The 112,119-nt window shown below is 65.2% G+C and carries 110 protein-coding genes (2 of these 110 cut by a window edge); 68 read left to right on the forward strand and 42 right to left on the reverse strand.

What is annotated here, in order from left to right; translation table 11 throughout:
• The 3 genes from ACEN98_RS08740 to ACEN98_RS08750 all read right to left on the reverse strand — a co-directional run.
• Positions 1-58: the 5' portion of a putative Na+/H+ antiporter gene (locus ACEN98_RS08740; RefSeq protein WP_413383512.1), read on the reverse strand. The gene continues 1,196 nt to the left of window position 1, outside the view; only the first 58 of its 1,254 coding nucleotides appear in the window; it begins with the start codon at positions 56-58; its stop codon lies beyond the left edge, outside the window.
• Between the two features lie 112 nt (positions 59-170).
• Positions 171-1,811: a DUF5597 domain-containing protein gene (locus ACEN98_RS08745; RefSeq protein ID WP_413383514.1), complete on the reverse strand. Its 1,641-nt coding sequence runs from the start codon at positions 1,809-1,811 to the stop codon at positions 171-173.
• Between the two features lie 51 nt (positions 1,812-1,862).
• Positions 1,863-2,630, reverse strand: coding sequence for an NAD(P)H-dependent oxidoreductase (locus tag ACEN98_RS08750; protein ID WP_413383516.1), 768 nt, complete (start codon positions 2,628-2,630; stop codon positions 1,863-1,865).
• A 90-nt stretch (positions 2,631-2,720) separates the two neighbouring features.
• On the opposite strand from ACEN98_RS08750, the gene ACEN98_RS08755 reads away from it, so the two are divergent.
• Positions 2,721-3,644 (forward strand): LysR family transcriptional regulator, encoded by a 924-nt coding sequence (locus ACEN98_RS08755; RefSeq protein WP_413383518.1) that lies wholly within the window; start codon positions 2,721-2,723, stop codon positions 3,642-3,644.
• A gap of 96 nt (positions 3,645-3,740) precedes the next feature.
• On the opposite strand, the gene ACEN98_RS08760 is transcribed toward ACEN98_RS08755, so the two are convergent.
• Positions 3,741-3,950, reverse strand: coding sequence for a cold-shock protein (locus ACEN98_RS08760; protein WP_056136492.1), 210 nt, complete (start codon positions 3,948-3,950; stop codon positions 3,741-3,743).
• A 347-nt stretch (positions 3,951-4,297) separates the two neighbouring features.
• On the opposite strand from ACEN98_RS08760, the gene ACEN98_RS08765 reads away from it, so the two are divergent.
• Positions 4,298-5,434: a sensor histidine kinase gene (locus ACEN98_RS08765; RefSeq protein WP_413383520.1), complete on the forward strand. Its 1,137-nt coding sequence runs from the start codon at positions 4,298-4,300 to the stop codon at positions 5,432-5,434.
• A gap of 197 nt (positions 5,435-5,631) precedes the next feature.
• Positions 5,632-5,943 carry a hypothetical protein gene (locus ACEN98_RS08770; protein WP_413383522.1) on the forward strand — a complete coding sequence of 104 codons (312 nt, stop codon included), beginning with the start codon at positions 5,632-5,634 and terminating at the stop codon, positions 5,941-5,943.
• Positions 5,944-6,143: 200 nt separating this feature from the next.
• Here ACEN98_RS08770 and ACEN98_RS08775 read toward each other — a convergent pair whose 3' ends face one another.
• The gene (locus ACEN98_RS08775; protein WP_413383524.1) at positions 6,144-7,079 is read right to left on the reverse strand and encodes a LysR family transcriptional regulator; all 936 of its coding nucleotides are present in this window, start codon (positions 7,077-7,079) and stop codon (positions 6,144-6,146) included.
• 144 nt (positions 7,080-7,223) lie between these two features.
• On the opposite strand from ACEN98_RS08775, the gene ACEN98_RS08780 reads away from it, so the two are divergent.
• The 12 genes from ACEN98_RS08780 to ACEN98_RS08835 all read left to right on the forward strand — a co-directional run bounded on the left by ACEN98_RS08780 (position 7,224) and on the right by ACEN98_RS08835 (position 21,112).
• Positions 7,224-7,997, forward strand: a complete 774-nt coding sequence (locus tag ACEN98_RS08780; RefSeq protein WP_413383526.1) for a putative hydro-lyase — start codon at positions 7,224-7,226, stop codon at positions 7,995-7,997.
• Positions 7,998-8,023: 26 nt separating this feature from the next.
• Entirely contained in the window at positions 8,024-9,301 is a 1,278-nt protein-coding gene (locus ACEN98_RS08785) for an MFS transporter (RefSeq protein WP_413383528.1), read from the forward strand.
• Positions 9,302-9,394: 93 nt separating this feature from the next.
• Positions 9,395-13,039, forward strand: a complete 3,645-nt coding sequence (locus tag ACEN98_RS08790) for a hydantoinase B/oxoprolinase family protein (protein ID WP_413383530.1) — start codon at positions 9,395-9,397, stop codon at positions 13,037-13,039.
• Positions 13,040-13,061: 22 nt separating this feature from the next.
• Positions 13,062-14,135 (forward strand): porin, encoded by a 1,074-nt coding sequence (locus ACEN98_RS08795; RefSeq protein WP_413340493.1) that lies wholly within the window; start codon positions 13,062-13,064, stop codon positions 14,133-14,135.
• A 97-nt stretch (positions 14,136-14,232) separates the two neighbouring features.
• Complete coding sequence (locus ACEN98_RS08800) at positions 14,233-14,793, forward strand: hypothetical protein (protein WP_413383532.1); 561 nt, start codon at positions 14,233-14,235, stop codon at positions 14,791-14,793.
• 54 nt (positions 14,794-14,847) lie between these two features.
• Positions 14,848-15,654 carry a hypothetical protein gene (locus tag ACEN98_RS08805; protein WP_413383533.1) on the forward strand — a complete coding sequence of 269 codons (807 nt, stop codon included), beginning with the start codon at positions 14,848-14,850 and terminating at the stop codon, positions 15,652-15,654.
• 261 nt (positions 15,655-15,915) lie between these two features.
• A complete protein-coding gene (gene imuA / locus ACEN98_RS08810; RefSeq protein WP_413385966.1) occupies positions 15,916-16,626 on the forward strand; it encodes a translesion DNA synthesis-associated protein ImuA in 711 nt (236 codons plus the stop codon).
• The gene (locus ACEN98_RS08815; protein ID WP_413383535.1) at positions 16,556-18,031 is read left to right on the forward strand and encodes a Y-family DNA polymerase; all 1,476 of its coding nucleotides are present in this window, start codon (positions 16,556-16,558) and stop codon (positions 18,029-18,031) included. The genes imuA and ACEN98_RS08815 overlap by 71 nt, the downstream gene beginning before the upstream one ends.
• A gap of 100 nt (positions 18,032-18,131) precedes the next feature.
• Positions 18,132-18,686, forward strand: coding sequence for a peroxiredoxin (locus ACEN98_RS08820; protein ID WP_056136532.1), 555 nt, complete (start codon positions 18,132-18,134; stop codon positions 18,684-18,686).
• Positions 18,683-19,927 (forward strand): protein-disulfide reductase DsbD family protein, encoded by a 1,245-nt coding sequence (locus tag ACEN98_RS08825; RefSeq protein WP_413383537.1) that lies wholly within the window; start codon positions 18,683-18,685, stop codon positions 19,925-19,927. Before ACEN98_RS08820 ends, ACEN98_RS08825 begins: the two co-directional genes overlap by 4 nt.
• Positions 19,924-20,490, forward strand: a complete 567-nt coding sequence (locus ACEN98_RS08830; RefSeq protein ID WP_413341818.1) for a sigma-70 family RNA polymerase sigma factor — start codon at positions 19,924-19,926, stop codon at positions 20,488-20,490. Before ACEN98_RS08825 ends, ACEN98_RS08830 begins: the two co-directional genes overlap by 4 nt.
• Entirely contained in the window at positions 20,483-21,112 is a 630-nt protein-coding gene (locus tag ACEN98_RS08835; protein WP_413341820.1) for an NrsF family protein, read from the forward strand. Before ACEN98_RS08830 ends, ACEN98_RS08835 begins: the two co-directional genes overlap by 8 nt.
• 2 nt (positions 21,113-21,114) lie before the next feature.
• Here ACEN98_RS08835 and ACEN98_RS08840 read toward each other — a convergent pair whose 3' ends face one another.
• Entirely contained in the window at positions 21,115-22,101 is a 987-nt protein-coding gene (locus ACEN98_RS08840; RefSeq protein WP_413383539.1) for a hypothetical protein, read from the reverse strand.
• Positions 22,102-22,278: 177 nt separating this feature from the next.
• Between ACEN98_RS08840 and ACEN98_RS08845 the strand changes: the two genes are divergently transcribed.
• A complete protein-coding gene (locus ACEN98_RS08845) occupies positions 22,279-22,722 on the forward strand; it encodes a hypothetical protein (protein WP_413383541.1) in 444 nt (147 codons plus the stop codon).
• A gap of 143 nt (positions 22,723-22,865) precedes the next feature.
• Positions 22,866-23,498: a phasin family protein gene (locus ACEN98_RS08850; protein WP_413383543.1), complete on the forward strand. Its 633-nt coding sequence runs from the start codon at positions 22,866-22,868 to the stop codon at positions 23,496-23,498.
• A gap of 108 nt (positions 23,499-23,606) precedes the next feature.
• Here the strand turns inward: ACEN98_RS08850 and ACEN98_RS08855 are convergent, their stop codons facing one another.
• Both ACEN98_RS08855 and ACEN98_RS08860 read right to left on the reverse strand, forming a co-directional pair.
• Complete coding sequence (locus tag ACEN98_RS08855) at positions 23,607-24,296, reverse strand: YceI family protein (protein ID WP_413383545.1); 690 nt, start codon at positions 24,294-24,296, stop codon at positions 23,607-23,609.
• Complete coding sequence (locus ACEN98_RS08860; protein WP_056136544.1) at positions 24,293-24,487, reverse strand: YqaE/Pmp3 family membrane protein; 195 nt, start codon at positions 24,485-24,487, stop codon at positions 24,293-24,295. Before ACEN98_RS08860 ends, ACEN98_RS08855 begins: the two co-directional genes overlap by 4 nt.
• Positions 24,488-24,627: 140 nt before the next feature.
• On the opposite strand from ACEN98_RS08860, the gene ACEN98_RS08865 reads away from it, so the two are divergent.
• Together ACEN98_RS08865 and ACEN98_RS08870 are read left to right on the forward strand one after the other, a co-directional pair.
• Positions 24,628-25,398 carry an alpha/beta hydrolase family protein gene (locus tag ACEN98_RS08865; protein WP_413383547.1) on the forward strand — a complete coding sequence of 257 codons (771 nt, stop codon included), beginning with the start codon at positions 24,628-24,630 and terminating at the stop codon, positions 25,396-25,398.
• Entirely contained in the window at positions 25,395-26,030 is a 636-nt protein-coding gene (locus tag ACEN98_RS08870) for a CatA-like O-acetyltransferase (protein ID WP_413383549.1), read from the forward strand. Before ACEN98_RS08865 ends, ACEN98_RS08870 begins: the two co-directional genes overlap by 4 nt.
• 115 nt (positions 26,031-26,145) lie before the next feature.
• Here ACEN98_RS08870 and ACEN98_RS08875 read toward each other — a convergent pair whose 3' ends face one another.
• Together ACEN98_RS08875 and ACEN98_RS08880 are read right to left on the reverse strand one after the other, a co-directional pair.
• Positions 26,146-26,928, reverse strand: coding sequence for a hypothetical protein (locus ACEN98_RS08875; RefSeq protein ID WP_413383551.1), 783 nt, complete (start codon positions 26,926-26,928; stop codon positions 26,146-26,148).
• 65 nt (positions 26,929-26,993) lie between these two features.
• Positions 26,994-28,892 carry a M61 family metallopeptidase gene (locus ACEN98_RS08880; RefSeq protein WP_413383553.1) on the reverse strand — a complete coding sequence of 633 codons (1,899 nt, stop codon included), beginning with the start codon at positions 28,890-28,892 and terminating at the stop codon, positions 26,994-26,996.
• Positions 28,893-29,115: 223 nt separating this feature from the next.
• Between ACEN98_RS08880 and ACEN98_RS08885 the strand changes: the two genes are divergently transcribed.
• The 8 genes from ACEN98_RS08885 to ACEN98_RS08920 all read left to right on the forward strand — a co-directional run bounded on the left by ACEN98_RS08885 (position 29,116) and on the right by ACEN98_RS08920 (position 38,593).
• Positions 29,116-29,592, forward strand: coding sequence for an Hsp20 family protein (locus ACEN98_RS08885; RefSeq protein ID WP_105378364.1), 477 nt, complete (start codon positions 29,116-29,118; stop codon positions 29,590-29,592).
• 121 nt (positions 29,593-29,713) lie between these two features.
• Positions 29,714-31,324, forward strand: a complete 1,611-nt coding sequence (locus ACEN98_RS08890) for an inorganic phosphate transporter (RefSeq protein ID WP_413383555.1) — start codon at positions 29,714-29,716, stop codon at positions 31,322-31,324.
• 10 nt (positions 31,325-31,334) lie between these two features.
• Entirely contained in the window at positions 31,335-32,255 is a 921-nt protein-coding gene (gene ppk2 / locus ACEN98_RS08895; protein ID WP_413341513.1) for a polyphosphate kinase 2, read from the forward strand.
• 57 nt (positions 32,256-32,312) lie between these two features.
• Positions 32,313-33,716 (forward strand): glycoside hydrolase family 30 protein, encoded by a 1,404-nt coding sequence (locus ACEN98_RS08900; protein WP_413383557.1) that lies wholly within the window; start codon positions 32,313-32,315, stop codon positions 33,714-33,716.
• Positions 33,717-33,896: 180 nt separating this feature from the next.
• The gene (locus ACEN98_RS08905; protein ID WP_413383559.1) at positions 33,897-34,925 is read left to right on the forward strand and encodes a LacI family DNA-binding transcriptional regulator; all 1,029 of its coding nucleotides are present in this window, start codon (positions 33,897-33,899) and stop codon (positions 34,923-34,925) included.
• Positions 34,926-35,010: 85 nt separating this feature from the next.
• Positions 35,011-36,540 (forward strand): Do family serine endopeptidase, encoded by a 1,530-nt coding sequence (locus ACEN98_RS08910; RefSeq protein ID WP_413383561.1) that lies wholly within the window; start codon positions 35,011-35,013, stop codon positions 36,538-36,540.
• 51 nt (positions 36,541-36,591) lie between these two features.
• Positions 36,592-37,254 (forward strand): response regulator, encoded by a 663-nt coding sequence (locus ACEN98_RS08915; RefSeq protein WP_056136559.1) that lies wholly within the window; start codon positions 36,592-36,594, stop codon positions 37,252-37,254.
• Between the two features lie 10 nt (positions 37,255-37,264).
• Positions 37,265-38,593, forward strand: coding sequence for an ATP-binding protein (locus ACEN98_RS08920; RefSeq protein ID WP_413383562.1), 1,329 nt, complete (start codon positions 37,265-37,267; stop codon positions 38,591-38,593).
• 185 nt (positions 38,594-38,778) lie between these two features.
• Here ACEN98_RS08920 and ACEN98_RS08925 read toward each other — a convergent pair whose 3' ends face one another.
• The 5 genes from ACEN98_RS08925 to ACEN98_RS08945 form a co-directional block, all read right to left on the reverse strand.
• On the reverse strand, positions 38,779-40,326 hold the full coding sequence (locus ACEN98_RS08925; RefSeq protein WP_413383564.1) for a hypothetical protein: 1,548 nt from the start codon (positions 40,324-40,326) through the stop codon (positions 38,779-38,781).
• Positions 40,296-40,703, reverse strand: coding sequence for a GtrA family protein (locus ACEN98_RS08930; protein WP_413383566.1), 408 nt, complete (start codon positions 40,701-40,703; stop codon positions 40,296-40,298). The genes ACEN98_RS08925 and ACEN98_RS08930 overlap by 31 nt, the downstream gene beginning before the upstream one ends.
• Positions 40,696-41,697 carry a glycosyltransferase family 2 protein gene (locus ACEN98_RS08935; RefSeq protein WP_413339554.1) on the reverse strand — a complete coding sequence of 334 codons (1,002 nt, stop codon included), beginning with the start codon at positions 41,695-41,697 and terminating at the stop codon, positions 40,696-40,698. The genes ACEN98_RS08930 and ACEN98_RS08935 overlap by 8 nt, the downstream gene beginning before the upstream one ends.
• A gap of 245 nt (positions 41,698-41,942) precedes the next feature.
• Positions 41,943-44,333: a TonB-dependent receptor plug domain-containing protein gene (locus ACEN98_RS08940; protein ID WP_413383568.1), complete on the reverse strand. Its 2,391-nt coding sequence runs from the start codon at positions 44,331-44,333 to the stop codon at positions 41,943-41,945.
• 264 nt (positions 44,334-44,597) lie between these two features.
• A complete protein-coding gene (locus tag ACEN98_RS08945; protein WP_413383570.1) occupies positions 44,598-46,997 on the reverse strand; it encodes a VPS10 domain-containing protein in 2,400 nt (799 codons plus the stop codon).
• Between the two features lie 457 nt (positions 46,998-47,454).
• On the opposite strand from ACEN98_RS08945, the gene ACEN98_RS08950 reads away from it, so the two are divergent.
• The 3 genes from ACEN98_RS08950 to ACEN98_RS08960 all read left to right on the forward strand — a co-directional run bounded on the left by ACEN98_RS08950 (position 47,455) and on the right by ACEN98_RS08960 (position 49,128).
• Complete coding sequence (locus ACEN98_RS08950) at positions 47,455-47,580, forward strand: hypothetical protein (RefSeq protein ID WP_413383572.1); 126 nt, start codon at positions 47,455-47,457, stop codon at positions 47,578-47,580.
• A gap of 40 nt (positions 47,581-47,620) precedes the next feature.
• Positions 47,621-48,589: a threo-3-hydroxy-L-aspartate ammonia-lyase gene (locus tag ACEN98_RS08955; RefSeq protein WP_413383574.1), complete on the forward strand. Its 969-nt coding sequence runs from the start codon at positions 47,621-47,623 to the stop codon at positions 48,587-48,589.
• Between the two features lie 140 nt (positions 48,590-48,729).
• Positions 48,730-49,128, forward strand: coding sequence for a VOC family protein (locus ACEN98_RS08960; protein ID WP_176936259.1), 399 nt, complete (start codon positions 48,730-48,732; stop codon positions 49,126-49,128).
• A gap of 15 nt (positions 49,129-49,143) precedes the next feature.
• On the opposite strand, the gene ACEN98_RS08965 is transcribed toward ACEN98_RS08960, so the two are convergent.
• On the reverse strand, positions 49,144-49,533 hold the full coding sequence (locus ACEN98_RS08965; protein ID WP_413383577.1) for a VOC family protein: 390 nt from the start codon (positions 49,531-49,533) through the stop codon (positions 49,144-49,146).
• 45 nt (positions 49,534-49,578) lie between these two features.
• Positions 49,579-50,361, reverse strand: a complete 783-nt coding sequence (locus ACEN98_RS08970; RefSeq protein WP_413339545.1) for a PhzF family phenazine biosynthesis protein — start codon at positions 50,359-50,361, stop codon at positions 49,579-49,581.
• A 78-nt stretch (positions 50,362-50,439) separates the two neighbouring features.
• Here ACEN98_RS08970 and ACEN98_RS08975 point away from each other — a divergent pair, with 78 nt between their 5' ends.
• The 4 genes from ACEN98_RS08975 (at position 50,440) to ACEN98_RS08990 (ending at position 59,161) form a co-directional block, all read left to right on the forward strand.
• The gene (locus ACEN98_RS08975; protein WP_413383580.1) at positions 50,440-53,670 is read left to right on the forward strand and encodes an error-prone DNA polymerase; all 3,231 of its coding nucleotides are present in this window, start codon (positions 50,440-50,442) and stop codon (positions 53,668-53,670) included.
• 370 nt (positions 53,671-54,040) lie between these two features.
• Entirely contained in the window at positions 54,041-55,705 is a 1,665-nt protein-coding gene (gene leuA / locus ACEN98_RS08980; RefSeq protein WP_413383582.1) for a 2-isopropylmalate synthase, read from the forward strand.
• 79 nt (positions 55,706-55,784) lie between these two features.
• Positions 55,785-56,513 (forward strand): 4Fe-4S dicluster domain-containing protein, encoded by a 729-nt coding sequence (locus ACEN98_RS08985; protein WP_413383584.1) that lies wholly within the window; start codon positions 55,785-55,787, stop codon positions 56,511-56,513.
• A complete protein-coding gene (locus ACEN98_RS08990) occupies positions 56,513-59,161 on the forward strand; it encodes a molybdopterin-dependent oxidoreductase (RefSeq protein WP_413383586.1) in 2,649 nt (882 codons plus the stop codon). Before ACEN98_RS08985 ends, ACEN98_RS08990 begins: the two co-directional genes overlap by 1 nt.
• Before the next feature lie 4 nt (positions 59,162-59,165).
• On the opposite strand, the gene ACEN98_RS08995 is transcribed toward ACEN98_RS08990, so the two are convergent.
• Positions 59,166-60,785, reverse strand: a complete 1,620-nt coding sequence (locus ACEN98_RS08995) for a methyl-accepting chemotaxis protein (protein WP_413383588.1) — start codon at positions 60,783-60,785, stop codon at positions 59,166-59,168.
• A 220-nt stretch (positions 60,786-61,005) separates the two neighbouring features.
• Here ACEN98_RS08995 and ACEN98_RS09000 point away from each other — a divergent pair, with 220 nt between their 5' ends.
• From ACEN98_RS09000 to ACEN98_RS09020, 5 genes are all read left to right on the forward strand, one after another.
• Entirely contained in the window at positions 61,006-62,334 is a 1,329-nt protein-coding gene (locus tag ACEN98_RS09000; protein ID WP_413383590.1) for an amidohydrolase, read from the forward strand.
• Positions 62,335-62,568: 234 nt separating this feature from the next.
• Positions 62,569-63,261: a contractile injection system protein, VgrG/Pvc8 family gene (locus ACEN98_RS09005; protein WP_413383592.1), complete on the forward strand. Its 693-nt coding sequence runs from the start codon at positions 62,569-62,571 to the stop codon at positions 63,259-63,261.
• Positions 63,258-63,608, forward strand: coding sequence for a DUF3274 domain-containing protein (locus tag ACEN98_RS09010; RefSeq protein WP_413383594.1), 351 nt, complete (start codon positions 63,258-63,260; stop codon positions 63,606-63,608). Before ACEN98_RS09005 ends, ACEN98_RS09010 begins: the two co-directional genes overlap by 4 nt.
• Positions 63,605-65,437: a DUF2875 family protein gene (locus tag ACEN98_RS09015; RefSeq protein ID WP_413383597.1), complete on the forward strand. Its 1,833-nt coding sequence runs from the start codon at positions 63,605-63,607 to the stop codon at positions 65,435-65,437. Before ACEN98_RS09010 ends, ACEN98_RS09015 begins: the two co-directional genes overlap by 4 nt.
• Positions 65,438-65,448: 11 nt before the next feature.
• Positions 65,449-65,715, forward strand: coding sequence for a PAAR domain-containing protein (locus ACEN98_RS09020; RefSeq protein ID WP_413383599.1), 267 nt, complete (start codon positions 65,449-65,451; stop codon positions 65,713-65,715).
• Positions 65,716-65,733: 18 nt separating this feature from the next.
• Here the strand turns inward: ACEN98_RS09020 and ACEN98_RS09025 are convergent, their stop codons facing one another.
• From ACEN98_RS09025 to ACEN98_RS09040, 4 genes are all read right to left on the reverse strand, one after another.
• Positions 65,734-66,141, reverse strand: coding sequence for a PRC-barrel domain-containing protein (locus ACEN98_RS09025; protein WP_413383601.1), 408 nt, complete (start codon positions 66,139-66,141; stop codon positions 65,734-65,736).
• A gap of 88 nt (positions 66,142-66,229) precedes the next feature.
• The gene (locus tag ACEN98_RS09030; protein WP_413383603.1) at positions 66,230-67,903 is read right to left on the reverse strand and encodes a methyl-accepting chemotaxis protein; all 1,674 of its coding nucleotides are present in this window, start codon (positions 67,901-67,903) and stop codon (positions 66,230-66,232) included.
• Between the two features lie 206 nt (positions 67,904-68,109).
• The gene (locus tag ACEN98_RS09035) at positions 68,110-69,156 is read right to left on the reverse strand and encodes a M48 family metallopeptidase (RefSeq protein WP_413383605.1); all 1,047 of its coding nucleotides are present in this window, start codon (positions 69,154-69,156) and stop codon (positions 68,110-68,112) included.
• Positions 69,157-69,163: 7 nt separating this feature from the next.
• The gene (locus ACEN98_RS09040; protein ID WP_413383607.1) at positions 69,164-70,282 is read right to left on the reverse strand and encodes a YjgN family protein; all 1,119 of its coding nucleotides are present in this window, start codon (positions 70,280-70,282) and stop codon (positions 69,164-69,166) included.
• A gap of 156 nt (positions 70,283-70,438) precedes the next feature.
• Between ACEN98_RS09040 and ACEN98_RS09045 the strand changes: the two genes are divergently transcribed.
• The 5 genes from ACEN98_RS09045 to ACEN98_RS09065 all read left to right on the forward strand — a co-directional run bounded on the left by ACEN98_RS09045 (position 70,439) and on the right by ACEN98_RS09065 (position 75,061).
• The gene (locus tag ACEN98_RS09045) at positions 70,439-72,118 is read left to right on the forward strand and encodes a CTP synthase (RefSeq protein WP_413383609.1); all 1,680 of its coding nucleotides are present in this window, start codon (positions 70,439-70,441) and stop codon (positions 72,116-72,118) included.
• Positions 72,115-72,969, forward strand: coding sequence for a 3-deoxy-8-phosphooctulonate synthase (kdsA, locus tag ACEN98_RS09050; protein WP_413383611.1), 855 nt, complete (start codon positions 72,115-72,117; stop codon positions 72,967-72,969). Before ACEN98_RS09045 ends, kdsA begins: the two co-directional genes overlap by 4 nt.
• A gap of 116 nt (positions 72,970-73,085) precedes the next feature.
• A complete protein-coding gene (gene eno / locus ACEN98_RS09055) occupies positions 73,086-74,372 on the forward strand; it encodes a phosphopyruvate hydratase (RefSeq protein WP_413338017.1) in 1,287 nt (428 codons plus the stop codon).
• A gap of 66 nt (positions 74,373-74,438) precedes the next feature.
• Positions 74,439-74,786, forward strand: a complete 348-nt coding sequence (gene ftsB, locus ACEN98_RS09060) for a cell division protein FtsB (RefSeq protein ID WP_413385967.1) — start codon at positions 74,439-74,441, stop codon at positions 74,784-74,786.
• Complete coding sequence (locus ACEN98_RS09065) at positions 74,783-75,061, forward strand: DNA-binding protein (RefSeq protein WP_413383613.1); 279 nt, start codon at positions 74,783-74,785, stop codon at positions 75,059-75,061. The genes ftsB and ACEN98_RS09065 overlap by 4 nt, the downstream gene beginning before the upstream one ends.
• A gap of 72 nt (positions 75,062-75,133) precedes the next feature.
• Here ACEN98_RS09065 and ACEN98_RS09070 read toward each other — a convergent pair whose 3' ends face one another.
• The 4 genes from ACEN98_RS09070 to ACEN98_RS09085 form a co-directional block, all read right to left on the reverse strand.
• Positions 75,134-75,553, reverse strand: coding sequence for a PAAR domain-containing protein (locus tag ACEN98_RS09070; protein ID WP_413383615.1), 420 nt, complete (start codon positions 75,551-75,553; stop codon positions 75,134-75,136).
• 253 nt (positions 75,554-75,806) lie between these two features.
• On the reverse strand, positions 75,807-76,292 hold the full coding sequence (locus ACEN98_RS09075; protein WP_413383617.1) for a Dps family protein: 486 nt from the start codon (positions 76,290-76,292) through the stop codon (positions 75,807-75,809).
• A 111-nt stretch (positions 76,293-76,403) separates the two neighbouring features.
• Positions 76,404-77,360, reverse strand: a complete 957-nt coding sequence (gene hslO, locus ACEN98_RS09080) for an Hsp33 family molecular chaperone HslO (protein ID WP_413338009.1) — start codon at positions 77,358-77,360, stop codon at positions 76,404-76,406.
• Between the two features lie 3 nt (positions 77,361-77,363).
• Positions 77,364-77,888: a gamma carbonic anhydrase family protein gene (locus ACEN98_RS09085; protein WP_413383619.1), complete on the reverse strand. Its 525-nt coding sequence runs from the start codon at positions 77,886-77,888 to the stop codon at positions 77,364-77,366.
• 144 nt (positions 77,889-78,032) lie between these two features.
• Between ACEN98_RS09085 and ACEN98_RS09090 the strand changes: the two genes are divergently transcribed.
• The 9 genes from ACEN98_RS09090 (at position 78,033) to bamC (ending at position 86,240) form a co-directional block, all read left to right on the forward strand.
• Positions 78,033-78,920: an alpha/beta fold hydrolase gene (locus ACEN98_RS09090; protein ID WP_413383622.1), complete on the forward strand. Its 888-nt coding sequence runs from the start codon at positions 78,033-78,035 to the stop codon at positions 78,918-78,920.
• A 129-nt stretch (positions 78,921-79,049) separates the two neighbouring features.
• On the forward strand, positions 79,050-79,889 hold the full coding sequence (locus tag ACEN98_RS09095) for a 3',5'-nucleoside bisphosphate phosphatase (RefSeq protein WP_413383624.1): 840 nt from the start codon (positions 79,050-79,052) through the stop codon (positions 79,887-79,889).
• A gap of 222 nt (positions 79,890-80,111) precedes the next feature.
• A complete protein-coding gene (gene htpX / locus ACEN98_RS09100; protein ID WP_413383626.1) occupies positions 80,112-81,011 on the forward strand; it encodes a protease HtpX in 900 nt (299 codons plus the stop codon).
• The gene (locus ACEN98_RS09105; protein WP_371761128.1) at positions 81,008-81,631 is read left to right on the forward strand and encodes an L-threonylcarbamoyladenylate synthase; all 624 of its coding nucleotides are present in this window, start codon (positions 81,008-81,010) and stop codon (positions 81,629-81,631) included. The genes htpX and ACEN98_RS09105 overlap by 4 nt, the downstream gene beginning before the upstream one ends.
• 70 nt (positions 81,632-81,701) lie before the next feature.
• Positions 81,702-82,328, forward strand: a complete 627-nt coding sequence (locus ACEN98_RS09110) for a site-2 protease family protein (protein WP_413383629.1) — start codon at positions 81,702-81,704, stop codon at positions 82,326-82,328.
• Positions 82,329-82,335: 7 nt separating this feature from the next.
• Positions 82,336-83,538 carry a tryptophan--tRNA ligase gene (locus tag ACEN98_RS09115; RefSeq protein WP_413383632.1) on the forward strand — a complete coding sequence of 401 codons (1,203 nt, stop codon included), beginning with the start codon at positions 82,336-82,338 and terminating at the stop codon, positions 83,536-83,538.
• Between the two features lie 10 nt (positions 83,539-83,548).
• The gene (locus ACEN98_RS09120) at positions 83,549-84,094 is read left to right on the forward strand and encodes a class I SAM-dependent methyltransferase (RefSeq protein WP_413383634.1); all 546 of its coding nucleotides are present in this window, start codon (positions 83,549-83,551) and stop codon (positions 84,092-84,094) included.
• 101 nt (positions 84,095-84,195) lie between these two features.
• A complete protein-coding gene (gene dapA / locus ACEN98_RS09125) occupies positions 84,196-85,092 on the forward strand; it encodes a 4-hydroxy-tetrahydrodipicolinate synthase (RefSeq protein WP_413383636.1) in 897 nt (298 codons plus the stop codon).
• 32 nt (positions 85,093-85,124) lie between these two features.
• Complete coding sequence (bamC, locus tag ACEN98_RS09130) at positions 85,125-86,240, forward strand: outer membrane protein assembly factor BamC (protein ID WP_413383638.1); 1,116 nt, start codon at positions 85,125-85,127, stop codon at positions 86,238-86,240.
• A 161-nt stretch (positions 86,241-86,401) separates the two neighbouring features.
• Here bamC and ACEN98_RS09135 read toward each other — a convergent pair whose 3' ends face one another.
• The 3 genes from ACEN98_RS09135 to ACEN98_RS09145 all read right to left on the reverse strand — a co-directional run bounded on the left by ACEN98_RS09135 (position 86,402) and on the right by ACEN98_RS09145 (position 88,538).
• Complete coding sequence (locus ACEN98_RS09135) at positions 86,402-86,671, reverse strand: hypothetical protein (protein ID WP_413383640.1); 270 nt, start codon at positions 86,669-86,671, stop codon at positions 86,402-86,404.
• A gap of 276 nt (positions 86,672-86,947) precedes the next feature.
• Positions 86,948-87,415, reverse strand: coding sequence for a hypothetical protein (locus tag ACEN98_RS09140; RefSeq protein WP_413383642.1), 468 nt, complete (start codon positions 87,413-87,415; stop codon positions 86,948-86,950).
• Position 87,416: 1 nt separating this feature from the next.
• On the reverse strand, positions 87,417-88,538 hold the full coding sequence (locus tag ACEN98_RS09145; RefSeq protein ID WP_413383644.1) for a JmjC domain-containing protein: 1,122 nt from the start codon (positions 88,536-88,538) through the stop codon (positions 87,417-87,419).
• Positions 88,539-88,617: 79 nt separating this feature from the next.
• Here ACEN98_RS09145 and ACEN98_RS09150 point away from each other — a divergent pair, with 79 nt between their 5' ends.
• Positions 88,618-89,160, forward strand: a complete 543-nt coding sequence (locus tag ACEN98_RS09150) for an FKBP-type peptidyl-prolyl cis-trans isomerase (RefSeq protein ID WP_413337984.1) — start codon at positions 88,618-88,620, stop codon at positions 89,158-89,160.
• A gap of 123 nt (positions 89,161-89,283) precedes the next feature.
• Here the strand turns inward: ACEN98_RS09150 and ACEN98_RS09155 are convergent, their stop codons facing one another.
• Both ACEN98_RS09155 and mutS read right to left on the reverse strand, forming a co-directional pair.
• Positions 89,284-90,228, reverse strand: a complete 945-nt coding sequence (locus tag ACEN98_RS09155; RefSeq protein WP_413383646.1) for a hypothetical protein — start codon at positions 90,226-90,228, stop codon at positions 89,284-89,286.
• A 2-nt stretch (positions 90,229-90,230) separates the two neighbouring features.
• Positions 90,231-92,840, reverse strand: a complete 2,610-nt coding sequence (mutS, locus tag ACEN98_RS09160) for a DNA mismatch repair protein MutS (protein WP_413383648.1) — start codon at positions 92,838-92,840, stop codon at positions 90,231-90,233.
• Positions 92,841-93,065: 225 nt separating this feature from the next.
• Here mutS and ACEN98_RS09165 point away from each other — a divergent pair, with 225 nt between their 5' ends.
• A complete protein-coding gene (locus ACEN98_RS09165; protein ID WP_413383650.1) occupies positions 93,066-94,346 on the forward strand; it encodes a tyrosine-type recombinase/integrase in 1,281 nt (426 codons plus the stop codon).
• Here ACEN98_RS09165 and ACEN98_RS09170 read toward each other — a convergent pair.
• Positions 94,309-94,635, reverse strand: coding sequence for a helix-turn-helix transcriptional regulator (locus ACEN98_RS09170; RefSeq protein ID WP_413383652.1), 327 nt, complete (start codon positions 94,633-94,635; stop codon positions 94,309-94,311). The two genes, ACEN98_RS09165 and ACEN98_RS09170, sit on opposite strands and share 38 nt — an antisense overlap.
• Between ACEN98_RS09170 and ACEN98_RS09175 the strand changes: the two genes are divergently transcribed.
• Both ACEN98_RS09175 and ACEN98_RS09180 read left to right on the forward strand, forming a co-directional pair.
• A complete protein-coding gene (locus tag ACEN98_RS09175) occupies positions 94,634-95,038 on the forward strand; it encodes a hypothetical protein (protein WP_413383654.1) in 405 nt (134 codons plus the stop codon). The genes ACEN98_RS09170 and ACEN98_RS09175 overlap by 2 nt on opposite strands.
• 9 nt (positions 95,039-95,047) lie before the next feature.
• The gene (locus ACEN98_RS09180; protein ID WP_413383656.1) at positions 95,048-95,683 is read left to right on the forward strand and encodes a hypothetical protein; all 636 of its coding nucleotides are present in this window, start codon (positions 95,048-95,050) and stop codon (positions 95,681-95,683) included.
• An 8-nt stretch (positions 95,684-95,691) separates the two neighbouring features.
• Here ACEN98_RS09180 and ACEN98_RS09185 read toward each other — a convergent pair whose 3' ends face one another.
• The 9 genes from ACEN98_RS09185 to ACEN98_RS09225 all read right to left on the reverse strand — a co-directional run bounded on the left by ACEN98_RS09185 (position 95,692) and on the right by ACEN98_RS09225 (position 101,223).
• Positions 95,692-96,048 (reverse strand): hypothetical protein, encoded by a 357-nt coding sequence (locus ACEN98_RS09185; protein ID WP_413383658.1) that lies wholly within the window; start codon positions 96,046-96,048, stop codon positions 95,692-95,694.
• Positions 96,045-96,791 (reverse strand): VapE domain-containing protein, encoded by a 747-nt coding sequence (locus ACEN98_RS09190; protein WP_413383660.1) that lies wholly within the window; start codon positions 96,789-96,791, stop codon positions 96,045-96,047. Before ACEN98_RS09190 ends, ACEN98_RS09185 begins: the two co-directional genes overlap by 4 nt.
• Positions 96,792-96,906: 115 nt before the next feature.
• Positions 96,907-97,041, reverse strand: coding sequence for a hypothetical protein (locus tag ACEN98_RS09195; RefSeq protein ID WP_413383662.1), 135 nt, complete (start codon positions 97,039-97,041; stop codon positions 96,907-96,909).
• Positions 97,038-99,350 carry a ParB/RepB/Spo0J family partition protein gene (locus tag ACEN98_RS09200; RefSeq protein ID WP_413383664.1) on the reverse strand — a complete coding sequence of 771 codons (2,313 nt, stop codon included), beginning with the start codon at positions 99,348-99,350 and terminating at the stop codon, positions 97,038-97,040. Before ACEN98_RS09200 ends, ACEN98_RS09195 begins: the two co-directional genes overlap by 4 nt.
• Positions 99,351-99,413: 63 nt before the next feature.
• Positions 99,414-99,653, reverse strand: a complete 240-nt coding sequence (locus ACEN98_RS09205) for a hypothetical protein (RefSeq protein WP_413383666.1) — start codon at positions 99,651-99,653, stop codon at positions 99,414-99,416.
• A 19-nt stretch (positions 99,654-99,672) separates the two neighbouring features.
• A complete protein-coding gene (locus ACEN98_RS09210; protein WP_413383668.1) occupies positions 99,673-100,008 on the reverse strand; it encodes a hypothetical protein in 336 nt (111 codons plus the stop codon).
• On the reverse strand, positions 100,005-100,151 hold the full coding sequence (locus ACEN98_RS09215) for a hypothetical protein (protein ID WP_413383670.1): 147 nt from the start codon (positions 100,149-100,151) through the stop codon (positions 100,005-100,007). Before ACEN98_RS09215 ends, ACEN98_RS09210 begins: the two co-directional genes overlap by 4 nt.
• A 163-nt stretch (positions 100,152-100,314) precedes the next feature.
• Positions 100,315-100,560 (reverse strand): Arc family DNA-binding protein, encoded by a 246-nt coding sequence (locus ACEN98_RS09220; protein ID WP_413383672.1) that lies wholly within the window; start codon positions 100,558-100,560, stop codon positions 100,315-100,317.
• 249 nt (positions 100,561-100,809) lie between these two features.
• On the reverse strand, positions 100,810-101,223 hold the full coding sequence (locus tag ACEN98_RS09225; protein ID WP_413383674.1) for a helix-turn-helix domain-containing protein: 414 nt from the start codon (positions 101,221-101,223) through the stop codon (positions 100,810-100,812).
• An 82-nt stretch (positions 101,224-101,305) separates the two neighbouring features.
• Here ACEN98_RS09225 and ACEN98_RS09230 point away from each other — a divergent pair, with 82 nt between their 5' ends.
• Positions 101,306-101,566, forward strand: coding sequence for a YdaS family helix-turn-helix protein (locus ACEN98_RS09230; RefSeq protein WP_413383676.1), 261 nt, complete (start codon positions 101,306-101,308; stop codon positions 101,564-101,566).
• Here the strand turns inward: ACEN98_RS09230 and ACEN98_RS09235 are convergent.
• Positions 101,515-101,835 carry a hypothetical protein gene (locus tag ACEN98_RS09235; protein ID WP_413383678.1) on the reverse strand — a complete coding sequence of 107 codons (321 nt, stop codon included), beginning with the start codon at positions 101,833-101,835 and terminating at the stop codon, positions 101,515-101,517. The genes ACEN98_RS09230 and ACEN98_RS09235 overlap by 52 nt on opposite strands.
• An 86-nt stretch (positions 101,836-101,921) precedes the next feature.
• On the opposite strand from ACEN98_RS09235, the gene ACEN98_RS09240 reads away from it, so the two are divergent.
• The 10 genes from ACEN98_RS09240 to ACEN98_RS09285 all read left to right on the forward strand — a co-directional run.
• Positions 101,922-102,383: a YmfL family putative regulatory protein gene (locus tag ACEN98_RS09240; protein WP_413383680.1), complete on the forward strand. Its 462-nt coding sequence runs from the start codon at positions 101,922-101,924 to the stop codon at positions 102,381-102,383.
• Positions 102,380-102,793 (forward strand): hypothetical protein, encoded by a 414-nt coding sequence (locus tag ACEN98_RS09245; protein WP_413383682.1) that lies wholly within the window; start codon positions 102,380-102,382, stop codon positions 102,791-102,793. The genes ACEN98_RS09240 and ACEN98_RS09245 overlap by 4 nt, the downstream gene beginning before the upstream one ends.
• 437 nt (positions 102,794-103,230) lie before the next feature.
• Positions 103,231-105,330, forward strand: coding sequence for a VapE domain-containing protein (locus ACEN98_RS09250; RefSeq protein WP_413383683.1), 2,100 nt, complete (start codon positions 103,231-103,233; stop codon positions 105,328-105,330).
• Between the two features lie 396 nt (positions 105,331-105,726).
• Positions 105,727-105,966: a hypothetical protein gene (locus tag ACEN98_RS09255; protein WP_413383685.1), complete on the forward strand. Its 240-nt coding sequence runs from the start codon at positions 105,727-105,729 to the stop codon at positions 105,964-105,966.
• Between the two features lie 50 nt (positions 105,967-106,016).
• Complete coding sequence (locus ACEN98_RS09260) at positions 106,017-106,988, forward strand: hypothetical protein (RefSeq protein ID WP_413383687.1); 972 nt, start codon at positions 106,017-106,019, stop codon at positions 106,986-106,988.
• 301 nt (positions 106,989-107,289) lie between these two features.
• Complete coding sequence (locus tag ACEN98_RS09265) at positions 107,290-107,949, forward strand: hypothetical protein (RefSeq protein ID WP_413383689.1); 660 nt, start codon at positions 107,290-107,292, stop codon at positions 107,947-107,949.
• Positions 107,950-108,168: 219 nt separating this feature from the next.
• Positions 108,169-108,741, forward strand: coding sequence for a hypothetical protein (locus ACEN98_RS09270; RefSeq protein ID WP_413383691.1), 573 nt, complete (start codon positions 108,169-108,171; stop codon positions 108,739-108,741).
• Positions 108,742-110,727 carry a phage terminase large subunit family protein gene (locus tag ACEN98_RS09275; protein WP_413383693.1) on the forward strand — a complete coding sequence of 662 codons (1,986 nt, stop codon included), beginning with the start codon at positions 108,742-108,744 and terminating at the stop codon, positions 110,725-110,727. It begins immediately after the preceding gene.
• A gap of 2 nt (positions 110,728-110,729) precedes the next feature.
• Positions 110,730-110,951 carry a phage head-tail joining protein gene (locus ACEN98_RS09280; RefSeq protein ID WP_413383695.1) on the forward strand — a complete coding sequence of 74 codons (222 nt, stop codon included), beginning with the start codon at positions 110,730-110,732 and terminating at the stop codon, positions 110,949-110,951.
• A gap of 40 nt (positions 110,952-110,991) precedes the next feature.
• A protein-coding gene (locus ACEN98_RS09285) for a phage portal protein (RefSeq protein WP_413383697.1) crosses the window boundary here: on the forward strand, positions 110,992-112,119 show its 5' portion. The gene runs 285 nt beyond the window's last position; only the first 1,128 of its 1,413 coding nucleotides appear in the window; the start codon lies at positions 110,992-110,994; the stop codon falls past the right edge of the window.

Genomic DNA, 112,119 nt, shown 5'->3' on the forward strand with positions numbered 1-112,119 from the left:
TGTGCAGCAGGGCGAGCACGAACAGGATCAGGGCGATCTTGTGCATGGTCGTGGTCATTGATGAGATCCTTATAAATAACTACGTCGTCCCCGCGAAGGCGGGGACCCAAGTTCTGCATGCATCGCGTCGGCGCGTGCGAATTGGGCCCCTGCCTTCGCAAGGGCGACGGTTAATGCTGGCGACTCGGGTAACTTCCCAATTTCACCCGCAGTACGCGCGGCACCGTGGTGAAATTTAACCCGTAATCGGTCTGGTCGCCGTTCCATACGTGATGCAGCACCCAGTTGCCCGCGTCGTCGTAGCGGCCTTCCTCCACGCGCGCGAGCATGGCGCGCTTGCCGCTGCCCTCCGGCGCCGTGAAATCGATGCGCGCCATGCGGCCCGTGACGAGGTATTCGTCCGGGCCCAGCGCCGCGACCAGCACGCCGCCTTCGGGCCCCAGCGGATTCGCGGGACGCGGCTTCATCCACGTCCAGTCCGACGCGCCGAACGTGCCCTTGTCGTAGTGGACGCGCGCCTTCCAGTTGCCGAGGTCCAGGTCGACGGGCTTGCGGTCGTCCGGTTCGCCCGCGCCCCAGACCTGGCCTTCGAACGCCAGCCGCGCCCAGATGCGCAGGATGGGCGCGACGAGGCGGTAGTTGCTGGCGAACGGCTCCAGCATGTCCCACGCGCTTTTTGGAATCGCGGCCGGGTCGTTGGCCTCCTTCGTGAAATCGACGCCGAACGGCGAGAAGCCGATGCCGCGCCGGCCCATCACGTCGAACAGGTAGCGCGCGTAGGCGAAGGTGTGGCCCGTCTCGGGGACGAACAGCGGATTGTCCGGGCGGTCGTACAGTTCCAGCACGGCGTGATATTTCGGGGTTTCCGGAAAATAGATGTCCGGGCCGATCACGTCGATGTGCGGCGCGCCGGCCTTCCACACGTCGATCACGTTGTCGGTGGGGCCGCCGGCCGAGTACGACGTCGGCTCCTGCTGCTTGAACGGATCGCGCAGCGCCACGTTGACGTACATCGGCAGGTCCAGTTCCGCCTTGCCGGCGGCGGCCACGGCGTCGGCGAAGCGCGCGATGTACCAGGCGTGGAACGCTTCGTCGGCTTCCTTGCCGAAGACCTCCGTCCACGTGCCGCCCGTGCGGCCGCGCGCCGTCAGGAGCGGCGCGGGCACCGGGCCCGCGAACAGCTTGTTCGCTTCCGGCGAGTGGTCGCGCGCGCTGCCGTAGGTGCCCGTCTCGTTCTCGATCTGGACCATGATCACTGTGCGCTGTGGATCCTTCGCGCGGATATGGCGCATCAGCGCGACGAAGGCGTTGCGGTCGGCGTCCAGCGTGGCCGGGAAGATCGGCGACAGCGAATCGCGCAGCTCTCCTTTCGCATCGACGACGCGCGGATAGCGGGCGTTGTCCAGCTTGATCCACGCCGGCGTATAGCTCGGCCCATTGTTCTTCCACGCGCCGAACCACAGCAGCACGAGGCGCACGTCGTGGGTGCGCGCCTGCGCGAGCAGCAGGTCGAGGTAGCCGAAGTCGAAGGTGCCCGGTGCGGTCTCGATCTGTTCCCACGCGATGGGCACTTCCAGCGTATTGGCGCCCAGCTTGTCGATGGCCGGCCAGACGAGCGGCATCTGCGCGGGCCAGGCACTGGAATTGTTCACCTGCGCGCCCAGCATGAAGAACGGCTTGCCGTCCACCAGCAGCGCATGGCGCCCGTCCTTGTGCACGATCCGCGGCAACGGCGCGTCGAGGACGATGTCGCGGCCCTGGGCCGACCAGGCCAGGGCGGACAGCAGCAAGCCGGCCAGCGTCTTTTTCATTCGGTCTCCTGTCGTGGTGATTTTGAACATTGTCCCACGACAGGGGCCGTCTCAGCGCAGATGCGCGCGCAATCCGGTGACGCCGGGCGCGACGTCGTCCGCCAGCACGTGCCGGTCCGGGTAGTCGCCGCCGTTCTGCGGCCGGTAGGGAATCGGCGCATCCGTGAACAGGGTGCGCATGCGCGCCGCCAGGCCGGCCTGCGCGCGTTCGACACCCTCGGCATCGATGCGGCCGGTGCCGTACACGGCATACGTGGGCAGCACGTCCATGCCGGGGAAGAACAGCGTGCCGTGCGTGATCGGGAACAGCAATTCGTCGAGCTGGCCGTTGATGCCGCGCGGGCCGTAGTCCTCGGCCGGTCCGCCCATCGTCACGGACAGCAGCGCGCGTTTGCCCGCGAGGCCGCCTTCGCCGTAGCGGTAGCGGTTGCCGGCACCCTGGTAGCCGTAGGCGAGGCCGTATGCCCACACGCGCTCGATCCAGCCCTTCATGATGGCCGGCATGCCGAACCACCACAGCGGGAACTGGAAGACGACGGCATCCGCCGCCATCAGCTTGGCCTGCTCGGCGCGCACGTCGTCCGGCTGCGTGCCGGTGCTGAACGCGTGGCCGGATTCGTCCACGAACGACAGGCGCTCGCGATCCTGCCGGTCGGGGAAATCGTGTTCGTCGTAGACGGCTTTCCAGCCCATGGCGTACAGGTCGGACTGGATCACTTCATGGCCCTGGGCGCGCAGTCCGGCGCGCGCGGCCTGGACCATCTGCGCCGTGAGGGAATGCGGGTCGGGGTGGGCGTGTACCAGTAAAACAGTCTTCATCGTCGTGCTCCGTGAATGTGATGAAGGCCATTCTGGCGCCGATCGTCACGGCCGGGAATGCCAGCCGGCTTTTGGGGTAGTATCCAAAAAATGGATATCAAGCGCATCGATTTCAACCTGCTCGTGACCCTGGACGCGCTGCTGGCCGAGCGCAGCGTGAGCCGCGCCGCGCAGCGCCTGAACCTGAGCCAGCCCGCGCTGAGCGCCCAGCTGGCGCGCCTGCGCGAGATGCTGGGCGACCCGTTGTTCGTGCCGAGCCACCGCGGCATGACGCCCACGCCGCTGGCCCTGGGCCTGCAGGCGCCGCTGGCGGCGGCCCTCGCGCAGCTGCGCGACGTGGTGACGTCGGCCCGCGCCTTCGACCCCGCGCGCGACGAGTTCACGCTCCACGTGGCGTGTTCGGACTACGTGCAAGCGGCGCTGCTGCTCGACTTCACGCTCGCGCTGCGCCGCGCGGCGCCGGGCCTGCGCATCGCCCTGCGTCCGGCCGATTCCGCGCGCCTGGAAGCGCAGATGGAAAAGGGCGACGTCGACCTCGCGGTGCTGACGCCGGAAGGCATCGCGGAGTCTCTCCGTTCGCGTCCGCTGTTCGAGGAGCGCTACGTCTTCATCGCGCGGCGCGGCCACCCGGCGCTGCGCCGGCCGCTGGATACGGCGCGGTTCTGCGAACTGGAACACGTGATGGTCTCGCCGCGCGGCGGCAGCTTTACCACGCCGGTCGACGAGGTGCTCGATGCGCAGGGCCTGCGGCGCCGCGTCGTCGTGTCGGCGTCGACGTTCCACTCGGTGCCGGACCTGGTCGAACGTTCCGACCTCGTCGCCCTCGTGCCGGCCCGCATGGTGGAAGGGCGTCCCAATCGCCTGCGCGTGCGGGAACCGCCGCTGCCGGTTCCCGGCTTCGCCATCCGCATGGCCTGGCATAACCGCAACCACGGCGACGCAGCGCAGCGCTGGGTGCGGGAGCAGCTGGTGGCGTTTGCGCGCGAGGCGCCGCGTTTCGGACATCCAAAATAAAAAAACGGATTCACATTACATGAATCCGTTTTCTTTTATTGCGGTTGAAACGCCCACGCTATCTGCGTGGTGCATTTCGGCAATTAATCAGACCGATTAAATAGCGCGGATATTTCCGGCTTTTTCGCCCTTGGGGCCGGTCGAGCGCACGAACGAGACGCGCTGGTTTTCGGCAAGGCTCTTGAAACCTTCCGATTGAATGTCCTGGAAATGGGCGAACAGGTCGCCGCCGCCTGCGTCAGGCGTAATGAAGCCGAAGCCTTTGGAATCGTTGAACCATTTCACGGTGCCGGTTTGAGTCGTCATTTTGTTTCAATCCTTAAAGATGCTATGGGCAAGACGCCCGGAATGCAGTACGACCAAGAGAGTAAGGAGGAAATCAAACAGGACCGCCGGGAGGCGAACGGGAGAGAAAGACCAACAATAACAACGACTTGATGTAGTGCCAGAAGAAAGATACAGGACTTTCCCGAATTCACCTAATTATTTCGGATTTATTTTCGATAGGCAGGTTTTGTCGAATTATCCATTGGGTGGGGAATAACGCTGTTATTATCATTTACCCCTTCGATGCGAATGTCGCGGAATCGGGTAATACAAGGTTATTTATGACAACGAGGCAATATAGGCTTGCCGATTTCATACGCGACAATATGGAAGCGATCCTGCAGGAATGGGAGAATTTTGCGCGCACGATCGAACCGCCGGCCTTGACGATGGATGACGAAGAGCTACGCGATCACGCGCGCCTGATGCTGCTCACCTTCGCGGACGATCTCGGCTGCTACCAGTCCGACCAGGAGCGTATCGCCAAATCCAGGGGGCAGGGCAAGCACGACGGCCAGGAAACGGCCGCCGAAGCGCATGCCCAGGCCCGCCTGTTGTCCGGCTATACCGTCGTGCAACTGGTGTCCGAGTACCGCGCCCTGCGCTCGAGCGTGCTGGCGTTGTGGCGGGACGCGGCGCCCGGGAGTCGCGCCACCGACATGGATGACATGGTGCGCTTCAACGAGGCGGTCGACCAGGCCCTGGCCGAGTCGGTGGCGCGGTATGAGCAACTGGTCAAGCAATCGCAGAACATGTTCCTCGCGATCCTTGGCCACGATCTGCGCAATCCGCTGGGCACGCTGGTCAGCGGGGCGAGTTTCGTCATGCAGGCAACCGATATCCCGCCGAAGTACATCCTCGTGGCGACACGGATGTTCAGCAGCGCCAAACGCATGAGCAAGCTGGTCAACGACCTGATCGACTTCACCCGCACCCATCTGGGGCCGGGCATGCCGATCCGCGTCCGGCAGGGCAGCATGGTGTCGGTGTGCCGGCAGGTGGTCGATGAATTGCGCACCTTCCATCCGGAGCGGTGGATCGAACTGGACGTGCCGCCGCTGCTGGATGCCGTGTTCGACGACGGCCGCATCGCACAGATGCTGTCCAACCTCATCGGCAATGCCATCCAGTACGGCGACAAGAATGCCCCGATCCGGGTCGGCCTGACCGCCACCGACGACGATATCATCCTTGCCATCAATAACCTGGGCCCGCCGATCCCGCCCGACAAGGTGTCGACCGTGTTCGAGCCCCTCGTCCGCGTCGCCGCCCGCATCGGCAGCGACCAGGCCGAGCACACCAGCCTCGGTATCGGCCTGTTCATCGCGCGCGAAATCGTGCACGCCCATGGCGGGCAGATCCATGTTGCGTCGAATGCGGAGGATGGCACGACCTTCACGGTGACGCTGCCGCGGCGCGCGCAGGATCGGCGCTTGGCCGACGGCCCGTCCAGCAACGCCTGAGCGGCATTTGCATAATTGCTGTATCGTGTGTCCACGCGTCCCGGATTGTTGTCCTCCTTGCCATGCCCTTCGGGGCGGTCCTGTCTAGCTCTCTTCCGTCATCAAGCTTTGCTGCCGTTGCACGACCCGCGATGGGACGGGCGACTTCTCCGTGCCGCGTATCACCAAGACAACCATAAGGCTGAAATAGAACTGCGATGAATGAAGAATCCTACGATATGGATGATGCAGTGGCGGCCATCGAAGCACTCCATGACGCGCTGGCGTCCGATCTGGAAGAGCTGGAAACCCGTATCCGTGCACTGGGGCATTCCGTTCTCCTCGTGCCGGAACCCGGCAACCCGGAAGTGTCCGAATTTTTCGAAGCGCGCGCATCCCTGCACAGCGGCCTGGCCAGTATTGCCGAGGTATTGGCATGGATCCAGTTGAAAACCGAAGAAGATCCCGAAGGTGAAGTCGCCACCGCGCTCCAGCCTCTGCCGAAGCTGCGCGGATGCGTGATCCATTAATTTGACTGGAGAAAACAATGAGTAAAAGCCAGGACGCGAAAAAGTCCACGAAGAAGGAACCGGCCAAGACCGCAAAGGAAAAGAAGGCGGACAAGAAAGTCAAGAAGGAAGAGAAAAAGCGCCAGCAATGACGCTGTCGCCGCGCCGTCCGGCCTGACGGACGCGCTCAGCCCAGGCTCTCGCTCAGCCCAGGCTCTCGCTCAGCCCAGGCTCTCGATATACCGCCCGTCCACCTGCGCGCAATACTCCGCGCAGGCCGCGCGCACGGCGGACGCCGCCGCATGCACCGCCACCGGCGCGTTCGTGCGCCGGCTCATCGACACGATGATCGGCGGCGGCACGGGCTGCAGCGGCACCTCCACGAATTCGCCGTTCTCGAGATGGCTACTGACGAACAGCCAGGGAATCGCGGCCACGCCGAAGCCGTTGCGGATCAGCTGGATGATGGCGGCCACGGACGGCGAACAGGTGATGCGCGTCTGTTCCAGCGGCACCGCGCTCAGATTGGCGAGCCGGGTGACGATGTCTTCCAGCATCCGGTGCGGCTGCGTGCCGCGCCCGAACGTCAGGATCGGGAATTGCAGCAGGCGTTGCGCCAGGCCTTCGCGCTGCGGCGCCAGCAGGCCCGCGCGCGCGATCCAGCGCACGGGATAGACGGCCAGCGGCTCGGACGTGATCTCGCTGCTGTTCACGCCTTCGATGCCGACCACCAGGTCGAGCTCTCCCGCCAGTAAACGTTTTTCCAGCGTCGTGCTCATGTCCACGACGAGATCGATTTCCAGCTCCGGGAAACTGGCGTTCAGCTGGCGTACGGAATGCGCGAGCCAGCTGTGCACCACCGTCTCGATCACCCCCAGCCGCAGCCGGCCCCGCACCGCGCTTTCCGTGCGCGCCGCTTCGCGCAGGCGCCGCGTCGCGTCCACGACGGCCTTCGCGTGGTTCAGCAGGTAGTCCGCGTTCGGCGTCAGCCGGAATTCGCGCGTGCTGCGGTCGATGAGTTCCGTCTGCAGTTCTTCTTCCAGTGCTTTGATCCGCAGCGAGATCGCCGCCGGCGTCGCATGCATGGCGCGGGCCGTCGCGCGGACGCTGCGCAGCTGGGCAAGGGTGATCAGGGTTTCGAGGAAACGTGTATTCATAGCGTCAAGAATACTTTATGCATGAGGGGAACGGATCAAAAGCGCGTTTAGGAAAACTTAACACATGCGGTAAAAATAAGTGGTTTGGCGGAAACGGACGATGCATCTATGCTTGTTTCCATGTCATTACCACGCGAGAAATCCATGAAACCGATCCAGTTCCGTCGCCTGGTCCGCGCGGGCGAATTCCGCAAGCCGACCGCCGGCGTCTGCGGCGGCTATGCCCAGGCCAATCTCGTCATCCTGCCGGACGCGCATGCCCATGATTTCCTGCGCTTCGCCCAGCGCAATCCGAAAGCCTGTCCGCTGCTCGCGGTCGGCGAGCCGGGCGCGTGGAACGTGCCGGCGCTCGGCGCGGATCTCGACCTGCGCACCGATGTCCCGGGCTATTACGTGTACCGCGACGGCGAGCTGGCGGAAGCGCCGGTGTCGCTGGAAGGCCTGTGGCGCGACGACCTGGTCGCGTTCGCGATCGGCTGTTCGTTCTCGTTCGAGGAAATGCTGCTGGCCGCCGGCATCCCGCTGCGCCACATCGAACAGGACCGGAACATCGCCATGTACCGCACGAACATCCCGAACGCGGCGGCGGGGCCGTTCGGCGGGAACATGGTCGTGTCCATGCGCCCGTTGAAGGCGCAGGACGCGATCCGCGCAATCCAGATCACGAGCCGCTATCCCGCGATCCACGGCGCGCCCGTGCACCTGGGCGACCCGCGCCTGATCGGCATCGCCGACCTGGCGCGGCCCGACTACGGCGACGCGGTCGAGGTCATGGCGGACGAGATTCCCGTGTTCTGGGCCTGCGGCGTCACGCCGCAGGAGGCGATCCGGGCGGCGCGCCTGCCGTTCGTGATCACCCATCGCCCGGGCTACATGCTGGTGACCGACATACCCAACGCTTCGCTGGCGACGCTGTAAAAAACAAACCCACAAACGGAGACGACATGAACACACAAGAACTCGCGCAGGAGCGCGCGGAGGATACGAGCCATTTCGGCTGGCTGCGCCAGCTCACGAAAACGGAGCGCCGCACCTTCATCGGCTGCAAGGTCGGCTACGCGCTGGACGCGATGGACACGCAATTCCTCAGCTTCGTCATTCCCACCCTGATCGCGACGTGGGGCCTGTCGAAAGGCGACGCCGGCCTGATCGGCACCGTCACGCTGCTCACGTCGTCGCTCGGCGGCTGGCTGGCCGGCATCCTGTCGGACCGCATCGGCCGCGTGAAGACGCTGCAGCTGACGATCCTGTGGTTCGCGCTGTTCACGGTGCTGAGCGGCTTTGCCCAGACCTTCGACCAGCTGCTCGTGACGCGCGGCCTGATGGGCTTCGGCATGGGCGGCGAATGGACGGCCGGCGCGATCCTGATGGGTGAGGTCATCCGTGCGAAGGACCGCGGCAAGGCGGTCGGCATGGTGCAGGCCGGATGGGCCCTCGGCTGGGGCGTCTCGGCGCTGCTGTACGCGCTGATGTTCTCGCTGCTGCCCCCCGAACTGGCGTGGCGCTCGCTGTTCCTGCTGGGGATCCTTCCTGCCATCTTCGTCATCTACATCCGCCGCTTCGTGGAAGAGCCGGACGTGTTCCTGGCCGAGCAGCGCCGCAGCGAGCACGCGGAGCAGGCGAAGTTCACCGAGATCTTCTCGCCGCAGATGCTGTCGACGACCGTGCGCGCCGTGCTGCTGACGACGGGCGCGCAGGGCGGCTACTACGCGATCACGACCTGGCTGCCCACGTTCCTGAAGACGGAACGCCACCTGACGGTGCTGGGCACCGGCGGCTACCTGGCGATGGTCATCGCCGGCTCGTACGTCGGCTACATCGTCAGCGCCTACCTGACGGACCGCCTGGGCCGCAAGCGCAACTTCATCCTGTTCGCGATCGGCTCGCTGGCGATCGCGCTGGCCTACACCCGGCTCCCGGTCACCGATAACGTGATGCTGGTGCTCGGCTTCCCGCTCGGCTTCCTCGTCTCCGGCGTCTTCAGCGGCATGGGCGCGTTCCTGACCGAGCTGTTCCCGACCCGCATGCGCGGTTCGGGCCAGGGTTTCTGCTACAGCATGGGGCGCGCGATCGGTTCGCTGTTCCCGTTCGCGATCGGCGCGGTCGGCCAGACGGTCCCGCTGGGCCACGCCATCGGCCTGTTCGCGGCCAGCGCCTACGGCATCATGGTCCTGGCCGCGCTGACCCTGCCCGAGACTCGCGGCAAGCGCCTCGAATCCTGATCCTTCCTGAATCCACGTACGACGATATCGCGCCCCGCGCGCCGGGGCGGCGCTTTGCCTGCGCACGCCCCGATATTTTGAAGAGGTAAGACCATGCATCATCAAGAGACGCATCAAGACAACACGCCGCGTTCGCGCTGGCAGTTCTGGATCGACCGCGGAGGCACGTTCACCGACATCGTCGCCCGCAAGCCGGACGGCGCGCTGGTGACGGCCAAGCTGCTGTCCGAAAATCCCGAGCAGTACCGCGACGCCGCCGTCGCCGGCATCCGCCGCCTGCTCGGCATCGCGCCCGACGCGCCGATCACGCCCGACCTCGTGGAAGCCGTCAAGATGGGCACGACGGTGGCGACGAACGCCCTGCTGGAGCGCAAGGGCGAGCGCACCGCGCTGCTGATCACCAAAGGGTTCAGGGACGCGCTGCGTATCGCCTACCAGAACCGTCCGCGCCTGTTCGACCGCCATCCCGTGCTGCCGCAGCTGCTGTACGAACGCGTCGTCGAAGTCGACGAGCGCGTGGGCGCGCACGGCGACGTGATCGTGCCGCTCGATACGGCTGCCGTCCGTATGCAACTGGCCGCTTTGCATGCCGCCGGCTTCCGCTCCGTCGCGATCGTGCTGATGCACGGCTACCGCTATCCCGATCACGAGCGCACGATTGCCGCCATCGCGGCGGAAACCGGCTTCACGCAGGTGTCCGTCTCGCACCAGGTCAGTCCGATGATGAAGCTCGTCTCGCGCGGCGACACGACGGTCGTCGATGCGTACCTGTCGCCGATCCTGCGCCGCTACGTGGACCAGGTCGCGGCCGAGATGGAAGGCGTGCGCCTGCTCTTCATGCAGAGCAATGGCGGCCTGACGGGCGCGCACCGCTTCCAGGGCAAGGACTCGATCCTGTCCGGCCCCGCCGGCGGCATCGTCGGCATGGTCGGCACGGCGCGCAAGGCCGGCTTCGGCAAGCTGATCGGCTTCGACATGGGCGGCACGTCCACCGACGTGTCGCACTACGCGGGCGAACTGGAGCGCGAATTCGAGACGCAGGTGGCCGGCGTGCGGATGCGCGCGCCGATGATGAGCATCCACACGGTGGCGGCGGGCGGCGGCTCGGTGCTGCACTTCGACGGCAGCCGCCTGCGCGTCGGCCCGGACAGCGCGGGTGCGAATCCCGGCCCGGCCAGCTACCGCCGCGGCGGTCCGCTCACGGTCACCGACTGCAACGTCATGCTCGGCAAGATCCAGCCCGCGCACTTCCCGGCGGTGTTCGGCCCGCACGCGGACGAGCCGCTGGACGCGGCCATCGTGCGCGAAAAATTCTCGGAGATCGCCGCGCGCATCGAACGCGAGACGGGCCAGCGCCGCACGCCGGAAGAGGTGGCCGAAGGCTTCCTGGAGATTGCGGTCGGCAGCATGGCCAACGCCATCAAGTTCATCTCGGTGCAGCGCGGCCACGACGTGACGGAATACACGCTGGCCACGTTCGGCGGCGCCGGCGGCCAGCACGCGTGCCTGGTGGCCGACGCCCTCGGCATGACCCGCATCTTCGCCCACCCGTTCGCCGGCGTGCTGTCCGCGTACGGCATGGGCCTCGCGAGCCAGACGGCGATGCGCGAGCGGACGATGGAAACGGCGCTGTCCGACGACACGACCGGCGCGGTGCGCGCCGCGCTCGATGCGCTGGCGCGGGAAGCGACCGATGAACTGCTGGCGCAGGGCATCGCGCTTGATGCCGTGCGCGTCGTCAAACGGGCGCACCTGCGCTACGAAGGCACGGATTCCGTCATCATCGTGCAGCACGACAGCGTGGCCTCGATGCAGGTGCAGTTCGAGGAAGCGTACGGCAAGCGTTATTCGTTCCTCATGCCTGACAAGGCGATCGTCATCGAGGCGATCTCGGTGGAAGCGATCGGCGCCACGGACGCCGGCAGCGCGCACGCCGCCGATCCCGCGCCGCGCACCGCGCCGCTGGCACCGCACGAGACGGTGGCCGTGTATTCGGGTGGCGAGTGGCACGACAGCGCGCTGTACCTGCGCGCGCAGACGCGGCCTGGCGATCGCATCGCGGGCCCCGCGATCATCGTCGAGGCGAACGGCACCAACGTGGTCGAACCGGGCTGGATCGCGGAAGTCACGGCGGACGACAACCTCGTGCTTCAGCGCGTGGCGCCGCGCGCGCGCCGCAAGGCCATCGGGACCGAGGCCGATCCGGTCATGCTCGAAGTCTTCAACAACCTGTTCATGAGCATCGCCGAGCAGATGGGCCTGCGCCTGCAGAACACGGCGGTGTCGGTGAACATCAAGGAGCGCCTGGACTTCTCGTGCGCGCTGTTCGACGCCGAGGGCAACCTGATCGCCAACGCGCCGCACATTCCCGTCCACCTGGGCTCCATGGGCGCGAGCATCCGCACCGTGATCGAAGCGAACCGCGGCCGCATGCGCGCGGGCGACGTCTACATGCTCAACGACCCGTACCACGGCGGCACGCACCTGCCGGACATCACCGTGATCACGCCCGTGTTCGACCGGGCAGGGAAGGACATCCTGTTCTACGTGGCGTCGCGCGGCCACCATGCGGACGTGGGCGGCATCGCGCCCGGGTCGATGCCGGCGAACAGCCGCAGGGTCGAGGAAGAGGGCGTCCTGATCGACAACTTCCAGCTGGTGCGCGAAGGCCGCTTCCTGGAACGCGAGACGATGGCGCTGCTGCGGTCGGGCGACTACCCGTGCCGTAACGTGGCGCAGAACATCGCCGACCTGCAGGCGCAGGTGGCCGCGAACCAGAAGGGCGTCGAGGAACTGCTGAAGATGGTCGACCAGTTCGGGCTCGACGTCGTGCAGGCCTACATGCGGCACGTGCAGGACAATGCCGAGGAAGCCGTGCGCCGCGTCGTCGGCGCGCTCACGGACGGCAGCTACACGTACCGCCTGGACAACGGCGCCGAGATCAAGGTGGCGATCCGCGTGGACCACGCCGCGCGCACGGCCGACATCGACTTCACCGGCACGTCGCCCCAGCTCGACAACAATTTCAACGCCCCGAGCTCGATCTGCATGGCGGCCGTGCTGTACGTGTTCCGCACGCTCGTCGACAACGACATCCCGCTCAACGCGGGCTGCCTGAAGCCGCTGAACGTGATCATCCCGGCAGGGTCGATGCTCAATCCGCGCTATCCGGCGGCCGTCGTCTCGGGTAACGTGGAGACGTCGAGCTGCATCACGAACGCCCTGTACGGCGCGCTCGGCGTGCAGGCGTCGTCACCCGGCACGATGAACAATTTCACGTTCGGGAATGCGGACTACCAGTACTATGAAACCATCGCGGGCGGCTCGGGCGCGGGCGAGGGTTTCAATGGCACCGACGTCGTCCAGACCAACATGACGAACTCGCGCCTGACGGATCCGGAGGTGCTCGAATGGCGCTATCCGGTGCGCCTGGACAGCTACGAGATTGCGCACGACTCCGGTGGCTGCGGACGCTGGCATGGCGGCAATGGCGGCGTGCGCAGGATCCGCTTCCTCGCGCCGATGACGGCCTCGATCCTGTCGAACAACCGCATCGTCCCGCCGTTCGGCATGGCGGGCGGAGAGCCCGGCAAGTGCGGCCGCAACTACGTCGTGCGCGCCGGCGGCAGGGTCGAGGAACTCGGCTTCGTGGCGACGACGGAGGTGCAGCCGGGCGACGTGTTCGTCGTCGAGACGCCAGGCGGCGGCGGGTATGCGCCGGCCGCGAACTACGAATAACCACAACGAGAAAGGGACAACGATGAAAACAATCCTGTGTGCCGGCGCGCTGGGCGCGCTCTGCATGAATGCCGTCGCCGCCGATGGCGCGTCGGTCAGCGTGTATGGCCTGGTCGACGTCGCGCTCGTCCGGGAAACGGGCGGCAGCGGCGGCGACGTCACCAAGCTCACGAGCGGCGTGGGCGCCGGCTCGCGGCTCGGCTTCAAGGGCCGCGAAGAACTGGGGAACGGCATCGCCGCCATCTTTTTGCTGGAGAGCGGCTTCCAGGCCGACACCGGCGCGCTGGGGCAGGGCGGGCTGCTGTTCGGGCGCCAGGCATATGCGGGGCTGCAGGGGGGCTTCGGCACGCTGACGGCGGGCCGCCAGTACACGCCGCAATACCTGACGGTGGTGATGGCCGATCCGTTCGCATCCGGCTACGCGGGCGATTCGAAGAACCTGATGGCCCCGACCGGCAACTCGGCCAGCCGCATGGACAACTCGCTGAAATACGTATCGCCCGCCATCGGCGGCGTGAGCGCGGAACTGGTGTATGGCGCCGGCGAGGTGACGGGAGACAGTGCAGCCGGCCGGCAGTTCGGCGGTGCGCTCGACTACACCAGCGGCCCGCTGCGCGTGCGGCTCGGCTACCACAACCGCAACAACGACACCGCGGCAATCAAAAATGCGGGCAGCGCGAAGAACACGGTGCTGGCCGCGGTCTACGACTTCGGCGTCGTGAAGGCGCACGTCGCGTACGGCGTCGACAAGGGCCTGAACAGTTCCCTGCTGCGCAACACGGCGAACCCGTACGGCCGGCCCGTCACGCCGGTCGCATCGAGCGACAGCCGCGACGTGCTGCTCGGCGCGACGATCCCGTCCGGCCCGCACACGTGGATGGTGTCGTGGATCCACAAGGACGACCGCGGCGCGCTCGACCAGGATGCGAGCCAGTATGCGCTGGGCTACCGCTATGCGCTGTCGCGCCGGACCGAGCTGTACACCTCGATCTCGCACATCGTGAACCGGCATGGCGCCAGCTATACGGTGGGCAGCGCCATCGAAGGGGGATCGGGGAACGGGGCGGTCGATGTGGGGATACGGCATGCGTTTTGATTGCGTAGGCATTCAAGACGATTAAGCTTGCCAAAACCCGATGGAAATACATGCTGTATGACCATGCAGCATGTATTTTCATCATACCGGATGCACCATGTCTCCTTCTCCCTTGCTTACGCCCGAAGTCGTCCTGCGAAACTACTTTCATGCCAAGGATGAAAATCGCCCCTGTTTGCTGGACCGCGTTTTCACATCCGATGCATCGCTCCACATCGACAATAGTTGCAGCAACATCACGTTCCCGACAGTCACGCAAGGGCGCGGCGCCATCGCCGATACGCTGGTCACGCAGTTCAACAAGACCTACGAGAACATCTACTCTTTCTATCTGGCGCGCCCACCGGAAGCTGCCGATGCTTTCTGCTGCGCGTGGCTCGTCGGCATGACGGAGAAGGACACGAAGAACACCCGCGTCGGATGCGGCACCTACGACTGGACGTTCAGTTCCGGATCGCCGCGTTTAGCCAGCGCGCTCGTGATTTCCATCCATGCCATGGTGGTGCTTCCGCCGAGCACGGCCAGTCTGGTATTTCCGTGGCTCCAGCGCGCGGGCTACCCTTGGACTTCGGCCGCGCGGGCTTGCAAATTCGCGCCGCCGCTGCCTGAGCTGGATCCCGTTGTTCAGCATCTCGAGCGCCACGCCATCGGCACCTGAGTCTTCCATCGAGAGGACGCGCTCCGTCCTCATCATCCGATTCTTTAATCAGGCATGCTCACTATAAAACTTTTTCTCGTACCAGCGTTTCTTGCGTTTATTACCTTTGCCGGAAAACGGTGGGGAGCCAACGTTGCGGGATGGCTCGCTGGGCTGCCTGTTGTTACTGGGCCAATCCTGTTTATTTTGGCTCTTGAGAATGATGCGAGCTTCGCTGCGGTCGCTGCAACCGCTTCGTTATCGGCGGTATTCGCATCTGTGTCGTTCAGTATTACCTATGCTCATGCATGCATACGATTCCGTTGCTTGCCCTCCTTGTTTTGCGGGCTGTTTGCATGGTTGGTGGCTGCTTTGATTTTGTCGTTTATTCCATCGTCAATATTATCTGCATTGGTGATCGCGCTTTCCACATTGGTTGCCGCGTCCCGCGCCTTTCCAAAGATATCCCGACAAGTCAGTTCGAATTCCATTCGTGCTTCTGAAATAATTTTTCGCATGATTGCCGGCGCAATTTTGACTGTGCTTGTCACCACGTTTTCTTCCTCACTTGGTGCGTCATGGAGTGGCCTGCTCGCAGTTTTTCCAATCCTGGCAATTGTTTTGGCGGCGTTTTCACATAAAACACAGGGCGCTGCATTTGCAGTCTCTTTGCTCCGCGGCATGGTAACCGGGCTTTATTCGTTTGTGGCGTTCTGCTTGACTCTGTCTGTTGCCCTAGTGCATGCCAGTCTTGCGCTCTCTTTCATATCTTCAATAGCGGCGGCGATTATCGTACAAGTGGCCACCAAAAACGTCATGAAATCCAAAGGCAGTTATGAACTTCATTCAAAATCAGACTGCGAGCCGCCAGTCCACTCATGACAACCTGTTCTCGCCATGATGGCGAGAGTACATCACCTCGAGAGTGCGCGTCGCTTGGCGCCCAAGGTGAAGGCATGTGTGATGCGAGGGCGCCGAGGTGGCAACTTTGACAGGCGACGATTCCCCTGCGTCAAAATAGTTATCGTCCAGACAGAACCAAGTCTCAGCATTGTTCACAACCTGACATTCAAGAAGATTAACCTTGCCAAAACCTGATGAGAATAGTACTGTATGTTTATACAGTATTTCTTCGCATCACACATGAATTGCTCAGGTTCAATATCTGCAGCGCCGGAATCCTTGCATCCGTCGCTCTGGCTTGCCTCGCAGCTGGCGCGTAGCGACACGCGCTGCATCGATACCGGCCATCCCACGCTGTCCGCCCAGTTGCCGGGCGGCGGTTGGCCGACGGGCACGCTCGTCGACCTGCTGCTGCAACAGCCCGGCATCGGCGAGATGCGCCTGCTGCGTCCCGCGCTGGCGGCGGTGGCGCAGCGGCGCATCGTGCTGCTGCAGCCGCCGCATCCGCCCCAGGCGCTGGCCATGGCCGCGCTCGGGGTGCCGCCCTCGCAACTGATCTGGCTGCGCGCGACCCGTACCGCGGACGCGTTGTGGGCCGCGGAACAGGTCTTGCGCAGCGGCAGTTGCGGGGCGCTGCTGTTTTGGCAGAACAATATCCGCGCCGAAAACCTGCGCCGCCTGCACCTGGCCGCGCAGGCGGGGGAAACCCTGTTCTTCATGATGCGTCCGCTGGCGGCCGGGCAGGACGCCTCGCCGGCGCCGCTGCGCCTGTCCCTGCGGCCGCAGGCGGGCGGCATCGAGATCGGTTTCGTCAAACGCCGCGGGCCGCAGCGTGACGCGACGCTGTTCCTTCCCTTGACCTCTTACCTGCCCAATCGCCATGCGCCTGTGGATCGCACTGCACCTGCCCCGGTTGCCGCTGGAAGTGTTCACACCGAGCTGGTCCACTGACACGGGCAGCGTCGTTCTCGAGCAGGAGCGCGTGCTGGTGGCCTCGCCATACGCGCAGGACGCCGGCGTGCGCACCGGCATGCGCCGCGGCGGCGTGCTGATGCTGCTGCCGGACGCGCGCATCCACGAGCGCGCGCCGGCGCTGGAGGCGGACGCGCGCCAGGCGGTGGCGCTGGCCCTGCTGCAGTACACGCCGCAGGTCGCGGAAGGGGAGGAATCGACCCTGCTGATGGACGTGGGCGCGAGCCTGCGCCTGTTCGGCGGCATCCGCGCGCTGTGCCGGCGCGTGCGCGCCAACGTGCGCGCGCTGGGCTTCACGGCCTCGCTCGCGTGCGCGCCCACCGCGCGCGGCGCGTGGCTGCTGGCGCGCGCGAATGCAGGCCGCGCCGTGCGCATGGAAGCGCTGTTGCGCCGGCTCGACCGGCTGGCGGTACTCCTGATGCCGCCGGCGCGGCCATACGCGGCCTGGTTCGAAGGTATCGGCTGCCACACGCTGGGCGACCTGCGCCGCCTGCCGCGCCCCGGCCTGCAGCGGCGCTGCGGCCGCGAGCTGCTCGACCTGCTCGACGCCGCCTACGGCCTCGTGCCGGAACTGTACGAGTGGATATCTCCGCCGGAAACCTTCCGCGCGCGCCTGGAACTGTACGACCGCATCGACGACGCCGACCTGCTGCTGGCGGGCGCGCAATGCCTGCTGCTGCAGCTGACGGGGTGGCTGTGCGCGCGCCAGCTGGCGGTGGAGCGCATCACCCTGCAGCTGGAGCACGAGCGGGGCCGGGTCGCGCGCCCGCCGACCGGCGTCGAGATCGTGCTGGCCGAGCCGACGTGGCGCGACGAGCACCTCGTGCGCCTGCTGAAGGAACGCCTGGGCCGGCTGACGCTGGAGGCGCCCGTGATCGGCCTCGCGCTGGAAGCGCTGCAGGTGCGGCCGATGGCGCCGCCGAACGCGTCGCTGTTCCCCGAGCCGGGCGGCAGCGAGGAAGACCGCATGCGCATGCTGGAACTGCTGGCCGCGCGCCTGGGCCCGGAAAACGTCCTGCAACCGCTGCCGCTGGCCGACTACCGCCCGGAACAGGCCAACGTCTGGGTGCCGGTGCAGCAAAAGGTCAGCGCCAAGGCCCGCAACGCGCAACTGCCGCCCGACGTCCTGAGCCTGCCGCGTCCCACATGGCTGCTGGCGCGGCCGATCGCGCTGCTGATGCGCGATCACCGGCCGTTCTATGGCTCACCGCTGCGGATGGCGTCGAATCCGGAGCGTATCGAGGCCGGCTGGTGGGATGGGCCGGAGACGCGCGACTACTTCATCGCCGAGGGACTCGATCACACGTTGTACTGGGTGTATCGGGAGCGGATCGGCAGGGGGGAGGATGGGCCGAAGTGGTTCTTGCACGGGTTGTTCGGGTGAGAAAATTTTTTATGGTGGACCGCAACTTTCAGGCTGCCGTCGGCGAACTGGGGAGTAGGGCGATCAGAGCATCGCCAACCAACTTTTCAAGGAGCTCACAATGGCACGATTCGGCACCTATCTGGCACAAGCGGCAACCATCCTGGCATTTTCGGCATCCCATGCGCTCGCCGCCTTGCCGGAAGGCGCGAAAGCCCCCGATTTCCGATTACAGGCCGCGCTTGCCGGCAAGCCGATGACGTTCTCGCTGGCGCAAGCATTGCGCCAGGGGCCTGTCGTGCTGTATTTCTTCCCCGCCGCATTCACGCAGGGCTGCACGCTGGAAGCGCATGCGTTCGCCGAAGCGACGGATGATTTCAGGAAGCTGAATGCGACGGTGATCGGCGTTACCGCGGGCAATGCCGACCGCGTCGCCGAGTTTTCGAAACTCGAATGCCGCGACAAGTTCGCGGTGGCGGCCGATCCCGGCGCCAAGGTGGCCGGGGAATACCAGACCCAGTTCAAGACCAAGGGCGGCACCCTGCTGTCCGAGCGCACCTCGTTCGTCATCGCACCCGACGGCAAGATCCTGCTCAGCTACACGGATGCCAACCCCGAACAGCACATCAGGAAAACCATGGATGCCGTCAAGGCATGGCATGACGCGGCCAAATGAACATGAGCATGAGCATGCCCGCAACCCTGGCCGCCGCCTTCCTGGGCGGGCTGATTCTCAACTTCATGCCCTGCGTCTTTCCGGTCATCTCGCTGAAAGCGTTTGGCCTCATCCGTCATGTCCACGACCGGCGCGCGGCGCGGGTGGAGGGACTCGCGTTCCTGGCAGGCGTCGTGGTCGCCATGCTCCTGCTGTGCGCCACGCTGTTGGCGGCACGGGCCAGTGGCGCCGCCGTCGGGTGGGGCTTCCAGTTGCAGTCGCCGGTATTGATTGCCACGCTGGCGCTCGTCATGCTCGCCCTGGCGCTCAACATGATGGGCGTGTTCGAGATCGGACTTGCCGCGCAGCGTCTCGGTAACCTCTCCGGCTCTCGCTCGGGGCCGCTCGGGGCCGCGTTGACCGGTGCGCTGGCGATCGTCGTGGCGACGCCGTGCACCGCGCCGTTCATGGCGGGCGCCGTCGGCGCCGCGCTGCTGCGTCCGCCGGCCGAGGGCGTGGCGATTTTTCTTGCGCTGGCGCTGGGCTTTGCCGCGCCTTTCACCGTCGTGGCGCTCGTACCGGCCTGCGCGCGGCTCTTGCCGAAGCCCGGTGCGTGGATGGCGACGCTCAAGCACGTGCTGGCGTTCCCGATGCTGGGCGCGGCGGCATGGCTGGCGTGGGTCCTCGACCGGCAGGGAGGCTCCGCCGCACTGGGCGCGCTGCTCGCGGCGGCCGTGGTACTGGGATTGGCCGCCTGGGTGTACGGCCTGGCACAACGGCGCCAGATTGCCGGATTGCGTTACCGGCCGCTGCTGGGCTTTGCCGTGCTTCTTGTCGCGGGCGTGGGCGTGTCCCTGGCCGGCCTGCCGGCGACGAGCGATGGCGGGGGCGGGCCGGCACGCGCGGAGACGCCGGTCGCGTGGACACCGCGCGCCGTCGCTGCGCAGCGCGGACACGGCAAGCCGATCTTCGTCAATTTCACCGCTTCCTGGTGCATCACATGCCAGGTCAACGATCGCGCGGCGTTATCCACCACGGTCGTGAAAGAGGCATTGGCCCGGACGGACACGATCTACATGGTCGCCGACTCCACCACATATAATCCGGAGATCGACCAGGCCATCAACCAGTTCGGCCGGGGAGGACTGCCCGTGTACGTCGTGTATCCGGCCGATGGGGGCGCACCGGCGCTGCTGCCGCAACTGCTCAGTCCGGATATCGTGGTGTCCGCCTTGAAAAAGGCTTCGGCAAACAAGTCTTGAACAACGCAACCGAGAACGATGCTTCGAGAGCGGCATGGCCGCAGCTCATGCTCCGCGCCCAGGACGGCGACCAGGCGGCGTACTGTCGCCTGTTGAAGGCGATCGTACCCGTCATCCGCGCGCTCGTGCGACGAAAAATCCATCAGGACGATGCGTTGGTCGAAGACGTGGTGCAGGACGTCCTGCTGACCGTCCACCGGGTCCGGCACACCTATGATCCCGATCGGCCCTTCTTGCCGTGGCTGTCCGCCATCGTCGCCGCGCGCGCCATCGACGCGCTGCGTGCGCGCGGCCGCAGGGAACATTGGGAGGTGAGCGATGACGAGGCCGTGCTCGGGCATCCGGACGAATCCAGCCCGGATGGGCAGGCGCAGCGGCAAGTGGATCATTTGCTGAGCCGTCTCCCCGCGCGTCAACGGCGGGTGGTTGAACTTGTCCATTTATCCGACATGAGCCTCGCCGACGCCGCGGCGGCCAGCAGCACGACGCTGGCGGCAGTGAAGTCCCTGCTGCACCGCGCTTTCGCCACACTTCGCCGCAACAAGGAAACCGACCATGAATAATCACGATGCCCTGATCGAACGGCTGTGCCGCGACGCGCATCCCGTGAAGCGGACCGCACCGTCCTGGCGCCGGGCGGCAGGATGGATGCTCGTGGCGCTGCCCTGCGGCTTTCTCGCCTCCCGGATCCTGCCGCAGGCACGCCCGGACTGGTCCAGCCCGGGTGCGTTGTGGGCAGGGTTATGGGTCGTGGCATCGTTCTGCCTCGGGATGCTTGCCATCGGAACAGCCTTTGCCCTCAGCATTGCCGGGCAACGCATCAGGCATTGGCGCGGCCTTGCCGCACTGACCGCTGCCTGGTTACTGATCGGCCTGACCGGTGTGGCGAATTCGATGGACAAGATCGGACATGCCGGAGACGGGATCTATTGTTACGCCTTCCTCATGGTCGTCGGCCTGCCGATGGTCGCGATCATGGTTGCCGCGATCCGGCGTACCCGCTCGCTGCATCCGGTCCGTAGCCTGGCCGTTGCGGGCCTGGGGATCGCGGCGACGTCGCAAATGCTGCTGGGGCTGTGTCACCCGGTGGCAGGGCAATTGTTCGACCTGGCGATGCACCTGGCCGCCACCATCACCCTCGTCGCGTTCACATCGCTCGCGGGGCGGCGCTGGGTCAGGATCTGATCTCATTTGCAGGGCCGCTTGCTCCTCTCCAGCATCGCATCCATTTGCGCCTGCGTCAGTACCTGGGGCATCGGCTCCTCGACAGGATTGCCGTCCGCATCGAAGCGCAGCGGTGGGCGCGGCGGCTCGTTGGGGCAGGCCGGCACGGCGCGCGGCAGCGACACCGCCAGTGCGAACAACCGGTCGCGCAACGGGACGCGCACGACGTTGGCATCGACCCACAGCTGGTAGCCGCGCCGGCCTTCGAACCAGGACAGCACCGAGACCGCCTTGCCTGACGAGGTTTCCATGATGACGAGCCTGGCCGGCAGGCCATTGATGCGTTCCGGCTCGTCTTTCGGATCGCGCCAGCTGCGGCTGCCGTCGGCCGACATGTCGTGTTCGAACAGCGTGACCTGGTGCCCGTCCGGCATGCGGAAGCCGCGGTACAGGCGCGAGGGGATGTCGTTGACATATTCGGCCCGGCCGCCCAGGCTCTCGAACTGCGCGAACGGCGTGTGCGTCAGGTCGACCGGCGGGAACGCCAGCTTGCGGGTGGCCCTCGCGAGCGACTGGAACCCGATGTCGTAACGATCGAGATCGATCGCGCACACGCGCTCGACACCATCCTTCTGCGTGCCGGCCGCGTGCCGGGACCGGTCGACGCTGCACTGGTAGTCCCGCACGCCGGTACGGACGATCGAACCGGAGGCGATGGCCACGGCGACGCCGGCCACGGCCAGCAATCCGCGCTTGACGGGCGAGGGCGCGGGCGCGGGTTTCCACAACCGCCGCCCGCCCCAGCGGCACAGCCAGGCCAGCCCGAGGACCGGCAGCGCCATCGTGGCGGTCACGCGCAGCACGTCGAGCAACGGCGCGTGCAGCCAGGCGACGCAGAACAGGACATATATGCCGGCCGCCAGCAGGGCGAGCGCATTGACGACGTGCCCGGCCGACCAGAACAGCAGACCGGCGACGCTTTTCGTGCCCTTGACAATGGCGAACCGCATGGCAACCTCACTCAATGGAACACGCGGCATAGCAACTCCACGCTCCCGAAAGCTCACGCATTCCCACCCGGGCAGGGCCATGCGTAACGTGCCGGGTGAAGCGCCATCCTGGTGTATCTTCAGGGTGGCATCTTGCCGTCCCGGCCACCGGCGTCGCGCCTTTCCAGTGAGGACATCATGGACGCATCACCTGTTCTGCCACCCTCTGCAACCGCTTTGGGTATTTCGTTCGACGGCCGCGCCTATCACTATCGGGAATACAGCTACGAGCGCATCGCGGACGCGCTCGCGTATGCACGACAGGACCGGGACAGGCCCGGTTTTCGCGAAGAGACGACGCCGCGCCAGTGGAAGCAATGGGCCGGCCCGACGCCGGAAGAACGGCTGCACATGGCGGCGCACGGCATCGTGTACGAACACGGACGCTATTGCTATGGCCCGTATCGCTACGACCTGTTGTCCGCCGCGCTCGCGTATGCGCAGCATGCGCCCGGCTCGCCAGGCCGGGCGGCTGACGCGTTTTGCGCGGCGCCTTGGCGATTTCAAACTTCTCTTTCCGGCGCCCATTACACGAAAATACATTTGCGGATTTCCGGTGTGCGCGCCAAAAAGAGCGCATAGTAAGCCACTTGCACGCGATCTTCAGCGATCGTCATCCTTCGAGGCAGCCATGCTGCTCCGCCCATCGAACGCCACGCGCCTCGGCGCATCCCTCCGGCGTCCCATCGCATTCCCGTTACTTACTTTTTAAATAAAGGTACTCCATGTATCCATTCCCGCAATCCGTCAATCCCGCCCTCCGCTCGCACATCGACGCCCAAGTCGCATTCTTCAACGAACTGTCCCAGGTCATGTCGCGTGCCTTCCAGCAGGCCGGCCAACTGAATATGCAGTTGAACCAGACGCTGTTCGAGGAAGTCGCCAATGCCGGCCAGCGCCTGTTGACGATCGATCGCCCGGCCGACGCGATGTCGGTCGCGGCAGCGCATGCCCAGCCCGCTACCGACAAGCTGCGCGCTTACCACCACCATCTTTCGCAGCTGGCCGCGTCGACCCAGGTCGACCTGACGCGCGTCGCCGAGCAGCACGTGCAGGAGACGTCACGTACCGCCCGCGTGCTGGCCGACGACGTCACCCGCGCCGCCGCCGAAGAAACGGACAAGAGCCTGCGCCAGCAGGAGGAAACCATCAAGAGCTTCCGCGATCCGTTCGAAGGCAACGGCACACGCGGCAACAAGGCCGGCGCACAATACCAGGGCAACCTGCAAAGCGGCGGTGACGAAGCCAGTGCCCGCGTCGAGGCCGAAGGTCCGGCCGGCAAAGTCAGCGCCCAGGGCAATATGCAAGGCAACCAGGCCCGCCAACCCGCGAACAAGACCCCCGGCCAGACACGTTGATACGCTTCCCGGGCCCGTGCGGCGGCGACCATCGGGTCCCGCCGCTGCGGTACCGGCATCGATGCATGGTTGTCCTTTTCGCCGTCTTCCCTTGGAACACGGCGTTTTTTATTTCACAGGCGGGGTCCAGCGCCGGGCGACGATGTGGAAGCTTACCGCGAGCTCGTCCTGCACCGCCAGCAGCCCGGCGCCCACGGCGAATGGCGTGATGCCGAAATCGGTCTGCTTCAGGCGCGCCGTGCCGCTCGCCGTCACCTGCGCCGCATCGACGTGCACCGCGGCCGGCAGTTCCAGCCGGCGCGTCGTGCCGTGCAGCGTGACGGCGACGCGCAGCCGGCCATCCGCCGGCAGCTCGGCATGCAGCGTCACGACCGGATAGCGCTCGGCGTCGAGCACCGGGCCGAGCATGTTCTTGCGCGTGCCTTCGACCGCTTCCGGCGACGGCGACGTGCCGATGCCCGCGCCGCGCAGCAGTTGCGGTTCGTCGATCGTGAGCTGGTCGAGGCGGAACGAGACGTCGGCACGGCCCATGCCGGGCGCGGCATAGCCGGTCAAGGTGTGGCTGGCCACGACGTGGTCATGCCCGAGCCGCGCCATCAGGCCGCCGCGACGTACCGTCACGGCCACCAGCGAGGCGTCCGGGTCGATTGCGTAGACGGCAGTGCCGGACGCCGCAGCCGTGCGGTACGCATCCAGGCCTGTTGCCAAGGCGGGCACCAGCGGTGCCTGCGGCGCCAGCGGCTGCCCGCAGGCGGTCAGCAGCACCAGCAACGGCAGGAGGCGCCCCGGTACGTTCATGCCCGCTGTCGCAGCGCCCGCTCGATCTTCTGGTCGGTCTTGAACTGGCTGAGCGCATACACGGCCCAGATGGTGGCCGGCAGCCAGCCGATCAGCGTGATCTGCAGGATCAGGCAGATGATGCCGGCGATCGGGCGGCCGATGGTGAAAAAGGTCAGCCAGGGCAGGACCAGGGCGATGATGAGGCGCATGTTGTTCTCCTTCAGGTAAGCCACCAGCATAGCGCCTTCGCGGCCCCGAAAGCTCACGCATTTCCACCCGCGGAACGCGATTTCAAGCAAAGATTGCCGGCTTGTTCCACAATGCGGATTGCAACGAACACGGAACCATCATGCTCACCGAACGTATCGACTTTCCCGGCCTCCACGGCAAGCTCTCCGCCAAGCTGGACGCCCCCACCGGCACGCCGCGCGCGTACGGCATCTTTGCCCACTGCTTCACTTGCAGCAAGGACGTACTGGCCGCCACCTTCATCTCGCGCGGCCTGGCGAGCCTGGGCGTGGCCGTGCTGCGCTTCGACTTCGCCGGCCTCGGGGCCAGCCACGGCGATTTTGCCGACACCAATTTTTCGTCCAACGTCGAGGACCTCGTCGCGGCCGCCGACACCATGCGCGCGAAGTTCGCGGCGCCGCAGCTCCTGATCGGCCACAGCCTGGGCGGCGCGGCCGTGCTGGCGGCGGCCCAGCGCGTGCCGGAAGCGAAGGCCATCGTGACGATCGCCGCGCCCAGCGATCCGCACTACGTCGTGAACACGCTGCTGGGCGAGCACCTCGACACGATCGCGCAACTGGGCGAGGCGCGGGTAAAACTGGCCGGGCGCGATTTCAATATCCGCCAGCACTTCGTCGAGGACGCCGGCCGGCACCGGCTGCACGAGAAGATCGCCACCCTCGGCCGCGCGCTGCTCGTGATGCACGCGCCGCAGGACGACACCGTCAGCATGGACAACGCCACCCGCATCTTCGAACTGGCGCAGCATCCGAAGAGTTTCATCTCGCTCGACGGCATGGACCACCTGATCACGCGGCGCGAGGATGCCGCCTACGTGGCCGGCGTCATCTCGGCATGGAGCGCGCGCTATCTCGACGGGAGCGGCGCATGATCGGGTTCGAACGGCGGCGCGACCGCTTCGACTTCTTCGACCGCATGGAGAGCCCCGCGGTCAACCTGTGCTTCACGCTGGACGTGCCCGATTTCCGGCCGTGGTGCAAGGCGCAGGGCCTCGCACCTTTCCACGTGATGCTGTGCGCCTTGCTGCGCGCGGTGCTGAAGGTGGAGAACTTCCGCTACCGTATCGTGGACGGTAAGGTCATCCGCATCGACCGCCTCGTGCCGTCGTTCACCGTGATGAACCAGCACGGCGACCTGAATTTCGCGCAGTTCGACTGGTCCGACGACGTGCGCGAATTCGTCGCGCGCGGCCAGGCGGCGCGGGAAGAGGCGTCGAGCATGACGGCGCTGAACGTCAAATATCGCACGATGTCGCCGCGCGACGCGAAGGACCAGGTGTTCGTCACCTGCATGCCGTGGCTCGATTTCACCTCGATCCAGCATCCGATGGCGTCCATCGCCGCGCCGGACATTCCGTCGTTCGCGTGGGGCCGTTTCCGCGACGGGCCGGACGGCCTGCAGCTGCCGTTCTCCGTGCAGGCGCATCACGGCTTCGTCGACGGCTGGCACATCCATCTGCTGGGGCGCCAGGTGGCCGACGAGCTGGCGGCGATCATCCGTTGAACGCGATGCCGTCGTTCCCGCGAAGGCGGGAACCCAAGTTTTGCATGCGTTGGCACGACGCATGCAACTTGGATCTCCGCCCGCGCGGGGATGACGACTCGAAGTCACGCGCATCTTAATCTCCGCCGCACCCACCTCCGCAGCTGCTGCCGCAACCGCTGCCGCCGCCGTCGCATCCACCGTCGCCGCCGCCATCGGCGCAGGCGTCGCCACCGTCCGCGAAGGCCATGCCGCCGCAGGAACTTCCGTCGGCGCCGGCTTCACGCCGGCCCAGGTGGGCGGCCAGCAGGTGCCGGTCGACGACGCCCGCCGCAACCAGCACCGTCAGCGCCAGTTCCGGATGCGGCCGCGCGCGCCACATGCCGCGGCCACGTTCGTTCAGGCGCGTGTGGACGATCTCGCCGGCGCGGCTCCAGTAGCCGTGCCCGCCCGGCATGCGCAGTTGCGCGTCCAGGCCGAACAGCGCGGGCAGGCGCATGCTGCGTGGCTTGATGCCGTCGCGTTCACGGCAGGCCGCGAACGTGTGCAGCAGGGCGTTCCCGACGAGCGCCGCCCGTTCCACGTGCGGCACGACCACGCCGAAATGGCGCAGGCAGAAGCGCTCCAGCGACACCGGGTTCCAGCGCAGCCACGCGTGCCACACCGAGTCCGCCGCTTCCGACGGCAGGGCGCAGGGCCGGCCGCTGTGCCGCACCGCGTCGAAGAAGCGCAGCAGGCCTTCCGCCGCGCGGGCATAAAAAAAGGCATCCGTCCGGATGCCTTCGTATTCGCGCGGCGCGCTCGCGCGCCATTGACTTTCCAGTCCCGCCGGCAGGTCCGCCAGCGCGGCCTGCCAGGGCGAGGTGCGCCGCAGCCGTGCGGCGCGCAGTTCACTCAGTTTGTCTATTATCCACTTCATGTTGCCCCCCTGTTTGTTGTTGTCGGCAGGTCCAGCTTACGGGGCAAATATGACGGTTTGATGACTTATTTCAGGGCCGAGAAGATCGTCGTCAAACGGTCCTTCGTACCCTCGATACGCTCCAGGCGCGGGTAGCGCAGGCCGCCGCGGTAGTCGAGCGAGATCGTGCGCAGTACGTTGCCCTTCCTGACGAGCAGACGAATGGGCTTGCCGTCCTTCGCATCCCTGATCGCGGACGTCAAGCGTTCCGGCTTGTAGACGCGGTCGCCCACGGCCATGACGGTCGTGTTGGCGGCCAGGCCCGCGCGGAAAGCCAGGCCGTCCCACACGACGTTGCGCACGGCCCCGTCCTGCGCGACCGTGAAGCCGAGCGAGTACGTCAGGTCCAGCACCTTGTTGCGCTCGTCCACGCCCTTCAGGTAGTCGGTCGGCGTGTCCGTGTAGACCAGCTTCCAGCCGGCGCGGGCGAGGCCGTCCAGCGGGGCGCCGGGGCCGTGGCCGTCCAGCTTCGCGCGCAGGAAAGGCGCCCAGTCGTACGGCTGGACTTTATTGAGCGTCGCCACGACGTCGTCGAACGTGTAGAACGCGGGCAGGTGGCTGCCGTTGTTCACGCTGTAGAAGGCGCGCGCGAAATCGTCCAGCGAGCGCCTGTCGCCCGAGAGTTCGCGGATGCGCGTGTCGACGTCCAGCCAGATCAGCATGCCCTCGACGTAGTAATCCTCGCTGCGCTGCCAGTTCGGCCAGCCCAGGCCGCGGCGCGCGTTGAGGATCGGGTCGTAGACCGTGTCCTGCACGGCGCGCCACGCGCGGCCCGCGACGCTGTCGTAGCGCGCGGCGCTCGCGGCCAGCGCGTCGCGCGCGCCGGCGGCCGAGACGAGGCCGGAACGCGCGGCCAGCACGTTGCCCCAGTACTGCGTCTGGCCCTCGTACACCCACAGCAGCTCGTTGTCCATCGGGGTGTTGAAGTTGGGGACGTTCTGGCCGGCCGGGCGGCGGAACTTGCCGTTCCACGAGTGCGTGTATTCATGCGGGAGGAGGTCGCGTCCGGTCTCGCTCTTGGCCCAGTCGGTGAAATAGCCCGGCTTGACGCCGTTCTCGCTGGACTGGTGGTGCTCGCGGCCGATGCCGCCGAATTCGTCGGACAGCGCGAACAGGAAATCGTAGTGGTCGTAGTGATACGAACCATACAGTTTATACGCTTGTTGCACGAGCGCGCGGTGCGCCGCGATCTGCTCGGGCTTCGCTTCCAGGCTTTCCGGATTGTCGGCGAACACGTTCAGGCGGACGGGCACCTTGCCGCCCGGGTCGAGGTCGAAGCGCTTGCTGTAGCGGCCCGCGAACAGCGGCGAATCCATCAGCGTCTCCAGGTCGCTTGCCTTGAAGTGGACGTCGTCGCCGGCGCGGTTGTCCGTCTCCAGCGCGGTGGCGTACTGCCAGCCCGCGGGCAGCTTCAGGTTCGCCTGCACGTTGATGCCGCGCGCGACGTAGCCGGCCGGGTACAGGGTCGTCGAGATCCATTGCACGCCAAGGATATCGTCAGTCATCGTGATGCGGCCCTGGCCCGGTTCCAGCGGCGACAGGTACTGGTATTCCGCCTCCAGGCTCGTCGCGCCCTCGGGGACGTCCAGGTGGAACGCGTACACGTGCACCGGGTCGCGCTTCCATTCGACGGGCCTGCCGTTCGCCGTGAACTTCAGGCCCGCCAGCTGCGTGATCGGGCCGTTCGGGCCGTGGTTCGCGGGCAGCCATTGCGGATACAGCAGGGTGAGCGGGCCGGGCTTCACGGGGATCGTCATGTGCATGCGGAAGACCTGCTGCGACAGATCGGTCGCATCGACGTTCAACACGATGGTGCCGGGGTAGGGCTGGTCGACGGGCGCGGGCACGTCGGCATGTGCCGGAAAGGCCAGCGCCAGCGCGAGTGCGGCGGCTGAAACGGACGAAGCGAACTTGGAAGCGGTCATTGGCTGGAACCCTGGCGAAAGAACATAAACGGCCGAGTGTAGCACTGTGCAATGGGCCCAGATTCCGTCCGGCAGCGATCCAAATAAAATTTTAAAACAGGCCTTAAAAAAGATATTTTGTACGACTTGAAAAGGGGGGAGGTGGCCATTAGATTGGTTCCAACGGATGCTCACGATGAGGTCCGTCAACTTATCGCTTGTACTTTTTAGAGGATATCGAATCATGCGTACTTTTGACCTGTCCCCCCTGTATCGTTCCGCAATCGGCTTCGACCGCCTGGTGAACCTGCTCGAGCAACGCGCCGAAAGCGCGCCGAGCTACCCGCCGTACAACATCGAACTGGTGTCGGAAGACAAATACCGCATCGTGATGGCGCTCGCCGGTTTCACCCGCAACGAAATCGAGATCACCTCCGAACGCGACACCCTGCTCGTGACCGGCCGCAAACAGAAGGATGACGTGCAGCGCACCTTCCTGCACCGCGGTATCGCCCAGCGCGATTTCGAACAGCGCTTCCAGCTGGCCAACCACGTGAAGGTCGTCAGCGCCGGCTTCGACAACGGCATCCTGACCATCGAACTGGTGCGCGAAGTGCCCGAGGCATTCAAGCCGCGCAAGATCGCAATCGCTGATGCCAACGGCAACACCGACAACGTGCAAGTGCTGGAACAACCGGGCCAGCAACAACACGCCGCGTAATCGCGTCGTCCTCTCGAACGAAAGGCGCTTCGGCGCCTTTTGTCGTTCGCGCGGGCGGTAACGACGTTGTCACATCGCCTCCTTATAGTCGGGTACAACCCGTCAACGAGGAGCGATCGTCATGACCACGCACGCATCCACCCTGGGCGCGCCCGCCCGGCGTCCCACCGCAACCCGGACGTCCCCCGCCGGTATCGCACTGTTCGTGGCGTTGCTGGCCGCGGGCCTCGCCTTCAGCATCTACAGCCTCCATGCCGACGTGACGAGCGCCGGTCCCGTCGCCACCACGTGGCTCCCGTACTTCCTGCTCGGCGTTGCACTCCTGATCGCGCTCGGCTTCGAGTTCGTCAACGGCTTCCACGACACCGCGAATGCCGTCGCCACCGTCATCTACACGAATTCGATGCCGGCCGGCGTGGCCGTCGTGTGGTCGGGCTGCTTCAACTTCCTCGGCGTGCTGCTGTCCAGCGGCGCCGTCGCCTTCGGCATCATCTCGCTGCTGCCGGTGGAACTGATCCTGCAGGTCGGCAGCAAGTCCGGCTTCGCGATGGTGTTCGCGCTGCTGATCGCGGTCATCGTGTGGAACCTCGGCACGTGGTGGCTCGGCCTGCCGGCGTCGTCGTCGCACACGATGATCGGCTCGATCCTCGGCGTCGGCGTCGCCAACGCGCTGATGCACGGACGCGACGGCACCAGCGGCGTGGACTGGCCGCAGGCCGCCAAGGTCGGCTGGTCGCTGCTGCTGTCGCCGCTCGTCGGCTTCTTCTGCGCCGCGCTGCTCCTCCTGCTGCTGCGCCGGCTCGTGCGCGAGCGCGCGCTGTACGAGGCGCCGAAAGACGACACCCCGCCGCCGTGGTATATCCGCCTGCTGTTGATCCTCACTTGTACGGGCGTGTCGTTCGCGCACGGCTCCAACGACGGGCAGAAGGGCATGGGCCTGATCATGCTGATCCTCGTCGGCACCGTGCCGATGGCATATGCGCTCAACCGCGCCATGCCGGTGGAGCAGGTGACGCAGTTCGTCGCGGTCAGCCAGGTCACGCAACAGGCACTCATGCGCCAGGCCGAACCCGCGCCGCTGCCGCCGGTGGACCTGGCGCGCACGACACTGACGACCTACATCCGCACGCACAGGCTCACGCCCGCCGTCGTGCCGGCCCTTGCCACGCTGTCCGGCGACATCGGCCGCGCCGTGCACGAACACGGTTCGCTGGCACGCGTGCCGGCGCAAGCGGTCGCCAACGTGCGCAACGACATGTACCTCGCGTCGGAAGCGATGCGCCGCCTGGACAAGGAGTCGGCGCCCCGCTTCGACCCCGACACGCGCGCGAACCTGAGGGCGTTCAAGAGCCAGCTGGACGACGCGACCAGGTTCATCCCCCTGTGGGTCAAGGTGGCTGTCGCGATCGCGCTGGGCCTGGGCACGATGGTGGGCTGGAAGCGCATCGTCGTCACGGTCGGCGAAAAGATCGGCAAGTCGCACCTGACCTATGCCCAGGGCGCGTCGGCGGAGACGGTGGCGATGCTGACGATCGGCGCCGCCGACGTGTATGGCCTGCCCGTATCGACGACGCATGTGCTGTCGTCCGGCGTGGCGGGCACGATGGCCGCGAACCGCTCGGGCCTGCAAATGGCGACCGTGCGCAACCTGGCACTGGCCTGGGTGCTGACCCTGCCGGCCGCGATCCTGCTGTCCGGCGGCCTGTACTGGCTATTCTCCCACCTGTTCTGACGAGGGCATCATGCGACAAACCGACCATCCCGACCTGGTGCAGCGCGTGCGCCGCGACATCGCCGACAGCTACGACGAGGAGCTCGAGCTGGAACTGGACGACCGCGACCTCGCCCCGGAAACGCTGCTGCCGGCGCGCGCGCAGAGCGACGAGGAACGCGAAGCGCGCATGCACTACTTCCGCGAGCTGTTCCGCCTGCAAGCCGAACTGGTCAAGCTGCAGGACTGGGTCGTGCACACGGGGCACAAGGTCGTGATCCTGTTCGAAGGCCGTGACGCGGCCGGGAAGGGCGGCGCCATCAAGCGCATCATCCAGCGACTGAATCCGCGCGTGTGCCGCGTGGCCGCGCTGCCCGCGCCCAACGACCGCGAACGCACGCAATGGTACTTCCAGCGCTACGTGTCGCACCTGCCGGCGGCCGGCGAGATCGTCCTGTTCGACCGCAGCTGGTACAACCGTGCCGGCGTCGAGCGGGTGATGGGATTCTGCACCGACGCCGAATACGAGGAGTTCTTCCAGACCGTGCCGGAATTCGAGCGCATGCTGGCCCGCTCGGGCATCCAGTTGATCAAGTACTGGTTCTCGATCTCGGACGAGGAACAGAACGCGCGCTTCCTCAGCCGCATCCACGATCCGCTCAAGCAGTGGAAGCTGAGCCCCATGGACCTGGAGTCGCGCCGCCGCTGGGAAGAGTACACGAAGGCCAAGGAGATCATGCTGGAGCGCACGCACATCCCGGAAGCGAAATGGTGGGTCGTGCAGGGCATCGACAAGAAGCGGGCGCGCCTGAACTGCATCCATCACCTGCTGCAACAGATTCCGTACGTGGAAGTCGACCGGCCGTCGATCCGGATGCCCGAGCGCGAATACCACGACGATTACGTGCGGCGGCCGGTGCCGCAGGAGATCATCGTCCCCGAGCTGTACTGATCTGTTATAGTTGGCGCCGCCAAGATTGGCAACGTTTCCAATCCCAGGAGGTGCCGCATGCAGCAACCGCTCGTTCTACGCCGTATCCTGTCCGTCGTTCTCATCGCGCTGGCGCCCGCCGCCCACGCCGCCCCGGTCCAGGCCTGGATCACCACCGGCGACCAGTCGCAACTGCTCGCACGCGCGCCCGATGCGCGCCTGGAGACGTCCGCAGATGCCGCGGCGATCACCGTCGACCCGTCCACGCGCTACCAGGAGATCGCCGGCTTCGGCGCCGCGATCACGGATGCTTCCGCGGACCTGATCCAGCACCTGGACCCGGCCCGCCGCGACGCGCTGCTGCGCCAGCTGTTCGGCCGCGAAGGCGAGGGTATCGGCCTGTCGTTCACGCGCCTGACGATCGGCGCCTCCGATTTCTCGCGCACCCACTACAGCTTCGACGACATGCCGCCGGGACAGTCCGACCCGCAGCTGAAGCATTTCTCGATCGATCCGCAGAAAAGCACCGTGCTGCCGACGGTGAAGGCCGCGCTGGCCATCAATCCGCGCCTGAAGGTGATGGCGTCGCCGTGGAGCGCGCCGGGCTGGATGAAGACGAGCGACAGCCTCGTGAAAGGCACCTTGAAACCGGCGGCGTTCGACGCGTTCGCGCGCTACCTGGGCCGCTACGTCGCCGCGATGCGCGAACAGGGCGTGACGATCTCCGCGCTCACCCTGCAGAACGAACCGCACTTCGAGCCGGACAACTATCCCGGCATGCGCGTCGACCCGCACAAGCGCGCGGCGTTCATCCGCGACCATCTCGGACCGCTGCTGGCGCGTTCGCACCCCGGCACCGCCATCTTCGACTGGGACCACAACTGGGACGAGCCGGAGTCCCCCGCAATCGTGCTGTCCGATCCACGCGCGGCGCAGTACGTGAGCGGCATCGCGTGGCATTGCTATGGCGGCGACGTGCGCGCGCAGGGCCGCTTGCACGACCTGTTCCCGGCCAAGGACACGTGGTTCACGGAGTGTTCGGGCGGACGCTGGGCGCCGGACTGGTCGAAGAACCTGCAGTATTTCGCGAAGACGCTCGTCATCGACACCACGCGCAACTGGGCGCGCGGCGTCCTGTTCTGGAACCTTGCGCTCGATGCCAACGACGGCCCGCACCTGGGCGGCTGCAAGGACTGCCGCGGCGTCGTGACCATCGACGCGGCCACCGGCGCCGTCACGCGCAACGTCGAGTACTACGCGCTGGCCCACGCCAGCCGCTTCGTGCTGCCGGGCGCGCACCGCATCGCGACGACCGGGGAGAAAAGCGTCGCCTTCGTCAATCCGGACGGTTCGTACGCGCTGCTCGTGGCGAATGGCGATGCGCAGCCGCGTGCGTTCACGGTGCGCGTTGGGGCGGAGGCGTTCCGCTACACGCTGCCGGCGGCCAGCGTGGCGACGTTCACGTGGCGGGTTGCGCCATGAATGGACGACTCACTCGAAACCGTCGCCCCCGCGCAGGCGGGGGGGCAATTTGCACGCGTATCGGCGGCGCAAGCAAAATTGGATCCCCGCCTGCGCGGGGATGACGGTTCAAGGTACGTAGCCAACCGCCCCGGCTTGCAGTATGCTTGGGCCCAAAAACCAGACCAACCGGGGAGACAAGTGTCAACCATCAAGGACGTGGCCCGCATGGCCGGAGTCGGCCTGGGCACCGCATCGCGCGTCGTGCGCGGCAAGGGATCGGTGTCGCAGGCCAAGATGGAACGCGTGCAGAAGGCCATCGCCGCACTCGGCTACCGGCCGTCGCACGCGGCGCGTTCACTCCTCTACGGCACGTCGCGCATGATCGGCGTGTACATTCCCCTGTTGTCCGGCACCTTCTACACGTCGATCCTGCAGATCATCGACACGGAACTGCGCGGCGCCGGCATGCACATGATGGTGGCGTTCGGCGTCAGCCGCGAGGACGAGCGGCGCCAGGCCATCGACGGCGTCAACTTCCTCATCGAGCGCGGGTGCGACGGCGTCGTCCTCTTCACGTCGCCGCTCACCGAGGAGGACCTTGCCGCGCTGGGTCCCAAGCGCGAGCGCGTGGTCGCCCTCAACGACAGCTTCGACGGCATGCCCGGCCAGTGCTTCACGGTCGATCACAAGCTCGGCGGCCGGCTCGCGGCGCGGGCGCTGCTCGATCATGCGCACCGCGACATCGCCGTCATCGCCGGGCCAAGCACTGCCGCCGACAACGTCGACCGCATCGCCGGCTTCATGGACGAACTGGCCGGGGCGGGCATCGCCACGGACGACATCTGGATCTCGGAACGCGACTTTTCCTCGGCCGAGGGACGCGCCGCCGCGATGGAACTGGCCGCGTCCGGGCGGCCGTTCACCGCGCTGTTCTGCGCCAACGACGAGATGGCGCTCGGCGCGCTGTCGTACTTCCACGAAGCGGGCATCCGCGTGCCGCAGGACGTGTCCGTGATCGGCTACGACGACGCGCCCGCCGCCGCGTATTCGGCGCCGCGCCTGACGTCCGTGCACATCCCCTGGCGCGAGATGACCAGGAACGGCATCGCCGAGCTGCTCAACCTGTGCTACGGCTTCAACCGGCCCGTCACGCGCACCTTCCCCGTCAGCGTCAGCCTGCGCGCCTCCGTCGCGAACGTGGCCAAACGCCGCCGTTCCCAACCTTAAGGGACGTCTAAGACTGCTGCGCCAATATACTCCCTACGAAAAGAGCAGTTTTCAGAACCACTTTTTCCAATCTGGGAGCACGTCGATGTCTAACCACGGTAACGTTACTGCCATCACCGCAAAACGTCTCACGCTGGCCCTGTGCGCGGCCGGTGTCATTGGCGGCGCGGTTGGTGCGATCGCAGTCGAACACAATAATGCTTTGGCCGCCGCCGCAGCGGCCGCCACTGGCGCACCCAACCCCGCCGCCACCCCGGCTCCCGTGGCGGCCACGCCGGCACCCGTGGCCGGCAATCCTGCCAGCGTGGCCCTGCCGGACTTTACCAAGATCGTGTCGCACAACGGCCCGGCCGTCGTGAACATCCGCGTCGTCGGTACGACCAAGGTGTCGCAGCGCCAGATGCCGCAGTTCGACGAGGACGATCCGTTCTTCGAATTCTTCCGCCGCTTCCAGCCGCAGCAACCGCGCGGCGGCAACGGGCGCGGGGAGCTTGTCTACGGCGCCGGATCGGGCTTCATCGTCAGCCCGGACGGCGTCATCCTGACGAACGCGCACGTGGTGCGCGATGCCGACGAAGTCACGGTCAAGATGCAGGACCGCCGCGAATACCGCGCGAAAGTCCTCGGCTCCGATCCGCGCACCGACGTCGCCGTCCTGAAGATCGATGCGAAAAACCTGCCCGTCGTCCCGCTCGGGAACACGCGCAACCTGCAGGTCGGCGAATGGGTGCTGGCGATCGGTTCGCCGTTCGGCCTGGAGTCGACCGTGACGGCCGGCGTCGTGAGCGCGAAAGGCCGCACCATCGACAACAACGGCGTGCAGTTCATCCAGACCGACGTCGCGGTCAACCCGGGTAACTCGGGCGGCCCGCTGTTCAACACGCGCGGCGAAGTCGTCGGCATCAACTCGCAGATCTTCAGCCAGACGGGCGGCTACCAGGGCCTGTCGTTCGCGATCCCGATCGACGTCGCCGTGCGCATCAAGGACCAGATCGTCGCGACCGGCAAGGTGCAGCACGCGAAGCTGGGCGTCAGCCTGCAGGACGTCGGCCAGAGCTTTGCCGATGCGTTCAAGCTGCAGTCGCCGGACGGCGCACTCGTGGCGAACGTGGAGCGCGGCAGCGCGGCCGACAAGGCCGGCCTCAAGGCGGGCGACGTGATCCGCAAGGTCAACGGCCAGGCCCTGATCTCGGGCGGCGACCTGTCGGCCATCGTGGCGATCGCCAAGCCGGGAGACCGGCTGACGATGGACGTCTGGCGCGAAGGCAAGGAGATCCAGGTGACCGCGACGCTGGCCAGCGCCAAGGCCGATCCGGCCAGCCGCGACAACCTGGCCGGCGTCGACGGCGGCGCCAAGCTGGGCCTGGCCCTGCGTCCGCTGGATCCGGCCGAGCGCAGCCAGGTCGGCGTCGCGGCGGGTCTCGTGGTCGAGGACGCGGGCGGCGCGGCGGCCGTGGCCGGCGTGCAGCCGGGCGACGTCGTGCTGGCCGTGAACGGCAAGCCGGTGGCGTCGGTGGCCCAGGTGCGCGACGTGGTGAAGAAGTCCGCCAAGTCGGTGGCCTTGCTGGTTCAGCGCGGGGATGAGAAGATCTTCATCCCGGTGCCGATCAGCTGATGGATCGTGAAGTCTGATATCGGCACTGGTTTCTGAGAATCGGGGGATTGGATGCGGCTGCTGCTGGTGGAAGACGATACGATGATCGGCGAAGTAGTGCTCGACCTGCTGAGGGCCGAGCACTACGCCGTCGACTGGGTCAAGGATGGCGAGATGGCCGACACGGCCCTCATGCAGAACCAGAACTACGACCTCGTCGTGCTCGACCTGGGCCTGCCCCGCAAGGACGGGCTCGAGGTTCTGCGTGCGATGCGCGCCCGCAAGGACCGCACGCCGGTGCTGGTCGCCACGGCGCGCGACGCCGTCTCCCAGCGTATCGCCGGGCTCGATGCCGGCGCGGACGACTACGTCCTCAAACCCTACGATCTCGACGAACTGCTGGCGCGCATCCGCGCGCTGCTGCGGCGCGCCGCCGGGCGCGCCGAACCCATTTTCGAGTACAAGAACATCGCCGTGAATCCCGCCACGCGCGAAGTGCTGGTCGACGGCCAGCCGGTCGTGCTGTCGGCGCGCGAATGGGCCGTGCTGGAAGCGCTCGTCGCGCGTCCCGGCGCCGTGCTGTCGCGCGCCCAGCTCGAGGAAAAGCTGTACAGCTGGCGCGACGAAGTGTCCAGCAATGCGGTCGAGGTCTATATCCACGGCCTGCGCAAGAAGCTGGGCAGCGACTTGATCCAGAACGTGCGCGGCGTGGGCTACATGGTCCCGAAGGTGTGAAGGATTCCGCATGAAAGTCCGGGTCACGCATTCCCTGCGCGGGCGGCTGCTGTGGTTCCTGCTGGCGGCGATCACCATCGCGGCCGTCGCGCAGGCGTCCATCGCGTATCGCACCGCCCTCAACGACGCCGACCAGATCTTCGACTACCACATGCAGCAGATGGCGCTGTCGCTGCGTTCGCGCGTACCGCTGACGAGCACCGAGAACGCCGACGCCGACACCCCGATCAGCGGCAACGACGACCTCGTCGTGCAGGTGTGGTCGCCGGACGGCGTGCGCGTGTTCCGCAGCGCGTCGCACGCGCACCTGCCGCAGCGCGCCGTGCTGGGCTTTTCCAACGTGCGCGCGAACGGCACGACGTACCGCATCTTTTCGATCCAGACCGATAACCAGACCGTGCAGGTCGCGCAGGATCTCGCCGTGCGGCGCAGCATGGCCAGCAATCTCGCGCTGCGCACGCTGGGGCCGATCGCCGTCATGATGCCGATCCTGATGCTGGTCGTGTGGTGGGTCGTCAGCGGCTCGCTGGAACCCGTCGCGCGCGTGCGCAAGCAGGTGGCGTCGCGCCAGGCGGACGATTTGTCTCCCGTGTCCGAGGCCGGCCTGCCGGACGAGGTGCGCCCGCTCGTGCAGGAATTGAACCTGCTGTTCGGCCGCGTGCGCACGGCGTTCGACGCCCAGCAGCACTTCGTCGCCGACGCCGCGCACGAGCTGCGCACGCCGCTCGCCGCCCTGAAGCTGCAGGTGCAGAGCCTGGAGCGGTCGGACAGCCCGGACGCGAAGCGCGTCGCCGTCGGCCGCCTCACGGCCGGCATCGAACGCGCGACGCGACTGGTCGAGCAGCTGCTCGTGCTGGCGCGCCAGGAAGCGAGCGTCGCGGGCGGCGCGCCGCGCCAGCCGGTCGACATCGCCGGCGCGGCCAAGCGGGCCGTCGCGGAACTGGCGAGTGTCGCGGCCGCGAAGCAGATCGACCTCGGCCTGCAGCGCGCGGACAGCGCCGAAGTGGAAGGGCAGCCGGACGCGTTGATGATCCTGCTCCGCAACCTCATCGACAATGCGATCAAGTACACGCCGGAGGGCGGCACGGTCGACGTGTCGGTGGTGGCGGAACACCGCGGCGTGACCGTGACCGTGGAAGACAGCGGCCCGGGCATCCCGCCGGCGGAACGCGAGCGCGTGTTCGACCGCTTCTATCGCGTGCCGGGCAGCGACGCGAAGGGCAGCGGGCTCGGTCTTGCCATCATCAAGTCGATCGCGGAGCGGCATGGCGCGACGCTGGCGCTGGGCGAATCGAAGCGGCTGGGCGGGCTCGAAGCCGCCGTCACGTTCCCAACCTGAACGCATCGCGAACGTCCGCGTGGGCACGGGGTGCCCACCCTACGATTCGATCGGGCCGTAGGGTGGGCTCCCCGCGCCCACGTTCAGTCAGCGGCAACGTACAGGGCCGTAGGGTGGGCTCCCCGAGCCCACGTTCAGTCAGCGGCAACGTACAGGGCCGTAGGGTGGGCTCCCCGAGCCCACGTTCAGTCAGCGGCAACGTACAGCCGGATATTCGCCCCGTTGCCTTCGATGGTCTTCACCAGCCGGTAGCGATTGGCGAGTTCCTTCATCACGATCCCGTCCGGATCGTACAGCTTCGCCAGCCGCTCGATCAGCCACACGCGCGGATGCCCGGCCGTCAGCGCCCGGATCCGCATGACGTCTTCAGGCGCGATGTTCGGCGCGCCGGAATTGCCCGTGTAGGTGCGCGCCAGGTGCAGCGCGGGGAAAGGGCCCGGCAGATAGGCGACGGCCGGCCCCGACTTCATGTAGTAGGTGACGGGCATCTGCACCTCGTTCGGAAACGCGAGCACGACGTCGCCCGGCCGGCTGTCGCGCGCCACCTGCGCCAGCATCCCGCGCCAGTCTTCCGTGTGCGAGCGATAAAAACCCGCCACGGCATATGCGGACAGCGCCAGCACGACGGCGACGGCGGGCAGGCGCCAGCGCGACGGCAGCCGGACGACGCCCAGCGCCGTCAACACCATCCCCAACGGCCCGAGCCACAGGAACAATCGCGACAGGAACACCGGCTTCACGACATAGCTGTAGCCGGCGAGCGCGAGGATCGGCAGCACGAGCACGCACGCGAACAGCCAGAAATGGGCGCGCGCCCGCTGCCACAGCCAGGCAAAGCCCAGCAACACGAGCAGCGCGACGGGATAGTGCAGCACCTGGCCGCCGCTGATCACGGTCCAGGCAGCGGTGACGTTACGCGGCGTAAAACGGATCCAGTACGACAGGTGCGCCATCGCCGCGTTCTGTTTGACGAGCATCGGGATGAACGGCGACCACACGAGCAGTGCGCCGATGCCGGCTGCAGCCACGGCCAGGATCTGCGGTCGGCGCGGGCCGGGCGCGCTTGCCAGCAGCGCGACCGTCATCCCCGTCCACAGGCCCAGCGCGGCGAACACGCCGGTGTTGTGCAGCCACATCGTCAGGCCCGCGCTGACGGCGAGGCCGGTGATCCAGCACCACCGGCGGGAATCTGGTCGCACGAAGGACCGCACGAGCATGCCCGCAAAGAACACGGCCAGCGATCCGGCCAGCGCCTGGAGCGCGTACGGCCTGGCCTGTTGCGCATACTGGATGCTCGCGGCGTTCACGGCGAGGAACAGGGCGGCCAGCAGCGCGACACGCTCCGCCTTCGCACCGATTCGTGCCCAGCGGGCGCCGGCGGGCAGCGCGAACACCGTGAGCACGCTGGCGAGGACGGACAGGCTGCGCATGGCCGCCTCGTGCGTGCCGAACAGCGCGGTCCAGCCCTTGAGCAGGGTGTAGTAGAACGGGGGATGCGTCTCGTACAGCGGCACGCTCGTCCACAGTTCGCGCAGCGGGACGGCGGCGAACCACGCGCTGTACGTCTCGTCCAGCCATAGCGAGCGGCCGGCCAGCGTGGGCAGGCGCAGCAGCAGGGCGAGGCCTGTCGCGAGCAGGGCCAATGTCCAGAAGCGGGCCTGTGGTAGGTCGCGCCCGCGCGGCGCGGCGGTCGACAGGGGCGTCAGCGGGCCTTGCTGGCTTGAAATGTCCATAGCGAATTGACGACATAGGTGACGCACACCAGGATGCCCGTCACGAGGACCTGGGCCAGGCGATAGTCGAGGCGCACGCCGTTCACCAGCACGGCCATCGCGGCACCGTTGAGGGCCGCTGCCATGCCGGCCGTCGCGAAGAAGCGGGCAGCCGTACGCCAGGCCAAATGCGAATGCGCATGGCGGCGGAACGTAACGACGGCGTTCATCACGAAATTGATGACGGCGCCGATGAGCGCGCCGACGACGGACGCCGGCACGGGCGCGAGCACGCCGAGCGAGACAGCCGTGAACAGGAAGGCGTAATGCCCGGACATCCCCGCCAGGCCGACGGCTGCATAGGTCAGGAAGCGGCCCACGCCGCCGCGTTCAGGCATGGGCCATCGCCTTTTCGTAGCGCTTGCGCACGAGGTACACGGGCCGTCCCTTCGATTCGAGGTAGATGCGGCCCACGTATTCGCCGAGCACGCCGATGCCGATCAGCTGGATGCCGCCGAGCAGCAGGATCGCCGTCGCCAGCGACGCATAGCCGGGCACGTCGACGCCGTACAGCATCGTGCGGATGACGAGCCAGAACGCGCGCGTCAACGCGAAGATCGCCACGCTGACGCCCAGGTAGGTCCAGATGCGCAGCGGCAAGGTCGAAAAGCTGGTGATGCCTTCCAGCGCAAAATTCCACAGCTTCCAGCCGGAAAACTTGGTCTTGCCCGCCGCGCGCGGCGCACGCTTGTATTCGACGACGGCCGTCTTGAAGCCGACCCACGCGAACAGGCCCTTCATGAAGCGGCACGATTCCGGCAGCGTCTTCAACGCGTTGGCGACATTGCGGGTGAACAGGCGGAAGTCGCCGACGTTTTCCGGGATCGGCAAGTCGGCCATGTCGTTGTGGATGCGGTAGAAAAATTGCGCGGTCCATTTCTTCAGCAGCGAATCGGACTCGCGGTCGGCCCGCTTGGCCAGCACGACGTCGTAACCCTCGCGCCATTTCTCGACCAGCCTGCCGATGACGTCGGGCGGGTCTTGCAGATCCGCATCGAACGGCACGATGAGGTCGCCGCGCGCTTCGAAGATGGCAGCCGTCAGTGCCGCCTCTTTGCCGAAATTGCGCGTGAGATCGACGACGCGCACGCGGGCATCCGCGTGGGCATACGCGATGAGGGAGTCGAGCGTGCGGTCGCGGCTGCCGTCGTTTACGCACAGGATCTCGAAGCGGATGTTCGGAATGCGTTCGAGTTCCGGGATCACGCCGCTGAAGAAATGCGGGATCATCTCCTGCTCGTTGTAGAACGGCACGACGAGCGACAGCAGGGGCGGTTCTATCGGGCCGACCGCGACCTTGTCGGGAACCACGGTTTCGTTGGGGAAGCTCATATCGATCCGTCGACAGCCTGGTATGCATCAGCGATAAAACATAACACAGGTTGGTCGAACGCGATGTTCGCATTGGCGTGCGATGACGGTAGATGCCGTCAGGATGCGTTCAGTTCGGTTCGGAAACGTACCGGTCAACGTCCTCCCCGCGGAGGCGGGGATCCAGTTTGCATGCGTTGCGGCAGCTCATGCAAACTTGGACCCCCGCCTGCGCGGGGGGCGGTATTCCGGATGCGCCTACGTTTTTAGAACTTGTGCGACAAACGCGCGAAGTAGGCGGCGCCGTTCAGACCGAACTGCACGCTCTCGTACTTGAAGCCATTGTCCGTCTCATCCGGATTCTGCTGCGTCGGATGCACATTGAAGATATTGGTGCCGCCGACGGTCAGCTTGGTCGTCTCGGTGAACGACCACGTGAACGCGAGGTCGGCCGACGTCTTGGCCTTGTAGTACTGGTTCGGCACCGGCGGACCGGAGAACGTGCCCAGCGTCTGCGGACCGTAGTGGATGATGCGGAAGTCTGATTCCAGCTGGCCCAGCGTGTAGTCGAAGTCCAGCGTGGCCTTGCGGCGCGGGCCGCCCTGTTCGATGAACAGGCGCTCGCGTTCGGACAGCAGCACGTCTTCGTAGCCGGCCAGCGCGGCCGGTGCATGCACGCCCGTCACTTCGGTCTTGCTGAAGTTCATGGCGAGATACGTGGCCAGCTTGCCGGCGCCCAGGTTCGTGCGGTGCGACGCGGTCAGGTCCAGGCCGCGCGTGCGGGTGTCGACGGAGTTCACGAAGAACTGCGCCTGGCCCACGCCCAGGTTCTGCAGGATGGCGCCCAGGGTCGGGTAGTTGTCGGCGTCGAAGCGGCCCGACAGCACGATGCGGTTGTCGATCTGGATGTGGTACAGGTCGGCCGTGACGGAAATGGCTTTCGTCGGCGTCCACGTCGCGCCCAGCGTGTAGCTCTTCGATTTCTCTTCATGCAGCTTCGGGATACCGGCCGCGTTGGCGACCTTGCCGCCGTTCGGCGCGAGCACGACGTCCATCGGCACGCCGGCGACGAAGTCGGTGAAGGTCGACGAGAAATAGACCTGTTGAAGAGACGGTGCGCGGAAGCCCGTGCTGGCCGAGGCGCGCAGCAGCAGGTCGTCCGTCGCCTTGAAGGCGCCGGCCACCTTGCCGGTCGTCGTCGAGCCGAAGTCCGAGTAGCGCTCGTGGCGCACGGCGGCCTGCAGCTTGGTGCGCGGGGCGATGTCGGCCTCGAAGTCGAGGTAGGCGGCGGAGCTGTGACGGTCGCGGTTGGTGGCGTCGCCCGGCTGGAAGCCCGGGAAGCCCTGGCTGCCGGCATTGCCGCCGAAGCCCAGGCCGTCGACGTCGTTGTACGAACCCGGCTCGCCCGCGAAGATCTGGTAGTTCTCCTTGCGGTATTCGAAGCCGAACGCGGCGTTCAGGCCGCCGAGGATGTCGTCATAGAAGCGGCTGAAGTCGGCGTTGGTCGTCAGCTGGCGGAACGAGAAGCCGCCGGCGTCGAACTGCGACGGGCTGATGCCCTTGCCGCCGTTGATCAGGTCCAGGTTCGCGATCGACGCGTTCAGGGTGTGCGCGATGTCGTAGCGCATGCGGTTGTAGCCATAGGTTTGCGAGAAATCGCTGGCCCAGTCGCCGATGCGGGTGCGGTAGCCGATGATGCCGTAGCGGTCGTCGATGTCGCCGTTGATGAACGGGACGAAGCCGCCCGGGTACATGGCGGCCGAGTTGCGCGACGGGATGTCGTCCGAACCGATGCCGCCGCGCGCCCATGCCGCCGACGACGCATCGCGCGTCTGGGCGCCGGCCGTCAGGTACAGCTTGCCCGGGCCGACCGGGAATTCGCCGTTCAGGTAGACGGTCTCGTTCTTCGACTTGGTGTCGCCGATGATGCGCAGGCTGCCCGGGTCGGAGCGGTTGGAGCGGCCGCGGTCGTAGTATTCGCCGGTGATGCCCAGCACGCCGTCCGCGACGGCCACGCCGCAGTACGCGGAGGCCAGCCAGTTCTTGCCGTCGTGCCTGGAATATTCGCCGAAACCGGCAACCGCTTCGCAGCCCAGGTCCTTGCGCAGCTCGACGTTGATGACGCCGGCGATGGCGTCCGAGCCGTATTGGGCGGCGGCGCCGTCGCGCAGCACCTGCACGTTCTTGATGGCGAGGACGGGGATCGCGTTCATGTCCGTGCCCGTGTTGCCGCGGTTGCGCGCGCCGAACAGGTTCACGAGGGCCGTCGTGTGGCGGCGCTTGCCGTTCACGAGCACGAGGGTCTGGTCGGAGCCGAGGCCGCGCAGGGCGGCGGAGTCGACCAGGTCGGCGCCGTCGGCACCGGTCTGGCGCGTCGAGTTGAACGACGGCGAGATGTTGGCCAGGGTCTGGGCCAGGTCGAACTGTCCGCTCTGCTCGGCGGCCTTCGTCAGCGGGATGTAGTCGACGGGAACCGGGGTATCGGTGGACGACGTGTTGCCGACGCGGCGCGAGCCGACGATGTTGACGCTCTGGATATTGGCGTCGGAAGCGGCGGGCGCGGTGGCATTTTGTGCGAAGGCGGCCGGCGCGAAAGCCAGTGCCGCGCTGCCGTACAGGCCCAGCAGGACGGACTGGCGGATCGTTGTAAGTTTCAAGGGGTGGGCTCCAGGGAAAAATTGCATATTAATGAATTTCCATGAAGGCAACCATTGGACGTCTCATAACCGCAACAAGCTCATCCATATCGGGAATTCATGGCGAGTGTTGGAATTGATGAGTGATTGTCGAAAGGCGGGGACCGATGGCCGACGTGGAATGGCCATTACAGCGTCGTATCACTTCCAAATACTCAATGAAAAATGCCAGTCAGCTTGACTGACTGGCATTGCGCGAAGCTGCCCCTTGATACCTGGCCGACCTTAGTTGGTGTAGATCAGGCCACGGCCGGTTCCGCTGAAGTAGATGCGGCCGTAGGTATTCCAGTCGCCCGCGATCGCTCCGATGCCGCCGAACTGGTGGGCGTCGTCGTTGAAGCGCGACCAGGTGGCGCCGCCGTCGTCGGAGCGCCACACGCCCCACACGCCGCTCCTCGTACCCACGACGTAGACCGCGGCCGAGTACGACGCGCCGGCCTTGGCCTTGCCCAGGGCGATGGCACTGGCAGCCGGGGATTGCCCCGTCGTGCCGCTGCCCGCCACCGTCGCGAAGCCGCTCAGCTTCGTCCAGGTCGCCGCGGAGTCCGTCGAATGGTACACGGCGTTACCGTCCGTCAGCCAGAGGTCGCCCTCGGCGTTCGGGTTTACCACCATCGACGTGGTCCACCATGCGTTCGGCGCCAGTTGCGCCGCCGTCGAGCCCGCGCTCAGCGTGAAGGTATGGCCGCCATCGGTCGAGACGTAGACCTTGCCGGCGGTGCCCCACGTTGCGCCGCCCGAGTCATAGGCGTAGACCTTGCTCGCGTTCTTGCGGTCTGCGGCCAGGCGGTAGCCGCGATCCCAGCCGTTGGCCACGCTCGGCAGCGGCGGCAGGTTAGTTGCGGTCCAGCTCGCGCCGTTGTTCGTGGTGTACGACGGCACGGAATTGGCCGGCGCCCAGATCACGTTGTTGCGCGACGTGACCACCAGGGTCGTGGAGCCACCCGTATTGTCCTTGGCTCCAGCGGGCAGGGTCGCGAAGTTCGCCCACGTCGCGCCGCCGTCGCCGGACCAGAAGCCGAAGCCCTTGGCATCAAGCCAGTTTGCGACGCCCGAACCGGCGATGTATTGCGGATCGGACCATGCCACGTCGGCCGCGTTGCCGCTGCTCCAGTTTGGCGTCGGGCCCCTGGTAGGTTTCGTCGCGAGGTCCGTCTGGGTCCAGGTGCCGATGTCGCCCGCGCTGTTGACGAACTTGTACGTCGCGCCGGCCGGCGGGGTGACGAGCGCATTGGTCGCGGTCTCCTCGAGATTGGTGACGGCGTCGCCCCAGGTCGGCGTGGCCGTCGAGGCGTTCAGCGTTTCGAGGATACCGCCGCCATGGACGTGCGAGATGTGGTCGGGGTTGCTCGGATCGATCTCGATGTCGTCCACCCAGCCGCCGCCGCTGCCGCCCGGCTTGCCCAATTCGATTTCCTTCCAGTTGGCACCACCGTCGACCGACAACTGGACGACCTGGCCGAAGCCCCAGGTGTTCGCGACGCCCAGCACGATGCGCGCATTCGCGCCGCTGCCGTAGACGGACAGGCCGCCGTAGCCGCCGTAGTCGACGCTGTTGAGCAGATCGAACCTGGTGCCGTCGAACTTGTACAGCTTGCTCGGCCCGCCGATCCCTGGGCCGCTGCCCTGGGTGAACGGCACATAGATCGTGCCGTCGACGCCGCGCACCATATGCGGAATGAAGCCGGAGACCGGCGTCGCGACCGGTGCCCACGACGCGCCGCCGTCGGTGGATTTGTACAGGTTCGAGGTCAGGCCGGCCGCGGCGACGTAGTCGGGCGCGATGGCCACGTAGATGGTCTGCGTGGCCGTGCCGGTGCCCTTGGTGCTCGTATCGAACACGACCGTCTCGATGCCGCCGTCCTTGACCTGGGCCGACGTCATCGTGACGGACGACAGCGACGTGACCTGGGCCCAGGTCTTGCCGGAATCCGTGCTCTTCCACAGGCCGGCCACGCGCGAGCCGAAGAACAGCGTCGACGGCTTGTTCGGATCGACCATCAGGCGTTCGCCGAGCGGGCGGCCGCCGTTATTGCCGCCCATCGCGAACGGCACGTCATAGTGCGTCCACGTGTTGCCGCGGTCGCTCGAGATATAGATACGGCCATTGCCTTCGAACGTGTACATGCCCGTCATCATGTAGACGAGCTGGTCGTTGTTCGGATCGAGGGCGATGCTTTCGATGCCGTGGAACCGGCTCTCGGTACCGCTGAAGCCGAGGCCGTCCGTGATCGGCGTCCACGACTTCGACGTGTCGTCCCAGCGGTAGGCGCCGCCGATGTCGGTGCGGGCATACAGCACGTGCGCGGACGTCGGGTGATAGATCAGGCCCGTGACGTAGCCGCCGCCGCCCCACTTCACGCTCGTCCACGTGGCGGCCGCGCCGCTGGCGTCCGTGCCTGGGCTCGTGCTGCCCGGGTCGGTCGTGCCGCCGGTGCCACCCGTGCCGCCGGTGCCGCCCGTGCCGCCGGTGCCGCCCGTGCCGCCGGTACTGCCAGTACTGCCGGTACTGCCGGTACTGCCGGTGCCGCCGGTGCCGCTCGAGCCGCCGCCGCCGCCGCCGCAGCCTGCCGCGAGGCTTGCGATGATCGCCAGGACGATGAGTCGTTTGTTTTGAATTCCCATGATGTCTCCTACCAGATACAAGATTAATGGTTCAATGTCCGGGGCCGGCGGACGGCGCCAGGTATGGGTGTCGAAACTGCCCTCGGACTGGCGCGACGTTTATAGAACGCAAATGTTTTTTATATATTCAATACCTTCGAGGCCGCACGATCACGCCGCAGCTACCTGCTTCGTCAGAAAGCGAGTGCTGTCCGCCTCTGCTCCGATATCAGATCAGTTCAGGACAGGATCGCCGGATCGCCGAGCCAGGAAACGGATCCGCGAAAGATCCTCCGCCGTTCGGGAGCGTTCGGCGTCCGATACCCGGATTAACCAAATATTCCGCCACAATTAATAAACATTAACTGAGTCTAGACGCCAACATTTTCTACTGTCAACGCGAATTGCGAGTGAAAAATGCCAGGCCACAGTATGATTTTTCGTTTGGCCGGCCACGGCCGGTGCGCTGTTCGTCGCCATGATGGGCTACGGCCAGGCCAGCGACCGCCGGCGTTCGCTGGCCGCCGGCTTCGACCATCACCTCGTCAAACCGCTGGATTTGCAGGCGTTATACGCGCTCCTCGACGCGTCCATTCCGGGCTGAGTAGAATGCCTGCCATCCAACAGCCCAAAAGGAAAACAGGATGAGCTCGATTCCGCTCCCTACTTACGATGACGTCGTCCAGGCCGCATCCCGCATCGCCGGCGTCGCCAACCGCACCCCGGTCCTGACGTCGCGTACCGTCGACGAGGCCTTCGGCGCCCAGGTCTTTTTCAAGTGCGAGAACATGCAGCGCATGGGCGCTTTTAAATTCCGCGGCGCCTGCAATGCCCTGATGAAGTTCTCGCCCGAGCAGCGCCGCGCCGGCGTCGTCGCGTTCTCGTCGGGGAACCACGCGCAGGCCATCGCGCTGTCCGCGAAGCTGCTCGGCATCCCCGCCACGATCGTGATGCCGCGGGACGCCCCCGCCGCCAAGGTCGCCGCCACGCGCGGCTACGGCGGCAACGTCGTGATGTACGACCGCTACACGGAGGACCGCGAACAGATCGGCCGCGACCTCGCGCAAAAGCACGGCCTCACGCTGATCCCGCCGTACGATCACCCGGACGTCATCGCGGGGCAGGGTACGGCCGCGAAGGAGTTGTTCGAGGAAGTCGGGCCGCTGGATGCGTTCTTCGTTTGCCTGGGCGGCGGCGGGTTGCTGTCCGGCGCCGCGCTGGCCACGCGTGCCTTGTCGCCGTCATGCCGCCTGTACGGCGTGGAACCGGAGGCGGGCAACGACGGCCAGCAATCGTTCCGCTCGGGCGCGATCGTGCACATCGACACCCCGCAGACCATTGCCGATGGCGCCCAGACCCAGCACCTGGGGAACCTCACGTTCCCGATCATCCGGCGCGATGTCGACGACATCCTGACGGCCACCGACGACGAACTGGTGCAATGCATGCGCTTCTTTGCCGAGCGCATGAAGATCGTCGTGGAGCCGACCGGCTGCCTTGGGTTCGCGGCGGCGCGGCGCATGCAGGATGAGTTGCGCGGCAAGAAGGTCGGGATTCTCGTCAGCGGCGGCAACATCGACCTGGCGAAGCTGAGCGGCTTCCTGGCCGGCTGACTAGCGTCAAACCGGGGTCAGAGCCCGATTTTTGGAAATTGCCCAAAATCGGGCTCTGACCCCGGTGTTCATGTCGATTTCGTGATGCCTTGTTCGTCGTAGGCATGTGGCATCCATTTCACCCAACACTAGGAGGCATCATGAACAAGCAGATCTTCGTCAACCTGGCCGTCAAGGACCTGGACAAATCCAAGGCGTTCTTCGAGGCGCTGGGCTATACCTTCAATCCCCAGTTCACCAACGAGAGCGGTGCCTGCATGGTGATCGCGGACGGCAGCATCTACGCGATGCTGCTCACGGAACCGTTCTTCAAGACGTTCGTCGACAAGCCCCTCGTGCAGGCGAAGGAAGCGACGGAAGTCCTCGTCTGCCTGAGCTGCGAGAGCCGCGAGGAAGTGGATGCGCTGGTGGCGAAAGCCGTGGCTGCCGGCGGACGCGCACCGCGCCCGCCGCAGGACCACGGCTTCATGTATGGCCACGGGTTCGAAGACCTCGATGGCCATATCTGGGAACTGGCCTGGATGGCGCCCCAGGCTTGAATTAATTTATTGACTTCAGTTCATCGAGTGTAATCCGATGATGTTGCCCTCGGTATCTTCGACGAGGGCGATGTGGCCGTACTGCCCGATCGAGAACTTGTCCTTGAAGATGCGCCCGCCGTTCGCGGCGGCGCGCGCTGCCTCGACGGCGCAGTCGGCGCAGCTGAAATAGACGATCGTGCTGTTGCCGCCGGCCTTGCAGCCTTCCATCTTGACGATCGAGCCGGCCGCACCGCCGGCGTTCGGGTCGCCCGTGAAGGCCCACATCTCCAGGCCGCCCGGCGCTTCGCTGCCTTCCGGCGCGAGGTTGTCCAGTTTTGTTTCGAACACGGCTTCATAGAAAGCGCGGGCGCGCTTCATGTCGTCCACATAGATTTCGAACCAGCCTACGACGTTCCGTTCCATTTCGGTCTCCTTGATGAGTGGGTTGGGGGGTACAACGCCTGCGAATCAAATGGTTTCGACCGCGCCGCCGACGAGAATGGCGGCACCTTCCTTGCGCGTGCGGATCAGGCAATCGCCGCCCGTCGCGCGACCCTGGCGCAGCCGGATGCCCAGGCCGAGCAATGCCGTCAGCGCACCGGCCGCGACGCCCGTCGCGCTGTCTTCCAGCCGCGGGTCGAGGTGGTTGAAGTTGCGGCCCTCGAACGTGCCGTCGTCCCGGCGGCACCAGGCATAGATGCCGTTGATGCCCGCTTCCTTGCCCCACGCGGCGATGCGTGCGAGGTCGGGCGCGAGGCCATATAAAGCGTCCGTATCCGCCACCTTGACGAGCAGCTTGGGACTGCCGACCGACGCCACGCGCGGCGGCGTGCCCAGCGACGCCGCCGGTACGCCCAGCAGTTCGGCCGCCACGTCGGCGGTCACGTCCCGCGCCGCCACCGGCTGCGCGGACAATCGCACGAAATATTCCTCGCCGCCCCGCACCAGTTCCAGATGTTGTCCTTCGACCGCCGTGCGTACGGCGATGGCGCCCGCGTGCGGATCGCGCGCGAACAGCACGGCCGCCACCGCCAGCGTCGCATGGAGACACAGCGGGCTGCGCTTGTGCGGATAGTAGTAATCGACGGACAACGCACCGTCGCTCCCCACGTCGATGAAGACGCAGGTCGTGTCGCGCGCGCGGGCGAGGGCCTGGCGTGCATCCGGGTCTTGTTCTTTGTCCTCGATGACGAGGGCCGGGTTCCCGGTACCTGGACGGGAACTGAAGCAGCGCAAAGAATGGATGTGCATATTTGGCAAGGTCGGGTTCGTCGGATATACTGGGTTTATATACAGTATTTCATAATACACCATTTTGCCTGAAATGCCATGCCAAATCTTCCGCCGACCCGCCTGAGTCCACCCACGCACGATCCCCACCTGGGCGCGGCGGCAGGGCTACCGGCGTATGCGGAACTGTTTTGCCTGTCGAACTTTTCGTTCCTGCAAGGCGCGTCGCATGCGGAAGAACTGGTGGACCGCGCCGTGCAACTGGGCTACACGGCGCTGGCGCTGGCGGACGAGTGCTCGCTGGCCGGCGTCGTGCGCGCGCATGCGGAAGCGAAGCGGGCCAAGCTGCCGTTCATCGTCGGCGCGCATTTTCATCTGCAGCATCCGGAGGATGGCAGCCGCGCGTTGTCCCTGTTATTGCTGGCGCAAAACCGCAACGGCTACGGCAACCTGTCCGAGATGATCACGCTGGGCCGCACGCGCAGCGAGAAGGGCACGTACCGGCTGCATCCGTCCGATTTCGATGCGCCGCCCGAAGGCCTCGAGCACCTGCGCGGCATGCCGGACTGCCTGGCGATCCTGCTGCCCGCGTATTCGGGCCACTCATTTGCCCAACCTTCGGAAGACGTCGACCGCCTGCACCATCAGACCGCGTGGCTGGCGCAGACGTTCCCCGGCCGCGCGTGGCTCGGCCTCACGCTGCTGCACCGCGCGTTCGACGACGCGCACCGCGCCACCATCGAGGAAGTGGCGTGGCAGCACGGCATGCGCATCGTCGCGTGCGGCCATGTGACGATGCACGTCCGTTCGCGCAAACCGCTGCAGGACACGATGACGGCCATCCGCGCCGGCAAGCCCGTGGCGCAGTGCGGCTACCAGCTGGCGCCGAACGCGGAGCAGCACCTGCGCTCGCGCGTGCGCCTCGCGAACATCTATCCGCGCGCGGCGCTGGACGAGACGGTGCGCATCGCGCGCCTGTGCACGTTCTCGCTGGACGAGCTGCGCTACGAATACCCGGACGAGGTGGTCCCGGCCGGCCACACGGCCGCGAGCTACCTGCGCGAGCAGACCTGGATCGGCGCGCACCGGCGCTTCACGGAAGGCATCCCGGCGAAGGTCCAGGCGCAGATCGAATACGAGCTCGCGCTGATCGCCGAGATGCGCTACGAGCACTACTTCCTGACCGTGTACGACATCGTGCGCTACGCGCGCTCGCAACACATCCTGTGCCAGGGCCGCGGCTCGGCGGCCAATTCCGCCGTGTGCTACTGCCTGGGCATCACGGAAGTCGATCCGGCGCGGGGCAACCTGCTGTTCGAGCGCTTCATCTCGAAGGAGAGGAACGAACCGCCCGACATCGACGTCGACTTCGAGCACCAGCGCCGCGAGGAAGTCATCCAGTACATCTACCGGAAGTACGGGCGCACCCGCGCGGCGCTGGCGGCCGTCGTCATCAGCTACCGCCCGAAAAGCGCGCTGCGCGACAGCGGCCGCGCGCTCGGCGTGGACCTCGCCATCGTCGACAAGGTGTGCAAGCAGCACCACTGGTTCGACGGCAAGGCCGACCTGCTGAACCGCCTGGCCGAGAGCGGGCTCGATCCGGATGCGCCGTTGTCGCAGCAATGGGCGTCGCTGGCGCAACGCCTGCTCGGTTTTCCGCGCCACCTGTCGCAGCATCCGGGCGGGTTCGTGATGGCGCGCGGGCAGTTGTCGCGCCTCGTCCCCATCGAGAACGCGACGATGGAAGACCGCAGCGTGATCCAGTGGGACAAGGACGATCTCGAGGAACTGGGCCTCATGAAGGTCGACGTGCTGGCGCTCGGCATGCTGTCGATGCTGCGCCGCGGGCTGGAACTGGTCGGCCTGCGCCATGGCACGACGTTCGAGATGCAGGACATCCCGCACGACGATCCGGCCACGTACGCGATGATCCGCCGCGCGGACACGGTCGGCGTCTTCCAGATCGAATCGCGCGCGCAAATGAGCATGCTGCCGCGGATGAAGCCGAAGACGTTCTACGACCTCGTGATCCAGGTTGCGATCGTGCGTCCCGGCCCGATCCAGGGCGGCATGGTGCATCCGTATTTGCAGCGGCGCGAGCAGAAGGAGCCGGTCAAGTATCCGAGCCCGGACATGAAGGTGGCGCTGGAACGGACGCTGGGCGTGCCGATCTTCCAGGAGCAGGTGATGCAGGTGGCGATCCTCGCGGCCGGCTTCACCCCGGGCGAAGCGGACCAGCTGCGCCGCGCGATGGCCGCGTGGAAGCGCAAGGGCGGGCTCGAAAAATACTACCAGCGCATCGTCGGCGGCATGCTCGCGAAAGGCTACGAGCAGTCGTTCGCGGAGCAGATCTTCAGCCAGATCCAGGGCTTCGGCGAATACGGCTTTCCCGAATCGCACGCGGCCAGCTTCGCGCTGCTCGCGTATGCCAGTTCCTGGCTCAAGTGCCACGAGCCCGCCGCGTTCCTGTGCGCGCTGCTGAACAGCCAGCCGATGGGCTTCTACAGCCCGTCGCAGCTCGTGCAGGACGCGCGCCGGCACGGCATCGAGGTGCGTCCCGTCGACATCACGATCAGCAGCTGGGAGTCCACGCTGGAAGACCTCGACGATCATGCACGCGGCCAGCCCGCAGTGCGCCTCGGCCTGCACATGCTGCGCGGGATGGCGCAGGAAGCGGCGGAGCGCATCGAGCTCGCGCGTGCGCTGCGGCCGTTCGCGAACGTCGCCGACCTCGCGCGCCGCGCGGGACTCGATCGCGGCGACCTGCAGGTGCTCGCCGCCGGCAATGCGCTCGGACCGCTCGCGGGCCACCGCCGCCAGGCCTTGTGGGAAGCGGCGGGCGCCGTGCCCGACAAGGATTTATTGAAGCCCACGGCGCCCGTCGAGGACGTGCCCGAGCTGCCCGCGCCGCAGGAGGGCGAGGAGATCGTCGGCGACTACCGCGCGCAGGGCCTCACGTTGGGCCGCCATCCGCTGGCGCTGCTGCGCGACCGGCTGCTGGCGCAGCGCTTCCTGCCGGCCGACGTGTTGCACGATTTCCAGAATGGCCAGCTCGCGCGCGCCTGCGGCATCGTCACCGTGCGCCAGCGTCCCGGCACGGCGAAGGGCGTGCTGTTCCTGACCATCGAGGACGAGACGGGCAACATCAACGTGATCGTCTGGCCGCAGCTCGTCGAGCAGCAGCGGCGCGAAGTGCTGAACGCGTCGCTGCTGGGCGTGTACGGCGTGTGGCAGCGCGAAGGCGAAGTGCGTCACCTCGTCGCCAGGCGCCTCGTCGACATGTCGCACCTGCTCGGCAAGCTCGATGCGCGCAGTCGTGACTTTTGCTAGGTTTTGCTTGACACAATCGGCATAAACTTTTTATATTAAAAGAATGCTCACCGCGAACTCCACCTTTCTGACTTCCCTAGCGCTACCGCTAGTGCTACCGCACCTGGCCTGAATCGCCATTCCCGCAGCTCGTCCTCAGTTCGTCTGCCGTGCCGTACCGCCGAAGTTTCAGAATAAGGTTCGCCATTCCATGTTCTCTCCCGTCTTTCGACTAGCGTCCGGTTGCCTGGCCACGTGCCCCGTGGCAGCCGGGCAGCCTTTCCGCCACCTCTGATTTTCGTCGTCTGGATTCCGTGATCCGCATGCGCGCGCCATGCGGCAGGGACCCGTCGCGTCCGCGTTTTCCCACAGCCCTGAAAAGGAGTCGTCCATGTTGTCGCACCCCGCAGCAAAGTACCGCCGTTTCCCGACCGTCCCCACCGAATCTCTCGTCACCTTCCGCGCCTGGCCGGACCGCATCATCGCCCGTCCGCCCATCTGGATGAGCACCGACCTGCGCGACGGGAACCAGGCCCTGATCGAGCCGATGAGCGTGGAGCGCAAGCTGCGCATGTTCGAACAGCTCGTCAAGATCGGCTTCAAGGAAATCGAAGTCGCGTTTCCCTCCGCGTCGCAGACGGATTTCGATTTCGTGCGCAAGCTGATCGAGGAAGACCGCATTCCGGACGACGTGACGATCGAGGTGCTGACCCAGTCGCGCGAGGACCTGATCCGCCGCACCGTGGACTCGCTGCAGGGGGCGCGGCGCGCCATCGTCCACCTCTACAATCCGATCGCGCCCGCGTTCCGCCGCATCGTGTTCGGCGCGACCCGGGAAGACGTCAAGCAGATCGCGCTGAACGGCACCCGCCTGATCAAGGAACTGACCGACGCGCGGCCCGGCACGGAATGGGTCTTCGAGTACTCGCCGGAGACGTTCAGCATGACGGAGCTGGAGTTTTCAAAGGAGGTGTGCGATGCGGTCTCCGCGATCTGGCAGCCGACGCCGGACCGCAGGATGATCGTCAACCTGCCGTCGACGGTCGAGTGCAGCACGCCGAACGTGTATGCCGACCAGATCGAATGGATGCACCGCCACCTGGAGCGGCGCGACGCCATCGTCTTGTCCGTCCATCCGCACAACGACCGCGGCACGGCCGTCGCGTCGGCGGAACTGGCGGTGATGGCGGGCGCCGACCGCGTCGAAGGCTGTTTGTTCGGGAACGGCGAACGCACCGGCAACGTGGACATCGTCACCCTGGCGCTGAACCTGTACACGCAGGGCATCCACCCGGGCCTCGATTTTTCCGACATCGACGCGGTGCGCCAGTGCGTCGAGGACTGCAACCAGCTGCCCGTCCACCCGCGCCATCCGTATGCGGGCGATCTCGTGTTCACCGCGTTCTCCGGCTCGCACCAGGACGCGATCAGGAAGGGCTTCGCGCAGCAACAGTCCGACGCGATCTGGGAAGTGCCATACCTGCCCATCGATCCGGCCGACCTGGGACGCAATTACGATGCCGTGATCCGCGTGAACAGCCAGTCGGGCAAGGGCGGCATCGCGTACCTGCTCGAACAGGAATACGGCTTTGTCCTGCCGCGCCGGCTGCAGATCGAATTCAGCCGCGCCGTGCAGCACGCGACGGACAGCAGCGGACGCGAAGTCGCCGCCGCCGACATCCACGCGATCTTCCGCGGCGAGTACCTGGACCCGGGCCGTCATGTCTATCGCGGTCACGCCATGTCGAATGAAGGAGAAAACGGCACGCGGCTGGAGGTCGACATCGAGATCGACGGCGTGCGCACGACCCGTCACGGCATCGGCAACGGCCCGATCGACGCGTTCGTGAATGCGCTGGACCTCGACGTCAAGGTGATGGATTACCACGAGCACGCGCTGGGCCGCGGCGCCGATGCGCAGGCCGCGTGCTACGTCGAGCTGCGCGTCGGCAGCGGCGGTTCGCTGTTCGGCGTCGGTGTGGACGGCAGCATCATGACCGCGTCGTTCCGGGCGATCCTCAGTGGCGTGAACCGCCACTTCGCGGCCGCGGCGTAACACGTTGTGAAGGGGCCGCGCGGCGCGATCGTTTATCATCGTGGGTTTCGCGCCCGCGCGGTCCACCATTCTTCACGCCATGACACCTGAAAAAACTCCGCACTGGGGCCTGGCCATCGACACCGAGCGCTGCATCGGCTGCCATGCCTGCTCCGTCGCCTGCAAGGTCGAGAACTCGGTCTACCTCGGCATGTTCCGCACCAAGGTCTATTACCACGACTTCCACGGCAAGAACGCCGCCGGCAAGGTCACGCCGAAGCGCGCGTTCCTGCCCGCCCTGTGCATGCAGTGCGAGGACGCGCCGTGCCTGAAGGCGTGTCCCACCGAATCGATCCGCCGCGACGCGGACGGCGTCGTGCGCATCGACGTGGACAGCTGCGACCGGTCGCGCGACTGCATCGCCGCGTGCCCGTACGGCGCCATCCACATCGATCCGGTCGCGCAGGTCGCGGACAAGTGCGACTTCTGCAGTCACCGGCTCGACGCCGGCATGCAGCCGGCGTGCGTGGAGGCGTGTCCCGCCGACGTGTTCGCGTTCGGCGACCTGAACGACCCGGGCAGCGCCGTGAGCCGCTTCAACGCGCGGCACGGGAAGGAGCTGGCCGTGCTCAAGCCGCAGGAGGGCACGAGGCCGGCCGTGCATTACCGCGGCATCGGCACCGTCGTGCCGCGCGCCGTCGAGAACAAGCTGCCGAAGGGCCGCAACCACGATCCGTTCACGTACGAGATCGACACGTGGGCGGAGCTGCGCGCCGATTACGGCACCGTCGTCGGCAACGCGACGGCCAAACCGAAGGGAGGCAAGTGATGGAACGACGCGGTTTCCTCAAGTCCGGTCTCGGCGCGCTGGCCACGCTGGCCGTCGGCGAGACCATCCTGCTCGCTCCGGGCGATGCTGCGGCCGCCGCCGCCGAGCCATTGAACTACGCGACCGGCGCGGACGGCAAGGCACGCAAGCGGCACGTCGACTACCGCACGGCCACGGCGGTGAAAAGCGTGTGCCTGAACTGCTCCACCGTGTGCGGCATCGAGGGGTTCGTCGAGGACGGCAAGGTCGTCAAGATCCGCGGCAATCCGCTCGATCCGAACCTCGGCAGCTTCATGACGTGCGCGAAGGGGCAGAGCGGTCCCACGATCAACACGTATCCCGAGCGCCTGCTGTACCCGCTCAAGCGCGTGGGCAAGCGGGGCGAGGGCCTGTGGAAGCGCATCACGTGGGACGAGGCGTACGACGAGATCGCGGCGCGCATCCGCAAGAGCATCGCGGACGGTCACCCCGAGCGCGTGGCGATCCACCAGGGCCGCTCGCGCTACGAGGCGGAGTTCGCACGCTTCCTGAACGCGGTCGGCTCGCCCGTCCTGCTGAACCACCGCGCGCTGTGTTCGTCGAACAAGCGCGCCGCCAACTACGTGAGCCTGGGCGAGACCGACTGGGAATCGATCGACGCCGAGCGCTGCCGCTACTTCCTGAACTTCGGCGCCAATTTTTATGAGGCCCACCAAGGCGGCCTGCATCTGGTAAAACGCGTCGTCAAGGCGCGCTTCGACCACGGCGCCAAGCTTGTGACGTTCGACGTGCGCATGTCGAATACCGCGGGCCGCAGCGATGAATGGTTCCAGCCGCATCCGGGCACCGAAGGCGCGATCGCGCTCGCGATGGCGCACGTGATCCTGCGCGAGAACCTGCACGACCGCGCCTTCATCGAGGACTTCGTGCAGCCCGGCGAGGCGCAGCTGCGCACGTGGCTGAAGGATTGCACGCCGGCGTGGGCGCAGGCCCAGTCGGGCGTGCCGGCTGCGGACATCGAACGGATCGCGATCGAGTTCGCACGCGCGCGTCCCGCCGTCGCCGCCTTCACCAACCGCGGCACGGGCGCGCACTACAACGGCTTCAACAACGAACGCGCCGTCGTCATGCTCAATGCGCTGGTCGGTTCCGTCGGCCGCCCGGGCGGCTATTGCTACGGGCTCGAGGAGAAGCTGGCGCCGGCGAAGTACCCGGCGCCGCAGCCCGAGCCGCCCAAGGTCAGGATCCGCACCGACCTGGAAGACCCGCCGGAGTGGCCGCTGGCGAACCGGTGGCAGAAGATGAAGGTGGGCCAGGTCGTGTACGACTACCTGGAGCAGGGCCGCGCGCAGCTCGACGTCTACCTGAGCTACACGATCGTGTCCCCGATGACGTGGCCGGAGGGCCGCGCGACGGCCGCCCGTGTGCTGGCCGACGAAAAGCTGATCCCGTTCCACGCCTGCTCGGACATCGTGTATTCCGAGATGGCGCACTGGGCCGACCTGATCCTGCCCGATGCGACCTATCTCGAACGGTGGGGCATGGACATCCGCAACAACCTCGAGCTGCAGCACTACGTGATGCTGCGCCAGCCGATGACGGCGCCGCCGGGCGAGGCGCGGTCCTTCCCCGAGGTCCTGTTCGACGTGGGCCGGCGCCTGGCGCCGGAGCAGGCGAAGTATTTCGCGTTCGGCGCGCACGAGGACTTCGTGCGCGCGCAGTGTTCGAAGCTGCCGACGCAAGGTCCGGACGGCCGCACGTTCGCGTCGGGCTTCGACTATATGAAGCACTACGGCGTGCATGTGGACACGAGCCAGCCCAAGACTTACGAAGTGTACCGCCGCAGGCTCGGTGCCGCGCAACTGGACGGTACGCGCGTCGACGGCACGGGCCGCATTCTCAAGATGGACAAGACGGGCAAGGAGCGCGCCATCGGGATGATGGTGAAGGGCGAGCCGCTGCGCGGGTTCGCCACGCCGTCGCGCCGCTTCGAGATCCTCGCGCCGGAAGTGGCGGAGGTCGCGACGAAGGCGGGCATGGCGGACGACGGCATGCCGGCATTCCACCCCGTGCCCGGCCTGGACCGGCTTGCCGACGACCGCTTCGTCCTGACGACGTTCAAGTGGAACGTGCACACGCAGGGCCGCACGGCGTCGCAAAAATACCTGTCCGAGATCGTGCACGACAACCCGATGTGGATGCATCCCAAGGTCGCGCGGCGTATCGGCGTGAAGTCCGGCGACATGGTCGAACTGACGACCTACCGCCCCCGCTCGGGCACACTGGGCGACGTCGCCTTCAAGGCCGCGCCCGCGGGACGCGAGGAGGTCGTGGGCCGCGCGCGCATCCGCGTGTTCGTCACCGACGCCATCCATCCGAAGGTGCTGGCCGTGTCGAACTCGCTGGGCTGGCAGGTGGGCGGGCGCGCCGCGCAGGGCCGCGCGGGCGCGCGCGACGCCGTGCTCGATGCCACCGGCCAGGCGCCGATGCGCAAGAGCCTTGCGCCGGCGCCGCGCGTCGACGACCTCACGAACGGCGTGTGGTGGGACGCGCGCAACGGCGGGCGGGGCAACGGCGTGAACATCAACGCCATCCTGCCCGTCAACCCGGCGCCGCTGGTGGGCATGCAGTCGTGGTTCGACACGGTCTGCAGCGTGCGCAAGGTGTAAGGGGTCAGAAGGTCGCCGGCAGGGCGGGGCGTGCGACGGGCCTTGCCGCCACCGGCGCAGCCAGGCTGAACCCGCGCTCGACCTTGAACACGCCGACCACTTCGGCCAGCGTCGCCGCCTGCTCCTGCATCGACGCGGCGGCCGCCGCCGCTTCCTCGACGAGCGCCGCGTTCTGCTGGGTCACCTGGTCCATCTGGCCGATGGCCTGGTTGACCTGCTCGATGCCGCCCGTCTGCTCCTGCGTGGCGCTCGTGATCTCGGCCATGATGTCGGTCACGCGGCGGATGCTGCCGACCACCTGTTCCATCGTCGCGCCGGCCTGGTCGACGAGCTTCGTGCCCGCGTCCACGTTGGCCGTCGACGTGGCGATCAGGTCCTTGATCTCCTTCGCCGCGGCGGCCGAGCGCTGCGCGAGGTTGCGCACTTCCGACGCCACGACCGCGAAGCCGCGTCCCTGTTCGCCGGCGCGCGCCGCTTCCACGGCCGCGTTCAATGCGAGGATGTTGGTCTGGAAGGCGATACCGTCGATGACGCCGATGATGTCGGCGATGCGGCTGGCCGACGCGTTGATGGCGCCCATCGTCGTGACGACTTCGCCGACCACGGCGCCGCCCTGCGTGGCGATGCTTGATGCCGCGATGGCGAGCTGGTTGGCCTGGCGCGCATTGTCCGCGTTCTGGCGCACGGTCGTCGTCAGTTCTTCCATCGACGCGGCCGTCTCTTCCAGCGCGCCGGCCTGCTGCTCGGTGCGGGCCGACAGATCGAGGTTGCCCGCGCTGATCTCGCGCGAAGCCGTCGCGATGGTGTCCGTACCGCCGCGCACCTGGCTGACGATGCCCACCAGGCTGTCGTTCATGTGGCGCAGGGCGCGCAGCAGGGCGCCCGTCTCGTCCTGCGTATGCGCTTCGATCGTATGCGTCAGGTCGCCGGCCGCCACCGTCTCGGCCACGGCCACCGCGGCGCGGATCGGCAGCACGATGCCGCGCGTGAGCAGCCACGACACGAGGGCGCCCAGCGCCAGCGCGCAGCTGCTGAAGATGACGATCAGGCGGGTGCTGAGCGTCGCGTCGGCATCGATCGCGGCGGCGGTGGCATCCATGCTGGTGCGCTGCATGACGACGAGGTCTTGCAGCAGTGCCTGGTATTTCTGGGCGGCCGGCGTGAACGCTTGGTCGAGGATGCGCGCGGCTTCGTCCGCGTTGCCGTCGGCCTTGGCCTTGACGGCGCCGTCGCGCGACGCGCTGTACGTCTTGCGCTGTTCGACGATTTGCGCGAACAGGTCATGTTCCGGACCGCTGGCCGCGATCAGCGGTTCGATCTGCTTGAGCAGTTCGGCGGCGCGCTTCACCGAGGCCGCCGCGTCGTCCTTGAAGTACGGGCCGAGCGACGGGTCGGTGCTCTTGACGATGGCGGCGGTACGGCGGATCGACGCGTAGTTCAGGCTGTACCAGTCCGTGATCAGGCGTTCCTTCGTGAGCGGCACGGCCATCATGGCCTTGGTCGCGTTGGCGACTTCGGTGAGGCGCCACGCGCCGACCGCGGCGATCGCCACCGTCATCGCGAGGATGAGGGCGAAGCCCAGGCCGAGGCGTCGGCCGATCTTCATGTTTGCAATGAGTCCCATCGTGAGTCCTTGTGAAACGAAGGGGCATATTGTACGCATCATATTTTCCACTTGGAAAAATAAATTCTGTAAAGAAACTTTTACGCAACACTCCACTACGTAGTTTCCACAGGCTGCCTATGGGAATTGTTAAACGATCCATTGTCGCATTTGGACGCATCTGTTAGCGTAAAAAAGGGTGGCGGCATCGTCCACCCGTTTTTTTTGTTCACGGATACCCATGAAATCTTCCCGCATTCTCCGCACCACCCTGTTCCTGGCGGGCGTCATCGGCACCCAGGCCGCCGGCGCCGCCGCGCTGCCCGCGCCGTTCGCCGAACAGCTGAACGCCAGCTACCCGGCCATCGAAACGCTGTACCAGGACCTGCACCGCAACCCCGAGCTCGGGTTCAACGAACACCAGACCGCGGCCAAGCTGGCCGAGCGCGCCAAGGCGCTGGGCTTCGACGTCACGACCGGCGTCGGCGGCACCGGTGTCGTCGCCATCCTGCGCAACGGCCCCGGCCCGACCGTGATGCTGCGCACCGAGCTGGACGCACTGCCGGTCCAGGAAAAAACGAGCCTGCCGTTCGCCAGCAAGGTCACGACGAAGAACGCCGCCGGCGACACCGTCTCCGTGATGCACGCCTGCGGCCACGACCTGCACATGTCGGCGTGGTACGGCACCGCGAACCTGATGGCCGGGAACCGCAAGGCCTGGAGCGGCACGCTGATGCTCGTCGGCCAGCCGTCCGAGGAGCCGGTGAACGGCGCCAGCGCGATGCTGAAGGATGGCCTGTTCACGCGCTTCCCGAAACCGGATTACGCGCTGTCGTTCCATGACGACGCGTCCATGCCGTCCGGTACGATCATGTACCACGCCGGTCCGTTCCGCGCGTCGTCCGACGTCGTCAGCATCACCGTGTTCGGCCAGGGCGGCCATGGCGCGGTACCGCACGAGGCGCGCGACCCGATCGTGATGGCGTCGCGCATCGTGCTGGCGCTGCAGACGCTCGTCTCGCGCGAGAACAACCCGATCGACCCGGTCGTGATCACCGTGGGCAGCATCCACGGCGGCACGCAGGCGAACATCATTCCCGACCAGGTGACCTTGCAGCTGTCCGTGCGCACCTTCAAGCCGGAAGTGCGCAAGCGCGTGCTGGCCAGCATCGCGCGCGAAGCGAAGGGCGAAGCGATGGCCGCCGGCGCGCCGAAGGAACCGCTGGTGGAAGTGAAGCCGGGTACGGATTCGGTCTACAACGATCCGGAGACGCTGGCCCGCATGGTGAAGGCCGTGCAGGGCGCGGTGGGCCCCGAGTTCGTGAAGGAGATGCCGCCGAAGATGACGTCGGAAGATTTTTCGCAGTATGGCCAGCAACCGGGCGTGAAGGCGATCCTGCTGCACGTGGGCGCCGTCGACGCCGCCCGCCTGGACGCCGCGAAGAAGGCCGGCCAGCCGCTGCCGGGTACGCACTCGCCGCAGTGGGCGCCGGACTTCAAGCCGACCGTCGTCAATACCATCAAGGCCGAGACGGCGATTTTGCTCGACCTGATGCCGCCGAAGAAGTAAACAACGGCGGGGCGCAATGTCCTGCCAGCTCCGCCGGTTCATACAACCGGCGGAAATAGCGCCCTACCGCCCATGTGTTGGGCAGCCTTGGTAGTGCGCCATGTCCTGTGGTTTCACCACTGAAATTGCGCCAACGCATGATGAGACCTCTGACATGCGTGAATCATTATGCCTTTCCTGAGTTCCTGATCACGATTTGGCCGGGATGGCCTGTTGACATCGAGGAGATTCCCAATGGGCAAAGGCGTTTTGCGACGGGCGATCGAATTGGCGGAGTACAGGCTCGTCACACGTGAACGTCCGCTAGGCCTTGCGCTGTCTCGGTCCGGTGGCATACGTGATGACGTGCTATTGCCTCAACGTGTGCTCGGCAGTGAATCTATTTGCGGCGGTTTTGTTTATCGCATTCTGTGCGTGGCGGATGACGCGAGCCTGGCGCTGAAGGATTTCATCGGTGTGCCCGCCGAACTGCGCATCGTGACCGATCGTGGCCAGTTGCGTCGCATCTGCGGGATCGTCACCGAGGCTCTATCCGGCCAAAGCGATGGCGCTCTCGCGACGTACCAGTTGGTCATGCGCGATGCGATGTCAGTCATGGAAGGTCGCAGCAACACGCGTGTGTTTCGTAACCGGAGCGAACTGGATGTCGTCAGGACGCTGGTGTCTGAATGGCGCGCGCGCAGCGGTGTACTGCGCGCGACGTTCGATCTGGAAGTTGCTAAGGGTCTCGACAACAAGCATCCGCAACGCGAACTGATCATGCAGCACAACGAATCTGATGCCGCATTCATCCGACGCCTGCTGTGGCGGCGAGGGGTCGCGTGGATGTTCCGCAGCGGCTTGCCCGACCAGGAGACACGCTCCGGACAGGAGCCTGCTATTGGCCACACGCTCGTGCTGACAGCGCCAGGAACCATAGCCAGGTGACCGCTTATGATGTCGCGATCGGGAGCGGGAAGGCGTCCAGTGATCCCAGGTTTTATGCGTATTTGTGTGCGGTGGCGGATTGGCGGTTGAAGATGCCGGATTCAAAGGAAAAACCCCGTCCCGGCATATTGCGATGGGAGAAGTTCGTGACCGATTTCGGTGCCTACCTCCAGTGCGAACCACCGTGGCGGCATGAGCTCATCGAGGGCAACGCAAAGTACTACAGCTTCGGCAACCTGCCTCCATGCCTTCCGCTGTTGACGGGGAAACTGTGGGGGATCGTCGTGTCCGAGACCACGGCCGGAAAACGCGTAACCCAGACGAGCGACATGAAGGTGACGTCATGAGCAGTCCGGCGATCGGAGTTGCGAGTGACGTCAAGCGACCCGCGACGTGGCGGTATTTTGCCGGTGCGGTCATCGCTTTTCCCTTTGTATGCCTGTTGTGGATGATGCTCGATTTTCGGGTCTTGCACCCGGAACTGGCAAAAGTCAGCGTGGAGACGACGATGGATAGAATGCGTTGGTTCAGTGTGCCGCTAGTGTTGGTCATCCTGCTGTTTGGTGGCAAATGGCTTTACGCTTCATCTGCCGCTAACGCGCGCGAGCGCGAGTGGCAGCAGAAAAACCAGCAACTCCAGGAACAGGAAGCCGCCGCGCGTGCCGGGAAGGCACGCCGCGAATACGTGCTGGAAGTGATCGGCCTTGGGGTGACCTACGAAAAATACCGGCAGGGGAAGCTGTGGGACGTCCTTCAGATGGGGACGCCTTTCACCAGCATCCGCGAGCAGGATCCTAACAAATACGAATGGGCGGCTAACGACAAGATTGGCGCGAGCGGTGGACGTGCCTGCGACGCGTTGGAAAACGGCGCCGACTCATCCCCGATGTTCTGGGGCGTCCCCAGCTTTTATGCCGGAAGTCCGATTCCCGATCCTGCGCAACAACCGAGCGAGCTTCGGCCGATCGCAGGACTGGCCGCCAGCGCGGAAACCACTGGCATGGCATGGCATCTGTTCGTCACGGGACCATGGCAGCTGAGCGAACGCCCCGACCGGTTGCTAGAACAGGTGTTCGCGTTTTTCGACAGCCATCCGGACCTGCCATATGTCATCCTTCTGGCGGACGACAGCTCGGCCACACGTGATGGCGATCTTCCGCCAGAGGCTCCGCGGCTCATCAGGGATGGCTACTATATCCCTGACATGCCCGATTCCACGGCTGTTTTCGTCTTGGCGCGACGCGAGCGGGTCGAGCCGTTGCGGCCTTACGTATGGGACGACCCGGCCAACGACTATCTGCAGGAAAATCTTCGAAGGATGTACTACCACTTGAAGGAGTCAGCACCAACGCCGGCAAAACTGGCCAACCCGGAACAATTCGACGGCGGCCGCAATCCCACTGTCGCCGAATGGCTGAAGGCCGTAGCCGTCTTCGCCAAGCGCCCGGTCTTCGACAAGAATGAAGCCGACATCTCGCTGGCCGCCTTCCGCCGCTGGATGAACGATCCACCCAAGGACTGGAAGCCGACCCCGTGGTTCCCCGTCCCATGGAACCGCAACCAGATGGAAGCCTTCGACAACCTGTCTTCGCTCGGCTACATCCACCGCCCTGTCTTCGTGAAGTTCGAGGACGAGCACGGCGAGCCAGTCAAGCGGCGCGAGGCCCGCCAGAAGATCCTTGAGGCCGGGTGGCAGCAAGCGTTGCAGACCTTGCCTGACGCGGAGCGCGCAAAAGGCCCGGCCCGGATCGTCGGTGCGTTCGGCGACCATGTTGACCAGCAGGCGGCCCTGGAAGGCGTGCTGCATGCCTATGCCGCGCAGGGCGGGCCCGGGATCGACACAAGTAAGACGGCGCAATTCATCAACACCGATCGCCGCCTCGGCAATACCGGTGCCGCTACGTTCTTCATGCAGATGGCGCTGGGCGTGATGGGCAGCTATATCCATGGAGGCACGTCGGCTGCGATCAACCTGCGCGACCCCGCAGGGGCAAGCATCGTGTTCATCAGCCCTCCGACCGAGGCGTCCCTGAGCAAGCAGGAGGGCCGGGATGTGTTCAAGCACCAGGTGAAGCCAGCTGTTGACTCCGAAAACTACAAGCCGCCGACGGTTGGCGCTGTTCTCGGGGCAGAAGAAAGTCCGGCTATGAAAGACCAGGCGAATGCACAGCACTGATCGAGGCAAACATGCGTAATGTGATTCGGCTAGGCGACCCAACCACCCATGGTGGAAAAGTGATCAGTGCCCGTGCCAGCCATTTCAAGGTGAATGGCATTCCCGTGGCCTGCGTCGGCGACGCGTGCAGTTGTCCAGTTCAAGGGCACAGCGGTTGCACGATCGCCAGCGGTTCACCGCACCATCGCATCAATGGCGTCTCGATCGCCTTCGAGGACGACGTGACGAGCTGTGGTGCCAAGCTCAAATCGAGCCTGGACAATTATCGGACGACGTAAGTCGGCGAAGTCGCCCGGTCAGACCACGGCCGGCGAGGTGCCGAAGTACGCGTGCACCTCGCCCATCCAGCGCGTATCGGCCATGTCCGGCCAGTGGTCGGTATCGAAGCCGGGCGCGCTGGCGATGCGTTCCTTGGGGATGTCCATCGTGAAGCGCTTGTGCTGCGGGTCCAAGGTCAGCACCTGCCAGGGCACGGCGAAGAGTTTTTCGCCCAGCCCGAGGAAGCGGCTGGACGACATCACGGCGTAGGCGATGGCACCCGTGCGCATGTCCACCATGAATTCCTTGATGACGCCCAGGTGCTCGTTCTGCAGGTTGTGGACGTGGTCGCCGATCAGGGTGTTCGCGCCCATCAGCTCCGGGCCCGGACCCTTGCCGTGCTTGTTCTTGTACATGCCGTAGTCGTCGCGTTCCTCGTAAGACATTTTCCGTCTCCTCGCCACATTCCAGTCCGGGAGCACAAGGATAACCCGAGTCCGACGCGCCGGTTCGGCCGGGAACGCACGGACGGCTTCAGAACGTTTCCCACTCCTCGGTCGATGCCGCTTTCGGCGCCGGCTTGCGGCCGCTCGTCTTCACGGTCACGACGGCGCGCGAGGGAGCGGGTGCAGGCGCGGCTTTCGGTGCCGTCATGGCTGTCGCGTCGATATGGAACAGGGCGACCACTTCGGCCAGCTTGTCGGCCTGGTCGCGCAGCGCGGTGGCCGCCGCCGCCGATTCCTCGACGAGGGCGGCATTGTGCTGCGTGGACGAATCCATGTCGGCGATGGCGTGGTTGACCTGTTCGATGCCGGTGCTCTGCTCGCCGCTGGCGCTGGCGATCTCGGCGACGATGTCGCTCACCTTGCGGATGCTGTCGACCACTTCGCTCATCGTCATGCCGGCCTGGTCGACCAGCTTCGTGCCGTCCTCGACCTTGTTGACGGAATCGACGATCAGGGCCTTGATCTCTTTCGCCGCGGCGGCCGAGCGCTGGGCCAGCGTGCGCACCTCGCCCGCCACGACGGCGAAGCCGCGGCCCTGTTCGCCGGCGCGCGCCGCTTCGACGGCCGCGTTCAGCGCGAGGATGTTGGTCTGGAAGGCGATGCCGTCGATGACCGAAATGATGTCGACGATCTTCTTGGACGAATCGTTGATCGCGCCCATCGTCTGCACGACCTGGTCGACCACGGCGCCGCCCTGCGTCGCGATTTCCGACGCGGCGATCGACAGCTGGCTCGCCTGGCGCGCGTTGTCCGCGTTCTGGCGCACGGTGCCCGTCAGTTCCTCGACCGTGCTGGCCGTCGTGCCGAGCGAGCCGGCCTGCTGTTCGGTGCGCGAGGACAGGTCCATGTTGCCGGCCGAGATTTCGGCCGACGCGGTGGCGATGGTATCGGTGCCGCTGCGAACCTGCGCGACGATCGCGACGAGGCTGTCGTTCATGTTGCGCAGCGCGCGCAGCAGGGCGCCCGTCTCGCACGTGCCGCTCGCGTCGATGTGCTGGGTGAGGTCGCCGGCGGCCACCTTCTCGGCCAGGTCCACGGCCTGGCGGATCGGACGGACGATCGCATTCGCGAGCACCCACGCGCAGCCGGCGCCGAACAGCACGGCGACGCCGGCGACGATCATGATCATGCGCGCGCTGTGGCGGCTGGCGTTGTCGATTTCCCTCGCGATGGTGTCGATGCGGTTCTGCTGCATCTTGACCAGCTCGGCCTGCTTGCCTTCGTAGGCTTCCGACGTCGGCACGTATTCCTGGTTCAGGATGCGCTCGGCCTCGGCGGTGTCGCCGGCGGCCTTGGCCTTGATGGCGCGTTGCTTGGACGACGTGTAGGCCTTGCGCAGTTCGCCGATGCGCCCGAACAGCGCGCGTTCCTCGTCGCCGTCGACCAGCGCTTCGATCTGCTTCTGCAGTTCGGTCGAGCGGCTGGCGGTCTTGACGCCGTCGGCCTTGAAGAATTCGACGAGGCTGGGGTCCGAGCTCTTGACGATGGCCGCGGTACGGCGCACGGCGGCGAACGTCTGCATATGCCATTCTTCCATCATGCGCTCCTTGGCCAGCGGGACGGCCATCATCGCGCGCGTCGCATCCGCGATCGCATTCAGGCGCCAGACGGCGGCGGCCGCGATGACGAGGGTCAGGCCCAGCACAAGGGCGAAGCCCACGCCGAGACGTTTCGCAATATTCATATTGGCGAGAAAGCCCATCTTGTTCTTCCTTGATTCAAGCGTGATTGTTATGGGGGAAGAGGTAACAATCAGTTCCCGGCTTGATTCTACGTACAGGAAAGAATTTTTTGTTGCCTTATGGAATTCCGCGCCCAAAAAGTGTGCATATGAGCACCATAATGTTGCCCGCATGTGACAGCATGATGCATGTCGGTTAACTGCCATGATGAGGTTGACAACGGGTGTCAGCGGGCGGTCTTGCGCAGGCGCGCGATGCGTTCGACGGTGTCGGGGTGCGTGGACAGATACGACATCGATTTCTTCAGCCAGCGCGGCAGTTTGTCCTCGCCAGGACGCGCGCGCTCCAGTGCCTCCAGGGCGTCGGCGAGCACGTCCGGTTCCAGGCCGTTGCGGCGCAGGACCGCGACGGCGTCATCGTCCGCTTCCAGTTCCATCGACCGCGAATACCGCATCTGCGTCAGCACGGCCGGCAGGCCTGCGGCGACGGCGCTGAAGTCGCCGAACAGCGTGGCCGACATCGCGGCCGTCAGCGACGACCCCGTCATCGCACGCGTCGCGTGGCGCCGTTCGATATGGCCGACCTCGTGGCCGATCACGCCCAGCAGGGCGGCCTTGCCGTCGTCGTCCAGTTCGTTGTCGTCGTCGAGCGCGAGGCGGACCATCGCGTCGGTCACGATGATCGTGCCGTCCGGCAGCGCAAGCGCATTGGCGCCCAGGGTGTCGGACGAGCGCACGAGCAGGCGCACGGGCACGCGCGAGCGCGCGGGCAGCGCACGGGGCAGCAGGGCTTCGACGTCGGCGATGCGGTCGTCCGAGAGGCGCGACGGCGCCAGCATGCCCTGCGCTTCCAGGCCGGCCAGCGCGGCCTGGCCGAGCTTCGTGTCGACCGAGGCCGGCAGGCGCGCGGCGATGAATTCGGCGGCGGCCGGCACGCCCCACACGAAACCGGCGCCGAGCAGCGCCAGCAGCAGGACGAGGGCGGCGAGGGCGGCAGGCCAGCGTGCCTGCCAGCGCTCGACGGCGCTCTTGCGGTAGCCGAGCGCGGCCAGCAGCGCCTGCCGTCCCGGGCCGTACGGCACTTCGCAGGTGGCGTCGCCGAGGCGCAGCACGAGCGGCGCCTGGTCGAACGGTTCGGCCAGCGCGACGTCTCCCAGGAGATAGCTGCGTTCGAACCCCGGCGCATCGACGTGCAGGTGGCCATCGCGTACGTCCAGGCCGACCGGTTGCAGGCGGGCGTCGTGGCCATCGAAGAAATGGGCGGCGATCATCATGAGCTCCTTACCACGACAGGTCGACGCCGAGGAAGTCGGCGACGCCGTCGCCGGCCGCGGCGGCGGGTGGACGCCGCGCCGCCAGCACGGCCTGCTCGAACCCGTCCGGCGCGTCGACGGTGAGGTGGGCCACGCGATATTTCCACGTGCGCACGACGGCGAACGGGCGGAACAGGCCGAACGTCAGCAGGGTCAGCAGTACGTTGACCGTCTGCAGGCGCAGATAGGGCCAAGTCCGCATCGCGCAGGTGATGCGGATGCCGGGGAAGGATGTGGCCGACCAGGCGAGGTTGTTCATGCGTACCAGGATGTATGGCCCCATCAGCAGCATGGTCAGATATGCGAGCACGATGGCGAGGATGGCCGGGAGGAACGCCGCGAACGCCGCCGCCGACTTTTGCCCGCGCGCCAAATACACCGAGAGGCCGATGGACAGGCCGACGAACACCATCACGCCGAGGCCGATCAGGAATGCGCGCACGTAGGGCTTGGCGAGGTCCGCCGTGTCGAGGCCGAACGCGGCATGCTGGTCGCCCGCCATCAGGTGCTTGTGCTGGTAGGCTTTCATCGCGCCATGCATCAGCGGCCAGCACAGGTACAGCAGGAAGATGGCGCCGACGCCGGGATTCCCCGGCATCAGGGCGACGAGCGCGCCGGGCAGCACGAAGATCGCCACCGGCACGAAGTACACGATGTAGGCCTCCTTGATGCCGCCCGCAAAGCCGAACGGCAGGCCGCGGTAGACCGTGTTCGACAGGCGGAAGCGCAGCGCGGACCGCATCATGAAGGGCAGGCCGGCCAGCAGCAGCGCGACGGTGACGACGCCCACCTTGAGCGAAAAGCCGAACGCGTAGTGATACGCCGCCAGCAGCGCCACGGCGAGGATGCGCCCGCGCAGGATCGCTTTCGGGTCGCCGCGGAAGTCGAAGCTGGCGCCGGCGAGCCGGGTGTTCCGGTAAAAATACTGCAGCCGGCGGATCTTGGCCCAGGCCGAGTAGATGCCCAGCGTGGCCACCGTCAGCATCAGGTTGACGATCCAGATGCGGAAGTATTCGGCGCCGCTGCCGGAGAACGACAGGCCATGCGAAGTCGGCTCATCGAAAGGACTGTCGTCAGTTGCGTGCATGGCCGATTTTCTTGACATGGAAGAAAGATCACCAGTGTAGCCATAGTTCCCTGTTGTTGGCAATGGAATATGTTGCCAAGATGGAATGAGGAAGTATTTGCAGGTTTAAGGTATAATTTCTATTTCCCGCGCGTGCCGTTCGGCACCTTCTGCACAATGACCAAATTCGTATTCGTCACTGGCGGCGTCGTGTCTTCCCTGGGTAAAGGGATCGCGGCCGCCTCCCTCGCCGCGATCCTCGAATCGCGCGGTCTCAAAGTCACCATGCTCAAGCTCGACCCGTACATCAACGTGGACCCGGGCACGATGAGCCCCACCCAGCACGGTGAGGTGTTCGTCACCGACGACGGCGCCGAGACCGACCTGGACCTGGGCCACTACGAGCGCTTCATCAGCACGCGGATGAAGAAGGTGAACAACTTCACGACCGGCCAGATCTATGAATCGGTGATCCGCAAGGAACGCCGCGGCGAGTACCTCGGCAAGACCGTGCAGGTGATCCCGCACATCACCAACGAGATCCAGGACTACATCCGCCGCGGCGCCGAAGGCGTCGACGTCGCGCTCGTCGAGATCGGCGGCACCGTCGGCGACATCGAATCGCTGCCGTTCCTCGAAGCCGCGCGCCAGCTGTCGCTGCGCCAGGGCCGCAAGGGCGCCGCGTTCGTGCACCTGACCCTCGTGCCGTACATCTCGTCGGCCGGCGAACTGAAGACCAAGCCCACGCAGCACTCGGTGCAGAAACTGCGCGAGATCGGCATTTCGCCGAACGCGCTGCTGTGCCGCGCCGACCGCCGCATCCCGGACGACGAGCGCGCCAAGATCTCGCTGTTCGCCAACGTCGAAGAGCAGGCCGTCATCTCCGTGTGGGACGTCGACACGATCTATAAGGTGCCGCAGGTGCTGCACGACCAGGGCCTGGACGACATCATCCTCGACGCGCTCGGCCTCGACGCGCCCAAGGCCGACCTGTCGATGTGGACGAAGCTGATCCACACGCTGGAAAACCCGAAGCACGAAGTCACGATCGGCATGGTCGGCAAGTACGTCGACCTGATCGAGTCGTACAAATCGCTGACGGAAGCGCTGCGCCACGCCGGCATCCACACGGAAAGCCGCGTCAACATCGAATACATCGACTCGGAAGAGATCGAGTCGACGGGCTGCGCCAACCTGGCCAAGTACGACGCCATCCTCGTGCCGGGCGGCTTCGGCAAGCGCGGCGTGGAAGGCAAGATCATGGCCGCCCGCTATGCCCGCGAAAACCGGGTCCCGTACCTTGGCATCTGCCTGGGCATGCAGGTCGCGCTGATCGAGTACGCGCGCCACATGGCCGGCCTGCCGAACGCCAACTCGACGGAATTCGATCCGGAGACCGACCAGCCGGTCGTCGCCCTGATCAACGAGTGGCAGAACCACGACGGCAAGGTCGAGAAGCGCGACGTCAATTCCGACCTGGGCGGCACCATGCGCCTGGGCGCGCAGACCTGCGCCGTGAACCCGGGCACGCTGGCCGCCGAGATCTACGGCAACGTCGTGACCGAGCGCCACCGCCACCGCTACGAAGCGAACAATTACTACCTGCCGAAGGTCGAAGCCGCAGGCCTCGTCGTCGCGGCGCGTACGCCGAACGAAGACCTGTGCGAGATCATGGAACTGCCGAGGAGTGTCCACCCGTGGTACATGGGCGTGCAATTCCACCCCGAGTTCAAGTCGACGCCGCGTAACGGCCACCCGCTGTTCTCGTCGTTCATCCAGGCCGCGCTGGCCCACCAGGCAGCGAGCGGCAACAAGCAGGCCGCAAACACGCCTGCACTGCAAGGAGATGCAGCATGAAACTGTGCGGATTCGACGTCGGCCTCGACCAGCCGATCTTCCTGATCGCCGGCACCTGCGTGATCGAGTCGCGCCAGATGGCCATGGACGTCGCCGGCCAGCTGAAGGAGATCACCTCGGCGCTGGGCATCCCGTTCATCTATAAATCGTCGTTCGACAAGGCGAACCGTTCGTCCGGCAAATCGTTCCGCGGCCCCGGCATGGAAAAGGGCCTGGAGATCCTCGCGGACGTGCGCAAGGAAATCGGCGTGCCCGTCCTGACCGACGTGCACACCGAGGAAGAGATCCCGGTCGTCGCGAGCGTCGTGGACGTACTGCAGACGCCGGCCTTCCTGTGCCGCCAGACCGACTTCATCAACGCCTGCGCCCGTTCCGGCAAGCCCGTGAACATCAAGAAGGGCCAGTTCCTGGCCCCGGGCGACATGAAGAACGTGATCGAGAAAGCACGCAATGCCGCGCGCGAAGCGGGGCTGCCGGACGACCAGTTCATGGCGTGCGAGCGCGGCGTCTCGTTCGGCTACAACAACCTGGTTTCCGACATGCGTTCGCTCGCCATCATGCGCGAGTCGAACTGCCCGATCGTGTTCGACGCCACCCACTCGGTGCAGCTGCCGGGCGGGCAGGGGACGTCGTCCGGCGGCCAGCGCGAGCACGTGCCCGTGCTGGCGCGCGCCGCGGTCGCGGCGGGCGTGTCGGGCCTGTTCATGGAAACCCACCCGAATCCCGCGTGCGCGCTGTCGGACGGCCCGAACGCCGTGCCGCTCGCCCGCATGAAGGATTTGCTGACCACCCTGGTCGACCTCGACCGTATCGTCAAGAAGGCCGGCTTTATCGAATCCGATTTTTCCTGATATTCGGGGTCAGAGCCCGGTTTACCCGGGTGGGCTCTGACCCCGACTGACTAATTGGCGCGCCCTGCGGCTTGGCGCGACTGTATCGATTCTTACTTTCTGGAGATTAAAGAACCATGAGTGCTATCGTTGATATCATCGGCCGCGAAATCATCGACTCGCGCGGCAATCCGACCGTCGAGTGCGATGTGCTGCTGGAATCCGGCGTGATGGGTCGCGCCGCCGTCCCGTCGGGCGCCTCGACCGGTTCGCGCGAAGCCATCGAGCTGCGCGACGGCGATCCGAAGCGTTACTTCGGCAAGGGCGTGCTGCAGGCCTGCGAGAACATCAACACCGAGATCAGCGAAGCCATCATGGGCCTGGACGCCAACGAACAGGCATTCCTGGACCGCACCCTGATCGACCTGGACGGCACCGAGAACAAGAGCCGCCTGGGCGCGAACGCGATGCTGGCCGTCTCCATGGCCGTCGCCAAGGCCGCCGCCGAAGAAGCGGGCCTGCCGCTGTACCGCTACTTCGGCGGTTCGGGCGCGATGCAGATGCCGGTGCCGATGATGAACGTCATCAACGGCGGCGCGCACGCCGACAACAACCTGGACATCCAGGAATTCATGATCATCCCGGTCGGCGCTCCGTCGTTCAAGGAAGCCGTGCGCTACGGCGCCGAGGTGTTCCACACGCTGAAGAAAATCCTGCACAGCAAGGGCCTGAACACCGCCGTCGGCGACGAAGGCGGCTTCGCCCCGTCCGTCGCGAACCATGAAGAAGCCATCAAGCTGATCATGCAAGCGATCGAGCAGGCAGGCTACGTGGCCGGCCAGGATATCGCCATCGGCCTGGACTGCGCCGCCAGCGAGTTCTACAAGGACGGCAAGTACGTGCTGGAAGGCGAAGGCGGCCTGCAGCTGTCGGCCCAGGACTTCACCAACATGCTGGCGACCTGGTGCGACAAGTACCCGATCATCTCGATCGAGGACGCGATGGCCGAAGGCGACTGGGAAGGCTGGGCAACGCTGACCGCCGCCCTGGGCAAGAAAGTCCAGCTGGTGGGCGACGATTTGTTCGTCACCAACACCAAGATCCTGAAAGAAGGCATCCAGAAGGACATCGCCAACTCGATCCTGATCAAGATCAACCAGATCGGCACGCTGACCGAAACCTTCGCCGCCATCGAGATGGCCAAGCGCGCGGGCTACACGGCCGTGATCTCGCACCGTTCGGGCGAGACCGAGGACTCGACCATCGCCGACATCGCCGTCGGCATGAACGCCCTGCAGATCAAGACGGGCTCGCTGTCGCGTTCGGACCGCATGGCGAAATACAACCAGTTGCTGCGCATCGAGGAAGACCTGGGCGACATCGCCAGCTACCCGGGCCGCGACGCTTTCTACAACCTGAAGTAAGCGAGTAGTATGGACACGGGTTCGTTCGCCGGGCTCGTGTCGACATCCCGCCAGCCGTATTCATCCATGCGCCTCATCACCCTTGCCCTGGCAGCTCTGCTGCTGCTGATCCAGTATCCCCTGTGGTTGGGGAAGGGCGGCTGGCTTACCGTGGCCGACCTGGAATCCCAGGTGGCTGCGTCCCGTGCCAAGACCGAGCAGCTGAAAGCCCGTAACGCCAAGCTGGAATCGGAAGTGCGCGACCTGAAGGATGGCCTCGGCGCCGTCGAGGAACGCGCGCGCTACGAACTGGGCATGATCAAGTCGAACGAGATCTTCGTGCAGGTATTGCGCAAGGACGAGAAGCCGGCCGTCATGATGACGGAACCGCCGCCGCCGCCACCGCCGCCGAAGGTCAAGAAGGGCACGCCATGACCCCCGCGGCATCTTCCCCGCCGGCCCTCGACACGCTCGAGGCCGTCGCAGGCTACCTCGCCGCCGCGTTCGATGCCGGCGATCCCGACACCATGACGGAGGCGCTGAGGTTGGTCGCACGCTCCGCGGGCCTCACCCACCTGGCCGCCGCGGCCGGCCTGCCGCGCGACCAGCTCGCCGCGGCCATGAACCGCGGCGAGATGGGCCTCGACAGTCTGCTGGCCATCATGAAGGTGATCGACTTGCACCGTCCGGCCGGCGGCACGCCCAATTAATCAAGAGACTCGCGCCCGCCGGCGTTCGCTGCCGCACCTGATTGCAGCCGCGCACGCCGATGGTCGCCCCTATCAGGCGCCGGCCCCGACAGCGGACGGCGGCGCATAGCCCGGCTCCAGCAGGCCGGGAATCGGTTCTCCTTCCACGACGACGATCTCGCCGATGCTCTGCGCACGCGCGACGATGCGGTCGCCGTTCGCGATATGGCTGCCCACGAGGGCAATCGGCCGGTTCGCATACGTCGACGCATGCCCGGCGCCCGACACGATCACGCTCTCGCTGCCGTCCGGATAGCGCACCCGGTCGCCGACGCAGGCGATGCGGAAATCGTCCGCGTGCTCGCCCTTCGACGCGAGCACGACTTCGCCACCGCGGCGGGTGCGCGAACCGATCGTGGCGATGGGATAGCGGGCGACCACTTTACGGGGCGCGCCCTGGGTTGTGGCTGTGTTGGCGTTGGTGGCTGCATCATTGGCACGTACTGATTTCATCCGGTTCTCCAAAGGTTTGCAAAACGGGACGCGAAAAAGCGACACATTCCCGGTCTTAAGTGCACGAGTTCGTACACTGGAGGCCATTGAAACGCAGCGTTGATTTATGCCAATTGATGCAGCGCAAGTTGAACCGGCCCGTCATCCGAAATCAGGGAATTCCGACAGGGCTGTCGGTTAACTTCCGACCGGCAATAGAGAGGATGCCGCATCGCCCCCTGATCAGGGGGCGTCTGCGGGAGAAGCGGCGGGATCAGGCCGCCTGGCCGTTCTCGAGGAACGAACGCAGCATCCACGCATTTTTTTCGTGGATTTCCATGCGGTCGCTCAGCATGCCGGCACTCGGCTGGTCATTGGCCTCGTCGGCAATCTTGAACGCCTCGCGCACGGTGCGGATCAGCGCCTCCTGGCCGTCGACCAGCTGGCGGATCATTTCCTGCGCGTTCGGCACGCCGGCTTCTTCCTTGATCGACGACAGTTCCACGAAGCGGGCATAGGTGCCCGGTGCGAAATGACCGAGGGCGCGGATGCGTTCGGCGATGTTGTCCAGCGCGTTCCACAGTTCCGTGTACTGTTCCATGAACATGATGTGCAGCGTCTGGAACATCGGACCCGTCACGTTCCAGTGGAAGTTGTGGGTCTTCAGGTACAGCATGTAGCTGTCCGCGAGGACGCGCGACAGGGCGTTGGCGATGTTCGCGCGGTCTTCGGTGCTGATGCCGATATTGATGTTGCTCATGGTGTTCTCCTGTCTCAGTGTCATTGATCACAGCTTAACAGGAACCATCGATAGCGACAGTTTATATTCCCAATCAAAATGATAGGGAACGTCAATGGCGTCCCCGTGGGATCAATGCTTGACGCTGGAGGCGGGCGCCACGGCGTCGGCCGTCGTGTCGCTTGCGAACAATTGCGCGCAGTCGACGGCATCGAAGCCGTAGTGCTTGCCGCAGAAGTCGCAGTTGATGCCCAGTTCGCCCAGGTCGTGCAGGGCGGACTCGACTTCTTCCTTGCCCAGCATCTTGAGCATATTGCCCACTTTTTCGCGCGAGCAGGTGCAGTGGAATTCCGGATGCAACGGGTCGAACACGCGGATCGTCTCTTCCCAGAACAGGCGCCGGAGCAGCGTTTCCACGTCGGTCGTGAGCAGTTCTTCCTGCTTCAGGGTCTGGCCCAGCATGACGGCGCGGGTCCACGTCTCGAGGTCTTCTTCCTCGCTGGCCTGCTTGACCTGGCCTTCGATGCTGGAATTGCGCGGCAGCTTTTGCAGCAGCAGGCCGCGCGCGACGTTCTCGTCGGCCGCCAGCCACAGCTTGGTGTCCATCTGTTCCGAGCGCAGCATGTAGTTCTCGATGACGGTCGCGATGTCCTCGCCGACGAGCGGCACGACGCCCTGGTACGGCTGCTGGCCCGGGACCTTGTCTTGCGGGTCGAGCGTGATCACGAAGCGGCCGTGGCCATGCTGGTTCAGCAGCTGGGCGACGGAGGCGTCGTCCGGCACCTCGGCGCCTTCGCTCAGCTTGGCGGTGGCGCGCAGGCGCAGGTTCGCGTCGCACTCGACGACGAGCAGCTTCACCAGGCCGTCGCCATGGATCTGCATGACGATCGAGCCGTTGAACTTGAGGTTGGCGGACAGCAGCGCCGCCGCGGCGACCATTTCGCCCAGCAAGGCGCGCACCGCCTTCGGGTAGACGTGGCGCGACTGGATCTCGCGCCACGCGTTGGAGATCTCGACGAGCTCGCCGCGGACGGCCGCGTTGTCGAAGATGAATTTCTGGAGGGTGTCCTTGCTGGTATCAGTCGTCATTCTTTATCCGATTTTCTTGAGCTCCGCCTTGAAGCGTTTGCCGCGCAGGACATAGCTTTCGGCGCTGCGCTGGAGGCGGAGCAGGTCGTCTTCCGTGAGCGTGCGCACTACCTTGGCCGGGGCGCCCAGGATCAGCGAACCGTCCGGGAACTCCTTGCCTTCGGTGACCACGGCGCCGGCGCCCACGAGGCAGCCCTTGCCGATCTTCGCGCCGTTCAGCACCACGGCCTGGATGCCGATCAGCGCGCCGTCGCCGACGGTGCAGCCATGCAGCATCGCCTGGTGGCCGACGGTGACGTTCTTGCCGAGCACGAGCGGAAAGCCCATGTCCGTGTGCATTACCGTGCCTTCCTGGACATTGCTGCCGGTACCGATCGTGATGCGCTCGTTGTCGCCGCGGATCGTCACGCCGGACCACACCGACGCATCCGCCTCGACCGTCACTTTGCCGATCAAGGTGGCCGAATCGGCGATATAGGCCGAAGGATCGATCTCGGGCGCGTCTTCGCCCAGCTGGTAAATCGCCATGGAGTGCTCGCGGAAGGTTGAGATGCCCGTATTTTACGCTTTTACGCTCGTAAGCAGGCCAGATGGGGCCGTCCAGCAGGATTGCAAGCTTCGTGCTTATAATGCGAACGGTCGTACTAATTTAACTCGAAAACAGGAACCGCCATGACACCGTCCCGCTCCGAATTCCTCACCATCCGCGGCCTGCGCACCCACGTCCGCCACTGGGGCCCCCGCGAGGGCGCGCCCAAGCTGTTCATGGCGCATGGCTGGATGGACATGTCGGCCTCGTTCCAGTTCGTCGTCGACGCGTTGCAGGGCGACTGGCACGTCATCGCCCACGACTGGCGCGGCTTTGGCCTGACCGGGCGCTCCGGCAACGACACGTACTGGTTCCCGGACTACTTCGCCGACCTGGAAGCGATCCTCGACCATTATTCGCCCGGCGAACCCGTGAACCTGCTGGGCCACAGCATGGGCGGCAACATCGTGAGCGTGTATGCGGGCGTGCGGCCGGAACGCATCGCAAAGCTGATCAACCTGGAAGGCTTCGGCTTGCCCGCCACGCATCCCGAACAGGCGCCGGGCCGCTACGCCAAGTGGCTCGACGAAGTGAAGGCCCCGCCCGTCATGCGCGGCTACGCGAGCCTGATCGATGTCGCGACGCGCCTGCGGAAGACGAACCCGCGCCTGCCGGCCGACCGCGCCGCCTTCCTCGCGCAGCACTGGGCCGCGCAGAACGCGCAGGGCGAGTGGGAAATCCTGGGCGACCCGGCGCACAAGATGCCGGGGCCGCTGCTGTACCAGGTGGAAGAGGTGCTCGCGTGCTGGCGCCGCATCACGGCGCCCGTGCTGTGGGTCGAGGCCGAGCACACGGACATGTGGCGCTGGATGGGGCCGAAAGAAGAAGCGCGCCACGAAGTCGACCGCCGGCTCGCGCAACTGGCGAAAGTCACGCCGCGCATGATGCCGGATGCCGGCCACATGCTGCACCACGATCAACCCGAAGTGCTGGCGCGCATGATCGAGGACTTCCTGGCGGCGTCAACGTAACGCTGGCGCCTGGTGGGCACGGGGTGCCCACTCTACGATGAGGTTGCCGTAGGGTGGACTCCCCGAGCCCGCGATTCGCATCCGAGGCGAACCGCGTACAATGGTATTTCGAAACGATACCCTGTCCGGATGCTGCCCATGAAAGTCGATCTCCACTGCCACTCCAACGTCTCCGACGGCGTGCTCGCACCCGCCGCCGTGGCCGCGTATGCCCGCAAGGGCGGTGTCGATGCATGGGCGCTGACGGATCATGACGAAATCGGCGGTATCAAGGCCGCGCGCGCGAAGGCCGAGGAACTGGGCATGCGTTTCGTGCCGGGCGTGGAGATTTCCGTGACGTGGGCCGGCGAGACCGTGCACCTCGTCGGCCTGCAGGTCGACGAAGACAATGCGACCCTCGTGCAGGGCCTGGCCGCCACGCGCAACGGGCGCGACGCGCGCGGGCGCGAGATCGCCGCGCAGCTCGACCAGGCCGGCATCCCGAATGCCTACGAAGGCGCGCTGAAATACGTCGGCAATCCGGACCTGCTGTCGCGCACCCATTTCGCGCGCTACCTGTGCGAGCTCGGCAAGTGTTCCAACACGTCGGAGGTCTTCCGCCGCTATCTCACGGAAGGCAAGCCGGGGTATGTGCCGCACCGCTGGGCGACGCTGGCCGATGCGATGGGCTGGATCCGCGCGGCCGGCGGCATCCCCGTGATCGCGCACCCGGGCCGTTACCGCTTCGACGCGACGGCCGAGGGCGCGCTGTTCGACGAGTTCAAGCAGCTCGGCGGCAATGCCATCGAGGTCGTCACGGGCAGCCATACGCCGGACCAGTACGCGACGTATGCCGAAGTGGCGCGCCGCTACGGTTTCCTCGCATCGCGCGGGACGGATTTTCACGCACCGGGGGAATCGCGCGTCGAGTTCGACCAGTTGCCGCCGCTGCCGAGCGGGGTCACGCCGGTTTGGCATGACTGGTTTTGAGTCGAAACGCTTGAAATTTCGACATCCGGCCCTTATCTTGTCGGACTGATATTGAACCGTAGCGTGGGCGGCCCTCCGCCCACGCGTGACGCTTGCGGTTCGTTGGCGTCTTGCGTGACGCTTGCGGTTCGTCGGCGTCTCGCGTGACGCTTGCGGTTTGTCGGCGTCTCGCGTGGGCACGGGGTGCCCACCCAACATTATTTGCCGGAGGGGCCTCCCTACATGAAGCGCATACTGCTGTTCCTCGCCACCAACCTCGCCGTCGTGCTCGTGCTGTCGATCGTGCTGAACGTCCTCGGGGTCGGGCGTCCGGTCGGCGGGCAGGGCATCAACGTCGGGGCGCTGCTCGTGTTCTCGCTCGTCGTGGGCTTCACGGGGTCCATCATTTCCCTGTTGATGAGCAAGCCGATGGCGAAGATGTCCACCGGCGCCCGCGTCATCGAACAGCCTGGCAACGCCACCGAAGCGTGGCTGTTGAGCACCGTGGGCAATCTCGCGCAGCGCGCGGGCATCGCGATGCCGGAAGTGGCCGTGTACGAGGGCGAGCCGAATGCGTTCGCGACGGGGGCATTCAAGAATTCCGCGCTGGTGGCCGTGTCGACGGGCCTGCTCGCCAACATGAACCGCGAGGAAGTCGAGGCCGTGCTGGGCCACGAGATCGCGCACGTGGCCAACGGCGATATGGTCACGCTCACGCTGATCCAGGGCGTGGTGAACACGTTCGTCGTGTTCCTCGCGCGCGTGGTCGGCTTCTTCGTCGACAACGTCGTGTTCCGCCGCGGGAACGACGCGCGCGGGCCGGGCTTCGGCTACGCGATCACCGTGTTCGTGTGCGAGATCCTGTTCGGCATCGTCGCGTCGATCATCGTCGCGTGGTTCTCGCGCCAGCGCGAATTCCGCGCGGACGCCGGTTCGGCCCAGCTGCTGGGCAGCCCGCAGCCGATGCAGCATGCGCTCGCGCGCCTGGCCGGCATGCATCCGGGCGCGCTGCCGCAGTCGATGGCCGCGTCGGGCATTTCCGGCCACGGCAGTGGCTGGGGCGCACTGTTCGCGTCGCACCCGCCGATGGAAGAACGCATCGCGGCCCTCCAGGCGCTGCGCCAGTCGGGGTTCGCGCGATGACCCAGTATTTCGAAGTCCATCCCCAGAATCCGCAGGCGCGCCTGATCCGCCAGGCCGCGCAGATCATCCAGGGCGGCGGCATCGTCGCCGCACCCACCGATTCCGCGTACGCCCTCGTATGCCGCCTCGATGACAAGGCGGCCGTCGAAAAGCTGAGGCGCATCCGCGGCGTCGACGAGAAGCACCATTTGACGCTGCTCGTGCGCGACCTGTCCGAGATCGCCACGTATGCGCGCGTCGACAACCGCCAGTACCGGCAATTGAAGGCTGTCACGCCGGGGCCGTACACGGTGATCCTGGAAGCGACGAAGGAAGTGCCGCGCAGGCTGTCGCACCCGTCGCGCAAGACGATCGGCATCCGCGTGCCGGAAAACGCGATCCTGCTGGCGCTGCTGGAAGAACTGGGCGAACCCTTGATCGGCACGACCTTGCAACTGCCGGGCGACGACAACATGCTGTCCGATCCGGACGAGGTGCGCGAGCGTCTCGACAGGCAGATCGAGCTCGTGATCGACGGCGGCGCCGGCACGCTCGAACCCACCACCATCGTCGACCTCACGGGGCCTGACGCCGAGCTCGTACGCGAAGGCCGGGGCGATCCGGCCGCGTTCGGCCTGTAGGCCGGGGCCGCCGCGCCCGCGCGCTCTGATAGAATCGCAGGTTATGGATGAACTCATACGCAATCTGGCAGTGTATGCACTGCCTGTCCTCTTTGCGCTGACGATGCACGACGCCGCCCAGGCGTTCGTCGCGAAACGCTTCGGAGACAACACCGCACACGCCGCCGGGCGTACCACTTTCAACCCGCTGGCCCACATCGATCCGATCGGCACCATCGTCATTCCGGTGGTGATGTACCTGACGGTGCACTTCGTGTTCGGCTACGCGAAACCGCTGCCGATCAACTATGGCCAGATGCGCAATCCGAAGCGCGACATGGCATGGGTCGCGCTGTCCGGTCCGGGCGCAAACTTCCTGATGGCGCTGATCTGGCTCCTGTTGGGGATCTTCCTCGACTACTTCGGCGTGCAGGAACCGTTCCCTCACCTCGTGGCCGAGGCGGGTGTGCAAACGAATCTGTGGCTGATGGCGTTCAACCTGCTGCCGATCCCGTCGATGGATGGTGGCCGCGTGCTGTTTTCCATCCTGCCGCACAAGGCCGCATTCCAGTTCGCGCGCCTGGAACCGTACGGTTTCATCATCCTGCTCGCGCTGATCTTCCTGAAGGTGATCGGCTACTGGCTGTTCTGGGTCGGCGTGATCGCGAACCTTTTACTGCACCTGATCGTCTATCCCCTGAATTTTATCCTGACCTGATACCGCTATGTTTCCCGACCGTGTCGTTTCCGGCATGCGCCCGACCGGGCTGATGCACCTTGGCCACTACCATGGGGCCCTGAAGAACTGGATCCGCATGCAGTCCGAACTGCCTTGCCTGTTCTTCGTCGCCGACTGGCACGCGCTGACCACGCATTACGACGACCCGGCGATCATCGAGAAAAGCACGTGGGACATGGTCATCGACTGGCTCGCGGCGGGCATCGATCCGGCCCAGGCCACGATCTTCATCCAGTCGAGGGTGCCGGAGCACGCGGAACTGCATCTGCTGCTGTCGATGGCCACGCCGCTCGGCTGGCTCGAGCGCGTGCCGACGTACAAGGACCAGATCGAGAACCTGGCCAACCGCGACCTCGCGACTTACGGCTTCCTCGGCTACCCGCTGCTGCAGGCGGCCGACGTGCTGATCTACCGCGCCACGCAGGTGCCGGTGGGCGAGGACCAGGTGCCGCACATCGAGATGATGCGCGAGATCGCGCGCCGCTTCAACCACCTGTACGGCAAGGAACCGGGCTTCGAGCAGAAGGCGCTGGAAGCCGTCAAAAAGCTGGGCAGCAAGCGCGCCAAGCTGTATGCGGAACTGCGCACCGCGTACCAGCAGGAAGGCGATGACGCGGCGCTGGAACAGGCGCAGGCCATGCTGGACGAAGCGGGCAGCCTGTCGAACATCGACCGCGAGCGCCTGTTCGGCTACCTGGAAGGCAGCCGCAAGATCATCCTCGTCGAGCCGCAAGTGAAGCTGACGGAGGCGGCGCGCCTGCCGGGCCTCGACGGCCGCAAGATGTCCAAGAGCTACGGCAACTCGATCTCGCTGCGCGAGGATCCGGAGTCGGTGACGAAGAAGATCCGCACGATGCCGACCGACCCGGCGCGCGTGCGCCGCAGCGACGCGGGCGATCCGCTGAAATGCCCGGTGTGGCAGCTGCACGAAGTCTATTCCGACGCGAACACGAAGGACTGGGTCATGAAGGGCTGCACGAGCGCCGGCATCGGCTGCCTCGAATGCAAGCAGCCCGTCGTCGAAGCCGTGCTGGCCGAGCAGGAGCCGATGCACGAGCGCGCGCAGCAGTACGTCGACGACCCTTCGCTCGTGCGCGCCATCGTCGCCGACGGCTGCGAGAAGGCGCGCAAGCTGGCGCAGGAAACGATGCGCGACGTGCGCGAAGTCATGGGACTGACTTATTCCTGACCTTCTACTCGTGACGGACTATCCATCCACCTGGGTCGCGCGCTGGGCGCCGGTCATTCCAGCCGGCGAGACGCTGGATCTCGCCTGCGGCGGCGGCCGCCATGCGCGCCTGCTGGCGGCGCTCGGCCATCCCGTGCTCGCCGTCGATCGCGACGCCGCATCGCTCGCGCAGGCGGCCGGTCCCGGCATCGCGACCCTGCAGCATGACCTCGAAGCGGAGGGCAGCACATGGCCATTCGCGCCGGGACGATTCGCTGGCATCGTCGTCACGAACTACCTGCACCGGCCGCTGTTCGCGCATCTCGCGGGCGCGCTGGCACCGAACGGGATCCTCGTCTACGAAACGTTCGCGCTCGGGAACGAACGCTTCGGCAAACCATCCAATCCGGCGTTCCTGCTGGCGCCCGGCGAACTGCTGGACGTCGCCGCGCGCCATGGCTTGAAGGTGCTCGCCTACGAGGATGGGATCATCGAGTCGCCCCGTCCGGCCCGCGTACAAAGGCTGTGCGCGGCGGGGCGGGAGGTCGATCCGGGAGCAATCAGGCTCGATATGTAACCAACCTGTAACCATGCCATTTATATGGTGTGGAATGAACCATAACGCCAGGCTATCCGCTACAATCGACATTTATTTATTAACGGCACGGTCCACTGATTATGATTAAGGGCAGCATAGTAGCAATCGTCACTCCGATGTTCGAGGATGGAAGTCTGGACAGGGACAGCCTGCGCCAACTCCTCGACTGGCATGTGGCGGAAGGTACGGACGCAATCTGCATCGTCGGCACGACCGGCGAGTCGGCCACTGTGAGCCCGGACGAACACTGCGAACTGATCAAGCTGACCGTCGACCACATCGCCGGCCGCATTCCGGTCATCGCCGGCACGGGCGGTAATTCGACGGTCGAAGCGATCGCGCTGACCCGTCACGCCAGGGAAGTCGGCGCGGACGCGTCGCTGCAAGTCGTCCCGTACTACAATCGTCCGTCGCAGGAAGGCATGTATCGCCACTTCAAGGCGATCGCCGAATCGACCGACCTGCCGGTGATCCTGTACAACGTGCCGGGCCGGACCGTGGCCGACATGAGCAACGAGACCGTGCTGCGCCTGGCCGCCATCGACAACATCATCGGCATCAAGGACGCGACCGGCAACCTGGCCCGCGGCATCGAACTGCTGCGCGATATTGACCGTTCGTTTGCCGGCAAGGGCAAATCGTTCGGCGTGTTCTCGGGCGACGACGCGAGCGCACTGGCGCTGATGCTGTGCGGCGGCGCCGGCAACATCTCCGTGACCGCGAACGTGGCCCCGCGCGCGATGGCCGAGATGTGCAAGGCCGCGCTGAGCGGCGAAGCTGCCCGCGCGATCGAGATCAACAACCGCGTGCTGGACCTGCACAGCAAACTGTTCGTCGAGCCGAACCCCGTGCCGGTGAAATGGGCGCTGGCCGAGATGGGCAAGATGCCGGCCGGCCTGCGCCTGCCGCTGGCCCCGCTGTCCGCGCAATACCACGACACCGTCCGCACCGCGCTGCGCGCTTCCGGCGTTCTTTGATTACCAGCTTTAACGATATGACGAATCGCAAGATGATGACTTCCACCGCAGCCCGCACCGTGGCCCTGACCGCCATCGCGTTGAGCCTGGCCGCGTGCACGACCGTGTTCGAATCGGACAAGGTGGACTACAAGGCTTCCAAGAAAGCGGCACCGCTGGACATTCCGCCCGACCTGACCCAACTGCAGAAGGACAACCGCTATGCCGTGCCGGATGGCAAAGGCATCGCCACCGCGTCCGGCTTCCAGCAGCAGCGCGGCGCCGCACCGGCCATCGCGGCCACGTCCGGCGAACAGATCGGCCAGGTACCCACCGACACCATCCGCATCGAGCGCAACGGCAACCAGCGCTGGCTCGTGATCAAGGAAACGCCGGAACAACTGTGGCCGCAACTGCTGGAGTTCTGGCATAACTCGGGCTTCACCGTCGAGACCGAGTCGCCGCAGACCGGCATCATGGAAACGAACTGGGCCGAGAACCGCGCCAAGATCCCGCAGGACTTCATCCGCCGCACCATCGGCAAGGTCTTCGATTCCGCATATTCGACCGGCGAGCGCGACAAGTTCCGCACCCGCCTGGAGCGCCGTCCGGACGGTTCGACCGAGATCTACATCAGCCACCGCGGCGCGGAAGAAGTGCTGACCGGTCCGCAGAAGGAGCAGGCCACCTGGACCGCGCGTCCGAACGATCCGGAGCTGGAAGCGGAATTCCTGGGCCGCCTGATGGCCCAACTGACCGGCACCAAGGTCAAGGAAGCGACCGCGTTCGTGACGAACGCCCCGCTGGAACCGCAGCACGCCAAGCTCGAAGGCAACAAGGTCGTCGTCGACGAAGGCTTCGACCGCGCATGGCGCCGCGTGGGCCTGGCGCTGGACCGCGTGGGCTTCACGGTGGAAGACCGCGACCGCGTGCAGGGCATTTATTTCGTGCGCTACGTCGATCCGGACGCGGTCAAGAAGGAAGGTTTCTTCAGCAAGCTGTTCGGTAGCGAAGACAAGAACAAGGAAGCGCAGAAATACCGCGTGATCGTGTCGACGGCACAGGGCGCGACCTCGACCGACGTGACCGTGCAGACGAACGACGGCAAGCCGGAAACGTCGCCGACCGGCGCCAAGATCCTCAAGCTGCTGGCGGACGAGTTGAAATAACTCCGCTTCGCTTCAATAAAAAAACCGGCCGCTTGGCCGGTTTTTTTATTGGTGGGCTCGCATAATTCGTAGGGCGGGCACCCCGTGCCGGCGCGCCGTGTGCAAAACCTGCGGACGTAAAAAAACCGGCCCGCAGGCCGGTTTCTTTAGCGCGATTCGAATTACTTCGAAGCAGCCGGAGCAGCAGCAGCCGAAGCGGCGTCAGCAGCAGCCGAAGCAGCCGAAGCAGCAGCCGAAGCGGCCGAAGCAGCAGCGTCAGCAGCGGCCGGAGCAGCCGGGGTAGCGGCAGCGTCAGCAGCCGGAGCGGCCGGAGCAGCCGGAGCAGCGGTCTCAGCAGCCGGAGCCGGAGCAGCAGCCGGAGCTTCTTCTTTCTTCGAGCAAGCAGCCAGAGCAACAGCCAGCAGGGAAACGATCAGCAGAGATTTTTTCATGGTTTTTCCTTAATTAATTCAAAAGGGTGGTGCGATGAATAATTACCGGTAATTATCGCTCGTCAGGAATTCTCTTGTTTGTATACTTTGGAAAAAGTGCCTACAGACAACGGAACCTTCCTAACCCGATATTATAGCCAAATTTACTGAATCGCAATAGAAAAGTCGTGTCAAGACGTAACAGTTGCCAGATCGGGCAATGTTCATCTTCTAGCAATCCGACACACCTTGTCCGTGCGCTAGTTCTCATAGAGAAAACCAAGCTAAAGCAGGTATTTACAGCCCGGAAACACTGGCCCGCAGACCAGGTTGTGATTCTGCCCAAATGGCGTCAAAACGCAGGCGCGACAGCTCAGTTTGTTGCGGTGCATCAAAGACTGCCTCACCGCGCAGGTGATCGCTGTGAAAGCGCCGCACGATGTGCACGTCGTCCGCGATGCAGAACGAATCCGTGAGCTCGCGCAGCGCCCGCGGCGTGCGCCTGCACTCGATGCCGTGCGCATGATCGCGCAGCAGGCGCAGGAACCTCGGCGCTTCCCGCTCCAGGTGCGCGGGATCGTGCAGCGCCAGCCGCAGGCGGCCGCCGGCGTGCAGGAAGCGGCGCAGTTCCGCGTCCACGTCCGGCGCGCCCAGCCGGAACAACGTAAAGTCCGGATCGAACATGACGAGCGTCGCCCGTGCCCGTGCCCATACCTCGCCCAGCTGCTGCTGGAAGGCGGCGCGGGTGTCGAAGGACGCGTTCATGTCAGCCGAGCTCGATCCAGCCGTCCTGGTACCACGTGTACAGCGCTTCCAGCACGTCGTCCGACGCCTGGTCGAGCAGACTGCCTGCCAGGGCCCGCTCGTTGGCGAGCACGTCCAGCACGACCTTGTCCGCGCGCCCGACGGCGAACGATTCGCCGTTGATGAACACGTGCTTGCCGCGGTAGAGCATCAACGTCTTGGGCGACAGTTTCAGACCCTTTTTCGCAGCCTGTTCCATGAAGCGGCCCACCGTCAGCGGCTTCGGGACCGGCGTGAAGAACACGTTGTGCTTCGGCTCGGACAGGTATTCGCCCATGAAGATCGTGACGTCTTCCTCGTCCCAGCGCACCTTGTTCAGTTCTTCGGTGACGGTGGCCAGCATGTCGCGCGGGATCTCGGCCGGGTTCTTCGCGGGCTGCAGGCCCGGGTCGGCATAGCGGCCCGGCAGGTCGATGGAGTCGGCCATGAACTGCAGGAAGGCTTCGCCCAGTTCCTGGAACGACGGCGAGCGGAAGCCGATCGAATACGTCATGCATTCGCCCTCGGCGACGCCGTCGTGCGCGTAGTGCGGCGGCAGGTACAGCATGTCGCCCGGTTCCAGCACGAACTCTTCTTCCGGCTCGAAGTTGGCGAGGATCTTCAGCGGCAGGCCCTCGACCAGCGTCAGGTCTTGCTGCGCGCCGATGCGCCAGCGGCGCTTGCCCTGCGCCTGCAGCAGGAACACGTCGTAGGAGTCGAAATGCGGGCCGACGCCGCCGCCGTCCGTCGCATAGCTGACCATCAGGTCGTCCAGGCGGGCGTCCGGCACGAAACGGAACTGGCGCAGCAGGGCATCGGCCTTCGGGTCGTGCAGGTTCACGCCCTGCACGAGCATGGTCCATTCGCGCTGGGTTTTGGGCGGCAGTTCGGCCAGCGGACCGTGCTGCATGTCCCAGGTGCCGTCGGTGAGCGTCACGAGGCGCGACTCGACGTGGTTCAGCCTGGCCAGCTCGGCCAGCTTGTCCACCTTGACCAGCGGTTTGAAATTGGGGATGGCCTGACGGATGAGCAGGGGTTTCTTGTGCCAGTAATCGCGGAGGAACTGGGCGGGCGTGATATTGCCGAGGAGCTGTAATTTTTGCATGTGCCATTATAACCAGCGCCGGCCGGAGCAAAGCGGTGGTAGGGTTATAATCGCAGCCTTACCCACGAAAGGAAGTGCAATGAAGATTGCCCAGAACACGGTTGTGTCGGTCAACTATAAACTGTCCGACGCCCAGAACAACCTGATCGAAGACGGCGCCCAGCCGATGGTCTACCTGCACGGTGGCTACGAGAACACGCTGCCGAAGATCGAAGAAGAGCTGGACGGCAAGGACGTGGGTTACACGTCGACCATCCAGATCGAGCCGGAAGACGCGTTCGGCGACTACGATCCGAACCTGGTGAAGGTCGAGGAGCGCAACCGCCTGCCGGAACCGATCGAAGTCGGCATGCAGTTCGAAGGCATGGCCGAGGGCAGCGACGAAGAGCCGGTCATCTTCACCGTCACCGAAGTGGCCGACGACAAGGTCGTGCTGGACGGCAATCACCCGCTCGCCGGCATGGCCTTGCGCTTCGACCTGTCCGTGATCGACGTGCGTGCCGCCACGCCGGAAGAGATCGCGCACGGCCACGTGCACGGCGCCCACGGCCATGACCACGGTCACGGCGAGATCGACGACAGCGAAGAGGGCGACCACTTCCGTAGCCAGCCGCTGCAGTAAAACGCACTCTTGACTCGTCGTTCCCGCGAAGGCGGGAACCCAAGTTCTGTCGGCGTCGTGATGACGCGTGCAAATTGGATCCCCGCCTGCGCGGGGATGACGTTGTTTTGCTTCTCGACAGTCTTACTTCGCCGTCTCGACCTTGCGGGGATCGACCCTGAACAGGGTCTTCGTCTCCGGATTCACCACCACCTCCAATGCATCCGCACCGGCCGCCAGATGGCCGACATTGCCGCGCCATTCGATGACGGGTCTTGCACGCACGCGCGTGCCGTCGACGAGCAGCACCTTGCCCCGGAATTTCTGCGCCAGCGACAGGATCAGGCGGCGCGGCTCCGCGAAGCCGTCGTTGTCCGGCACGGCGCCGCGCAGCAGCGCGCGCAGGCCCGTCGGCTGCGACAACGCCTTCACGTCGCCTTCGGAAAACAGCACGATCGCTTCCAGCTTGTCGCGCCTGGCGATGGCGAACAGCCGGTGCAGCCAGAAGCGGTTCGCGACGAGCCGGTCCTCGTACTCGCTGTTGCGGCCCGCTTCGTTCAGGTAGTGGTTGTTATTGGCCGGCATGTTGACGGTTGCATACAGCACCTTGCCGACCGACCAGTGCGCATTCTCCGCATAGCTGCGAAAGCGCGGGCTCATCGACAGGCGCGTCAGCGGCAGCTTGCGCGCGCCCAGCGTGGACGGCTCGCCGTAGAACAGTTCGCGGATGCGGTTCATGCGCTCGATCGCATTCGTGCGGCCGGCGCTGTTGCGGCATTCCGTCCAGTCGCTGCCGGCCGGCAGCACGATGACGGGCCGGCGCGCATCGTCGATCAGCTCGCGCCGCTTCTGGTACAGCTTGTCCGTGCACGGCTCGTTCGCACCCTTGATGCCCGTAACGACCATGAAGGCGACGTCCTTGTCGTCATTGTCGGCGAGCGCCTGCTTGAGGCGTTTTTCGCCGCCATCGGTAAAACCATGGCCGATGATGGCGAAACGGTGCGCGTCATCGTCGCGGGCGTCCGCGCGCGCGCCGCCCGTGAGCGCGCAGGCGAGGACGAACAGGAGAAGCGAGCGGCGTCGCGGCATCGTCAGGCCGAGGCCAGGCGCTTGAGCTCGTACAAGCGTTCGAGCGCTTCGCGCGGGGTCAGGGCATCGGGATCGATGGCGTCCAGCAGCGTCAGCGCCGGCGACTCGGCCGCCGCCCGCACCGGAGCCGGTGCGGGCGCGGCTTCGGCGTCGCCTTCGTCGCACGGCGCCGGCGCGAACAGGTCGAGCTGCGGCGTCGCATCGAGCGCCTGCGCTTCCAGCCGCGCCAGGTGCTTGCGCGCGGCGCGGATCACGCTGGGCGGCACGCCCGCCAGCTGTGCGACCTGCAGCCCGTAGCTCTGCGACGCCGGGCCGTCCTGCACGGCATGCAGGAACACGATGCTGTCCTTGTGCTCGACGGCCGACAGGTGCACGTTGGCCGCGCTCGGATGCTGTTCCGGCAGTTGCGTCAATTCGAAGTAGTGCGTGGCGAACAGCGTAAAACTGCGGCTCGTCTCGATCAGGTGGCGCGCGATGGCCCACGCGAGCGCGAGACCGTCGAACGTCGACGTGCCGCGGCCCACTTCATCCATCAGCACGAGCGAGTGCTCGGTCGCGCCGTTCAGGATCGTGGCCGATTCCGTCATCTCCACCATGAACGTCGAGCGGCCATTGGCCAGGTCGTCGGACGCGCCGATGCGCGTGAAGATGCGGTCGATGGGACCGATCGTCGCGCTCGTCGCCGGCACGTAGCTGCCGACATAGGCCAGCAGCGTGATCAGCGCGACCTGACGCATGAACGTCGACTTACCGCCCATGTTCGGGCCCGTGATCAGGAGCAGGCGGCGATCGTTGGACAGCTTGCAGTCGTTCGCGATGAAGCGCTCGATCTGGTTCTCGACGACCGGATGGCGGCCCTCGACGATGGTGAGGCAGGGCTCCTCGATCAACTGCGGCATGCACCAGTTGTTGCGCACGGCGTGGGCGGCGAGGGCGGTGATCGTATCGAGCTGCGCGATGCCGGACGCGATGCGCTGCAGGCACACGATGTGCGGCGCGAGGTCGGCCAGCAGCAGCTCGTACAGCAGCTTTTCGCGCGCCAGCGCGCGGTCCTGCGCGGACAACGCTTTATCCTCGAACGCCTTCAGTTCCGGCGTGATGTAGCGTTCGCAGTTCTTCAGCGTCTGGCGGCGGCGGTAATCGTCCGGCACCTTGTCGGCCTGGCCGTTCGTGACCTCGATGTAGAAGCCGTGCACGCGGTTGTACTCGACGCGCAGGTTGGCGATGCCGGTGCGTGCGCGCTCGCGCGCTTCCAGGTCGACGAGGAACTGGCCCGCGTTTTCCGACAGCGCGCGCAGCTCGTCCAGCTCCGCATCGAAGCCGCGCGCGAACACGCCGCCGTCGCGCACCATGGCGGCCGGCTCCGTCGCGATGGCACGCTGGAGCAGGTCCGCGCACGCCTCGGGCACGGCGATGGCATCGTGGATGTCGCGCAGCAGGCACGAGTCGCCGGGGATGAAGCAGCGCGCCACCTGCTCGCGCAGCGCGGGCAGCTGCTTCAGGCCGTCGCGCAGGCTCGCGAGGTCGCGCGGCCGCGCCGTCAGCAGCGCGATGCGCGTCGTGATGCGTTCGATGTCGGGCACGTGCGCGAGCGTCGTCGCCAGGTCGTGCATGGCTTCGCGCTGGGCCAGCGCCTCGATCGCCTCGTGGCGCGAGCGGGCCACGCGCTGGTCGCGCTTCGCGTGGTGCAGCCAGTGGCGCAGCAGGCGCGAGCCCATCGCCGTGCGGCAGCCGTCCAGAAGAGAAAACAGCGTGGGCGACTCGTGGCCACGGATGGTCTCCGTCAGCTCCAGGTTGCGGCGCGTGGACGCATCGAGGCCGATGAATTCGCTCTCCGATTCGACCGCGAGACTCTTCACGTGCTGCAGGCCGCGGCCCTGCGTGGCCTGGGCATAGCGCAGCAGCGCGCCGGCCGCGCCGAACGCGGCGCCGAGACCGTCCGCGCCGAAGCCGGACAGCGTGGCGACGCCCAATTGGTCGAGCAGCGCCTTGTGGCCGTGCACGACGTCGAAATGCCATTCCGGCACGCGTGCCGTGTGGCCGACCGGCGATTCTTCGAACAGGTCGGCGCCGCCGTCCGCGCGCAGCACTTCGGCCGGCGCGATGCGTTCCAGTTCCTGCACGAGGCGCACGGCGGCCGCACGGGCGTCGCCCGCGAATTCCATCAGCCGGAGTCCCCCGCTCGCGAGCGACATCCACGCGAGACCCGTCGTGACCACCTTGCGGTTCGTGACCGTGCAGACGGCGAGCAGCGGGCGCTCGGCCTTCTCGGGCAGCAGGTCGGCATCCGTCAGCGTCCCCGGCGTGACGACGCGCACGACCTTGCGCTCGACCGGACCTTTGCTCAGCGCCGGATCGCCGATCTGTTCGCAGATCGCGCACGACTCGCCCAGCTTGACGAGCTTGGCGAGGTACGGATCGAGCGAGTGGAAGGGCACGCCGGCCATCTTGATCGGATTCCCGCCCGAGCTGCCGCGCGCCGTCAGCGTGATGCCCAGGATGCGCGCGGCCTTCTCGGCGTCCTCGAAGAACAGCTCGTAGAAGTCGCCCATCCGGTAGAAGACGAGCATCGTGGGGTAGTCGGCCTTGATGCTCAGGTACTGCTGCATCATCGGGGTGTGGCGAGTTTCAACCCCTTTCCTAACAGGTTGATTCTCCGCAAAATTCTTAGTCAAGTCCTTGATTTCGCTATGCATTCCCGCCATCCCACATTTCATTGCTTTGCTATCTGCGCATATCCACATATAGCGACACTCAACATTTTGGCGTAGTATTTTCGGCCATCGCGTACAATACTACGCCGACGATTTCCGAAATTTTGAAAATGCTACGCCAAGATGTCCTTTGATCCCAGAGCCGCGAAGCTCCTACAGGCGGGGGAGCATATCACGTTTGCGGACCATCCCGGCCTGCGCCTCGAGGCGCGGGCCAAGTGCCGCACGTGGATTTACCGCTATAAATCCCCCAGCGATGGCAAGATGAAGCAGGCCAAATTGGGGCAATGGCCAGCGATGTCATACCACAAGGCGGTCACTGAATGGGAGCAGGTCAAGACCCAGAACCGGGCCGGTCGCGAGCTGGCGGCTGAACGGCAGCAAGCGCGTGAGGCCCAGCGAGCGGCCGCCGAAGCGGAACGGTTGCGGAAGAAGCGGGAAGGCTACCTGGTGCGGCACGTCATCGAGGACTACTGCGAACACCTTGCGCGGGTAAGAAAGGCCAAGGGCGCCGCGGAAGCCAGGCGCACGCTGGTGAAGGGTGCGGAGCCGATCGCCGAGCTGCCGGCCGGCGACCTGACCCGGGCGGAGGCCTTCGATCTGCTCGAACTCTACGTCGACACGCCGGTCCAGTGTGGCAAGCTGCGTGCCGAGCTGGCTGGAGCCTGGGACTATGCGCTTGACGCCGGCCGGCTGCCGGAAGACACGCCTAATTGGTGGCGACAGATCATGCGCGGCCGGCTCAAGAGCAAGGGGAAGCGCATTGCGGGCGTGACCATCGGCACGGCCAAGCGCACCCTGTCACAGGATGAGCTGCGCGTCTTGATTGCGTTCCTGCCGAACTTCTCGCGCAACGTAAGCGACGTCCTGGCCCTCTACTTGTGGACCGGTGCCCGGGGCGCTGAAATCGTCCAGATGGAGGCGCACGAGATTGCGCAGGAGGATGGCGTGCTGTGGTGGACGTGCCCGAAGGCCAAGACAAAGAACGCGCGCTTCGACCAGGCGACCGACTTCCGGGTGCCGCTGTTTGGCAAGGCGCGCCAGGTCGTCGAGCGCCGCCTGGCGGTCGAGAAATCCGGCTATCTGTTCAAGCCGGTGAAGAAGCGCGAGGGACACGTGGAGCAGAAGGTCGTGCAGACTTCGGTGTACTACCACATGCCGTATTCGATGACCAATCCTGAGGTGGAGCGTCCGCGCCTGCCTGTCACGCGATGGTCACCGCACGATCTGCGTCGCACGGTCAGGACGCAGCTGGCGGCGCTGGGGTGCCCGAAGGACGCGGGCGAGGTGATGCTGGGGCACATGCTGCCCGGCGTCGAGGGCGTCTATAACCAGCACGACTACGACGCCGAGAAGGTTGTCTGGCTCACGAAGTGGAGCCAGGTTCTGGAGTCGCTTTCCTGATGCCGGCGTTGACTGGCGGGAGCAGGTCGGATACCGGTCGCGACTCGGACCACTCCTCGACTTCGCGCATCAGCCAGCCCACGCGCCGGCCAGAGATGACGCGCGGCTTCGGGAAGCTATTCTCGCGGACGAGTTTCTGTATCGTCGCGGTGGAGAGGGACACGACGTCTGCAACGGTCGGGAGATCGACAAGAAGTGGTGGAACCTTCATGAGTATCAATTTTTCGTAATGACAATTTTGGGGTAGCCCTGTAGAGTTCGGCACACACTCAAATAGGGAGGCTTTCATGCGTCAAACCGTTGCTTTGCTGGGCTGCATCTACGATCTGGGGAGCGAAAGAGGTGCTGAGGCTGCTGAGGCATGGCTCGCGGGCAACCCGGCGGATATCACTCGCTTCGAAGAGGAATTCCCTGGCGCTCGAATCGTCGCCAGCGTTGGCAACCATCACGCACCCGCGAATGGCGTTAGCTACTGTGTGTTCGGTGGGTCCACCGACTTCGGCGATGGCTGGATCCCATCCGCCTGCGTCGTGTTTGCGTATCCGAACGGCGAGAGGGGCACCGCACTTCGGGATCTGCCGCAACTCGGTACTTTCCGCAGCGCTGGCGAAGCGCAGGAGGCTGCCCGAAAGGCGAAAGTGGTCGAGATCCGAGCCGACGGTACGGTTGTATTCGAGATTGAGCGGGAGTAATCGGGTCTTATGAAATTCGGAGAACGTGTCGGCATCGCTATCATGTCGGCCTGGGGCCTGTTCGCCATTCATCAAGGCGTCAACGCGCTGATGAAGGAGCACAAGTGGGTTGCACTGACTCCGTCCGACTGGGGCACCTGGGTTGGGGCTATCGGCACAGTTGCCACTTTGATCGGCACAATTTATTTGGCCCGTACTGAGACTCGCATGCGAGAGAGGAACGAACGCACTATTGCTCGCCTCCATGGAGCAAGCATGACTCCTAAGATCGAAAACGCCCTCATTGGTGTTGCCGAGGCAGCGACTATGCTGCATCTCGCCCGCGCTGGCGATAGAGATCCGGCCTACTACAGTAAATGCGCAGCCAAGCTTGACGAAATCGAATTCTGGTCGATTGACGATATTACGCCCTTGGCCCCCCTCCCGTTCAATACCGCAATCAAGCTTGCTGAGGCTGTTTCTGTTGTTCACAGCGTGGGGCGGACCTTGAAGCTGATGGCAAGCAAGCGCATGCTCAGCCCCGTCGAACAGCGCACACAAGTCGAGATCCTCAGCAAGCTTATAAAGCGAGCGGTAGATCACATCGACGAAGCTGGCCGTGAATGCCGGCTCGCAGCGGTCGAGATGCAACTCAACCTTGAATAGCTTCCGCATCACAGATCGCTCTCCGCAAACAGCCGCGACCGCGCCGCACCGCTCCGTTCTGGTACATGATGTTCATTATCGTCGTTGCGATCGGTTTGTCGCGCTGCGCGGCTTGGTTCAGTCGGTGTGCCCTCGACCCAGATATCGATGGCTGTGCTATCTATTGCTTCACTGTTCCCGGCAAGGTAGACGATCATCGCGACTCGGCCGCCCGAGTGATACAGCGTCAGCCCGTTGATGAATTGCTTGAGCCCTTGGTGCACGACAGGCCGACAGCAATGCGCGGATTTGAGCAGCAGCAATTGGTGTTTGTAGGCGATGGGGTCGAGCGGTTCGACCTGGTCGGCGTTGACGGGCCCCATCATGCGACTCTCCGGCCATCGAGCGGCGCCAGCGCCGGCGTCGACGGCGGCAGCGTGTTCTCGTTGAAGTCGCTCATATCAAGGCCGCGCATCAAGTAGTCGCGGAAGGCGTCCACGCCTCCGTTGGCGATCTCGTACGCGATCGCCGCATAGAAGCCGCGCGGACGTGCCGGCGGGACTTCGACGACGACGAAGCGGCGGCTGCCGGCGTCTGTCGGTAGGAAGTCTTCCTGATCCGACAAGTAGACGAAATTCAGGCGATTGACGACCGCGCGGGGCTCGTGGCCCTTGAGAGTGATCACGAAGGATTCGGCCGCGTGGAAGGCCTTCATGCGTTCCAGATGGCGCGGAGCGTAGTCGCCGTCCACCACGACCAGGTTGGCGCCCACGGCCCAGTAATTGAATTTGCTGTGCAGATCGTTGGGCTTGATCATCGCCGCATTCTCGTCGTACATCGCCGCGGCGACGTACTTGAAGAAAAGGCTTTTACCCGAGCCTTGGCCGCCGTTGAACACGAGCGCGGTCGACATCTTCGCGCCCGGGTTTCGCAACGGGTAGGCCAGCCAGCGCAGGACGTATCGTTGCATCTCGTCGTCCATGTCGCACAGGTGCGCAAGCAGCGTCAGGATGTTGCCGCAGTGTGCGGGTCGCGCTTGCACCGGTGTGCTGATTCTGGGCGGCTGGCGGGTCAGCGCGTTATACAGGTTCGCAAAGTGCTGCTGGATCTTCTTGATGGTCAGTTTCATGGGTATTCTCAGGTCATGAGTGGTTCGTTCGCGGTGATGCTGGCCCAGTCCGGGCGTTGCTTCAGCCAGGGCGCGACGGCGGCCGCCAGCTCGATCAGCGCATCGGTATTCGCCTTCAGTTCTGCGTTGATGACGCGGGCGTGGCCGTATAGCCGTGCCCTTGCCAGTAGGCCAACTGAACGGAAAGGTCGTGACGATCGTTGAGCAACGCGCGCACGATCGCGCTAATGGCGTGTTCGGTGAACTTCACGACGCCGCCTTTGCCGGCGCCTTCGCCGTGGTTTTCTTGCTGGAGATGGTCGTGGTCTTTTTCGCCGGCGCCGGCTTCGATCTGATCTTCTTGTTGAGTGCAGACGTCTGTACGCCTTCGTCGGCGGCCGCCGGCGTCGCTTCGGACGCCTGCTCGCCGTCGCTCTGTTCGGCCACTGTTGGAGCTTCAATGGCTTGGGTTGAAGCTTGCTCGACCTGGTCGACCACAGATGGAATCTCGCCTGCCTGCGCCGACGGCTCGTCGGTGGTGAGCGGCGACGCCTCATCGATATAGTCCTTGTGCACCCAAGCGCGGCCGCCGCGGTAGGTGTAGCCCAAGCTCGTTGCAGCCGTTTCGAGCATGCCGACCAGTTCGCCTCGGGGATGGGTCAGGACGCTTTCTGTCAGTGCGTTGAGTCCCTCGGGGTGCAGGCGGATATATGCGACGAGGTCTTCTTGAGTGACGTCGTCGAGCTTGAACTGTGGGCCTTTCTGTTCGGTGGTCGCGTGCACTGCGAGCGTGGTGGGCGCGGCAGCGTCAGATGTACTGGTCGACGGCTCCGGCGTCTCGGCGACGTCGGGCAGATTCGACTGCACCGGCTCCGGCTTCTTTCCCTTACTAGCGGCTTTAGCTTTTTTCGCGGCCTTCTCGTCCGCCTTTTTCTTGGCCTCCTTGAGGAGGGTCTTCTTCATCGTTTCGGCATCGATGCCGAGTTCCACTGCGGCCGCCATCATGAGCCAAGGGACATCGCCTTTGCCGCTGGTGTAGGTGTTGACGGCGAGCTCGTCGACGAAGGTCAAGTCGCGGATCAGTTGACGGACGGGGTCAGGTTCCATCTTCCTAATTGCGGCGCAGATCTTGTTCGTGCTGGAGACGTACTGACCGCCTTCGTACTCCGACTCGAATTCCTTGCCCGCCCACCCGTAGAGCTTGATAATGAATTCGTGGGCCGGGCCCGAACAACCCTTGAACAGTTGGGCTGCCACTTCAGGCTCATTGAACGGTGCGCGTTCCACTCGACCGGCATCGTGGATCGCGATGAACAAGTCGCGGCGGAACTGCCGCTCGACTGCTGCGGCCTGTTCCTGCTGCTTTTCCTTGGCTTTCTGCTTGGCGGAGATCGAGGCCTCGGTCTTGCCGCTGCCGGCGACCTGCGTGACGAGATCCTCAAGCTCGTCGATCTTGGCGATGGTGATCAGCTTACCGGGCTCGAACGGGCTTTCCAGCAGCACGCCCTTCGGCAGTTGTTTCCCGAGCAGTTTCCGGTAGGTCGTCGACCCGCCCGACACCCACATCGTCTTGTCGACGTCCGCGTATCCGCCCTTCAAGTTGCTGTAGCTGTTCGGCATGATCTTCTTGGCCTCTTCGCCACTGATCACCGTCAGCCCGCGTGCCTCGGCCTTTTGCTTTGCCTTCTTGGAATGGGCGGCCGTTTTCTCGGCGAAGCAATCGGGGTCGGTGCAGAGGTTTTCGTGTTTCTCGCCCTCGGACGCGTCCTGCTGGTTGCCGCTGCGCTTCGGGCATTCGATGCACGAGCCAATCTCGGTCAAAAGTGCCGCATCCTTGATCGGGAAGACGGCGCTCTTCAGGTCCAGCATGAAGCGCTGGCGGAGCAGGTCCCGCTGCGCGCGGTACGACATGGGGTTGCCCTGCCAGTCTGCTCCGCTTACTTCCTTGGCGGCCTTCACCTGCAGGGACGGATTCGGGATGCGAGCGATCAACAGCGCGGTCGCAGCGCTGAACTTGTCGTCCAGGAACTGTTCTCGTACGCTGGTGGTCAGAGCGCACAGCTTGAGGCGGCCGTAGACGTAAGACCGGCTCTTGTTGAGCTTTTCGGCCAACTGGTCGACGTCGTAGTTCCGTTCGAGCATGAGGCGCTCGTACCCTTCGGCCTCCTCGAGCGGATGCGGGTCGTCGCGCTGCAGGTTTTCGAGGATCTGCAACTCGAGCGCCTCGACATCGCTGAGATTGCGGAGCATCGCGGGGATGGTAGGCAGACCAGCCATGATCGACGCGCGAAAACGGCGCTCGCCGGCGACGATCTCGTATTGTTGCGGCGCCTCGGCGGTCGGCGTCACAGGGCGGATCAGGATCGGCTGCGCTACGCCCTTCGACTTGATGCTTGCGGCCAGCTCGTCGAGCTTCGATTGGTTGAAGCGTTTGCGGTTGGTATACGAGATCCTGATGTCGACCAGATTGAAGTAGCCAAACTGGCCGGCGTCGGTGACGAGCTCGTCGACGACGATTGGCTGATCGGTTGGCACCGGCATCTGCGGAGGCGGAAGGACAGTCAAGGTGTTGGAGGTCATGAGCGTTCCTGATTGACTTAAATCGTATTTGCGATGGGTTAAAGGGAAGGGGGGAGTGATTTGTTACCGATAGCCGTGGGCATCCAGCACCTGCTGCATGTTCGAGCCCTCCCACGAGCCCGGTCGGGTGTTCGTTGCGGCGGCGTCCTGGACGAGCATCATCAGCAGGCCCTGAACATCGAGCTCTCCGTGGCTGGTGAAGCCGCCGTTCGCCTTGTGGATACGCGTGCAGCTGTCGGCCACGACCACGAGGTCGTTGTAGACGGCTTGCGGGATGCGGAGCGTGACGGTCTTGTTTTTCATGGATGGGCCTCCTGTGGGACTACGAAGCGTTCGGGGTATAGAAGCCGATGTCGAACTCGGCACCGGGAATGCGGATGTGGACGAGCCAGGCCGTGAAGCCTTTCTTCGGCTGGTGCTGCGGCGGGATCGGGTTGGAGACGTGGTATCCGCGGGAGCGCATGAGTTGCAGCACGCGCGGTAGGTGCAGGCGTACGCCGTCCTCCGAGACGTCGGTGGGCGTGCAGACGTGTGCACTGCAGAAGCGGGCGAGCTCGCCCTGGTTCCTTGCGTCTTCGAGTGCCTGATGCAGTTCGCCCGTGCCGAGCGGGGTGGTGCGGGCGCGCGCGTTCGGGGCGCGGGTGGATTTCGCGGTCACAGTTCCACCACCGTGATGCCAAAAGTCGCTTCGTCGCTTTGGTAGGCGGCCGTGTAGTCGTAGACCATGGATGCCGTCCTGCCGATCGCGAAATGGCAGGACGCGCCGTTGGGCGTCCGAACCGTTACGTGAAATGCTCTCATGCGTACCCCGCTATCAAAAGTTGATAGCGTGGAATATACGCTAGAAAAACTAGTAAAACAAGAAAAACTAGTATTTCGCGGCGCGCTGACGTTGCGACTGAATATGTTCAGACGTAAAAAAGCCCGCTGAAGCGGGCATGTTCAACAAACGTCAGAGGATGGGTTACCGGTCCCCGACGATGCTAAGAATCTGTCGATCTAACGCCTTGATTTCGGCAACGTCCCGCGCAAGTTTGTCCAGGTGCTCAAGGATGGGGATGGCCCGAAGGCGCGCAACGATTTCTGCATTCATGCTTCGGCCATTTTTCTCGGCCGCGTCTTGAAGTTCAAGATGAAGATCTGGTGGTAGGCGTAGTGCTGTCTGTACGTAATTCTGCTGGGAGGGCTTGGGGACGGGAGGTGTCTTCATCGCGCGATTCTTGCGCGATGAGTTCACATTGTGTTGTTCGTGCTTCCAAAATGGAAGCAGTTGTGACACTTGGTGAGTATTTTGGCATCTTTGCGGCGCGACCATATGCATTTTGCATCGATGAAGAACTTAAACCGATGGATTGCTGCGTATGAGCAAATGGACGCGCGTCGTAGGAGGGAAAGCTTGGCCATCGCGGAAGCGACAGCAGTAGCGCACCCTGCGGAGCCACCGAAAAAAATCACCAAACTACAGCTTGTTTCCAGCAACAGCGGGGCTGGCGATACGAGGCATGGTTTCCGCAGTTCTAAGGATAGCGGCGCGGCCGTCGTCATCTGTCGTACGGAATAAGGTCAAAAGATAGTTTTCTTGTGACGTTACCCATTGAGTGTGAAGCGGCTCATTGGCTGGTCGTGCGACGCTGCTCGCTTCGTCGGGATGTTGGCGTTCACGGTCTTCGCTGTCCCCATGTAAAAGCCACTTGGTCGTCACTTGTAATGCGGCGGCAACCTTGTCGATCCTATTGCGATTTGGTGCAGTTCCCCCTTCCTTTTCCCATAGTTGAACCGTTTGCCAGCTCACGCCGACGAGGTCGGCGAGCGCTTGGTGGCTCTTCAGCCCTAGGGCAAGACGGCGTTCCTTAATGCGGCTATGGATACTCATGCCGGCACTATGCCTACAAGAATTTATTGTGCCAATACATAAATTTCTTGTATATGCTAGATTTTCTAGTACAATTGCCGGCATGAAAAAGACCACTCCTTGTGTCGGGCTGCAAAAGGCGATCGCGGAATACCCTACGTTACGCGCGTTCGCGGATGCTTTAGGTGTTCGCTATCAGGTAGTCCAGCAATGGCTTCGTAACGGGGTGCCAGCGGAGTACGCGCCAGAAATCGAAAAATTGGTGCAGGGGAGGGTGCGTTGCGAAGAATTGAATAGCCGGGTCGATTGGACCTACCTGCGCTCGACTGGTGTCGGCTCGCTTTCGACGGATGGCGAGGCGTAGACCATATGCACCAGCCCCAGCAAATGCGTCGGAACCTGTTCGCATCCGCCGAAGGTTCGTTCCGAGTCGACGTTCAACCCCTCACCGGCATCAATCACCTTCCAGCACGGCTGCTCGCCGTCGGCGGGTCCACCCGCAATCTGGCGCGCGATCAGTGCCAGGCGCAGGCCCCGCAGCACCACGAACAAATACGGCTCGATTGTGCGCACGAATCCCCGGTCGTGCCACTGCACCAGATGCCGCCTGCGAACTGCGTCAACAAGATTCATTTGTCGATTTCCAGATATCAAGTTTCAACGGCGCAACTTTACTTTCAAGTAAATATTTGCAAAACCAAAATAACGTAGGGGGATGTATGGAATTGCGCGACGCAAAACTCAAGATGATCGGCAAGGTGCGCGGAACCTGGGAGGTTGCGGCGGCGTACCTGGGCATGACGGTCAGCGCACTGCGTAACCGGGCCTATGAAACGAAAGGCCAAGTGCTCAGCGAGGATCATTGCCTGGCCCTGCAGGAATTGTCGGGCACCACGCTGTATGCCGAGGCGATTGCTACCGCATCGGGCGGCGTGTTCCTCAAGCTGCCGGACGATCTGTCGTGTGAAAACGAGGTCTTGATGAGGAAGTTCAACGATCTCTATGCCGAACTCGGCACGTTCTCGCGACACTTCACGGAGGCCACGGCCGACGAAGAGATTGACCGGGACGAGAAGGCCATGCTCGAGGCGGACGCCGCACGGATGCACAAGGTGCTGGCCGAGCTGGTCGCTCTGGTGTTCCGGATTTACACGCCACAGGCGCCCCGGGAGGTCGCATGATCGCTTCGGTCAAAGGCCCTACCAAAGGAAGCGGCGCGTACACGGCCCTGCAGCATCTGCAAAATGTGGGCGGCCAGGCCAGTCCGGCCGACTTGATGACCCAGCTGGTCTGGTCCGACACGCCTGGCCGGTTCCAGAGGCTTATCGTCGGCCCGCTCGAACGCCAGCGGCTCGTACTGCGCCGGGATGACCTCGTGACGCTCACGAGCCGTGGCGTGACGTTCCTGACGCCGTCCGCCGAGGCCGCCGCACCGGTTCCGCCTGGTCCTTATGCGGCGCCGTTCCAGCCGCTTCGCGCGCTTCATCGTCCAACTGCACTTGCGTTGCGGCCTGGTGCGGCCGACTACCGAACCATCCCATCGCGCATCGGCGAGCACGTCATTGCCCATGGAAAGAAGGCCGTAGCGTGACGCTTGAGGATTTTTCGTCAGTCGGGCGCGCAGCGCTCGACTCTATTCTGATTCTCCTGCAAGAGTGGTTCCCGCAAGGCGTCCAGGAAGGGCACGAGTTCTGCATCGGATCGAGGGCCGGCGAAGCCGGACAGTCGCTGCGCGTGCGCCTCACCGGCGCCAAGGCGGGAGTTTGGTCCGATTTTTCCGACGACGCCGCAGGCGGCGACCTGATCTCGCTCTATGCATACGTCCACGACCTCAAGCCCGGGCAGGCCTGCAAGGCCCTCGCCGATCGCCTCGGCATCACGATCACGCCCGGCGCCGGCCAGCGCGGCAACGGCATCAAGCCGATCGCCAAGACTGCGCCAGCACGACCTGATCCCGCGCCTGCGCCAGCGGACAAAGGGGTAGGAGCGCCGGCCGACGGAAAGAAAAAAGCGACCTGGACGCCGATCATGCCGGTGCCTGATGACGCGGGGCCGTACCCGAAGGCGCACCTCGTCCGAGGCAAGCCCGAGGCGCACTGGGAGTACCGCGACACGAACGGTCAGCTGCTCGGCGTGATCTACCGCTTCCGGCGCTCGGACGGCGTGGGCAAGGAAGTGCTGCCCTGCGTGTTCGCCAAGACCGATACTGGCCGGCGCGAATGGCACTGGATGGCGTTCCCCGAGCCGCGGCCGCTGTATCTGCGTGGCCCGCACCGCCCGGACGTGCCCGTCCTGGTGGTCGAAGGCGAGAAGTGCGTCGATGCCGCGGCGGCGCTGCCGTCCATGAACGGGATCTTTGAAATCCTGTCCTGGTCAGGCGGCGGCAAAGCCGTGAAGAAATCCGACTGGTCGGCCGTCCGTGACCGCGACGTCATCCTGTGGGCGGACGCCGATGCGAAGGTCTACAAGGAAGGCCACGAGCACGCCGGCCAGATCATGCCGGAGGCTGAGCAGCCGGGCATGAGCGCGATGCTCAAGATTGCCGAGATCCTGCGTGCACAGGGCTGCAACGTGCTGTTCGTCGACATCCCGCCGCCCGGGCAAATGCCCGATGGCTGGGATGTGGCGGACCTGATTGCCGGCGGCGCCACGGAGGAGGACGTCGTCCAGTGGGCGACCAGGTTGCGGCCGGCGGAAGCGAGCGCGCCGGCGCCGAGCAGCGCAGCGCCGGCCGACCAGGATGACGCGGCGGCCGGCGACGACGTGCCGACCTGGTTCGACGAACAGTCGGCGGGGCAGGCGGACACCGCTTCCACCCCTTTGCCGGCTGGCGCGGGCGGCGGATCGCGCGACGCCCTGCGGGCCAAGCTGATTCCGACGGCCAATGGCGGGATCAAGGGATGCCGCGAGAACGTGTACATCGTGCTCGAGAGGGACGACAAGCTGCGCGGCCTGGTCGGACTGGACCTGTTCAGCGGCCTGCAGGTCAAGCTGCGCAAGACGCCCTGGGCGAGCACGCCGGGCGAGTGGACAGAATCGGACGACTTCGAGCTGGGCATGTACCTGGCCCAGAACTATGGCCTCGTCCTGGCCTCGGTGGGCGATATCGAGCGCGGTGTCGCGCAAGCGGCACGTCGTTACCAGTTCGATCCGGTCATCGACTACTTCAACCGCTGCGCGGAAGGCTGGGACGGCCAGCAGCGCGTCGCCACGGCGCTGTCGCGCTATTGGGGCGCGGCAGATTCGGAATATCTGCGCTTGGTGTCGACGATGTTCTTCATCGGCATCGTCATGCGCGGCTACAAGCCGGGCGTCAAGAACGACCACGCGCCGGTGTTCGAGGGCGGGCAGGGCCAGGGCAAGTCGACCGCCTTGAAGGTGCTCGGTGGAGACTGGTTCGCCGACACCCCGTTCCGAATGGGCGACAAGGATGGCTACCTGTCGATCCAGGGCGTGCTGCTGTACGAGGTCGCCGAACTGGAGCAGTTCAACCGTTCCGAGGTCACCGCCATCAAGGCGTTCATGTCCAGTACCGTCGACCGCTTCCGGGAGCCGTACGGCCGCCGCATGAAGAACGTACCGCGTCGCTGCGCGTTCGCCGCGACGACGAACGAGGACGCGTACTTCAAGGATGGCACCGGTAACCGGCGCTTCTGGCCGGTCCAGACGGGCGGCATCGACATCGAGGCGCTGAAGGCGGACCGGGACCAGTTGTTCGGCGAGGCCATCGCGTTGATGCGTTCCGGTGTGCAGTGGTGGCCGACGTACGACCAACAACAGCGCCTCATCGGCCCGATGCAGGACGATCGCGAGATCCCGGACCCATGGCGCGGCCGAATTTGGGAGTACTGCGAGGGCGTCGACTCGGAAGGCAAGCCGATGTCGGCCGGGCCACTCAAGCGCGTCACGGCGCGCGAGCTGCTCACCAGGGCGCTGCACTTCGAGCTCTCGAAGATCGGCCCCGCGCGGGCCGAGACGATGCGCGTGGGCGCGATCATGCGTAAGTTCGGCTGGACGAAGCATCGCGAGTCCGGTGGCGCGCGTGAGTGGTACTACGAACGCCCCGTGGCGGAAGCGGAGCAAGGGGCACCCAAGGCCGGAGGGGACGATGAGCCGCTCCCATTTTGATCAACGAGCCGGTGCCGTGCCGGCGTCTCACCAGGGATCGTGGGCGCATTTTGCGCAGGCGGAAAAGGTGATGGCGTCGACCAGGTACGCCGGCTCGTCCAACGTAGGACGACTATCCGTCCAACCTTGCAGTTTTGAGGTTAGACGGCTGAAACCCGCATGGATACTGGCTTCGTCCAACCGTCCAACCTCGCCAACCGGGCCGCGCCCGCACGTACACCCGCGTACGCGTATACGCGTGCGACGAGTGGGAAGGCCAGTTTCCGTCGTTGGTAAAACAAAAAAACAGGTTGGACAGGTTAGGAGGTTGGACAAACCCAGCATCCATGCGGGTCTCAGCCGTCCAACCTCTTGGACTAACCATTTTGAGGTTGGGCGGATTGAGGAGGAAAAGCGATGACGAAGGGAAGTTTGAGGGATGTGATGCCGGTGACGGCGGCGCTGATCGATGAATACCGGGCGGTATTCGGCAGGGAGAACATCGACGACGTCCTGCGCAGGGCGAGGAAGGGTGAGCCGGTGTTCTACGCGGAAGAGAACGGTCACACGTTCGGGACGCCCAGTCCGCCACGGCACCGGGTGCAGTGGGATGAGCGAGGGCTGCCGTATGTCGTCGAGCAGAAGGACCGGAAGTAGGGACGTGAGAGATCGGCGCCGCAGAGCGTCAAGGACTGAAAGGACAAGCGATGGGAACGATGATGGAAATGGATGCGATTTTTGGGAGCGCCGGCCAGGCCGTGCACGTGGCGTTCGTGGTGATGAGCCAGCCTGCGATGCAGGACGCGCCGTTGCGTAAGGCGCTGATCCGGGTGTTGGAGTCGATCCGGCTGGATGGCAACCAGCGTGGGTGGCTGGAGCAACTGCGTGGCGAGTCGTCCGACTCGGTCAACTTCGGCGGCCTGTCCAGCGCTGAAGTGCGCGCGCAGTGCGTGATGATCACGCAGGCGGTCAAGCACTTGCCGTCGCCGGAGATGTGGGTCTTACAAGCCAAGTATGGCTATGTCGAGTTCGAGGATACCTCTCACGACGAGCTGACGGGCCTCCAGCTGGTCGACGCGCTGCAGCGTGCACAGGCTGACGTCGAGGCCGCGCGCAAGAAGTTGCAGCAGGCGAGGGTCTCGCTCGAGGCGGCGCGAGACCAGTACCTGGCGTGCGAGGGGCGCGTAACGCGCGCCGAGACCGAGGCCACGGTGCGTGAGCAGTACTTCGCCGCGCGCGACGACGTGCGTGACCAGGGCGCCGCGGTGGCCCGGGCGGAATCCGTGGAGCGCGAGGTGCAGATCGCATTGGACCGGACGAACGGTCGCACCCTCACGGATGGCGGTCATTTCGCTACCGGCCAGGCCGGGCGGCGTTTCGCGTTCTCGGCTGAGCGTATCGATGCGATCAAGGGACTGTCCGACTGGATGCGGCCGCTGTTCCCTCGCATCAAGCCGCTGGCGATCGACTGCATGCTTGGGCGCCTGTTTGCTAATCATGCGAAGGTCGGTGTCACGTTCCGCGACCTGGCGAGCTCGTTCGGCGGAAACCCGATGCTCTACCAGCGCGCCAGCTTCAAGATGCGGAACCACCTGAGACAGCTGGAGGATCTGGCGATTCAGCACCTGGAGGAGCGGCTGGTCAAGGACGGTGTTGCCTTGCCGACAGAAAGCGATTGACGAGAGTGTTACAGCGCGTGTATATTTTGCCCATGATCGAAGTCATTGCGACTTGATGAAGAATTTCAGTAAAAGCCCTGCCTGGTCCCTGCCACGCGGGGCTTTTTCTTTGCACCGTGCTTCCTCGTGTGGCGCGCTTTGCCGGGCCTGCAGTGTGGTCCGGCGCTCTTATTCTCAACGACGAAAGGCGGTGATCCTGTCTCGATCCGCTGCAAAGCGGGGGATACAAAGCAATCATTCGTTTGCCCGGCCCGCCGGGCTTTTTTATTCGTAGTACAGATGTGTGCACAAGGGTGAGCCAATGGCGAATGTACATATCAAGGGACTGCCTGAGTTGCTCAGCCGGATGGACGACCTGGCGCGCCAGCAGGCGCCGTTTGCGATTGCCAAGGCGATGACCGTAACGGTGCGCGATGCCAAGAGCGCCGAGGAGCGGTACATCCCGCAGGCGTTTGATAAGCCGACGCCATTCACCCAGCGTGCCGTGGCATTCAAAGGTGCGACGAAGAGGAATCTCACCGCATCGGTGTTCATCAAGGATGCGCAGGCCAAGTACCTGCAAGCCGAGGCTGAAGGCGGCCAGCGGGAGTTCAAGTCATTCGAGCAGAAGTTCGCGAGCGGTGGCCGGGCGCAGGTGGCCCTGCCGGGCCGTGGCGTCGCGCTGAACCAATACGGCAACCTGACCAAGGCAAAGATCAAGCGCATCGCGGCCGACGTGAACACGTCCGGCGATGCGAAGCGCTTCTTCTCCGGCAAGCCCAGGGGGCAAGCGCTGCCGCCCGGCATTTACGCGCGGGTCAACAACAACAGGTTGATCACTCCCCTGATCGTATTTGCGACTGCGGCGGTGTACAGGAAGCGATTCCAGTTCAGCGAGGTCGGCAAGGAAACGATCACGGCCGAGTTCCAGGCGAACATGGTCGAGGCCTGGGCTGATGCGGTCAAGACGGCCCGGCGGTGACGACGCGGTCAACATAGTTTCTCGCGGGCAACTTGTTGTTCGATGAAGTTGCATAAATGCAACTAATTTCGATGCGCGACGCGTTTTCGTGGGTCCTTCCCAGGGCTCCTGCTCCATGGGTAATTCGCGTCTCGATGTTCGTGTCGTTACAAACTTTTAAAGGGGTAGTCACCCGGTAGTCAGTAGTCAGTAGTCAGTAGTCAGAACAAGGGTAGTCATATGGCTTTGATGGGTTATCGCGCGTACTCGCGCCACGCGGGCGTGACGCTGCGCGCAGTGCAAAAGGCGATCGAGGCGGGGCACATCAAGGTCACGGCGGAGAAGAAGATCGACTCCGACCAGGCCGACCGCGATTGGCGCAACAGCGACGATGTGCCGCGACCCATTGTCAGCATCGACCAGCCTGAAAAAAAATCGCTTTCTCCGGCTGCGCCCGGCAGCGTGGGACGGCGTGCCGCTCCCGATTCCGACGACGAGGCCGACGAAGGCGACGTCTCGACGAGCGAGTACCGGACGCACCGCGCGTCGCGTGAGAAGTTCAGCGCGCTGAAGCAGGAGCTTGAGTACCGGCAGCTGGCCGGCGAGCTGATTCCGGTCGAGGACGCAAAGCGTATCGCGTCGACGACGTTCCGCGGCATCCGCGACGGCGTCCTCAACGTGCCGGCGCGCCTGAAGGACCAGCTGGCCGCGCTGGACGATCCGCATGCGTGCGAGCGCCTGATGGAGTCGGCGCTCGCCGACGCGCTGGCGAGCATCGACATCGGCAGGCTTCTGCAGGAACAGGACGAGTAAATGGGAGCAGTCGACGAATTCATCCGGTCCATCACGGAGGCGATCCGGCCAGACAGCCGGATCCCGATCGCGGAGTGGGCGGAGACGTACCGCGTGCTGCCGCCGGACACGCCGGAGCCCGGACCGTGGCGCAACAGCCGCACGCCTTACCTCGTTGGCATCATGGACGCGCTGTCGCCGGACAGCCCGTACCGCGAGGTCTACCTCAAGAAGGGGCACCAGCTCGGCGGCTCTGCTCTGGGCGAAAACTTCATCGGCCACGCGATCACCTCGGCGGCCGGGAACATCCTGGCCGTGTTCGCGACCCTGGAGGACGCGGAGAAATGGGAGCTGTCCCGCTTCGAGCCCATGCGGCTCTCGACCGCGGAACTGAAGAAGCGGATCCGCGACGCGAACGTCAAGGGCTCCGACAACACGAAGCGCCGCAAGAAGTTCCCCGGCGGCTTCATGCAGCTGATCGGTGCAAACCGACCTGGTGGCCTGAAGTCCTCGACCATGCGCTACGTGCTGCTCGAGGAGATGGACGAGTATGCCGGAGACATCGGCAACCAGGGCAGCCCGGAGACGCTGGCCAAGAAGCGGACGAGTAACTTCGGCCGCAAGGCACGCATCTTCGGCAACAGCACGCCGACGATCGTCGGCAGCTCGCCGATCGACCGCAACTACCTGCGCGGCGACCAGCAGAAGTACATGGTCGCCTGCCCGTGCTGCGGCACGCGCCAGTTCTTCAAGTGGTCGCAGATGAAGTGGCCGGAGGGCGAGCCTGAGAAGGTCCGCTACCTCTGCAACGACTGCGGCGTGCTCAGCACCGAAGCCGAATGGAAGACGCGCGGTTACGAGGGCGCGTACTGGCAGCCGACCGCCAAGGGCGAGCCTGGCGTGGCCAGCTTCCACTTGCCGTCATTGTATGCGCCTCTCGGATGGCGCCCGTGGACAGAGCTGGCGGGCGACTGGATCGCTGCGCAGAAGGATCCTGTATTACTGAAGGCCTTCATTAACAACGAGCTGGCCGAGTGCTGGGAAGACCTGAGCGGCCAGGTGAAGGGCGCCGAGATCGCGAAACGCCGCGAGACCTTCCAGCTGCGCACGATTCCGAAGGGGTGTCTTGCCCTGGTCATGTCGGTCGACGTGCAGGGCAACCGCCTGGAGTACCAGATCCTGGGCTTCGGCCGCAACAAGAAACACTGGGTCATCGATTACGGCATCATCGACGGTGACCCGGCCAAGGACGACGTGTGGGCCCGTCTCACCACGCTGCGCGAGCGGCCGCTGGTGAACAGCTTCGGCGTCTCGATGCGTGTGCAGACGTGTGCAATCGACTCCGGCGGTCACCATACGCATGAGGTCTACCACTACGCCAGGCTGTACCGGCATGCCGGCGTCTTCGCCGTGAAAGGCGCATCGACCGCCGGCAAGCCGATCATCGGGCGCCCGGCCACGATGGACGTGAACCACCGAGGGCGGACGATCAAGGGTGGCGTGCAGCTCTGGCACGTCGGCACGGACACCGCGAAGTCGCTGCTGTTCAACTACATCGCCTCCGATGAGGAGGCGGTCCCGGAAGACCGGTTCATTCGCTTCCCCGCGGGCCTGGCGGACGAGTACTTCGAACAGCTGACAGCCGAGGTCTACGACGCCGGCAAGTCCCAGTGGCGCAAGCTGCCTGGCCGCCGCAACGAGGTGATCGACCTGTTCGTGTACGGCTTCGCTGCGGCGTATCACCCACTGCTGCGGCTCGACACGATGCGCGACGCCGACTGGGCCCAGCTGGAGAGCATGATCGAACCGGTCAACGGCGATCTGTTCACGGCCCCGCTGACCCTGACCGGAGATGAGGCGCCGGCGGAAGCCGATGCTGGCGACGCGCCGCCGGCGCCGACGCCGCAACCTGCGCCGGCTGCTGCGGCATCGCCTGCGCCGGCGGCGCAAGACGAACAACCACCCGAAAGCACATGGCTGTCGGGTACTGATAACTGGCTGGACTGAACATGGCATTCACACTCACTCAACTCAACGCACTCGAAGCAGCGCTGGCATCCGGACAAACCTCGGTCAGCTACGACGGCAAGCGTGTCGATTACCGCAGCGTGGGCGAACTGGTCCAGGCCAGGAACATCGTTCGCGCGGAGCTGATCGCTTCCGGCCAGCTCGGCGCGGCCCCGCTGTCCAACCGCGGTCCGGGCGCGCTGACCATTTTCAGCCGGGACTGATATGAACCTGATCGATCAACTTGTCGGGATGATCAACCCCATGGCTGGTTTGCGCCGGGCCCAGGCGCGCAGCGCGCTCGAGCTGATGCGCGGCTACGACGCCGCGAAGGTCGGCCGCCGGACCGATGGCTGGGTCGCGAATGGCGGCAGCGCGAACGTCGAGATCGCGCCGGCGCTGTCCCGCGTGCGCAATCGCTGCCGGGACGTGGTGCGCAACAACGAGTACGCCGCCAAGGCGATCGAGACGCTGTGCGTGAACACCGTCGGCGACGGCATCGTGGCCAAGGCGCCGGACCAGCAGCTGTGGGACGACTGGTGCGAGTACTGCGACGCCGACGGCCAGCTGGACTTCAACGGGCTGATCGACCTGGCGCACCGTACACGGCGCGAGTCCGGCGAGGTGATCATCCGCTTCCGATCGCGCTTGCCGGACGACGGCTACGAAGTCCCGCTGCAGCTGCAGGTGCTCGAGCCCGATCACATCGATACGACCAAGACGGGGCCGCTGCCCAACGGCAATTACGCGATCGCCGGCGTCGAGTTCAACCTGATCGGGCAGCGCGTCGCCTACTGGCTGTTCCCCGTGCACCCGGGCGAAATGGCGAGCTACCAGCTGGCCAGCCTCGAGAGCAAGCGGGTGCCGGCGTCCGAGGTGCTGCACTATTACCGCAAGCGCAGGCCCAGCCAGGTGCGCGGCATGCCCGAGCTCGCCGTCTCGCTGCTGCGCCTTCGCGACCTGGCTGATTACGAGCAGGCCGAGCTGGTGCGCAAGAAAATCGAGTCGTGCTTTGTCGCGTTCGTACGCACCGACGACACGTCGATGCGGATGGGGAGCGAGGTGAAACAAACCTCGCGTGCGGTGAACGAGAAGGTCGCGCCCGGAATGATCAAGTACGTCTCGAACTCGGAAGGTGTCGAATTCGGTAATCCGGCATCGGGCGGCGGTTATGGCGACTACACGGAGACGCAGCTGCACGCGATCGCGGCCGGCGCCCAGGTCATGTATTCGCAGATGACCGGCAACCTGTCGAACTTCAACTTCAGCAGTTACCGGGCCGGCCTGGTGGAGTTCCGCCAGATGATCAAGGCCGAACAGTGGCTGGCCTTGAAGCCGATGGTGTTGGCGCCGATCGGGCGGCGCTTCCAGGAAGTGGCGCGGCTGGCAGGT

It is taken from the genome of Massilia sp. CT11-137, assembly GCF_047302885.1.
Classification (GTDB): Bacteria; Pseudomonadota; Gammaproteobacteria; order Burkholderiales; family Burkholderiaceae_D; genus Telluria; species Telluria orientalis.

Excerpts from the sequence above, each read along its gene's own strand:
- ACEN98_RS08750 (WP_413383516.1), bottom strand. The coding sequence starts at position 2,630 with ATGAAGACTGTTTTACTGGTACACGCCCACCCCGACCCGCATTCCCTC.
- htpX (WP_413383626.1), top strand. The coding sequence starts at position 80,112 with ATGAAGCGCATACTGCTGTTCCTCGCCACCAACCTCGCCGTCGTGCTC.
- hslO (WP_413338009.1), bottom strand. The coding sequence starts at position 77,360 with ATGACGACTGATACCAGCAAGGACACCCTCCAGAAATTCATCTTCGAC.
- ACEN98_RS09090 (WP_413383622.1), top strand. The coding sequence starts at position 78,033 with ATGACACCGTCCCGCTCCGAATTCCTCACCATCCGCGGCCTGCGCACC.
- ACEN98_RS08855 (WP_413383545.1), bottom strand. The coding sequence starts at position 24,296 with ATGAACGTACCGGGGCGCCTCCTGCCGTTGCTGGTGCTGCTGACCGCC.
- ACEN98_RS08775 (WP_413383524.1), bottom strand. The coding sequence starts at position 7,079 with ATGAATACACGTTTCCTCGAAACCCTGATCACCCTTGCCCAGCTGCGC.
- ACEN98_RS08955 (WP_413383574.1), top strand. The coding sequence starts at position 47,621 with ATGAGCTCGATTCCGCTCCCTACTTACGATGACGTCGTCCAGGCCGCA.
- ACEN98_RS09155 (WP_413383646.1), bottom strand. The coding sequence starts at position 90,228 with ATGCCGCGACGCCGCTCGCTTCTCCTGTTCGTCCTCGCCTGCGCGCTC.
- ACEN98_RS09245 (WP_413383682.1), top strand. The coding sequence starts at position 102,380 with ATGATCGCTTCGGTCAAAGGCCCTACCAAAGGAAGCGGCGCGTACACG.
- ACEN98_RS08760 (WP_056136492.1), bottom strand. The coding sequence starts at position 3,950 with ATGACGACTCAAACCGGCACCGTGAAATGGTTCAACGATTCCAAAGGC.
- ACEN98_RS08815 (WP_413383535.1), top strand. The coding sequence starts at position 16,556 with ATGCGCCTGTGGATCGCACTGCACCTGCCCCGGTTGCCGCTGGAAGTG.
- ACEN98_RS09170 (WP_413383652.1), bottom strand. The coding sequence starts at position 94,635 with ATGAAAGCCTCCCTATTTGAGTGTGTGCCGAACTCTACAGGGCTACCC.
- ACEN98_RS08850 (WP_413383543.1), top strand. The coding sequence starts at position 22,866 with ATGTATCCATTCCCGCAATCCGTCAATCCCGCCCTCCGCTCGCACATC.
- dapA (WP_413383636.1), top strand. The coding sequence starts at position 84,196 with ATGATTAAGGGCAGCATAGTAGCAATCGTCACTCCGATGTTCGAGGAT.
- ACEN98_RS09085 (WP_413383619.1), bottom strand. The coding sequence starts at position 77,888 with ATGGCGATTTACCAGCTGGGCGAAGACGCGCCCGAGATCGATCCTTCG.
- ACEN98_RS08870 (WP_413383549.1), top strand. The coding sequence starts at position 25,395 with ATGATCGGGTTCGAACGGCGGCGCGACCGCTTCGACTTCTTCGACCGC.
- ACEN98_RS09180 (WP_413383656.1), top strand. The coding sequence starts at position 95,048 with ATGAAATTCGGAGAACGTGTCGGCATCGCTATCATGTCGGCCTGGGGC.
- ACEN98_RS08910 (WP_413383561.1), top strand. The coding sequence starts at position 35,011 with ATGTCTAACCACGGTAACGTTACTGCCATCACCGCAAAACGTCTCACG.
- ACEN98_RS08840 (WP_413383539.1), bottom strand. The coding sequence starts at position 22,101 with ATGCGGTTCGCCATTGTCAAGGGCACGAAAAGCGTCGCCGGTCTGCTG.
- ACEN98_RS09020 (WP_413383599.1), top strand. The coding sequence starts at position 65,449 with ATGCGTAATGTGATTCGGCTAGGCGACCCAACCACCCATGGTGGAAAA.
- ACEN98_RS09230 (WP_413383676.1), top strand. The coding sequence starts at position 101,306 with ATGAAAAAGACCACTCCTTGTGTCGGGCTGCAAAAGGCGATCGCGGAA.
- ACEN98_RS08930 (WP_413383566.1), bottom strand. The coding sequence starts at position 40,703 with ATGCCTGAACGCGGCGGCGTGGGCCGCTTCCTGACCTATGCAGCCGTC.
- ACEN98_RS08860 (WP_056136544.1), bottom strand. The coding sequence starts at position 24,487 with ATGCGCCTCATCATCGCCCTGGTCCTGCCCTGGCTGACCTTTTTCACC.
- ACEN98_RS09045 (WP_413383609.1), top strand. The coding sequence starts at position 70,439 with ATGACCAAATTCGTATTCGTCACTGGCGGCGTCGTGTCTTCCCTGGGT.
- ACEN98_RS09225 (WP_413383674.1), bottom strand. The coding sequence starts at position 101,223 with ATGAGTATCCATAGCCGCATTAAGGAACGCCGTCTTGCCCTAGGGCTG.
- ACEN98_RS09175 (WP_413383654.1), top strand. The coding sequence starts at position 94,634 with ATGCGTCAAACCGTTGCTTTGCTGGGCTGCATCTACGATCTGGGGAGC.
- ACEN98_RS08995 (WP_413383588.1), bottom strand. The coding sequence starts at position 60,785 with ATGGGACTCATTGCAAACATGAAGATCGGCCGACGCCTCGGCCTGGGC.
- ACEN98_RS09255 (WP_413383685.1), top strand. The coding sequence starts at position 105,727 with ATGACGAAGGGAAGTTTGAGGGATGTGATGCCGGTGACGGCGGCGCTG.
- ACEN98_RS08790 (WP_413383530.1), top strand. The coding sequence starts at position 9,395 with ATGCATCATCAAGAGACGCATCAAGACAACACGCCGCGTTCGCGCTGG.
- ACEN98_RS09065 (WP_413383613.1), top strand. The coding sequence starts at position 74,783 with ATGACCCCCGCGGCATCTTCCCCGCCGGCCCTCGACACGCTCGAGGCC.
- leuA (WP_413383582.1), top strand. The coding sequence starts at position 54,041 with ATGTTGTCGCACCCCGCAGCAAAGTACCGCCGTTTCCCGACCGTCCCC.
- ACEN98_RS08885 (WP_105378364.1), top strand. The coding sequence starts at position 29,116 with ATGCGTACTTTTGACCTGTCCCCCCTGTATCGTTCCGCAATCGGCTTC.
- ACEN98_RS08920 (WP_413383562.1), top strand. The coding sequence starts at position 37,265 with ATGAAAGTCCGGGTCACGCATTCCCTGCGCGGGCGGCTGCTGTGGTTC.
- ACEN98_RS08800 (WP_413383532.1), top strand. The coding sequence starts at position 14,233 with ATGTCTCCTTCTCCCTTGCTTACGCCCGAAGTCGTCCTGCGAAACTAC.
- ACEN98_RS09250 (WP_413383683.1), top strand. The coding sequence starts at position 103,231 with ATGCCGGTGCCTGATGACGCGGGGCCGTACCCGAAGGCGCACCTCGTC.
- ACEN98_RS08785 (WP_413383528.1), top strand. The coding sequence starts at position 8,024 with ATGAACACACAAGAACTCGCGCAGGAGCGCGCGGAGGATACGAGCCAT.
- ACEN98_RS08935 (WP_413339554.1), bottom strand. The coding sequence starts at position 41,697 with ATGAGCTTCCCCAACGAAACCGTGGTTCCCGACAAGGTCGCGGTCGGC.
- ftsB (WP_413385967.1), top strand. The coding sequence starts at position 74,439 with ATGCGCCTCATCACCCTTGCCCTGGCAGCTCTGCTGCTGCTGATCCAG.
- ACEN98_RS08925 (WP_413383564.1), bottom strand. The coding sequence starts at position 40,326 with ATGGACATTTCAAGCCAGCAAGGCCCGCTGACGCCCCTGTCGACCGCC.
- ACEN98_RS09140 (WP_413383642.1), bottom strand. The coding sequence starts at position 87,415 with ATGAACGCGTCCTTCGACACCCGCGCCGCCTTCCAGCAGCAGCTGGGC.
- ACEN98_RS09000 (WP_413383590.1), top strand. The coding sequence starts at position 61,006 with ATGAAATCTTCCCGCATTCTCCGCACCACCCTGTTCCTGGCGGGCGTC.
- ACEN98_RS09030 (WP_413383603.1), bottom strand. The coding sequence starts at position 67,903 with ATGGGCTTTCTCGCCAATATGAATATTGCGAAACGTCTCGGCGTGGGC.
- ACEN98_RS08985 (WP_413383584.1), top strand. The coding sequence starts at position 55,785 with ATGACACCTGAAAAAACTCCGCACTGGGGCCTGGCCATCGACACCGAG.
- ACEN98_RS08835 (WP_413341820.1), top strand. The coding sequence starts at position 20,483 with ATGAATAATCACGATGCCCTGATCGAACGGCTGTGCCGCGACGCGCAT.
- ACEN98_RS08780 (WP_413383526.1), top strand. The coding sequence starts at position 7,224 with ATGAAACCGATCCAGTTCCGTCGCCTGGTCCGCGCGGGCGAATTCCGC.
- ACEN98_RS08950 (WP_413383572.1), top strand. The coding sequence starts at position 47,455 with ATGATGGGCTACGGCCAGGCCAGCGACCGCCGGCGTTCGCTGGCCGCC.
- ACEN98_RS08795 (WP_413340493.1), top strand. The coding sequence starts at position 13,062 with ATGAAAACAATCCTGTGTGCCGGCGCGCTGGGCGCGCTCTGCATGAAT.
- ppk2 (WP_413341513.1), top strand. The coding sequence starts at position 31,335 with ATGCGACAAACCGACCATCCCGACCTGGTGCAGCGCGTGCGCCGCGAC.
- ACEN98_RS08975 (WP_413383580.1), top strand. The coding sequence starts at position 50,440 with ATGCCAAATCTTCCGCCGACCCGCCTGAGTCCACCCACGCACGATCCC.
- ACEN98_RS08820 (WP_056136532.1), top strand. The coding sequence starts at position 18,132 with ATGGCACGATTCGGCACCTATCTGGCACAAGCGGCAACCATCCTGGCA.
- ACEN98_RS09270 (WP_413383691.1), top strand. The coding sequence starts at position 108,169 with ATGGCTTTGATGGGTTATCGCGCGTACTCGCGCCACGCGGGCGTGACG.
- ACEN98_RS08745 (WP_413383514.1), bottom strand. The coding sequence starts at position 1,811 with ATGAAAAAGACGCTGGCCGGCTTGCTGCTGTCCGCCCTGGCCTGGTCG.
- ACEN98_RS08805 (WP_413383533.1), top strand. The coding sequence starts at position 14,848 with ATGCTCACTATAAAACTTTTTCTCGTACCAGCGTTTCTTGCGTTTATT.
- ACEN98_RS08845 (WP_413383541.1), top strand. The coding sequence starts at position 22,279 with ATGGACGCATCACCTGTTCTGCCACCCTCTGCAACCGCTTTGGGTATT.
- mutS (WP_413383648.1), bottom strand. The coding sequence starts at position 92,840 with ATGATGCAGCAGTACCTGAGCATCAAGGCCGACTACCCCACGATGCTC.
- ACEN98_RS09145 (WP_413383644.1), bottom strand. The coding sequence starts at position 88,538 with ATGCAAAAATTACAGCTCCTCGGCAATATCACGCCCGCCCAGTTCCTC.
- ACEN98_RS09215 (WP_413383670.1), bottom strand. The coding sequence starts at position 100,151 with ATGAGAGCATTTCACGTAACGGTTCGGACGCCCAACGGCGCGTCCTGC.
- ACEN98_RS09150 (WP_413337984.1), top strand. The coding sequence starts at position 88,618 with ATGAAGATTGCCCAGAACACGGTTGTGTCGGTCAACTATAAACTGTCC.
- ACEN98_RS09260 (WP_413383687.1), top strand. The coding sequence starts at position 106,017 with ATGGGAACGATGATGGAAATGGATGCGATTTTTGGGAGCGCCGGCCAG.
- eno (WP_413338017.1), top strand. The coding sequence starts at position 73,086 with ATGAGTGCTATCGTTGATATCATCGGCCGCGAAATCATCGACTCGCGC.
- kdsA (WP_413383611.1), top strand. The coding sequence starts at position 72,115 with ATGAAACTGTGCGGATTCGACGTCGGCCTCGACCAGCCGATCTTCCTG.
- ACEN98_RS09185 (WP_413383658.1), bottom strand. The coding sequence starts at position 96,048 with ATGATGGGGCCCGTCAACGCCGACCAGGTCGAACCGCTCGACCCCATC.
- ACEN98_RS08970 (WP_413339545.1), bottom strand. The coding sequence starts at position 50,361 with ATGCACATCCATTCTTTGCGCTGCTTCAGTTCCCGTCCAGGTACCGGG.
- ACEN98_RS09025 (WP_413383601.1), bottom strand. The coding sequence starts at position 66,141 with ATGTCTTACGAGGAACGCGACGACTACGGCATGTACAAGAACAAGCAC.
- ACEN98_RS09265 (WP_413383689.1), top strand. The coding sequence starts at position 107,290 with ATGGCGAATGTACATATCAAGGGACTGCCTGAGTTGCTCAGCCGGATG.
- ACEN98_RS09200 (WP_413383664.1), bottom strand. The coding sequence starts at position 99,350 with ATGACCTCCAACACCTTGACTGTCCTTCCGCCTCCGCAGATGCCGGTG.
- ACEN98_RS08890 (WP_413383555.1), top strand. The coding sequence starts at position 29,714 with ATGACCACGCACGCATCCACCCTGGGCGCGCCCGCCCGGCGTCCCACC.
- ACEN98_RS08965 (WP_413383577.1), bottom strand. The coding sequence starts at position 49,533 with ATGGAACGGAACGTCGTAGGCTGGTTCGAAATCTATGTGGACGACATG.
- imuA (WP_413385966.1), top strand. The coding sequence starts at position 15,916 with ATGAATTGCTCAGGTTCAATATCTGCAGCGCCGGAATCCTTGCATCCG.
- ACEN98_RS09005 (WP_413383592.1), top strand. The coding sequence starts at position 62,569 with ATGGGCAAAGGCGTTTTGCGACGGGCGATCGAATTGGCGGAGTACAGG.
- ACEN98_RS09075 (WP_413383617.1), bottom strand. The coding sequence starts at position 76,292 with ATGAGCAACATCAATATCGGCATCAGCACCGAAGACCGCGCGAACATC.
- ACEN98_RS09205 (WP_413383666.1), bottom strand. The coding sequence starts at position 99,653 with ATGAAAAACAAGACCGTCACGCTCCGCATCCCGCAAGCCGTCTACAAC.
- ACEN98_RS09070 (WP_413383615.1), bottom strand. The coding sequence starts at position 75,553 with ATGAAATCAGTACGTGCCAATGATGCAGCCACCAACGCCAACACAGCC.
- ACEN98_RS08900 (WP_413383557.1), top strand. The coding sequence starts at position 32,313 with ATGCAGCAACCGCTCGTTCTACGCCGTATCCTGTCCGTCGTTCTCATC.
- ACEN98_RS09280 (WP_413383695.1), top strand. The coding sequence starts at position 110,730 with ATGGCATTCACACTCACTCAACTCAACGCACTCGAAGCAGCGCTGGCA.
- bamC (WP_413383638.1), top strand. The coding sequence starts at position 85,125 with ATGATGACTTCCACCGCAGCCCGCACCGTGGCCCTGACCGCCATCGCG.
- ACEN98_RS08915 (WP_056136559.1), top strand. The coding sequence starts at position 36,592 with ATGCGGCTGCTGCTGGTGGAAGACGATACGATGATCGGCGAAGTAGTG.
- ACEN98_RS09105 (WP_371761128.1), top strand. The coding sequence starts at position 81,008 with ATGACCCAGTATTTCGAAGTCCATCCCCAGAATCCGCAGGCGCGCCTG.
- ACEN98_RS09190 (WP_413383660.1), bottom strand. The coding sequence starts at position 96,791 with ATGAAACTGACCATCAAGAAGATCCAGCAGCACTTTGCGAACCTGTAT.
- ACEN98_RS08770 (WP_413383522.1), top strand. The coding sequence starts at position 5,632 with ATGAATGAAGAATCCTACGATATGGATGATGCAGTGGCGGCCATCGAA.
- ACEN98_RS09275 (WP_413383693.1), top strand. The coding sequence starts at position 108,742 with ATGGGAGCAGTCGACGAATTCATCCGGTCCATCACGGAGGCGATCCGG.
- ACEN98_RS09015 (WP_413383597.1), top strand. The coding sequence starts at position 63,605 with ATGAGCAGTCCGGCGATCGGAGTTGCGAGTGACGTCAAGCGACCCGCG.
- ACEN98_RS08945 (WP_413383570.1), bottom strand. The coding sequence starts at position 46,997 with ATGGGAATTCAAAACAAACGACTCATCGTCCTGGCGATCATCGCAAGC.
- ACEN98_RS09235 (WP_413383678.1), bottom strand. The coding sequence starts at position 101,835 with ATGAATCTTGTTGACGCAGTTCGCAGGCGGCATCTGGTGCAGTGGCAC.
- ACEN98_RS08960 (WP_176936259.1), top strand. The coding sequence starts at position 48,730 with ATGAACAAGCAGATCTTCGTCAACCTGGCCGTCAAGGACCTGGACAAA.
- ACEN98_RS09165 (WP_413383650.1), top strand. The coding sequence starts at position 93,066 with ATGTCCTTTGATCCCAGAGCCGCGAAGCTCCTACAGGCGGGGGAGCAT.
- ACEN98_RS09095 (WP_413383624.1), top strand. The coding sequence starts at position 79,050 with ATGCTGCCCATGAAAGTCGATCTCCACTGCCACTCCAACGTCTCCGAC.
- ACEN98_RS09220 (WP_413383672.1), bottom strand. The coding sequence starts at position 100,560 with ATGAAGACACCTCCCGTCCCCAAGCCCTCCCAGCAGAATTACGTACAG.
- ACEN98_RS09040 (WP_413383607.1), bottom strand. The coding sequence starts at position 70,282 with ATGCACGCAACTGACGACAGTCCTTTCGATGAGCCGACTTCGCATGGC.
- ACEN98_RS08755 (WP_413383518.1), top strand. The coding sequence starts at position 2,721 with ATGGATATCAAGCGCATCGATTTCAACCTGCTCGTGACCCTGGACGCG.
- ACEN98_RS08825 (WP_413383537.1), top strand. The coding sequence starts at position 18,683 with ATGAACATGAGCATGAGCATGCCCGCAACCCTGGCCGCCGCCTTCCTG.
- ACEN98_RS09115 (WP_413383632.1), top strand. The coding sequence starts at position 82,336 with ATGTTTCCCGACCGTGTCGTTTCCGGCATGCGCCCGACCGGGCTGATG.
- ACEN98_RS09135 (WP_413383640.1), bottom strand. The coding sequence starts at position 86,671 with ATGAAAAAATCTCTGCTGATCGTTTCCCTGCTGGCTGTTGCTCTGGCT.
- ACEN98_RS08865 (WP_413383547.1), top strand. The coding sequence starts at position 24,628 with ATGCTCACCGAACGTATCGACTTTCCCGGCCTCCACGGCAAGCTCTCC.
- ACEN98_RS09240 (WP_413383680.1), top strand. The coding sequence starts at position 101,922 with ATGGAATTGCGCGACGCAAAACTCAAGATGATCGGCAAGGTGCGCGGA.
- ACEN98_RS08880 (WP_413383553.1), bottom strand. The coding sequence starts at position 28,892 with ATGACCGCTTCCAAGTTCGCTTCGTCCGTTTCAGCCGCCGCACTCGCG.
- ACEN98_RS09035 (WP_413383605.1), bottom strand. The coding sequence starts at position 69,156 with ATGATGATCGCCGCCCATTTCTTCGATGGCCACGACGCCCGCCTGCAA.
- ACEN98_RS08765 (WP_413383520.1), top strand. The coding sequence starts at position 4,298 with ATGGAAGCGATCCTGCAGGAATGGGAGAATTTTGCGCGCACGATCGAA.
- ACEN98_RS08990 (WP_413383586.1), top strand. The coding sequence starts at position 56,513 with ATGGAACGACGCGGTTTCCTCAAGTCCGGTCTCGGCGCGCTGGCCACG.
- ACEN98_RS08875 (WP_413383551.1), bottom strand. The coding sequence starts at position 26,928 with ATGAAGTGGATAATAGACAAACTGAGTGAACTGCGCGCCGCACGGCTG.